The sequence below is a fragment of the Agrobacterium sp. NPDC090273 genome (assembly GCF_044772305.1).
Lineage (GTDB): Bacteria > Pseudomonadota > Alphaproteobacteria > Rhizobiales > Rhizobiaceae > Agrobacterium.
Map to the genome: position 1 here is coordinate 338739 of NZ_JBIVYN010000004.1, position 114152 is coordinate 452890.

At 57.3% G+C, this 114152-nt stretch carries 116 protein-coding genes and 1 tRNA gene (2 of these 117 cut by a window edge); 61 read left to right on the forward strand and 56 right to left on the reverse strand.

Annotated features, from left to right (window positions below):
- The 5 genes from ACIQT8_RS13675 to ACIQT8_RS13695 form a co-directional block, all read right to left on the reverse strand.
- Positions 1-791, reverse strand: partial view of a dienelactone hydrolase family protein gene (locus tag ACIQT8_RS13675; protein WP_400966062.1) — the 5' portion only. The gene continues 85 nt to the left of window position 1, outside the view; the window shows 791 of its 876 coding nt (coding positions 1-791); its start codon is at positions 789-791; the stop codon falls past the left edge of the window.
- A gap of 123 nt (positions 792-914) precedes the next feature.
- A complete protein-coding gene (gene adhP / locus ACIQT8_RS13680; RefSeq protein ID WP_400966065.1) occupies positions 915-1943 on the reverse strand; it encodes an alcohol dehydrogenase AdhP in 1029 nt (342 codons plus the stop codon).
- Between the two features lie 132 nt (positions 1944-2075).
- Positions 2076-2477 (reverse strand): MAPEG family protein, encoded by a 402-nt coding sequence (locus tag ACIQT8_RS13685; protein ID WP_400966377.1) that lies wholly within the window; start codon positions 2475-2477, stop codon positions 2076-2078.
- 114 nt (positions 2478-2591) lie between these two features.
- Complete coding sequence (guaB, locus tag ACIQT8_RS13690; protein ID WP_138794621.1) at positions 2592-4097, reverse strand: IMP dehydrogenase; 1506 nt, start codon at positions 4095-4097, stop codon at positions 2592-2594.
- 179 nt (positions 4098-4276) lie between these two features.
- On the reverse strand, positions 4277-5275 hold the full coding sequence (locus ACIQT8_RS13695; protein ID WP_400966068.1) for an MBL fold metallo-hydrolase: 999 nt from the start codon (positions 5273-5275) through the stop codon (positions 4277-4279).
- Between the two features lie 194 nt (positions 5276-5469).
- Here ACIQT8_RS13695 and ACIQT8_RS13700 point away from each other — a divergent pair, with 194 nt between their 5' ends.
- The gene (locus tag ACIQT8_RS13700; RefSeq protein WP_400966071.1) at positions 5470-6867 is read left to right on the forward strand and encodes an MDR family MFS transporter; all 1398 of its coding nucleotides are present in this window, start codon (positions 5470-5472) and stop codon (positions 6865-6867) included.
- Between the two features lie 100 nt (positions 6868-6967).
- Here ACIQT8_RS13700 and ACIQT8_RS13705 read toward each other — a convergent pair whose 3' ends face one another.
- From ACIQT8_RS13705 to ACIQT8_RS13715, 3 genes are all read right to left on the reverse strand, one after another.
- A complete protein-coding gene (locus tag ACIQT8_RS13705; protein WP_400966074.1) occupies positions 6968-7711 on the reverse strand; it encodes an RlmE family RNA methyltransferase in 744 nt (247 codons plus the stop codon).
- Positions 7708-9321 carry a Ppx/GppA phosphatase family protein gene (locus ACIQT8_RS13710; protein WP_400966077.1) on the reverse strand — a complete coding sequence of 538 codons (1614 nt, stop codon included), beginning with the start codon at positions 9319-9321 and terminating at the stop codon, positions 7708-7710. The genes ACIQT8_RS13705 and ACIQT8_RS13710 overlap by 4 nt, the downstream gene beginning before the upstream one ends.
- A gap of 186 nt (positions 9322-9507) precedes the next feature.
- Positions 9508-9584, reverse strand: a tRNA-His gene (locus tag ACIQT8_RS13715).
- 340 nt (positions 9585-9924) lie between these two features.
- On the opposite strand from ACIQT8_RS13715, the gene ACIQT8_RS13720 reads away from it, so the two are divergent.
- Together ACIQT8_RS13720 and ACIQT8_RS13725 are read left to right on the forward strand one after the other, a co-directional pair.
- Complete coding sequence (locus tag ACIQT8_RS13720) at positions 9925-13629, forward strand: ATP-binding protein (protein WP_400966080.1); 3705 nt, start codon at positions 9925-9927, stop codon at positions 13627-13629.
- An 80-nt stretch (positions 13630-13709) separates the two neighbouring features.
- Positions 13710-15362: an ABC transporter permease gene (locus ACIQT8_RS13725; protein ID WP_400966083.1), complete on the forward strand. Its 1653-nt coding sequence runs from the start codon at positions 13710-13712 to the stop codon at positions 15360-15362.
- Between the two features lie 316 nt (positions 15363-15678).
- Here ACIQT8_RS13725 and ACIQT8_RS13730 read toward each other — a convergent pair whose 3' ends face one another.
- The 5 genes from ACIQT8_RS13730 to ACIQT8_RS13750 form a co-directional block, all read right to left on the reverse strand.
- Entirely contained in the window at positions 15679-16491 is an 813-nt protein-coding gene (locus ACIQT8_RS13730) for an ABC transporter permease (RefSeq protein ID WP_138794616.1), read from the reverse strand.
- A gap of 4 nt (positions 16492-16495) precedes the next feature.
- Positions 16496-17404: an ABC transporter permease subunit gene (locus ACIQT8_RS13735; protein WP_138794615.1), complete on the reverse strand. Its 909-nt coding sequence runs from the start codon at positions 17402-17404 to the stop codon at positions 16496-16498.
- Positions 17405-17416: 12 nt separating this feature from the next.
- The gene (locus tag ACIQT8_RS13740; RefSeq protein ID WP_400966088.1) at positions 17417-18574 is read right to left on the reverse strand and encodes an ABC transporter ATP-binding protein; all 1158 of its coding nucleotides are present in this window, start codon (positions 18572-18574) and stop codon (positions 17417-17419) included.
- Positions 18575-18701: 127 nt separating this feature from the next.
- The gene (locus ACIQT8_RS13745; protein ID WP_138794613.1) at positions 18702-19799 is read right to left on the reverse strand and encodes a polyamine ABC transporter substrate-binding protein; all 1098 of its coding nucleotides are present in this window, start codon (positions 19797-19799) and stop codon (positions 18702-18704) included.
- A gap of 152 nt (positions 19800-19951) precedes the next feature.
- Positions 19952-21370, reverse strand: a complete 1419-nt coding sequence (locus tag ACIQT8_RS13750; protein WP_400966092.1) for a short-chain fatty acyl-CoA regulator family protein — start codon at positions 21368-21370, stop codon at positions 19952-19954.
- Positions 21371-21605: 235 nt separating this feature from the next.
- Here ACIQT8_RS13750 and aceA point away from each other — a divergent pair, with 235 nt between their 5' ends.
- Together aceA and ACIQT8_RS13760 are read left to right on the forward strand one after the other, a co-directional pair.
- The gene (gene aceA, locus ACIQT8_RS13755) at positions 21606-22895 is read left to right on the forward strand and encodes an isocitrate lyase (RefSeq protein ID WP_138794611.1); all 1290 of its coding nucleotides are present in this window, start codon (positions 21606-21608) and stop codon (positions 22893-22895) included.
- A gap of 29 nt (positions 22896-22924) precedes the next feature.
- Positions 22925-23170: a hypothetical protein gene (locus ACIQT8_RS13760; protein WP_138794610.1), complete on the forward strand. Its 246-nt coding sequence runs from the start codon at positions 22925-22927 to the stop codon at positions 23168-23170.
- 14 nt (positions 23171-23184) lie between these two features.
- Here ACIQT8_RS13760 and ACIQT8_RS13765 read toward each other — a convergent pair whose 3' ends face one another.
- The 3 genes from ACIQT8_RS13765 to ACIQT8_RS13775 form a co-directional block, all read right to left on the reverse strand.
- Entirely contained in the window at positions 23185-24057 is an 873-nt protein-coding gene (locus tag ACIQT8_RS13765) for a LysR family transcriptional regulator (protein ID WP_400966095.1), read from the reverse strand.
- A 255-nt stretch (positions 24058-24312) separates the two neighbouring features.
- Positions 24313-24447, reverse strand: coding sequence for a hypothetical protein (locus ACIQT8_RS13770; protein WP_400966097.1), 135 nt, complete (start codon positions 24445-24447; stop codon positions 24313-24315).
- A 177-nt stretch (positions 24448-24624) separates the two neighbouring features.
- On the reverse strand, positions 24625-25806 hold the full coding sequence (locus ACIQT8_RS13775; protein WP_400966100.1) for an NAD(P)/FAD-dependent oxidoreductase: 1182 nt from the start codon (positions 25804-25806) through the stop codon (positions 24625-24627).
- 127 nt (positions 25807-25933) lie between these two features.
- On the opposite strand from ACIQT8_RS13775, the gene ACIQT8_RS13780 reads away from it, so the two are divergent.
- The 6 genes from ACIQT8_RS13780 (at position 25934) to ACIQT8_RS13805 (ending at position 34477) form a co-directional block, all read left to right on the forward strand.
- On the forward strand, positions 25934-27370 hold the full coding sequence (locus ACIQT8_RS13780; RefSeq protein ID WP_138794607.1) for a glutamine synthetase family protein: 1437 nt from the start codon (positions 25934-25936) through the stop codon (positions 27368-27370).
- A 10-nt stretch (positions 27371-27380) separates the two neighbouring features.
- Positions 27381-28667, forward strand: a complete 1287-nt coding sequence (locus ACIQT8_RS13785) for an NAD(P)/FAD-dependent oxidoreductase (RefSeq protein ID WP_400966103.1) — start codon at positions 27381-27383, stop codon at positions 28665-28667.
- Positions 28668-28805: 138 nt separating this feature from the next.
- Positions 28806-30281, forward strand: coding sequence for a glucose-6-phosphate dehydrogenase (zwf, locus tag ACIQT8_RS13790; protein WP_138794605.1), 1476 nt, complete (start codon positions 28806-28808; stop codon positions 30279-30281).
- A gap of 12 nt (positions 30282-30293) precedes the next feature.
- The gene (pgl, locus tag ACIQT8_RS13795; protein WP_262524518.1) at positions 30294-30992 is read left to right on the forward strand and encodes a 6-phosphogluconolactonase; all 699 of its coding nucleotides are present in this window, start codon (positions 30294-30296) and stop codon (positions 30990-30992) included.
- Positions 30993-31117: 125 nt separating this feature from the next.
- Positions 31118-32935 (forward strand): phosphogluconate dehydratase, encoded by a 1818-nt coding sequence (gene edd / locus ACIQT8_RS13800; RefSeq protein WP_138794603.1) that lies wholly within the window; start codon positions 31118-31120, stop codon positions 32933-32935.
- Positions 32936-33112: 177 nt separating this feature from the next.
- Entirely contained in the window at positions 33113-34477 is a 1365-nt protein-coding gene (locus ACIQT8_RS13805) for a metallophosphoesterase (RefSeq protein ID WP_400966107.1), read from the forward strand.
- An 87-nt stretch (positions 34478-34564) separates the two neighbouring features.
- Here ACIQT8_RS13805 and ACIQT8_RS13810 read toward each other — a convergent pair whose 3' ends face one another.
- The 6 genes from ACIQT8_RS13810 to ACIQT8_RS13835 all read right to left on the reverse strand — a co-directional run bounded on the left by ACIQT8_RS13810 (position 34565) and on the right by ACIQT8_RS13835 (position 41577).
- Entirely contained in the window at positions 34565-34921 is a 357-nt protein-coding gene (locus ACIQT8_RS13810; protein ID WP_178340712.1) for a hypothetical protein, read from the reverse strand.
- Positions 34922-35122: 201 nt separating this feature from the next.
- The gene (locus tag ACIQT8_RS13815; protein WP_138794600.1) at positions 35123-36211 is read right to left on the reverse strand and encodes an ABC transporter ATP-binding protein; all 1089 of its coding nucleotides are present in this window, start codon (positions 36209-36211) and stop codon (positions 35123-35125) included.
- A gap of 21 nt (positions 36212-36232) precedes the next feature.
- A complete protein-coding gene (locus tag ACIQT8_RS13820) occupies positions 36233-37888 on the reverse strand; it encodes an alpha-glucosidase family protein (RefSeq protein WP_400966380.1) in 1656 nt (551 codons plus the stop codon).
- A 35-nt stretch (positions 37889-37923) separates the two neighbouring features.
- Entirely contained in the window at positions 37924-39084 is a 1161-nt protein-coding gene (locus ACIQT8_RS13825) for a carbohydrate ABC transporter permease (protein ID WP_400966112.1), read from the reverse strand.
- A gap of 1 nt (position 39085) precedes the next feature.
- Complete coding sequence (locus tag ACIQT8_RS13830; protein ID WP_178340711.1) at positions 39086-40099, reverse strand: carbohydrate ABC transporter permease; 1014 nt, start codon at positions 40097-40099, stop codon at positions 39086-39088.
- Positions 40100-40215: 116 nt separating this feature from the next.
- Positions 40216-41577: an ABC transporter substrate-binding protein gene (locus ACIQT8_RS13835; RefSeq protein ID WP_400966116.1), complete on the reverse strand. Its 1362-nt coding sequence runs from the start codon at positions 41575-41577 to the stop codon at positions 40216-40218.
- Between the two features lie 278 nt (positions 41578-41855).
- On the opposite strand from ACIQT8_RS13835, the gene ACIQT8_RS13840 reads away from it, so the two are divergent.
- Complete coding sequence (locus ACIQT8_RS13840) at positions 41856-42881, forward strand: LacI family DNA-binding transcriptional regulator (RefSeq protein ID WP_138794597.1); 1026 nt, start codon at positions 41856-41858, stop codon at positions 42879-42881.
- A gap of 8 nt (positions 42882-42889) precedes the next feature.
- On the opposite strand, the gene folD is transcribed toward ACIQT8_RS13840, so the two are convergent.
- The 29 genes from folD to motA all read right to left on the reverse strand — a co-directional run bounded on the left by folD (position 42890) and on the right by motA (position 70337).
- Positions 42890-43789 carry a bifunctional methylenetetrahydrofolate dehydrogenase/methenyltetrahydrofolate cyclohydrolase FolD gene (gene folD / locus ACIQT8_RS13845; RefSeq protein ID WP_400966120.1) on the reverse strand — a complete coding sequence of 300 codons (900 nt, stop codon included), beginning with the start codon at positions 43787-43789 and terminating at the stop codon, positions 42890-42892.
- A gap of 87 nt (positions 43790-43876) precedes the next feature.
- Positions 43877-45673, reverse strand: a complete 1797-nt coding sequence (locus ACIQT8_RS13850; protein WP_400966123.1) for a hypothetical protein — start codon at positions 45671-45673, stop codon at positions 43877-43879.
- A gap of 112 nt (positions 45674-45785) precedes the next feature.
- The gene (locus ACIQT8_RS13855; protein ID WP_400966126.1) at positions 45786-46457 is read right to left on the reverse strand and encodes a WecB/TagA/CpsF family glycosyltransferase; all 672 of its coding nucleotides are present in this window, start codon (positions 46455-46457) and stop codon (positions 45786-45788) included.
- A 168-nt stretch (positions 46458-46625) separates the two neighbouring features.
- Positions 46626-47162, reverse strand: coding sequence for a flagellar basal body-associated FliL family protein (locus ACIQT8_RS13860; protein WP_138794593.1), 537 nt, complete (start codon positions 47160-47162; stop codon positions 46626-46628).
- Positions 47162-47530, reverse strand: a complete 369-nt coding sequence (locus ACIQT8_RS13865; RefSeq protein ID WP_138794592.1) for a hypothetical protein — start codon at positions 47528-47530, stop codon at positions 47162-47164. Before ACIQT8_RS13865 ends, ACIQT8_RS13860 begins: the two co-directional genes overlap by 1 nt.
- Positions 47531-47559: 29 nt before the next feature.
- On the reverse strand, positions 47560-48117 hold the full coding sequence (locus tag ACIQT8_RS13870) for a rod-binding protein (RefSeq protein WP_178340710.1): 558 nt from the start codon (positions 48115-48117) through the stop codon (positions 47560-47562).
- 116 nt (positions 48118-48233) lie between these two features.
- On the reverse strand, positions 48234-48653 hold the full coding sequence (locus ACIQT8_RS13875) for a hypothetical protein (protein WP_262524482.1): 420 nt from the start codon (positions 48651-48653) through the stop codon (positions 48234-48236).
- A gap of 16 nt (positions 48654-48669) precedes the next feature.
- The gene (fliR, locus tag ACIQT8_RS13880; protein WP_138794590.1) at positions 48670-49425 is read right to left on the reverse strand and encodes a flagellar biosynthetic protein FliR; all 756 of its coding nucleotides are present in this window, start codon (positions 49423-49425) and stop codon (positions 48670-48672) included.
- Positions 49422-51509, reverse strand: coding sequence for a flagellar biosynthesis protein FlhA (gene flhA, locus ACIQT8_RS13885; RefSeq protein ID WP_138794589.1), 2088 nt, complete (start codon positions 51507-51509; stop codon positions 49422-49424). The genes fliR and flhA overlap by 4 nt, the downstream gene beginning before the upstream one ends.
- A gap of 159 nt (positions 51510-51668) precedes the next feature.
- A complete protein-coding gene (fliQ, locus tag ACIQT8_RS13890; protein WP_138794588.1) occupies positions 51669-51935 on the reverse strand; it encodes a flagellar biosynthesis protein FliQ in 267 nt (88 codons plus the stop codon).
- A 48-nt stretch (positions 51936-51983) separates the two neighbouring features.
- A complete protein-coding gene (gene flgD, locus ACIQT8_RS13895; RefSeq protein WP_138794587.1) occupies positions 51984-52451 on the reverse strand; it encodes a flagellar hook assembly protein FlgD in 468 nt (155 codons plus the stop codon).
- The gene (flbT, locus tag ACIQT8_RS13900; RefSeq protein WP_138794586.1) at positions 52442-52891 is read right to left on the reverse strand and encodes a flagellar biosynthesis repressor FlbT; all 450 of its coding nucleotides are present in this window, start codon (positions 52889-52891) and stop codon (positions 52442-52444) included. Before flbT ends, flgD begins: the two co-directional genes overlap by 10 nt.
- On the reverse strand, positions 52888-53232 hold the full coding sequence (flaF, locus tag ACIQT8_RS13905; RefSeq protein ID WP_138794585.1) for a flagellar biosynthesis regulator FlaF: 345 nt from the start codon (positions 53230-53232) through the stop codon (positions 52888-52890). Before flaF ends, flbT begins: the two co-directional genes overlap by 4 nt.
- Before the next feature lie 34 nt (positions 53233-53266).
- Positions 53267-54370 (reverse strand): flagellar hook-associated family protein, encoded by a 1104-nt coding sequence (locus ACIQT8_RS13910; RefSeq protein ID WP_138794584.1) that lies wholly within the window; start codon positions 54368-54370, stop codon positions 53267-53269.
- 3 nt (positions 54371-54373) lie between these two features.
- The gene (gene flgK, locus ACIQT8_RS13915) at positions 54374-55852 is read right to left on the reverse strand and encodes a flagellar hook-associated protein FlgK (RefSeq protein ID WP_400966135.1); all 1479 of its coding nucleotides are present in this window, start codon (positions 55850-55852) and stop codon (positions 54374-54376) included.
- Between the two features lie 22 nt (positions 55853-55874).
- Complete coding sequence (locus ACIQT8_RS13920) at positions 55875-57098, reverse strand: flagellar hook protein FlgE (protein ID WP_262524469.1); 1224 nt, start codon at positions 57096-57098, stop codon at positions 55875-55877.
- A gap of 105 nt (positions 57099-57203) precedes the next feature.
- The gene (rem, locus tag ACIQT8_RS13925) at positions 57204-57875 is read right to left on the reverse strand and encodes a transcriptional activator Rem (protein WP_138794581.1); all 672 of its coding nucleotides are present in this window, start codon (positions 57873-57875) and stop codon (positions 57204-57206) included.
- A 283-nt stretch (positions 57876-58158) separates the two neighbouring features.
- Positions 58159-58725 carry a lytic transglycosylase domain-containing protein gene (locus ACIQT8_RS13930; protein ID WP_178340742.1) on the reverse strand — a complete coding sequence of 189 codons (567 nt, stop codon included), beginning with the start codon at positions 58723-58725 and terminating at the stop codon, positions 58159-58161.
- Complete coding sequence (locus ACIQT8_RS13935) at positions 58673-60046, reverse strand: flagellar hook-length control protein FliK (protein ID WP_400966139.1); 1374 nt, start codon at positions 60044-60046, stop codon at positions 58673-58675. Before ACIQT8_RS13935 ends, ACIQT8_RS13930 begins: the two co-directional genes overlap by 53 nt.
- Positions 60043-61338, reverse strand: a complete 1296-nt coding sequence (motC, locus tag ACIQT8_RS13940; protein WP_400966142.1) for a chemotaxis protein MotC — start codon at positions 61336-61338, stop codon at positions 60043-60045. The genes ACIQT8_RS13935 and motC overlap by 4 nt, the downstream gene beginning before the upstream one ends.
- Positions 61335-62657: a MotB family protein gene (locus ACIQT8_RS13945; RefSeq protein ID WP_400966145.1), complete on the reverse strand. Its 1323-nt coding sequence runs from the start codon at positions 62655-62657 to the stop codon at positions 61335-61337. Before ACIQT8_RS13945 ends, motC begins: the two co-directional genes overlap by 4 nt.
- Positions 62654-63304 (reverse strand): hypothetical protein, encoded by a 651-nt coding sequence (locus tag ACIQT8_RS13950; protein WP_400966147.1) that lies wholly within the window; start codon positions 63302-63304, stop codon positions 62654-62656. The genes ACIQT8_RS13945 and ACIQT8_RS13950 overlap by 4 nt, the downstream gene beginning before the upstream one ends.
- Positions 63305-63565: 261 nt before the next feature.
- On the reverse strand, positions 63566-64852 hold the full coding sequence (locus ACIQT8_RS13955; protein WP_138794576.1) for a flagellin: 1287 nt from the start codon (positions 64850-64852) through the stop codon (positions 63566-63568).
- A gap of 316 nt (positions 64853-65168) precedes the next feature.
- A complete protein-coding gene (locus tag ACIQT8_RS13960; protein WP_262524454.1) occupies positions 65169-65606 on the reverse strand; it encodes a hypothetical protein in 438 nt (145 codons plus the stop codon).
- Between the two features lie 4 nt (positions 65607-65610).
- Positions 65611-66690, reverse strand: a complete 1080-nt coding sequence (flhB, locus tag ACIQT8_RS13965) for a flagellar biosynthesis protein FlhB (RefSeq protein WP_138794574.1) — start codon at positions 66688-66690, stop codon at positions 65611-65613.
- A gap of 127 nt (positions 66691-66817) precedes the next feature.
- Positions 66818-67861 carry a flagellar motor switch protein FliG gene (fliG, locus tag ACIQT8_RS13970; RefSeq protein WP_178340709.1) on the reverse strand — a complete coding sequence of 348 codons (1044 nt, stop codon included), beginning with the start codon at positions 67859-67861 and terminating at the stop codon, positions 66818-66820.
- Positions 67862-67888: 27 nt separating this feature from the next.
- Positions 67889-68443, reverse strand: a complete 555-nt coding sequence (gene fliN, locus ACIQT8_RS13975) for a flagellar motor switch protein FliN (protein WP_262524447.1) — start codon at positions 68441-68443, stop codon at positions 67889-67891.
- Between the two features lie 65 nt (positions 68444-68508).
- Positions 68509-69468, reverse strand: a complete 960-nt coding sequence (locus tag ACIQT8_RS13980; RefSeq protein WP_138794571.1) for a FliM/FliN family flagellar motor switch protein — start codon at positions 69466-69468, stop codon at positions 68509-68511.
- Positions 69465-70337, reverse strand: coding sequence for a flagellar motor stator protein MotA (gene motA / locus ACIQT8_RS13985; protein WP_138794570.1), 873 nt, complete (start codon positions 70335-70337; stop codon positions 69465-69467). The genes ACIQT8_RS13980 and motA overlap by 4 nt, the downstream gene beginning before the upstream one ends.
- 181 nt (positions 70338-70518) lie before the next feature.
- Between motA and ACIQT8_RS13990 the strand changes: the two genes are divergently transcribed.
- The 19 genes from ACIQT8_RS13990 to ACIQT8_RS14080 all read left to right on the forward strand — a co-directional run bounded on the left by ACIQT8_RS13990 (position 70519) and on the right by ACIQT8_RS14080 (position 86005).
- Positions 70519-71298, forward strand: coding sequence for a DUF1217 domain-containing protein (locus tag ACIQT8_RS13990; protein ID WP_400966383.1), 780 nt, complete (start codon positions 70519-70521; stop codon positions 71296-71298).
- 1 nt (position 71299) lies between these two features.
- Entirely contained in the window at positions 71300-72034 is a 735-nt protein-coding gene (flgF, locus tag ACIQT8_RS13995) for a flagellar basal-body rod protein FlgF (RefSeq protein WP_400966154.1), read from the forward strand.
- 11 nt (positions 72035-72045) lie between these two features.
- Entirely contained in the window at positions 72046-73440 is a 1395-nt protein-coding gene (gene fliI, locus ACIQT8_RS14000) for a flagellar protein export ATPase FliI (protein WP_400966157.1), read from the forward strand.
- Positions 73441-73443: 3 nt separating this feature from the next.
- Positions 73444-74004, forward strand: coding sequence for a hypothetical protein (locus tag ACIQT8_RS14005; RefSeq protein WP_400966160.1), 561 nt, complete (start codon positions 73444-73446; stop codon positions 74002-74004).
- 165 nt (positions 74005-74169) lie between these two features.
- Positions 74170-74562: a flagellar basal body rod protein FlgB gene (flgB, locus tag ACIQT8_RS14010; protein ID WP_138794566.1), complete on the forward strand. Its 393-nt coding sequence runs from the start codon at positions 74170-74172 to the stop codon at positions 74560-74562.
- Positions 74563-74566: 4 nt separating this feature from the next.
- Positions 74567-74986 (forward strand): flagellar basal body rod protein FlgC, encoded by a 420-nt coding sequence (gene flgC, locus ACIQT8_RS14015; protein ID WP_138794565.1) that lies wholly within the window; start codon positions 74567-74569, stop codon positions 74984-74986.
- Positions 74983-75318 carry a flagellar hook-basal body complex protein FliE gene (locus ACIQT8_RS14020; RefSeq protein WP_400966163.1) on the forward strand — a complete coding sequence of 112 codons (336 nt, stop codon included), beginning with the start codon at positions 74983-74985 and terminating at the stop codon, positions 75316-75318. Before flgC ends, ACIQT8_RS14020 begins: the two co-directional genes overlap by 4 nt.
- Before the next feature lie 21 nt (positions 75319-75339).
- Positions 75340-76128: a flagellar basal-body rod protein FlgG gene (flgG, locus tag ACIQT8_RS14025; protein WP_138794563.1), complete on the forward strand. Its 789-nt coding sequence runs from the start codon at positions 75340-75342 to the stop codon at positions 76126-76128.
- Positions 76129-76148: 20 nt separating this feature from the next.
- A complete protein-coding gene (flgA, locus tag ACIQT8_RS14030) occupies positions 76149-76634 on the forward strand; it encodes a flagellar basal body P-ring formation chaperone FlgA (protein WP_138794562.1) in 486 nt (161 codons plus the stop codon).
- On the forward strand, positions 76631-77752 hold the full coding sequence (locus ACIQT8_RS14035; protein ID WP_138794561.1) for a flagellar basal body P-ring protein FlgI: 1122 nt from the start codon (positions 76631-76633) through the stop codon (positions 77750-77752). Before flgA ends, ACIQT8_RS14035 begins: the two co-directional genes overlap by 4 nt.
- Positions 77749-78285, forward strand: a complete 537-nt coding sequence (locus ACIQT8_RS14040) for a MotE family protein (protein ID WP_138794560.1) — start codon at positions 77749-77751, stop codon at positions 78283-78285. Before ACIQT8_RS14035 ends, ACIQT8_RS14040 begins: the two co-directional genes overlap by 4 nt.
- Positions 78282-78998 (forward strand): flagellar basal body L-ring protein FlgH, encoded by a 717-nt coding sequence (gene flgH / locus ACIQT8_RS14045; protein ID WP_138794559.1) that lies wholly within the window; start codon positions 78282-78284, stop codon positions 78996-78998. Before ACIQT8_RS14040 ends, flgH begins: the two co-directional genes overlap by 4 nt.
- 28 nt (positions 78999-79026) lie before the next feature.
- Positions 79027-79533: a flagellar basal body-associated FliL family protein gene (locus ACIQT8_RS14050; RefSeq protein WP_400966169.1), complete on the forward strand. Its 507-nt coding sequence runs from the start codon at positions 79027-79029 to the stop codon at positions 79531-79533.
- On the forward strand, positions 79530-80267 hold the full coding sequence (gene fliP, locus ACIQT8_RS14055) for a flagellar type III secretion system pore protein FliP (RefSeq protein ID WP_138794557.1): 738 nt from the start codon (positions 79530-79532) through the stop codon (positions 80265-80267). The genes ACIQT8_RS14050 and fliP overlap by 4 nt, the downstream gene beginning before the upstream one ends.
- A gap of 372 nt (positions 80268-80639) precedes the next feature.
- The gene (locus ACIQT8_RS14060; protein WP_400966173.1) at positions 80640-81563 is read left to right on the forward strand and encodes a flagellin; all 924 of its coding nucleotides are present in this window, start codon (positions 80640-80642) and stop codon (positions 81561-81563) included.
- Between the two features lie 407 nt (positions 81564-81970).
- Positions 81971-82894: a flagellin gene (locus ACIQT8_RS14065; RefSeq protein WP_400966176.1), complete on the forward strand. Its 924-nt coding sequence runs from the start codon at positions 81971-81973 to the stop codon at positions 82892-82894.
- Positions 82895-83140: 246 nt separating this feature from the next.
- A complete protein-coding gene (locus ACIQT8_RS14070; RefSeq protein ID WP_400966179.1) occupies positions 83141-84079 on the forward strand; it encodes a flagellin in 939 nt (312 codons plus the stop codon).
- A gap of 1069 nt (positions 84080-85148) precedes the next feature.
- On the forward strand, positions 85149-85568 hold the full coding sequence (locus ACIQT8_RS14075) for a helix-turn-helix domain-containing protein (protein WP_400966182.1): 420 nt from the start codon (positions 85149-85151) through the stop codon (positions 85566-85568).
- On the forward strand, positions 85556-86005 hold the full coding sequence (locus tag ACIQT8_RS14080; protein WP_400966184.1) for a hypothetical protein: 450 nt from the start codon (positions 85556-85558) through the stop codon (positions 86003-86005). Before ACIQT8_RS14075 ends, ACIQT8_RS14080 begins: the two co-directional genes overlap by 13 nt.
- A gap of 34 nt (positions 86006-86039) precedes the next feature.
- On the opposite strand, the gene ACIQT8_RS14085 is transcribed toward ACIQT8_RS14080, so the two are convergent.
- The 5 genes from ACIQT8_RS14085 to ACIQT8_RS14105 form a co-directional block, all read right to left on the reverse strand.
- Positions 86040-87200: a tyrosine-type recombinase/integrase gene (locus ACIQT8_RS14085; RefSeq protein ID WP_400966186.1), complete on the reverse strand. Its 1161-nt coding sequence runs from the start codon at positions 87198-87200 to the stop codon at positions 86040-86042.
- A 212-nt stretch (positions 87201-87412) separates the two neighbouring features.
- A complete protein-coding gene (locus ACIQT8_RS14090) occupies positions 87413-87601 on the reverse strand; it encodes a hypothetical protein (RefSeq protein WP_400966189.1) in 189 nt (62 codons plus the stop codon).
- Between the two features lie 57 nt (positions 87602-87658).
- On the reverse strand, positions 87659-87790 hold the full coding sequence (locus ACIQT8_RS14095; protein ID WP_400966192.1) for a hypothetical protein: 132 nt from the start codon (positions 87788-87790) through the stop codon (positions 87659-87661).
- 64 nt (positions 87791-87854) lie between these two features.
- Positions 87855-88046, reverse strand: a complete 192-nt coding sequence (locus ACIQT8_RS14100; protein WP_400966195.1) for a hypothetical protein — start codon at positions 88044-88046, stop codon at positions 87855-87857.
- Between the two features lie 266 nt (positions 88047-88312).
- A complete protein-coding gene (locus ACIQT8_RS14105) occupies positions 88313-89044 on the reverse strand; it encodes a LexA family protein (RefSeq protein WP_400966198.1) in 732 nt (243 codons plus the stop codon).
- Between the two features lie 47 nt (positions 89045-89091).
- Here ACIQT8_RS14105 and ACIQT8_RS14110 point away from each other — a divergent pair, with 47 nt between their 5' ends.
- The 30 genes from ACIQT8_RS14110 to ACIQT8_RS14255 all read left to right on the forward strand — a co-directional run.
- Positions 89092-89331 (forward strand): hypothetical protein, encoded by a 240-nt coding sequence (locus ACIQT8_RS14110; RefSeq protein ID WP_400966200.1) that lies wholly within the window; start codon positions 89092-89094, stop codon positions 89329-89331.
- 209 nt (positions 89332-89540) lie between these two features.
- Positions 89541-90038: a hypothetical protein gene (locus tag ACIQT8_RS14115; protein WP_400966203.1), complete on the forward strand. Its 498-nt coding sequence runs from the start codon at positions 89541-89543 to the stop codon at positions 90036-90038.
- Entirely contained in the window at positions 90035-90286 is a 252-nt protein-coding gene (locus ACIQT8_RS14120; RefSeq protein WP_400966206.1) for a hypothetical protein, read from the forward strand. Before ACIQT8_RS14115 ends, ACIQT8_RS14120 begins: the two co-directional genes overlap by 4 nt.
- Complete coding sequence (locus tag ACIQT8_RS14125; protein ID WP_400966209.1) at positions 90286-91668, forward strand: SAM-dependent methyltransferase; 1383 nt, start codon at positions 90286-90288, stop codon at positions 91666-91668. The genes ACIQT8_RS14120 and ACIQT8_RS14125 overlap by 1 nt, the downstream gene beginning before the upstream one ends.
- Entirely contained in the window at positions 91665-92411 is a 747-nt protein-coding gene (locus tag ACIQT8_RS14130) for a hypothetical protein (protein WP_400966211.1), read from the forward strand. Before ACIQT8_RS14125 ends, ACIQT8_RS14130 begins: the two co-directional genes overlap by 4 nt.
- Complete coding sequence (locus ACIQT8_RS14135; RefSeq protein ID WP_400966214.1) at positions 92408-93046, forward strand: DUF4031 domain-containing protein; 639 nt, start codon at positions 92408-92410, stop codon at positions 93044-93046. The genes ACIQT8_RS14130 and ACIQT8_RS14135 overlap by 4 nt, the downstream gene beginning before the upstream one ends.
- Positions 93043-93684 (forward strand): hypothetical protein, encoded by a 642-nt coding sequence (locus ACIQT8_RS14140; RefSeq protein ID WP_400966217.1) that lies wholly within the window; start codon positions 93043-93045, stop codon positions 93682-93684. Before ACIQT8_RS14135 ends, ACIQT8_RS14140 begins: the two co-directional genes overlap by 4 nt.
- Positions 93681-93974: a hypothetical protein gene (locus ACIQT8_RS14145; RefSeq protein WP_400966219.1), complete on the forward strand. Its 294-nt coding sequence runs from the start codon at positions 93681-93683 to the stop codon at positions 93972-93974. Before ACIQT8_RS14140 ends, ACIQT8_RS14145 begins: the two co-directional genes overlap by 4 nt.
- Positions 93971-95242, forward strand: coding sequence for a helix-turn-helix domain-containing protein (locus ACIQT8_RS14150; RefSeq protein WP_400966222.1), 1272 nt, complete (start codon positions 93971-93973; stop codon positions 95240-95242). The genes ACIQT8_RS14145 and ACIQT8_RS14150 overlap by 4 nt, the downstream gene beginning before the upstream one ends.
- Positions 95235-95918, forward strand: coding sequence for a transcription termination/antitermination protein NusG (locus tag ACIQT8_RS14155; RefSeq protein ID WP_400966386.1), 684 nt, complete (start codon positions 95235-95237; stop codon positions 95916-95918). The genes ACIQT8_RS14150 and ACIQT8_RS14155 overlap by 8 nt, the downstream gene beginning before the upstream one ends.
- A 237-nt stretch (positions 95919-96155) precedes the next feature.
- Positions 96156-96728 carry a hypothetical protein gene (locus ACIQT8_RS14160; protein ID WP_400966224.1) on the forward strand — a complete coding sequence of 191 codons (573 nt, stop codon included), beginning with the start codon at positions 96156-96158 and terminating at the stop codon, positions 96726-96728.
- Between the two features lie 173 nt (positions 96729-96901).
- A complete protein-coding gene (locus ACIQT8_RS14165; protein ID WP_400966227.1) occupies positions 96902-97501 on the forward strand; it encodes a hypothetical protein in 600 nt (199 codons plus the stop codon).
- Positions 97502-97522: 21 nt separating this feature from the next.
- Positions 97523-99637, forward strand: coding sequence for a phage terminase large subunit family protein (locus ACIQT8_RS14170; protein WP_400966230.1), 2115 nt, complete (start codon positions 97523-97525; stop codon positions 99635-99637).
- The gene (locus tag ACIQT8_RS14175; RefSeq protein ID WP_400966233.1) at positions 99634-101289 is read left to right on the forward strand and encodes a phage portal protein; all 1656 of its coding nucleotides are present in this window, start codon (positions 99634-99636) and stop codon (positions 101287-101289) included. The genes ACIQT8_RS14170 and ACIQT8_RS14175 overlap by 4 nt, the downstream gene beginning before the upstream one ends.
- On the forward strand, positions 101289-101546 hold the full coding sequence (locus ACIQT8_RS14180) for a hypothetical protein (protein WP_400966235.1): 258 nt from the start codon (positions 101289-101291) through the stop codon (positions 101544-101546). The genes ACIQT8_RS14175 and ACIQT8_RS14180 overlap by 1 nt, the downstream gene beginning before the upstream one ends.
- A gap of 11 nt (positions 101547-101557) precedes the next feature.
- A complete protein-coding gene (locus ACIQT8_RS14185; RefSeq protein WP_400966238.1) occupies positions 101558-102607 on the forward strand; it encodes a head maturation protease, ClpP-related in 1050 nt (349 codons plus the stop codon).
- 53 nt (positions 102608-102660) lie between these two features.
- The gene (locus ACIQT8_RS14190; protein WP_400966241.1) at positions 102661-103098 is read left to right on the forward strand and encodes a head decoration protein; all 438 of its coding nucleotides are present in this window, start codon (positions 102661-102663) and stop codon (positions 103096-103098) included.
- A gap of 89 nt (positions 103099-103187) precedes the next feature.
- Entirely contained in the window at positions 103188-104240 is a 1053-nt protein-coding gene (locus ACIQT8_RS14195) for a major capsid protein (RefSeq protein ID WP_400966243.1), read from the forward strand.
- Between the two features lie 56 nt (positions 104241-104296).
- A complete protein-coding gene (locus ACIQT8_RS14200) occupies positions 104297-104683 on the forward strand; it encodes a hypothetical protein (RefSeq protein ID WP_400966246.1) in 387 nt (128 codons plus the stop codon).
- 13 nt (positions 104684-104696) lie between these two features.
- Positions 104697-105449: a hypothetical protein gene (locus tag ACIQT8_RS14205; RefSeq protein ID WP_400966247.1), complete on the forward strand. Its 753-nt coding sequence runs from the start codon at positions 104697-104699 to the stop codon at positions 105447-105449.
- Positions 105446-106006, forward strand: a complete 561-nt coding sequence (locus ACIQT8_RS14210) for a hypothetical protein (protein WP_400966250.1) — start codon at positions 105446-105448, stop codon at positions 106004-106006. The genes ACIQT8_RS14205 and ACIQT8_RS14210 overlap by 4 nt, the downstream gene beginning before the upstream one ends.
- An 8-nt stretch (positions 106007-106014) precedes the next feature.
- Positions 106015-106215 carry a hypothetical protein gene (locus ACIQT8_RS14215; protein ID WP_400966253.1) on the forward strand — a complete coding sequence of 67 codons (201 nt, stop codon included), beginning with the start codon at positions 106015-106017 and terminating at the stop codon, positions 106213-106215.
- Positions 106166-106549 (forward strand): GPW/gp25 family protein, encoded by a 384-nt coding sequence (locus tag ACIQT8_RS14220; protein ID WP_400966256.1) that lies wholly within the window; start codon positions 106166-106168, stop codon positions 106547-106549. Before ACIQT8_RS14215 ends, ACIQT8_RS14220 begins: the two co-directional genes overlap by 50 nt.
- On the forward strand, positions 106546-107499 hold the full coding sequence (locus ACIQT8_RS14225) for a baseplate J/gp47 family protein (RefSeq protein WP_400966259.1): 954 nt from the start codon (positions 106546-106548) through the stop codon (positions 107497-107499). The genes ACIQT8_RS14220 and ACIQT8_RS14225 overlap by 4 nt, the downstream gene beginning before the upstream one ends.
- Positions 107496-108161, forward strand: a complete 666-nt coding sequence (locus ACIQT8_RS14230; RefSeq protein ID WP_400966262.1) for a phage tail protein I — start codon at positions 107496-107498, stop codon at positions 108159-108161. Before ACIQT8_RS14225 ends, ACIQT8_RS14230 begins: the two co-directional genes overlap by 4 nt.
- Positions 108162-108173: 12 nt before the next feature.
- Entirely contained in the window at positions 108174-110438 is a 2265-nt protein-coding gene (locus ACIQT8_RS14235; RefSeq protein ID WP_400966264.1) for a hypothetical protein, read from the forward strand.
- 9 nt (positions 110439-110447) lie between these two features.
- Positions 110448-110621 carry a hypothetical protein gene (locus ACIQT8_RS14240; protein WP_400966268.1) on the forward strand — a complete coding sequence of 58 codons (174 nt, stop codon included), beginning with the start codon at positions 110448-110450 and terminating at the stop codon, positions 110619-110621.
- 61 nt (positions 110622-110682) lie between these two features.
- Positions 110683-112092 carry a hypothetical protein gene (locus ACIQT8_RS14245; protein WP_400966271.1) on the forward strand — a complete coding sequence of 470 codons (1410 nt, stop codon included), beginning with the start codon at positions 110683-110685 and terminating at the stop codon, positions 112090-112092.
- Between the two features lies 1 nt (position 112093).
- Entirely contained in the window at positions 112094-112645 is a 552-nt protein-coding gene (locus ACIQT8_RS14250; protein WP_400966274.1) for a hypothetical protein, read from the forward strand.
- A 116-nt stretch (positions 112646-112761) separates the two neighbouring features.
- Positions 112762-114152 carry the 5' portion of a phage tail protein gene (locus ACIQT8_RS14255; RefSeq protein ID WP_400966277.1) on the forward strand. Its footprint extends 73 nt past the window's final position, so the window shows 1391 of its 1464 coding nt (coding positions 1-1391); it begins with the start codon at positions 112762-112764; its stop codon lies beyond the right edge, outside the window.

Genomic DNA, 114152 nt, shown 5'->3' on the forward strand with positions numbered 1-114152 from the left:
TCATTGTTGAAGGCGTGATTGACGCCGTCATAAATGAATATCTCGAACGTCTTGCCGTTTTCCTCCAGCGCCTTTTTGTAAGCGTCTATTCCGGCGTTGATCCGTTCATCCAGGCCAGCGTAGTGCAGCAGCAACGGCGCCTTGATCGCCGGAACATCGGCTGCCGTTGCCTGCTGACCGTAATAGGCAACGCCGGCATTCAGCCCTTCCGATTTGGTGGCAAAGCGATTGACGAGCCCGCCACCCCAGCAGAAACCGACCGCGCCAACCTTGCCGTTTGCACCTTGCCGCGCCGCGAGCCATACACGGCTTGCTTCGGCATTGGCCACAGTCGCATCCATGTCGAGACCACTGAACATCTGGCGCGCCTTTTCCTCATCGGCGGGCGTTCCGCCCTGAGGCGACAGGAAGTCAACGGCGAGTGCCCGAAAGCCATCCAGAGCAGCTCGACGTGCAACATCGCGGATGTGATCGTTCAGACCCCGGTTTTCATGGATGACAATCACCGATCCCAATGGACCGGATGCTGATTTCGGCGTGACGAGATAACCCTTCATCTCACCGGACGCACCCGGATAGGCCACGTCTTCCGCAACAATACGCTCGTCATCAGCCGCGACAACGGCAGCCTTTGCACTATTGGCCGCAAGAAGCGGCGCAATCGTTGCGGCAGCCGCTCCCGAACCGGCAAGCAAACTCAGCTTTTCCATGAACTTGCGGCGATCAAGGCTGAGATGCGTATATTCATCGTAAGCATCGATCATTGCCTGCGTGATTTTCGGCTTATCCATCACCGTATCCTCCCTCAACTCATGATGAGGGAGGATAACGCAGATCACATTGCCCGCGATGATGTCAAATAGTGGTGGCGGCACACGTTTGCGTGAAGTCCCACCACCCTTGGTCGCAGTGCATCAGGCGGCGAGGTCAACCACGATGCGGCCTTCGATCTTGCCTTCTTCCATTCGGTGGAAGATATCGTTGATGTTATCGAGCTTGTCCCAGGAGAAGTGGGCTGCGACTTTGCCCTCACCCGCGAAGGTCAGTGCTTCCTCCAGATCCTGCCGCGTACCGACGATGGAACCACGCACGGTAATGCGTTTCAGCACCGTGTCGAAAACCGGAATGGAAATGAAGCCCGGCGGCAAGCCGACCAGTGCCATCGTACCCTTGGAACGAAGGAAGCCATAAGCCTGCTCCATGGCCTTGGGAGAGACCGCCGTGACCAAGGCGCCATGTACGCCACCGACGGCCTTCTGTACCTGCTCGACCGCATCCGCCGCACGCCCATTGACGATGACATCGGCGCCCAGCTTTTTCGCAAGTTCCAGCTTGTCGTCGAAAATGTCGGCTGCGACAACATTCATGCCCATGGCCTTGGCATATTGCACGGCCATATGGCCGAGGCCACCAATGCCGGAGATCACAACCCATTCGCCGGGTCTCACCTCGGTTTCCTTCAGGCCCTTGTAGACGGTGACGCCTGCACAAAGAACGGGAGCGGCGGGACCAAATTCGAGATTATCCGGCAGGCGTCCGACGAACTTCGGATCGGCGAGACCATATTCGGCGAAGCTGCCATTCACCGAGTAACCGGCATTTTTCTGGCTCGGGCAAAGTGTCTCCCATCCCGTTCGGCAAGGAATACAGCAACCGCAGGCCGTATAAAGCCATGGTGTTCCGGCCCGATCACCTTCCTTGATGCCGGTGACGCCAGCGCCGATCTTGGCAACGTAACCAACACCCTCATGACCGGGGATGAAAGGCGGGTTCGGCTTGACCGGCCAATCACCTGTCGCGGCATGAAGGTCGGTGTGGCAAATACCCGTTGCCTTGTAGTTGATGAGAATTTCGCCCGGACCGGGATCAGGAATCGGCACTTCCTCGATCGTCAGCGGTTTTCCAAATGCGCGGACAACAGCCGCCTTCATTGTTTTTGCCATGACATACTCCCTAAATCTCAACTCACGATGGAGAGATTAACGAGGAAAGCACGTCATGGAATTGACCTAGAGCAAATCGGGGCATTTTAGCGGACCGACTGTCTCACTTATGAGGCAACAAGGCGCGCTGTTTTATTCCAGCGCCAGCCAGATAGCGAGCCAGCCCCAGAGAGCGACCAGAACAGCAAAACCCAATCCAAAAAGCGGGGCCCGGTAGCGCAGGCTGTTGCTGGTCACATGAACGAAGGAATGGCCATAACGCGTGAGCACAAAAATCCACGCCAGCACGACCGTGACGATATTGTCCGCGTCGGTGATGTAAAGCAGCAGGCAGGCGATGTGAAACAGCACCGGAAGTTCGAACTGATTGGCGATGTTCCGGTTTACCAGGCGGCTTTCGCGCGCTTCTTCGCCGCTGTCCTTGTAACGCATGACAGCGTCGCGATCGACGAAGGTGTATTTCTGGCGCCGAACAAGAAGCAGGGCATAAAGTGCGAAAACGAGAAGGACATGGGCAATCATCGGCCAGAACATTGCGGTCGTCGGTGACATGCTTTCTCCTTCAATGACGAAAACGCTCTCCGACCCGGCACGGATCGGAGAGCGCCAAATACTCAGAGAACCTTTTTACGGATTCGCTTCGAAAGATCAAACCGAACCGGGATAGTTCGGGCTTTCGCGGGTGATCGTCACGTCGTGCGCGTGGCTTTCGCGCAGTCCAGCGCTGGAAATGCGCACGAAGGTAGCGCGTTCCTGGAATTCCTTGATCGTACCGCCACCGACATAACCCATGGCAGCCTTCAGGCCGCCTGCAAGCTGGTGCAGAACGCCGGAGACCGGACCTTTATACGGAACCTGACCTTCGATGCCTTCCGGAACAAGCTTCAGCGTATCGCGGACTTCCGCCTGGAAGTAACGGTCTGCCGAACCACGCGCCATGGCACCAACGGAACCCATGCCGCGGTAAGCCTTGAAGGAGCGACCCTGATAGAGGAAGACCTCACCGGGGCTCTCATCCGTGCCAGCGAGAAGCGAGCCGATCATCACGGCGGATGCGCCTGCGGCGATTGCCTTGGCAAGGTCGCCGGAGAACTTGATGCCGCCATCGGCAATGACAGGGATATCGGCAGCATTGGCAACTTCAACCGATGCCATGATCGCGGCAAGCTGCGGAACGCCGACACCGGCAACGATACGTGTCGTGCAGATAGAACCCGGGCCGATACCGACCTTTACGCCATCCGCACCCGCATCAATCAGCGCCTTGGTACCGTCAGCCGTCGCGACGTTACCGGCAATGATACGAACCGAGTTCGACATTTTCTTTACATGGGCAACGGCGTCGAGAACGCGCTGCGAATGACCATGTGCCGTATCGACGACCAGAAGGTCTACGCCGGCGTCGATCAGACGCTCGGCACGCTCGATGGCGTCAGCGCCAACGCTGATTGCGGCAGCGGCACGCAGACGGCCCTGCGCATCTTTCGTGGCATTCGGGTTAAGCTGCGACTTCTCGATGTCCTTGACGGTGATGAGGCCAACGCAGTTGCCCTTCGCATCGACAACAAGCAGCTTTTCAATGCGATGCTTGTGCAGCAGACGCCGTGCTTCCTGCTGGTCAACGCTGCTTTCCTTGACCGTGACCAGATTTTCGCGGGTCATCAGTTCGTAGATCTTCTGCTGCGGGTCAGACGCAAAACGCACATCGCGGTTGGTGAGGATACCAACGAGACGGCCGTTCTTGTGACCGCCGGCGCCACCGTTTTCGACCACCGGAATACCGGAGATGCCGTGGGCCTTCATCAGCGCCTGGGCTTCCGCCAGCGTTGCATCCGGTCCGATTGTCACCGGGTTGACGACCATGCCGCTTTCAAACTTCTTGACCTGACGAACTTCCTCGGCCTGCTCGATCGGCGTCAGGTTGCGGTGGATAACACCAATACCGCCGGCCTGTGCCATCGCAATGGCAAGACGACCTTCGGTCACGGTATCCATAGCGGACGAAAGGATCGGGAGGTTCAGGTCAATATCGCGGGCAATACGGGTGGAAATATTCGTCTGGCCAGGCATGACCTCCGAATGTCCGGGTTGCAGCAACACATCGTCAAATGTGAGAGCGTCCAAACCAGTGGGTGTTTGAATGATGCGTGCCATGGCCAAATTCCTTCAGACTGAAAATGCATGGCCGGTCCGGAACGATTAGTTCACCCCGGCGGTCCTGCAAGGATTGCGTGGAAGTTGGCGAGGGCTGGTAACACGTTCATGACAGGAAGGGAATAGAAAAAACCCGGAAAGCGATTCCGGGCTTTCGCTGTTGCTGCATTGCAGCACGATCAGATGTCGAACTGGTAGGATTTCGGCACGAACCGGTAGCCGGTCTCCTGCTTTTCCGCATAACCAACTGCCGGGAACGGCATGTGGTAGCCGAGGAAGGGAAGACGATCTGTTGCGATCATGTCGAACAGCTTCTTGCGCGACGCAGCAGCAGCCGCCTTGTCCATGTCGAATTTCACTTCCCATTCCGGGCGCTGCAGCGACAGCACGAAATGGTTCGCGGTATCGGCCGTCAGGACCAGCTGCTTGCCATCCGACTCGACCTGGAAAATCAGATGTCCGGGAGAATGGCCGAAAGCAGCTACACTGGTAATGCCAGGTACCACAGTTGCGGCGTCACCGATAAAGGTTGCCTTCTCCGCCAGCGGCTTGACGCTGGCCAGAACGCCTTTGTGGCCACCCTCAGCAGGCGTGCCAACACGCTTTTCATCTGTCCAGAAATCATATTCCGCCTGCCCGAAGACATAGCGTGCCTTTGGAAACGCCGGAGCACCTTTTTCCATCAGGCCTCCGATGTGATCGCCATGCATGTGGGTGAGCACAACCACCGTCACATCTTCCGGCGTGTAACCGGCCGCAGCCATGCCTTCGATCAGACGGCCGTTACCAGAACCGCGTCCAGCTTCACCAAAGCCGGTATCGAACAGGACGAGTTCAGATCCTGTATTCACCAGAACGGGAGAGAACGAGTTGACGAACTGATCCTTCGGCAGAAAATTCTGTTCCAGCAATGCGCCGACCGTTTCGGCAGATTGATTGGTGCCGAAGGTTTCTCCCGGGTTGGGGGCGGCGCGTGCGCCGTCCTTCACGACCAAAATTTCGAACTGGCCGAGCTTGAAGCGATTCGTTTCCGGAGGCATGGCGTGATCGATCTCCATGGAGGTTTGCGGCTGTGCCGTCTGAGCGACTGCCCGCGTCATCAAGAAAGGCGCACCGAGAGCGCCGGCGCCGACCGCTCCCATAAGGCCGCGCCTGCTCATATGCAAAAACTGCGTCATGATCTTTCTCCGATATCGTTGAGGGCCCAAATTCGTGCCCGCGAACAATAAGCCAAGAAAATTACAAGGAAACGGGGTCTCACGCAGGTTTGATGACATGGACTAAAATTAACAAATATCCAGTTGGCAAGCCCGCTTATCAGGCGTAGGAGGAGGCCAGCATCCTTGTCGCAGCGCAACGCCGCAGGCAGCCTATGAACCGCATTATCCCATTGATCCTTGCTGTCGCTCTTTTCATGGAGCAGATGGACTCGACCGTCATCGCAACATCGCTGCCCGCGATTGCCGCCGACCTTAATGTCGGCCCGATCACGCTGAAGCTTGCATTGACCGCCTATATGGTGGCGTTGGCGATCTTCATCCCGATCAGCGGCTGGATGGCGGACAAATATGGCGCCAAGAAAATATTCCGCATCGCCATCGGCGTTTTCGTCGTCGGATCGATCTGCTGCGCGGTGTCTTCGTCTGTCTTCGAGTTTGTTGTTTCCCGTTTCCTGCAGGGCATGGGCGGTGCGATGATGACGCCGGTCGGTCGTCTCGTTCTCCTGCGAACGACAAAGCGCAGCGAGCTTGTCTCTGCCATGGCGCTTTTGACGATCCCCGGCCTGGTCGGCCCCCTGACCGGCCCACCGATCGGCGGTTTCATCACCACCTATTTCTCCTGGCACTGGATTTTCCTGATCAATGTACCGATCGGCATTATCGGGATCTGGCTGTCGACAATCTTTCTACCGGAAATAGAGACAACCAACCCGCCGCCAATGGACGGCAAAGGCTTCATCCTGTCCGGCGTTGCAGCCTCGGGCGTGGTGTTCGGCGTTTCCGTGGTCAGCCTTCCCGCACTTCCGCCAGCCATCGGCATTGCTTCAACGATCATCGGTTTCATCAGCGGCATTCTCTATCTGCGGCACGCAGCCAACCATCCCGCACCCATTCTGGATTTCCGTATTTTCCAGAATGCGACATTCCGCGCAGCCTCGGTGGGTGGAACGATTTTCCGCATTTCGACGGGCGCCATCCCCTTCCTTATGCCGCTGATGTTGCAGATCGGTTTCGGGCTTAATCCGTTCCAATCCGGCATGATCACCTTTGCCGGGGCGATCGGCGCGATCACCACGAAATTCATTGCCAAGCGTGTATTTGCGACGACCGGCTTCCGGACGACGCTGATCGGCGCGGGTATTGTTGGAGCGTTTACGACGCTCGCCAACAGCTTCTTCACCCCCGAAACGCCCTACCCGCTGATCATGATCTTCCTCGTGACCGCAGGTTTTGCCCGCTCGTTCTTCTTCACAGGTTCGAATGCGCTCAGCTATTCGGACATTGAAGACAGTCAGGCCAGCCAGGCAACCTCGATGGCATCGGTGCTGCAGCAAATCAGCCTTGCTCTGGGTGTCGCCTTCGCCGCATCGATCCTGGAGGTGAGCGCAATGATCTCGGGTTCGCACCTGCAGCTTGCCGATTTCCACATTGCCTTTGCAATCGTCGCTGCCGTTTCACTCTTCGCGATCTTCCCGATCATTCGCATGGATAGCAATGCGGGAGCGGCGGTTTCAGGCCATCGTGGCAAGGTCTCGCAACCGGCAGAGTAATATAAAAAGACTGTATCAGGCGACGCGGTCAAGACACGCCCCGTCCCGCGCAAAAAAAGGGATCAGCCGAACCGATCCCTTTTTCTGTCTTTAGTATAGCTTATTCGCCGGCGACGGTTTCATCTTCATCATCCCGGCTCTGCGGCGCCGCTTTGCGGCCTTTAAAGTGCTTGGCCAGCAGGAACATCTCGACGGATTCGGAGCGTGAAGACGCAGGCTTGATATGCAGGACCTGCTTGAAGTTTTTCTTCAGCATGTCGAGCAGCGTCTTTTCCGTGCCGCCCTGGAAAGTCTTGGCGAGGAAATGGCCACCCTCCGCAAGCACCTGGATAGCGAAGTCGGCCGCGACTTCACACAGGTGCATGGTGCGGATATGGTCCGTTTTCTGATGGCCGGTCGTCGGCGCCGCCATGTCGGACAGAACCAGATCAGGCGTGCCACCAACCGCTTCCATCAATTTTTCAGGTGCAGACGGGTCCAGGAAGTCTAGCTGCAGGATCTTCACGCCCGGGATAGGATCGAGTTCGAGGAAGTCGATTGCGGCGACGCGGATGTCATCCTCGGTGGAATCCGTTACCTTGGCGGCAATCTGCGACCAGCTTCCAGGTGCTGCACCAAGGTCGATGATGCGGCGTGCATCCTTCAGGATCTGGTGCTTATCATTGATCTCGAGCAGCTTGAAAGCCGCGCGGGCGCGGTAGCCTTCGAGCTTGGCGCGCTGCACATAGGGATCGTTGATATGACGTTCGAGCCAGCGACGAGAAGACGCTTTGAGCTTGGTCTTCTTGACCTTCTGGCCAATCTTTCGTCCGGTACGGTTGTTGCTTGTCGGCGCCTTGCTCATGTCAAACCTTCTGTCCGTTCTTGCCGCGCCGTCTGCATGCGCCGTATACGGTTGCGCCGCCACGCACCGTCATCCGCCATCATGTCCGTCAGCAGGCCCTCGCGCAAGCCGCGGTCGGCGACACGCATGCGGCGTGCGGGCCAACGGCGGCGAATTGCTTCCAGAATGGCGCAACCGGCCAGAACCAGATCCGCCCTGTCGGGCCCGATGCAGGCGTTGGCAGCACGACCGGCAAAATCCCAGGCCAGCAGCTTGTCCTGCATGGCCGTCACTTCTGCATCCGAAAGCCACAGGCCATCGACCTTTCGGCGGTCATAGCGTGGAAGATCAAGATGTACGCCCGCAAGTGTCGTAACGGTGCCGGACGTACCAATCAGATGGAAATCTTCATGGGCGGCCTGTACAACAACCGGTGGGCAATGGAAGGCATCCAGCAGGCCCTCAACCTCGCGCACCATGGCGGCAAAGACATCGGGCGTCACATCGCGACCACCGTGACGTTCAGACAGGGTGACAACACCGACAGGCAGCGACGTCCAGTGGGTGATGTGATTGGCAAGCCGGTTGGAACGGTTCTCACCGACCCTGATGACAGCGATTTCGGAAGAACCGCCACCGATATCGAACAGTACGACAGAGCGAGCCTCACGGCCGACCAGAGATGCACATCCCGAGACGGCAAGGCGTGCTTCCGTTTCGCGGCTGATGATTTCGAGCCTCAGCCCTGTCTCGCGTGTGACGCGGGCCAGAAACTCCTCGCCATTGGCGGCAGCACGGCAGGCCTCCGTCGCAATCAGTCGCATACGCCTGATCGGACGCCCGGACAGTTTCGCCGCGCAGACTTTCAGCGCTTCCACAGCACGATCCATCGCGTCTCCGGAAAGGCGACCACTCGATACCAGCCCCTCACCCAGGCGGACGATGCGCGAAAATGCATCGACGACGCGGAACTGGCCGGGACGCGTCGGCTGCGCGATCAGTAGGCGGCAGTTATTGGTGCCAAGATCCAGTGCCGCATACATGTCCGCGCCGGAATCAGCATGGTCATGCGATTTCGACGCATGGCGACCCGCGCCCTCATGCTTCTTCTGCTGCTCCGCAACGGCCGCACCGTGACCACGGCCATTCGGCTTGGCTACATGCTTGGGCGCGTGAGACGGCACAAGAGGGCGACCCTGCGGATCGCGGTGCACCCGCTTGCGATTGCGCGATTTGCGGCTACCGCCGGGAACACCACTCGGGTTAGGCGCCTGAATTGCGATATCGGGAGACTGCTTTGCCGCCGCGGCAGGAGCACTTGCCTGCTGAGACGTGCCCTTCCCGCGTGAACGCCTGCGACGCTTGCGCTTGCGCGGTTCTTCGTTCGACTCGAGAGCCGATGCATAGTGGGAACCGGCCGGAACATCAGTGACAACATCATGCGGCACCACAGCAACGTCGCGGGGCTTACCGTGACGCCTGTTCTTCTTGCCGCGACGGGAACGCTTCGCCTTCCCTTTGTCAACCACCGACGCCCCTTGGTCCGACGGCTTTGGGCCGTTTCCGGGGTCGATCACTGTCTTGTCCATTTCGCCGCGCACAAGCGTTGTCGCTATGCAGCAGGCTTTCATTAGGTTTCGTTGGTGCGACAATACCAGCGCAAGTCATTTTAGCCAACTGGTTTTTGCCGGACCGAAACGCACACGAGAGCGCAGCCGAAAAATCGTGCTGATAGACAATACGGAAAACTATGGGAGAAAATTCTCTCCCCTCCTTGGAAGTCCATAATCATGACTGAACTTTCAGGGAGGGGAGAGTGGTACGGTTGAGTGGGGTCGAACCACCGACCTCAGGTGCCACAAACCTGCGCTCTAACCAACTGAGCTACAACCGCACACCAACGCGCCGAAGCGCCGTCGTGGAGGGTCCAATAAAAGGTGTTTTCCCGATTTGCAAGACCCAGTTTAAATTTTGCGGAAAAAGCTTTCGAAAGGCAAGGGATTTTCTGTGGGGCTTTCCTTCCAATTATGGTGACGCACTGAGTTGCCGTCTCCTTCTGCGCGCCTGTTCATGTTAACTCTGTTTGGCGATTAATGCGCCAGACGATGGACCGTGCGGCCCTGTGAAGTTATTTAAAATTCTGTTAACGTGGTGCCTGTGCGGGTTCAGATTTCCGCTTCATGAGGAAGTGACGAAACCGCACGAGGTCCGGTAGTGCCAGAATAGGTTTCGACATGCCCGCCGTTCAATATCCGTTTATCGATATCGCAGTGCATGAACGTGTGCGGGAAGGTTTCGGCCGCGGTGAGGCAATGGCGCTGTTTTCCATGGATCTGGACACCGTTCTATGGGCAAACGGACGCGGAGCAGCACTGTTTGGCACGCCAATGGTCTACGACTTTCTCGAGCAGGGACCAAAGCGGCAGGACGTCACATTTCGCCAACTGTCAGCGACTGCGGCCCGACTTTCGGGGATCGGCGAGAGCCTGCCCGTCACCATTCGAATCAACTCGGGTTTCAAGAGCCTGCCCGTCCGGGCGAAGGTAGAAGTCATTGAAGCTGAGCTTGGTCAAAGCGCCATTCTTTTTTCTGCCTTTACCGATCAGACACCCCCCGATATGGCCGAGTGTGCCCGCCGCATGATCGAGGGCTTTGACGACCCTGACATCCATATGGCCGTGCTGGATGACAGATCCGCCATTATCGCGGCATCAACCGGTTTCTCCGCACTCGGCATCACGCCAAGCACCGCGAGAACGCTTGTAAGCATGGCCTCCGGCCAGTCGGGACGACTGGTGAAACGCCCAGTGCCGACCGGCAAGGGCTATCTGCCCGCCGCGACCGGGCAGATTACGCAGTCGCCCGAACTGAACCTGCTGTTCGTGGTTGAAACCGCCCTTGGCAGGCTCGACCCTGTCAGCGATTTTGGCGATGACCAGCCACTGGAAACCATCACTCCTCCGTCTCCTGTCGCATCGGCAGAAGACGTCGCCACGCCGACGGATGAAACGACATCCTTTGCATCGATCCTCGATGCCGTCGCCGACATCGAGGATGTGGATGATGTCGAAGAGTTGGTGGACGTCGACGAGGATGCAGTCGTCTCAGATAGGGCTCAGGACATCGAGTTTTCAGCCGATCCGACGGAAGAAGACGACGCACCGTCGATCGCCATCTCCAATTCGGAAGATGAGCAGGCCGAATTGATACTGCCGACCGAAGAGGCCGAAGACGAAGTTCGTCACACCGATGAGCATGTAGAGATTGCCGAAATGGCAACCGAAACGTCGGAAGCGCCTATCCAGACGGTTGAGACAAAGATGTCTCCTGTTTCACTGCTGGACGCCGATGCCGTTGCCGGAGACGAGACTGACGCGGCGCGCTCTTTCGTCTTCAATCCGACATCACGCGCTTCACGTTTCGTCTGGAAAATCGATGCCGAGGGACGCTTCAGCTCCATATCGCACGAGTTTGCCGAAGCCGTTGGCGCTAAAGCGGCTGCAGTCGATGGAATGAACTTCGCTGACGTCGCAGCGCTCTTCAATCTCGACACGGATGGTAAAATCCGTGAGCTTCTCGGTCGCCGCGATACTTGGTCCGGCAAGACGATCTACTGGCCGGTGGAAAATACCTCGCTCGTCGTGCCGATCGATCTTGCGGCCCTGCCTACCTACACCCGCTCACGCGAATTCGATGGTTTCCGTGGGTTCGGCATTGTGCGTCTGGCAGATGCAGTGGAAGACCCGCATGCTATCGGCCTGACTTTCGCAACAAAGACCGAGGCACCGACTGCGCCGTCCACAATTGCCGCCGATGAGGAAAGCCAAACATTGTTGGCGTTGCCCGAGGAAGACGATGTCGGCGAAGCGACCGTCGATGTGATAGAAGAAAACAGCGCGGCGGCGTTTGAAGACGATGCGCCCGCTGACGTGGCGGACGATACGCCGACCGAAGACACAAGCCGCGATTATACGCCGCCGGAGTTTGAAGTCCCGGTCCTGGACATTACGCCCACACCTGGGCGGCGCTACTCCGACAAGGTAGTCCAACTCGAAGAGCGGCGCGCACGGTCTCGGGAGGCGTTGAGCGCCAGCGAACAGGCTGCCTTCCGGGAAATCGGCAGAACCCTTGCGCCAACCGACCATTCTGACGAGGAACAGGCCGTTCCTGCGAGGGAGGAAGAGGCGGCAAGTGCGGTGAGCGAACCCACCGAACCTGAAATCGATACCGGTGTTGCGGCAACAAGCACGGAACAGTCCGAGACATCGGTCGAGGATGCTGTCGAGGCCGAAGAAGAGGATCTGTTTGCCGATTACGTGCGCGGCGAACAGCCTGCCGTCACGACGGCAGCAACGGATGTCGAAGCCTCTGAAGACGAGGCCGCTGTGGCACCTGCAGCGGATGTTGCCGGACAGGTGAGCCCATCGCGCACACGTTCGTCTGATTCACTCACTGCGGAAACGCTGGATCAAATGCCCGTTGCACTGCTTGTCCATGCTGGCGAGCGGTTGATCCACGCCAATCCAGATTTCCTGCGCCTTACAGGCTATGATTCCACCAGCGAGCTCGAAGAGGTCGGCGGACTGGACGCGCTGTTGCAGCGACAGGATCTGGAGGGCATGCCCGGCCATGAAGGTGGGATGGTCATCGTGAATGCCGAGAACGACGTGATCCCGGTCAAGGCACGTCTGCAATCGATCCGCTGGGAAGAGACGACAGCGTTGATGCTTTCTCTTATCCCCACTGCGGAGCCGGCCGCCGCTGGAATTGCAGCGACCGAAAGCACAGCGGCAACGGAAGACGAATCTCTCTCCGCCCTGCAGGGCGAGGTGGAAGAGCTTCATTCAATCCTGGAAACGGCAACGGATGGTGTCGTTCTGCTGGGTGACGAGGGTGAAATCCGCTCTTTGAACCGCTCTGCCAGCGCACTTTTCAACTACGACAATGACGAGATTGCCGGAAAACCGTTCGTGACGCTGTTTGCGCATGAAAGCCAACGCGCCGTGCTCGATTATCTGTCCGGGCTTGCCAACAATGGCGTCGCAAGCGTGCTCAATGACGGGCGTGAGGTGATCGGTCGCGAGGCCTCCGGCGGGTTCCTGCCGCTGTTCATGACCATCGGACGCCTTAAATCCTCGCACGGCTACTGCGCCGTGATCCGCGACATTACCCAGTGGAAGCGGACGGAAGAGGAATTGCGAAACGCAAAACGGGCGGCGGAAACGGCCAACGCCCACAAGACGGATTTTCTGGCGCGTGTCAGCCATGAAATCCGCACACCGCTCAATGCAATTATCGGGTTTTCCGACCTGATGGCAACGGAACGTTTTGGTCCGATCGGCCACCCGCGATATGTCGAATATTCGAACGACATCGGACGCTCCGGTCGTCACGTTCTCGATATCGTCAACGATCTCCTGGATATTTCCAAGATCGAAGCGGGTCAGATGGACGTCGACTTTGTCGCTGTTGCGCTGAATGAAACCGTGGCAGAAGCCGTATCGCTGGTTCAGCCACAGGCGAACAACCAGCGTGTCATCATCCGAACTGCTCTTTCGCAGTCCGTTCCGCAAATTGTTGCCGATCTGCGCTCGATCAAACAGATCGTGCTCAACATCCTGTCGAATGCCATTCGCTTCACGCCGTCGGGCGGGCAGATCGTCGTTTCCACAGCCTACGAGGCAAACGGCAGCGTGACCTTGCGGATCAGGGATACCGGCATCGGCATGACCCGTGCGGAACTGGATCAGGCCATGAAGCCGTTCCGTCAGGTGGCTTCGTCAGGCAAACGCGTTCGCGGCGATGGCACGGGACTTGGCCTTCCCTTGACCAAGGCGATGGTGGACGCCAACCGCGCCAATTTCTCCATCACGTCCACCCCAAACGAAGGAACGCTGGTGGAAATCACGTTTCCGTCACAGCGCGTCCTTGCGAACTAGGGCTGAGGCGCGTTAGCTAGCCAGACGATGAGCCACTACGGCTCATCGAAGTTTTGGCAAGACGACAGGCTGGCACATCCATGGCGGTTTCCCTTCCGGCAGCGAAGCGTTTTACGGTGCTGCCCGTCACAACCGTTGTTGTCGCCGCCATTGCATCCATGCCTATCGTGGCGATCTTCTGGTTGGCACTTACCGGTAGTACCGATGGCTGGCATCATCTTCTGGTCAATGTGCTGCCACGTGCCGGATTACGAACCTTCCTTCTTTTGTCGATGACGGCTCTGGCCACTGCTTTCTTCGGCATTGTCTGCGCCTGGCTTGTTACCACATTCGAATTTCCGTTACGCCACGTGTTTTCCTTCGCGCTGGTTCTGCCGCTTGCCATTCCTGCCTATCTGGCAGCCTATGCCTTTGGTGAATTTCTGGATTTCACCGGACCGGTGCAAAGCGCTATTCGCGCCCTTTTCGGTTATCACAGCATTCGCGACTACTGGTTTCCTGACGTCCGCTCGCTTGGCGGCGCAGTTCTTGTTCTCAGTTCCGTCCTCTATCCCTATGTCTATCTTTCCGCCCGTGCCGCCTTCTCCATGCAGGGACGTTTTGCCGCCGAAGCCGCGCGAACGCTTGGTGCAAAACCGTTTAACGTCTTCTTGTCGGTGCAGTTGCCAATGGCCCGTCCCGCCATCGCCATTGGCCTGTCGCTGGTTTTGATGGAGACGCTGAACGATATTGGCGCGGTTGAATATCTTGGCGTGCAAACGCTGACCTTCACGATTTACGAAACCTGGCTCAACCGTGGCAACCTGGCAAATGCGACACAGATTGCCGCCGTGATCCTTGTGGTTGTCGGCGCGCTGATCGTCATCGAGCGAAACGCGCGGGAAAAACAGCGTTTCTCCTCGCCAAAAGCCACGAACATGGCGCAGCGTCATGCGCTGAAAAGCCTTGAGGGCTGGCGCCGTTGGGCAGCGCCACTCTTCTGTGTCCTGCCAATACTAAGCGGCTTTTTCATTCCCGTCAGCGTGCTGGGCGGTTACGCGGTGAAACGGCTGGACATGTTTCTGGCACCGCGCCTTCTCAAAGCACTGGGACATAGTTTCCAGATCTCTGTCTCAGCGGCGCTTGTTACGCTTGTTGCAGCCTTCGTTTTTTCCTATGCCTTGCGTGTCAACCGTTCGCCCACGTCGAAGGTGGCAGCACGCCTTGGGTCCATGGGATATGGCGTACCTGGAACCGTGCTTGCGATTGGTGTGCTCATCCCGCTGGCCGGGTTCGATAACCAGGTCGATGGCTTTTTGCGATCGCATTTCGGTTTCTCGAGCGGGCTGCTTCTATCCGGCACCGCCTTTGCGATCATCTATGCCCATGCCGTGCGATTCATGACGATAGCTGAGGGCACGCTGGACGCGGGCTTTCACAAGTTGTCGCCGCATATTGACATGGCGGCGCGAACGCTCGGTCGTAACCGCCTGCAAACGCTGGTCAGCGTACTGTTGCCCAACATGCGCCCAGCAGCACTGACGGCATCGCTACTGGTGCTGATCGAATCCTTGAAAGAACTGCCGGCGACCATTTTGCTGCGGCCTTTCGGCTTCAATACACTGGCGACCCTCGTTTACGAGGATGCATCGCGCGCGAAGGTACAGGATGCCGCCATTCCGGCGATCATCATCATTATCGCTGGACTTGTGCCAGTCTTGCTCGTTTCGAAGTCGATGGACCACCCCGAATAGCATTTTTTGGAGTTGGCCAATCACACCAAAAAGAAAGGCGGTCTTTCGACCGCCTGTATAAGATGTGCTTTTACAACGAGAGTGAGGGGAATAGTCTCGCAATTCGAAAATCATGAGCCCCGGTCGCCACAAGAAGGACGACCCTGCGTTGGATTTACTTTCCGCCAACCCGTCTTAACAAGCAGTTAAAACTGCGATCGATCAATTACCGACGAAAAATCCTATTTCGATACCGTGCGGCGTCTCGTATTGCGACAATCTCCCGTTCCGAAACAATCAAGCGATGCGGAAAGGCTCGATTGCCAGACGTATTTTTTCAGTTTCTGGCCGCCACGTGTTCGTCCCTCATACGCTGCAGTTCAGTGCGCTTCGAGGCGACCGACGCGGCGATCACCCCAATGGTGACGAGGCCGATGAGGATCGTACAAATCGCGTTGATTTCCGGTGTGACGCCAAGACGGACCTGCGAATAAATCTTGATCGGCAGCGTCGTTGCGCCGGGACCGGTTGCAAAGCTTGCAATCACAAGGTCATCCAGCGAGAGCGTAAAGGCCAGCATCCAGCCGGCGATCACCGCCGGGAAAATCAGCGGCAAGGTGATGCGGAAGAAAGTCTTGACCGGCGGGCAACCCAGATCGAGTGCGGCCTCCTCCAGACTACGGTCGAAGGTCAACAGCCGCGACTGCACCACGATTGCCACGTAACACATGGTAAAGGTCGTGTGAGCGATAACGACCGTCCAGAAACCACGGTCGACACCGACGGCAACAAACAGCAGCAGCAGCGACAGGCCGGTAATTACCTCCGGCATGACCAGCGGCGCATAGATCATTCCTGAAAACAGCACACGCCCCGGAAAGCGCGCAAACCGGGTGAGCGACAAGGCTGCAAGGGTTCCCAGAATCGTACCAATCGTGGCGCTGAGAATACCCACACGAAGTGTCACCCAGGCAGCATCCATCAAGCCCTGGTTCGACCACATCGCCGAATACCATTGCAATGAGAAACCGCCCCAGACGGTGACCAGTTTGGAAGCATTGAACGAGTAGACGACCAGAATGATGATCGGGATGTAGAGGAACGCGAAACCGAGCGTTAGAACGGTAATATCGAATTTGCCGCGCTTCATGGCTTCACCCCACCTTCTTCTGCTGGTTCTGGAAGATGGCTATGGGCACCACCAGCAAAAGCAGCAACAACACGGCAACGGCAGAAGCCAGAGGCCAGTCGCGATTGCCGAAGAACTCGGTCCAGAGCGTCTTGCCAATCATCAGGGTCTGTGCGCCGCCCAGAAGATCCGGGATGACGAACTCACCGGTAATCGGAATGAAGCAGATCATCGACCCGGCGATCACGCCCGGCAAGGACAGTGGAAAGGTGATCTTCCAGAAGGCTTTCCAGGGCGGGCAGCCGAGATCTGCCGCAGCTTCCAGCAGGGTGTTGTCCAGCTTTTCAAGTGCCGAATAGAGTGGCAGCACCATGAATGGCAGGTACGAATAAACGATGCCGATGAAGATCGCCGTCTCTGTGCGGAAAATATTGACCTGCTGATCAGGCCCGAGAAGACCAATCCATTGAAAGAGAACTGTCAGCAGACCTTCCGGCTTCAAGATGCCGATCCATGCGTAAACGCGGATCAGAAACGATGTCCAGAAGGGCAGGATGACTAGCATCACCAAAGTCGGTCGCACACTTGAAGGCGCCCGTGCCATGGCGAGTGCCATCGGATAACCGATCAGCAACAGCAGGAAGGTGGAGATCAGTGCTATCCGCAACGAGGAGAGATAGGCGTCCACGTAAAGCGGATCTTCCGTCAGGAAGATGTAGTTCTCAAAATCCAGTTGGGAGAAAAATTCGCCCAGCTTAGAAAACCCTTCGAAAACAGGCGTGTAGGGCGGCATGGCAATCGCGGTATCGGACAGCGATATCTTCAAAATAATGAAGAAGGGCGCTGCAAAAAACAGCAGCAACCAGAAATAAGGAACCGCAACGACCAGCCATCGCCAGGGGCTTTGCCGGTTTTCTGGAGTGGTGGTTGCCATGTCAGCCCCTCCTCAACGCGTCAGAACCAGACCGGAATCCGGCGTCCATTTCAACCAGACCATGTCGCCGAAGGTGATCGGGCGATCGACGAGACGCGAGACGTTGGCCTGGGCCGCACGAATGACACGCCCGTCTGCCAGTTTGACAATGAAGATCGAGAAGTCGCCGAGATAGCCGATATCCCAGACTTCGCCATAGGCGGCGTTCACTGAGGTGTCCGCAGGCTGGTCGAGCGAAATACGGACCTTTTCTGGACGAATGGCGAAGGCAACCTTGTTGCCGGGAACGGCCGAGCATTCCTGTTCGACGGTAACCTTTAGCCCGTCGCAATCCAGCGTAACGGCCCCGGGTTTTCCAGCGGCGGAATCATTGGAGGCGACGGTCGCGTCGAAAATATTGATGTCACCGATGAAGTCCGCGACGTAGCGGCTGTTTGGCGCCTCATAGATTTCCGCAGGTGTCGCAACCTGAACGACAATTCCCTTGTCCATGACCGCGATCCGGTCGGACACGGTCATCGCCTCTTCCTGATCGTGCGTGACGATCAGGAAGGTCAGGCCAAGCGTTTGCTGCAAGTCCATCAACTCGAATTGCGTTTCTTCGCGCAACTTCTTGTCGAGCGCGCCAAGCGGTTCATCCAGAAGCAAAACCTTAGGCTGCTTGGCGAGCGAACGCGCCAGTGCCACACGCTGCCGCTGGCCGCCAGAAAGCTGGCTGGGCTTGCGTTTGGCAAACTCGGTCAGTTTGACGAGGCGCAGCATTTCCGCGACGCGGTTGGCAATATCCGATTTGGGCAGTCCATCCTGCTCCAGACCGAATGCGATGTTCTTTTCAACGCTCATATGCGGAAACAGGGCATAGGACTGGAACATCATGTTGGTTGGGCGCTTATAGGGCGGCACGCCGGAAATATCCTTGCCCTGCAACAAGATACGGCCCGCCGTCGGGTCCTCGAAACCGGCCAGCATGCGCATCAGCGTCGTCTTTCCGCAGCCGGAAGGGCCAAGAAGCGAAAAGAACTCGCGTTCATAAATATCGAGGGTCAGATCGTTGACGGCGACAAAGTCGCCGAAGCGCTTGGTGACATTTTCAAAACGGATAAATGGAACCGCATCGGGACTGTTCCAAGGACTGAATTTCCGTTTCACCGGTCCCAAAGTTTTCGCCATTCGCCCTACCCTTAAATTCTTTGTCTGAAAAAGGCGGGCAAACTGCCAGCGGATCAATCGTCCGCTGGCTGAGGCATTTGTCGAGGAATGCGCCCGCCGGCCATTCCTCAACCAGCGAGCGGATAGATCAGCTACCGGTTTTTATTTGTGTCCAGACGCGGTTGAGAACGCGCTGTTCCTTCGGTCCGTAAGGCGAGATGGTGAAGAGCTTCTTCATCGTCGCCTCGTCAGGATAGACTGACGGGTTCTTGGACACCGATTCATCCATCAGTGGCTGAGAGGCAAGGTTGCCGTTGGCATACTGCACATAGTTGGAAGCCTTGGCGATGACTTCCGGCTTCATCAGGTAGTTGATGAAGGCATGTGCTTCATCGACATTCTTTGCATCCGCCGGGATCGCCAGGTTGTCGAACCACATGTAGGTCCCTTCCTTCGGAATGACGTAGTTCACTTCCACGCCGTTCTTGGCTTCCTCAGCGCGGCTCTTGGCCTGCAGGATATCGCCCGACCAGCCGATGGTGATGCAGCTATCGCCGTTCGCCAGTTCATCGATGTAGGCGGAGGAATTGAAGGTCTTCACGTTGGGGCGGATCTTCATATAGACCTCGCCACCGGCTTCCAGATCAGCCGTTTCCTTGCTGTCCGGGTTCTTGCCAAGATAGTTCATGGCGATCGCAAAGGTTTCATCCGAAGCGTCGAGAATGTTGATGCCGCAGGATTTGAGCTTCTCTGCGTTTTCCGGTTTGAAGAGGATATCCCAGCTATCGACCGGCACATCGCCAAGAGCAGCCTTGACCTTGGCAACGTTGTAGCCGATGCCGGTCGTGCCCCACATGTAGTTGACGGCATACTCGTTGCCGGGGTCATACTTCGCCAGACGCTCAGACACTTCCGGCCACATGTTCTTCAGGTTCGGCAGCTTCGACTTATCAAGCTTCTGGAAAACGCCAGCAGTGATCTGACGGGCCAGGAACGGCGCTGTGGGAACCACGACATCGTAACCGGAGCTTCCGGCCAGCAGCTTGGTTTCAACCAATTCGTTGCTGTCGAAAACGTCGTAAACGACCTTGATGCCGGTTTCCTTGGTGAAATCGGTCAGAATCGATTCGTCGATGTAATCGGACCAGTTATAAACGTGGACGACCTTCTCCTGAGCCATAGCAGAGCCCGCTGCAACAAGCGCGGAGGTCATGGCCAAGGTCATGCGGAGCGAACGGTAATTCATGATATCTCCTGTTTACGCATCCTCGTTGCGGGAGCGTTATCCCCTTTTTTGAGGAGAGACTAGAAAGGAAAACTGACGGTAGCAAGCGGGAAATGTGCACCACAGCATTTTCAACTGAATGTGTTCGACCCTAAAAAAATCAGCGTAAAAAACTACTGGAAGTCGAAGACGCTTAGCCCCGTCACCATCTCATCCAGCCCGAGGGGCCGTGTCAGAGGCGCTTCGGCGCGCGAAAGACAGCCCTGCCTTTCGCACAGACGACAGGAAGGCCCGATTGGGATGGCCACGGTCCCAGCCCCAACCGCCGCGCCATATACCGTTTCGCCCGCCAGTCCCGCATCACACCCCAGCAGAAGTGCCGTGCGCCTGATGCGTTCGCCAAAGCCCGCCTGCGGCCCTTCCAGCGTCCGCGCAACGGTCAAAAAGGAATCACCATCCGGCATCTGCGCCGTTTCCACGAGGACCTGACCTGGTTGTGCAAAAGCGGCATGAATGTTGAGCCTCGGACAGAGCCCGCCGAAGCGGGCACGAGGGAAACCTTGCGCTCCCGCCATACGGAAGCGGTTACCGGCATTGTCGATTTCTATCAGGAAGAACGGGATGGCGCCAGCCGATGATCGTTGCAACGTAACAAGGCGGTTTGCCGCCTGTTCAAAGGACACGTTGAAACGGGAACGCAAGACATCAAGATCGTATTTCGCTCTCTGCACCGCAGCCAGAAACGCGCCGTAAGGCATCATCAAGGCGTGGGCAGCATAGCGTGCCAGCTCGAAGCGGGCGATACGACGCGCCTCTTCCCCTGGCAGGCCAAGCCCTTCCAGTTCGCCATCGATAGCTTCGCGTAGCGCCAGCAGACAGACCTCCATTGCCATTTCACGAAGCTGATCGGCTTGAGAAAGCCGTTCTGAAATGAACAGCCGCATAGAATGGCGATCATAGCGTCGACGCAGATTGGGCATCGCATGAACCGGGAGGGTTCGAGCGACGATGCCGTGGTTTTTCTGCAGCCAGCTCCGCAAGCCTGTTGCTAGGTCGTCACCGGCCGCAAGCTCCTTGTGTAAAGCCTCCGCTGCCACATCGATCACATGAAAATAGTATGGCCTGTTTTCAAAAACATGCCGGACCTCATCGATCGGCAAACGGGTTGCCGAAAGCGCAGTCTCATGCCCTTCGCGTGCCAGCAGCTCCGAGAGGTCGGAGAGACGTTTGGCCTGCTCCCTGTAAGCCCGGTACAACTTGATAACGCCGCTTGCGGCATTCGGCGCAGCGTCGGCCACCTCCACCAGTTCTTGCGGCGACGGCACCTCCCCCGCCAGAAGCGGGTCAGCGAAGACCTCTCGCAATTGCCCGGCAGATCCCGCGCTTTCACCCTGAAGATCATCCAGGTCGACCCTGTAGACTGAGGCGAGTTTCAGCAGAAGCTGAACCGTCAAAGGCCGCTGGTTACGCTCGATGAGGTTGAGATAGGAAGGCGAGATCGCCAGAGCCTCGGCCATGGCCGTCTGGGTCAGGCCCAGCCCATTGCGAACGCGACGCACACGCGGTCCCGCGAAAATCTTGTTCTCCGACACGCCCCACCTTTACAAACCTGTTACAATTTTAGAGAGCCCAGACTTTTACAATATTTACAAATTTACAGTTCCACCCTGTCATACATACTACAGGATAACCTCTTTCAAGTCACTGTTTTTATGTTTATTCTGGCGTCACCAATCCCGAAAATGTAAATGTAGTCACACAGAAAAGCGCTTCAAACGGAGTGGAAAAGGCGCCTTTCCAAACAGGCATTCACAGGGAGAGAGAAGTATGACGGATTTTTACAAACTTGTTCCAGGCGCACCACAGGGTCGTTATGACGGCATTGAACGCAGCTACACGACAGCGGATGTGGAGCGACTTCGTGGGTCCGTCAACATCAGGCACTCGCTGGCGGAAATGGGTGCGAACCGCCTGTGGCAACTCATCAATGAGGAAAATTTCGTCAACGCTCTCGGCGCTCTTTCCGGCAATCAGGCCATGCAGATGGTTCGTGCCGGGTTGAAGGCGATCTATCTCTCCGGATGGCAGGTTGCCGCGGACGCCAACACCGCGTCGGCCATGTACCCCGACCAGTCGCTTTACCCGGCCAATGCCGCACCGGAGCTTGCCAAGCGCATCAATCGCACCTTGCAGCGTGCCGATCAGATCGAGACGGCAGAAGGCAAGGGATTGTCGGTCGACACCTGGTTTGCCCCGATCGTTGCAGATGCCGAAGCCGGTTTCGGTGGACCGCTCAATGCGTTCGAGATCATGAAGGCTTTCATTGAAGCGGGTGCCGCCGGTGTTCACTACGAGGACCAGCTCGCATCCGAGAAGAAATGCGGCCATCTGGGTGGCAAGGTTCTGATCCCGACGGCGGCGCATATCCGCAACCTGACGGCCGCACGTCTTGCTGCAGATGTCATGGGCGTGCCGACCCTGGTTATCGCGCGCACGGATGCGGAAGCTGCCAAGCTTTTGACGTCAGATATCGACGAGCGCGACCGCCCGTTCGTGGACTATGACGCCGGCCGCACGGTCGAGGGCTTTTACCAGGTGAAGAACGGCCTTGAGCCCTGCATTGCACGTGCGGTCGCCTATGCGCCCTATTGCGATCTGATCTGGTGCGAGACATCGAAACCGGATCTGGAGCAGGCGCGCAAATTCGCAGAAGGCGTGCACAAGGTCCATCCGGGCAAGAAGCTCGCCTACAACTGCTCGCCGTCGTTCAACTGGAAAAAGAACCTCGACGACGCGACGATTGCCAAGTTCCAGCGTGAACTGGGGGCGATGGGTTACAAGTTCCAGTTCATCACCCTTGCCGGCTTCCACCAGTTGAACTACGGCATGTTCGAGCTGGCGCGCGGCTACAAGGATCGACAGATGTCGGCCTATTCCGAGCTTCAGGAAGCGGAATTTGCGGCAGAAGCCAACGGCTACACCGCGACGAAACATCAGCGCGAGGTCGGCACCGGTTACTTCGATGCCGTATCGCTTGCGATCTCCGGCGGCACGTCTTCGACCACCGCCATGAAAGAATCGACCGAGCATGACCAGTTCCGCCCGGCTGCGGAATGAATGAAAAAGCCAGCTTAACGGAGGAAAAAATGGCTTCGATTTCGAGAGTTAGAGAACGGGCAGACGAACAATCCTCTGCCATGAACCAGGACCAGCAGGCAGCGATCCGCATGCTGGCAAACGACCTGCACCGGCTCAACCAGTCGGTCATGAAAGCGGTCGAAGCCGGCGTCTCCGTCGAGCTGGTTCGCTCGGCGCGCCACCATGGCGGCGGAGGAAACTGGGGCGATCTGCTGATCCCTGTCATCGTTGCGCAGGGTAGCGCTGCGGCCTGAGAAAGCCCACAACCTCAAGCCGGGCGACTGTTGCGCCCGGCAAACAAATCCGAATGCCCCTTGATCAGACGGGTCATACGGTCCGCCACCGTCCGTATATCGCGACGGTGGCGATCGTCATTGTTCATGACGATCCACTGCGAATGCCGCAGTTCCTCGATCTCCCCACCTTCGCGCATCAACCGCGCATCCGTATCCCCAACGAAACAGGGGAGTATAGCAACCCCGGCGCCGGACAACGCGAGATCCAACAATGCGGTCGGTCGGTTCACGGTCACGACCAGACGATCAGACCGGTTGGCATGGGGCCATTGCAGGTAAGCCGAGATGGCCTGCTCCCTGGACACCGCCAGCCAGCGGTCGACGACCGAGGTCGCGGCATTGCGCAGCCGATAAGGCGCATAAGCGACGTCTCCCGTCCTGATCGCCGCGAGATTGCGTTCCTCCGGCGCGAACGCGCGGATGCCGATATCGTGTTCACGATGCGCCAGCGCGGCCCTCTGCTCGGCGATAAAAAGATCAATGCGAAAATCGTCCCGCTCTGTACAGATCGCAGCGAAGTTCGCCGTCAAAAGCCAGGCGTTCCATGTTCCGAGAGCGATGCGCACGAGCGATGACCCGGCTGAAGACTTCTGCCAGCCCTCCACCTCTTTGGCGGCGTTCTCCATCGCCTGAAGGCGGTCGAACAATGCCCTGCCCTCCACCGTCAACGTGTATCCCGTCTGGCTTCTTTGAAAGAGTGTCTTGCCGATACGCTCTTCCAGTTCAACCATACGCCGACCGACGGTCGCGGGGCTGAGACCCGTCAGCGACGCAGCACCCGTCAGGCCGCCGCTGCGTGACACGTCAAGAAAAAGCTGGTAGGAATCCCAAGTGATGTTTTTCATCAGTGAAAAACATAGCGCAATATCTTGCGCAGATAAAACAAAAAACGGCGTGCATCATGGCCCTCCGAACTCAAGGAGGATTGAGATATGCACGCGTTTTATTCAGCTCTGGCGATCATCGAAAACCAGCAACCGCGCACGCGGCGGGAAGCCATCAGACAGGAAGAAAAATTCTATGCCGACATGGCGGAAGCGTCGCGGCTCTGGCGGTTTTTTAAGGCAATTGCCAAAACGATAAGGTCAAAGGGCCGCAACCTAGAAAAGAAGCGCGGCGAGAGCAGCCAGAGCACCGGTTGTAATCATGGTCAGACGCAGAGTTATCTGCGCGGTCTCACTGGCAACTCGAGCAAGGGCAATAGCGCGGGGACGGCGGTTTGCGGATCTGTTCATACGCGGTTTTCCTGACGAAATACTCAACCGATCCATGCCTTCTTCCGAAGGCTTCCAGCATGACATCATGTGCAAGACGGCAACCATGGGCCGACTTCGCTGGCATTCGGCCAGCATGACTCCATGCCTGTTAACACAATGTTAAAGGGAGCCAATTTCGGGTTAACGTGGCTGACTTCAGGCAGCCTCGCCCGCCGCATGGCCGCACGCCCAAGCCCACTGGAAATTGTAGCCACCAAGCCAGCCGGTCACGTCCACGCACTCGCCGATGAAAAACAGGCCAGGTATGGATTTGGCTGCCATCGTGCGGGAATCGAGATGTGTCGTGTCGACGCCGCCAAGCGTCACCTCGGCGGTTCGATAGCCCTCGGAGCCGGCAGGCTTGATGTGCCATTCCTGCGCCTCCGCCACCAGCTTGGCCAGCGCCTTGTCGGACATATCGGCGAGATTGCCTGTCATCGCGGCCTTGTCGACCACATGCTGGGCGAGCCGTTTAGGCAATACCTCGGAAAGAGCGGTTTGCGCGGACTGGCGTCCGTTCGCATTTTTCGCGTCCTTCAGGTGCGACAACATATCGACTTCAGGCTCCAGCTTCAGCCGGATCGTATCGCCCTCGCGCCAGTAGGACGATATTTGCAGGATCGACGGCCCGCTGATGCCGCGATGGGTAAACAGCAACGCCTCTACGAACGAGGTCTTTCCATGAAATACTTCGGCGGGAACGGCAACGCCGGAGAGAGGCGCAAGCTTTTCCAACTGGGCCGGATCAAGCGTTAGCGGTACAAGGCCAGGCCGAGGTTCGATGAGCGGCAAACCAAACTGTTCTGCGATCTGATAGGCAAAGCCGGTCGCACCCATTTTCGGGATCGATTTCCCACCCGTCGCGACCACAAGACTTTCGGTCTCGATCGTGCCTGCCGATGTTGTTACGCGAAAACGATGTCCGTCGTGCGCGACAGCCGATATGTCGGTCTGCAACCGAAGCTTTGCACCCACCGCCTGCATTTCAGCAAGCAGCATGCGAATGATGTCCTTGGCGCTATCATCACAAAACAACTGGCCAAGCGTCTTTTCATGCCAGGCGATGCCGTGTTTTTCGACGAGAGCGATAAAATCCCTCGGCGTGTAGCGCGCGAGCGCCGACTTGGCAAAATGCGGGTTAGCCGACAGATAATTTTTAGGGCCGGCGTGAATATTGGTGAAGTTGCAGCGCCCGCCGCCAGAGATGCGGATTTTCTCGCCCGGCGCCTTGGCGTGATCGAGAACGATCACCGAGCGACCGCGCTGTCCGGCACGGATGGCGCACATCATACCGGCAGCACCAGCACCCAAAATCAGCACATCACATTTCTCGGCCATCGATCATCCCCGCTTCCATCTCCTTCCTCTTTTCGAACCGCGCGCTCTTGTCAATGGCGCTTTCCCCCTCGCCAATTGCCAAACTCTGGTTATGATGCCGCCAGTCGAAACTGAGACCCGGTGATACATGCCCCCCAAGAAAACCATGCTCCGCCCCAAAAAGCCGGCAACCATGGCAAAGACACCCCCTCTCGACCTTTCCTCCCCCCGTGGTGTTTCTTCCTGGCGCGAAGCCTCCCAATGGTTGAGGGCCCGCGGCATCGAGGATATCGAATGCATCACGCCGGACCTTGCCGGCGTCCCGCGCGGCAAAATGATGCCGACGGCGAAATTTACCGGCGACACGTCGCTTGCGCTGCCCTCGGCACTTTACCGCCATACGATTTCCGGTGAGTATCCCGACGAAACGGCGAATTTCCGTTATGAGCCGCGCGACAGCGACCTGAAGCTGGTGCCCGATCTGTCAACGCTGTCCGTTGTCCCGTGGGAAAGCGATCCGACGGCGCAGGTGATCTGCGATGTGGTCGATGCCGAAGGCGCATCCGTTCCCTACACACCCCGCAACGTTCTGAAAAACGTTCTCTCTCTTTACAAGGAGAAAGGCTGGAAGCCGGTTGTTGCCCCGGAAATCGAGTTCTACCTCGTCGCCATGAACGATGACCCGGATTATCCGCTGCATCCGCCAAAAGGCCGCTCGGGTCGCTCGATTGTTGGCGGTCAAAGCTATTCGATCGCCGGTATCAACGAATTCGACGAACTGATCGACGATATCTATCACTTCTCCGAAAAGCAGGGACTTGAGATCGATACGCTGATCCACGAGGAGGGACCGGCCCAGCTTGAAATCAACCTGCGTCACGGCGATCCGATCGAACTGGCCGACCAGGTGTTCCTGTTCAAGCGCACGATCCGTGAAGCTGCCCTGAAGCACGGTATCTACGCTACCTTCATGGCAAAGCCGATGCAGGGCCAGCCAGGTTCGGCGATGCATATCCATCAGTCGGTCATCGAGATCGACAGCGGCCGGAATATCTTCTCCAACAAGGATGGCAGCGCCTCCAAGGAGTTCTTCTCGTTCGTTGGCGGCATGCAGCGTTACGTACCGAACGCGCTGGTGATGCTGGCGCCTTACGTGAACTCTTACCGACGTCTGACGCCTGACATGGCCTGCCCGGTCAACAATGCCTGGGGTTACGACAACCGCACGACGGCTTTCCGCGTACCGATCTCCGGACCGCAGGCACGGCGTGTGGAAAACCGTCTGCCCAGCTCCGATGCCAATCCCTACCTTGCGCTTGCGGCATCGCTCGGGTGCGGCTGGCTTGGCATCATGAACAATATCGAGCCGACCGAGCCGACCTATGAAACGGCGAATGAAGGTTCCATCGACCTGCCGCGCGGCCTTCTCGAAGCCGTGGCGCTTCTCGAGGCCGAACCGCAGTTCGACCGGGTGTTCGGTCATGAATTCGTCGGACTATATGCCGGACTGAAACGGGGGGAATTCGAAACCTTCATGCAGGTCATCAGCCCGTGGGAGCGGGAATTCCTGCTTCTCAACGTGTGAGGACTTTCACATGGCATGGCAAAGCCCGATCGCACCGGGCATCTCCTGGTATCAGGCGACTGTCGGTGAGCGACCGGAATATCCGTCCATGGACGGCTCCAGGGATACGGAGGTCGCCATTATCGGTGGCGGCTATACCGGCCTTCAAGCTGCCCGCAATCTCGCGGCCAACGGCGTCCCTGTCGTTCTGATCGAAGCAAGCCGCTTTGGTGACGGCGCGTCGGGACGTAACGGCGGGCAGTTCGGCAGCGGCCAACGATCCTGGCCGGATGAGCTTGAAGATATCGTCGGCTTCGAACAGTCGAAGCTTCTTTTCGATATTGCCGAAGGCGCCAAACATTACGTTCTCGATTTCGCCCGCGATCATGGCATAGACATCGATTATCTGCCGGGCCAACTCAATCTGGCGCACAAGGCGGCGTACGAAGACGACTATCGCAAAAGTGTCGCGGCGATGAATGAACGCTACGACTATCCGCACATCTCTTTCATGGAGCAGGCGGAAGCGCGCGAACGAGTCGGTTCCAGTCATTATTTCGGCGGCACACGCGACACCGGCACCGGGCATATTCACCCTTTGAAGCTACTGGTCGGACTTGCCAAGGCAGCCAGATCAGCGGGTGCCGATATTTTCGAAATGACGCCGGCCAAATCCATTCGGCAATCGGGCGGCAAGACCATTATCGAGACGCCTTTCGGGACGTTGACAGCAAAGCGCGTTCTGATCGCCACCAATGCCTATATCGGCAACCTGGAGCCGGTTACCGCCGCACACATCATGCCGATCCGTTCCTTCATCGGCGCGACAGCCCCCCTCGACGATCATCCGCATGTCATTCCCGGCCGGGAAGCAGTTGCGGATTCCCGTTTCGTAGTGCGTTATTTCCGCAAGACTAATGACAATAGGCTGCTGTTTGGCGGACGCGAAGCTTACACGGCCGATACACCACGCGATATTTCAGTGCATATCCGCAAGCAGATCGCAGAAATCTATCCGGCGTTGAAAGATGTCGAGATTACCCACTCCTGGGGCGGCTCCGTCGGCATCACCATGCCAAGGCAACCTTTCGTGCGCGAAGTCATGCCTGGCGTGATGTCGATTGGCGGTTACTCGGGGCACGGTGTCATGCTCGCAAACTATTGCGGCAAACTCTATGCCGACATGGTTCTGGGACGCCAGGATCTGCTTGCCCCGTTCGCACGGCTGAAAGTGCCTCCGTTCCCGGGTGGGGCTTCGCTCAGAGCACCCTTATTATTCCTTGCGCTGTCGTGGTTTGCACTTCGAGACAGGTTTTAGGAACAACTTTGCAGAATGCCGGGCGCCGTGCGCGGCACCGGCTAAAAATCAAAATTCAGAATTCGCTTCACTGAGACTGGCATTTTTAAATCGATTAGATTATTGATGCCCCCAACCCTAAAGATCGAGAGAATCGAGATGAGCAGTCAGATCATTCCCGTTGACCCCTTTGATTGTGTCGTGTTCGGCGGCACAGGCGATTTGGCAGAGCGCAAGCTGCTTCCTGCCCTTTATCATCGCCAGATCGAAGGTCAGTTTACCGAGCCGACCCGCATTATTGGTGCGTCCCGCTCAGTAATGAGCCATGAGGAATATCGCAAATTCGCGCAGGATGCGCTGAAGGAGCACCTGAAGGCCGGAGAGTACGACGACGAACAGGTCGCCCGTTTTATCGAGCGGATTTTCTATGTACCGGTCGACGCCAAGGGCGATAATGGCTGGGACACGCTGAAAAAGCTGCTGGACGAAGGCAAGGAACGCGTTCGCGCCTTTTACCTCGCCGTTGCACCCGGCATCTTCGGTGATATCGCCGACAAGATTCGCGAACACAAGCTGATCACCAAATCCACCCGCATCGTGGTTGAAAAGCCGATTGGTCGCGATCTTGCGTCTGCGCAGGAACTGAACGACACCATCGGCCACGTTTTCAAGGAAGAGCAGATCTTCCGTATCGACCACTATCTCGGCAAGGAAACCGTTCAGAACCTGATGGCGTTGCGTTTCGCCAACGCGCTCTACGAGCCGCTTTGGAATTCCGCGCATATCGACCATGTGCAGATCACCGTGGCGGAAGCCGTGGGCCTGGAAGGCCGTGCCGGTTATTACGACAAGGCGGGTGCGCTGCGCGACATGGTGCAGAACCACATTCTGCAATTGCTTTGCCTTGTCGCGATGGAGCCGCCGGCATCCATGGATGCGGAAGCTGTTCGTGACGAAAAGCTCAAGGTGCTTCGCTCGCTGAAACCGATCGATGCAAGCAATGTCGAAAAGCAGACGGTTCGCGGCCAGTACCGCGCTGGCGCTTCTGCCGGCGGTCCCGTCCGTGGCTATCTGGAAGAACTCGAAGGCGGCGTTTCCAACACCGAAACCTTTGTCGCCATCAAGGCTGAGATCGCCAATTGGCGCTGGGCTGGCGTTCCCTTCTACATCCGCACTGGAAAACGTCTTGCAACGCGCGTGTCCGAGATTGTTGTCACGTTCAAGCAGATCCCGCACTCGATCTTTGACGACGCAGCCGGAAAGATCGAAGCCAACAAGCTCGTCATCCGCCTGCAGCCGGACGAAGGTGTGAAGCAGTCCCTGCTCATCAAGGACCCAGGTCCAGGCGGCATGCGCCTGCGACAGGTTTCGCTGGACATGAGCTTTGCCGAGGCTTTCAATGTGCGTAGCCCGGATGCTTACGAGCGCCTGCTGATGGACACGATCCGCTCCAACCAGACGCTGTTCATGCGCCGCGACGAAGTGGAAGCTGCATGGGACTGGGTGGACCCGATCCTCAAGAGCTGGGAAGAAACCGGTCAGGGCGTGCAGGGTTACACTGCAGGCACGTGGGGTCCGAGCGGTTCGATTGCGCTGATCGAGCGCGATGGTCGCACCTGGCACGATGCCGACTGAGGGTGGATTGACATGACTGAAACCATGCATGTCTTCGATAACACCGCCGATCTGGCATCATCGCTGGCAGCTGATGTTGCCAGCCGTCTGGCAAGCGCGACGGAAGAACGGGGAACGGCGAGCATTGCCGTTTCCGGGGGCTCGACGCCCAAGCTGTTCTTCCAGGCGCTTTCCCGCCATGCGCTTGATTGGCCCAATATCAGCGTCACCCTTGTCGACGAACGTTTCGTTTCTGCCGACAATGATCGTTCGAACCACAAGCTTGTCGCGGACAACCTGCTTCAGAACGAAGCGAAAGCGGCTTACTTCGTTCCGCTGTTCCAGCCTGCCGCATCGCCTGAAGATGCAGCAACGCTGGCGACGGTAAAGACCGAAGCGATCTGCGATCCCTTCGACGTTGTCATTCTCGGCATGGGAACGGATGGCCACACCGCCTCGTTTTTCCCGGGCGGCGACAATCTCGAGGAAGCGCTCGACCTCGACGAACCGCGTGGCGTGCTGACGATGGCGGCTGAAAATGCCGGAGAAGAACGGCTGACGTTCAATTTCTCCAGCCTTGCCGATGCCCGTTTTCTGGTGCTGCACATCGAAGGTGCGGCCAAGAAGGCGACGCTTGAAAAAGCACAGTCGGGCGAAGACGAAGACGAGATGCCAATCCGCGCCGTGTTGAACCGCGCAGACACGCCCGTCGACATTTACTGGGCACCCTAAGCCTGAGGCTGCGTTCATCGCAGCCCGCCCGGGCGCCCAAAGCGACGTAAGAGAGAAACATGACGACCGGCCTTTCACCTCCCAAGGAGGGGCCGGTTGCCGACCAACGAACAGGATGAACGCCCATGGCCGCCGATTCCCGCATTCAGGCTATCACTGACCGCATTGTCGAACGCTCCAAGCCCTACCGCGAAACCTACCTGGAGCGGCTTCGGTTACAGGTTTCCAAGGGCGTGCATCGCTCGGTGCTTTCCTGCGGCAATCTTGCACACGGCTTTGCGGTCTGTTCCCCCGCCGACAAGGATCTCCTTGCCGGCGACCGGGTTCCCAATCTGGGCATCATCACCGCCTATAACGACATGCTTTCGGCTCATCAGCCCTACGAAACCTTTCCGGCAATCATTCGCGATGCCGCAAAGGAAGCTGGTGGCGTGGCACAGGTGGCCGGCGCCGTTCCCGCCATGTGCGACGGCGTCACCCAGGGACAGCCAGGCATGGAGCTTTCGCTTTTTTCGCGCGACGCAATTGCCATGGCAGCCGGGATCGGCCTCTCTCACAACATGTTCGATGCAGCCGTCTATCTCGGCGTCTGCGACAAGATCGTGCCGGGCCTCGTGATCGCAGCGCTTTCCTTCGGTCATCTTCCATCCGTCTTCATTCCCGCAGGCCCAATGACATCAGGCCTGCCGAATGATGAGAAGTCGCGCATCCGCCAGCTTTATGCCGAAGGCAAGGTCGGCCGCGCCGAGCTTCTCGAAGCAGAATCGAAGTCCTATCATGGCCCAGGCACCTGCACGTTCTACGGTACGGCTAACTCCAACCAGATGCTGATGGAGATCATGGGCTTCCACATGCCCGGATCGTCCTTCGTCAATCCGAATACGCCGCTGCGCGATGCGCTGACCCGCGAGGCGACAAAGCGTGCGCTGGCCATTACTGCGCAGGGCAACGAGTTTACGCCGGCCGGTGAAATGATCGACGAGCGTTCGGTCGTCAATGGCGTCGTCGGACTGCACGCAACCGGCGGCTCGACGAACCACACAATGCACCTCATCGCCATGGCGCGTGCTGCAGGCATCGTTCTGACCTGGCAGGATATTTCCGATCTCTCCGATACGGTTCCGCTGCTTGCCCGCGTCTATCCCAACGGATTGGCCGATGTGAACCATTTCCACGCCGCCGGCGGCATGGGCTTCCTGATCAAGCAACTGTTGAAACATGGCTTCGTTCACGACGATGTTCGCACTGTTTTCGGCCATGGGCTGGAAGCCTATACCGTTGACGCGAAGCTCGGCGAAAACGGCGCGGTGGCGCGTCAGCCTTCGCCAGAGCAGAGCCACGACCCGAAGGTTCTCGCCAGCATCGAAACGCCATTCCAGTCGACGGGCGGTCTGAAGATGCTGACCGGCAATATTGGCAAATCGGTCATCAAGATTTCCGCCGTCAAACCGGAACGCCATATCATCGAGGCACCGGCAATCGTCTTCCACGACCAGCAGGAACTTCAGGACGCCTTCAAGGAAGGCAAGCTTGAGCGCGATTTTATCGCCGTTGTCCGCTTCCAGGGTCCGAAAGCCAACGGCATGCCTGAACTGCATCGGCTGACACCGCCGCTTGGCGTCCTTCAGGATCGCGGCTTCAAGGTCGCGCTCGTGACCGACGGCCGCATGTCTGGCGCGTCGGGCAAGGTGCCTGCCGCCATTCACGTGACACCGGAAGCATCCGACTGCGGCCCGATCTCGCTAATCCGCGATGGCGATATCATCCGCCTTGATGCTGTATCCGGCACACTGGAAGTGCTGGTTTCTGCCGCCGAACTGGCGAAACGCGAACCGGCTCAAGCTGACCTCTCCGGCAATGAATGGGGTATGGGCCGCGAACTCTTCGCAACCTTCCGCCGCAATGCCGGCCCTGCCGACCAGGGCGCCAGCGTCTTCCACTAAGGGATGATGATGGAAGCCGTCGGCTTCCGACATTTTCTCAGTCGAGCAATCATCCTCCTGCTTCCGGCCTTTCATGGCCGGAGCAAAAAACTTGTCATGCAACTGTGATGATTGCCCTATAGTCCCCTCCTCGACCAGCCGCAGATGATCAGGCGGCTGGACGGAATGGGACACGACATGACGATTTTTTCCAGCAAGCGCCGCGACGTTCTGAAGCTGATGGCAGGGACAGCCATCTTTCCAATGATGGTCGCTGTCACGTCCGCAGTCGCGCAAGAAACGGCGTTGCGCGCCATCGTGATTGCCGACCTGCACTCCGCCTATGAGCGTATCGGTCAGCTTCTTGCCGCAATCGAAACCCGTATTGCCTCCGACAAGACGCCGCACATCATTCTGCTGAATGGCGACCTGTTTGAAAGCGGCAATGCCGTGGCAATGCGCTCGGCCGGTGAAATCGAATGGGCCTTTCTCTCCGCGCTCGCAAAACTTGCTCCGACTGTCATCAACATCGGCAACCACGAGCCGGACATTGACAACGACCTGGCCCATTTCGTCAGCCGTGCCAGCGAACTCGGCATTACGGTTCTCAGTAACATCGTCGATAAGCGTAGCGGCGCTCCCTACGCTCCAGCCCATGCCGACATAAGTGTCGGCGGACAGAAGGTAATCGTAGCAGGTGTCGCGACCAATGCGCTTAACACCTATCCCAAGGCCACGCGAGACACGCTGGATATTCCGGAGCCAACGGCGTGGGCAAAGAATGACCTTCCAGCCATCGTGAAGCAGGATGCGTTCAACATCATCCTCAGCCACGCCGGCGTCGTTGCCGATCGCGATATCCTGCCAACCTTGCCGGATGGGACATTGCTCGTCGGTGGCCACGACCATTTGAACTTTGTCCATGATGAGAACGCCACGCGCTACGTCCACACCGGTTCGTGGTGCACATCCATGACCGTTGCGACGTTCGGTTACCCCGGAAAAGCGCCGACGATCGAGGCTATTGCCATCGACGACACGGCTCCGGCTTCACCCGCACTCAGGGCACTGATCACACAGACGCTGGAAAAGCATTTGACTGACGAGGAGAAAACGGTCGTTGGCACATCTTCAGCAGCATTGACGGTCGACCAGGCCGGGCGGCATGCAGCCATGGCCATTGCCGCGAAGACAGGGTCGGACATCGGTTTTCTCGGCCATACCTCGTTCGGTGCAGGTCTGCCGAAGGGCGACATTCGTCGCTACGACTTCAATGCCTCGCTGCGTTTCGACGGCAAGCTGATGGTCACAGAGGTCGATGGTAACGTTCTTGCGGAAATTCTCACGCGTTGCAATCAAGATGGCGACATTGCGCTTTCCAAGCGTACCGGCGACTATCTCTATGCGATGCCTGAAGAGCCGGAAGCGAAGCAGCGCTACAAGCTCGTCTGCAACGACTGGTCGGCCATGAACCAGACATCCTATTTCGGCCGCAGCGACCTGACATTCGCCGAGCTTCCCGATGTCAAGCTGAAGCAGATTGTGCTTGAGAGCCTGAGTTAAGGGGCGGCACGTCGGGCCGATTTCAGTTCCTCAAATGCAAAACGCGCAACCGTGATGGTTGCGCGCCACTTCGTAGTCTGGGGTTGCTCAGAAAGAGCGGATATCGAGCTTGCGGTCCCGGTGTGCTGGATGCGTGCTGAACACGAAGATACGGTCCAGTTCCTTCTGCGCCAACATGCGCAGGAAACGGACGTGGATCGTGTTATTGGCGTTAACACGCAAGAGCATGCAGCCGATCTTGCTGATACGGGCGTCGGGAATATCAAGGTAAAACTGGTTCGGCAGATTATACTGCGTCAACAGCGCGAGCACTGCTTCCGTCTGAGAAATACGGATCACATCACAACGACGTGCCGCCATGTGCATGACAGCCTTTTCGGTATATTCGATGCGCGCCGCGTTCATCGTGTCCTCCATGCGGAACCGCCCTTCGCGGTCGTACATGAAAGATTCTTCCTTGCTCAAATAGCTATTTTTGAAACTGCTCGCACCGCTTTGCACTTCCATACCCCCGTATGCAATTCATGGCTCAGAGAGTAGCGTGCAGTCTTTAACAATTCATATCGGCGCGGCGTATCCCGCACTAAAATAAGAGCCCGAAACAGATCCTGTTCCGGGCCTCTCGTTTTACCCTAGTGCTCCGGCTTACGTCCGGTAGGTTTTGCCGTCAGCGTCGAAGAGATGCAGCTTTTCCTGGGGGGCAGCGAAGCGTAGCGTTTCCCCTTTCTGCACCGCGACAATGCCTGGCAATTTGACGATGATCGGCTCTTGCCCCTTCGGCGCCTCGAGATAAAGCAGCGTTACCTCACCAAGTGCTTCGACAATCGCGACCTTGCCTTCGAACAGATAGTCGTCACCGGTAACGACGTTCAAATCTTCCGGGCGAACGCCAAAGCTTGCAGCCTTGCCCTGTTCCGACGCAGCGGTTGCAACGTTGATGGCAAGAGACTTGCCACCGGCCAATTCGATCGTGGTCCGCTCACCGGTGGCCGCGACCTTTGCAGCGAGAATATTCATCGCAGGCGATCCGATGAATCGCGCAACGAATAGATTGGCGGGATTTTCGTATAGCTCGAGTGGTGCGCCAACCTGCTCGACGCGACCCGCATTGAGGACGACGATACGATCCGCCAGCGTCATGGCTTCCACCTGATCGTGGGTGACGTAGATCATCGTCGTATCCGACATCTGCTCCGACAGCTTGGCAATCTCGATACGTGTGGCAACACGAAGCGCAGCATCGAGGTTCGACAATGGCTCATCGAACAGAAAGACTTTCGGATTGCGGCAGATGGCGCGACCGATAGCAACACGCTGACGCTGGCCACCCGAAAGCGCCTTCGGCAGCCGCTCCAGATATTGCGTCAACTGCAGGATTTCGGCAGCAGCGCGAACGCGGCGGTCGATCTCCTGCCTGCTTTCCTTGGCGATCTTCATGCCGAAGGCCATGTTGTCGTAAACAGTCATGTGCGGATAGAGCGCGTAGGACTGGAACACCATGGCAATGCCGCGACGCGACGGAGGAATTTCATTGACGAGTTGGCCGTCAATGAACATCTCACCGCCAGTAATCTCCTCGAGACCGGCGATCATGCGCAAGAGCGTGGATTTACCGCAGCCCGACGGGCCAACGAAAACGACGAACTCGCCCTGCTCGATCTTCAGATCGATGCCGTGTAGAACCTTCACCTGTCCGTAGGATTTGCGAATATCCTTGAGAACGAGACTTGTCATGCGGCGTTCCTCCCTATCTGCTCAGGCGTAACGGGCGAAGAAAGCGCCCCAGGCCGGCAGTTCAACTTGTTTGCCATTCGCGCTGCTGGCAAAGCCGTGCCCTTCCAGCACCTCCCAGTTCCCATCAGGAAGAGCGGCGGTTGCCGCAGTTGCAGAGAGGTTGAAGAGGCAAAGAATGGTCTCATTGCCAAGTTTACGGCTATAGCTCAGCACCTCGCCCTCGACAGGCTGGAATTCGATACCACCCTTGGCGAATGCCGCGTGCTGCTTACGGAAGCTGAGAAAACGTCGATAGTGTTCAAGAACCGACGAATCATTGCCCTGCTGGGCGCTGACGGCACGCTGCTTATGCTCGACGGGAATTGGCAGCCAGGTCTTCTCGGAGGTCGAGAAACCAGCCTGCGCATGACCGGCATCCCACACCATCGGAGTGCGGCAACCGTCACGGCCCTTGAATTCCGGCCAGAACTGTATGCCGTAAGGGTCCTGCAAATCCTCAAAAGCTATGTCCGCTTCGGTAAGACCGAGTTCTTCGCCTTCATAAATGCAGACAGAACCGCGCTGCGTCAGCAGCAGTGCAGACAGGACCTTGGCGAAGGCATCCTTGTCCTCGACGTGCTCGCCCCAACGGGTGACATGGCGCACCACGTCGTGGTTGGAAAAGGCCCAGCAGGCCCAGCCTTCGGGAGCAGCCTTGGCAAAATCGGCCTGAACGTCTGCGACACGCTGTGGCGTCAGCGCGTCCGGAGCAAGGAACTCGAAGGCGTAGCACATCTGCATCTTGTCATCGCCGGAGGTATATTCACCGACAATTTCAAGGCCACGCTGGCTGTCGCCAACTTCGCCCACGGCGGCGATATCCTGGAACTCCTCCAGCACGGCGCGGAAGCGTTTCAGGAACTCGATGTTTTCCGGCTGGTTCTTGTCGTAGATATGTTCCTGGAAGTTGTAGGGGTTCACGGCCGGTGCTGTCGAGGCATTGCGGCGTTCCGGCGCCAATGCCGGATTGTCGCGCAGAAGCTTGTCGTGGAAATAGAAGTTGATGGTGTCGAGGCGGAAACCATCGACGCCGCGCTTCAGCCAGAACCGGACGGTGTTCAATAACTCTTCCTGCACCTCCGGATTGTGCAGGTTCAAATCCGGCTGCGACGTCAGGAAGTTGTGCATGTAATACTGCATGCGGGTTGGGTCCCACTGCCAGCCCGGACCACCGAAGATCGACAGCCAGTTGTTTGGCGGTGTGCCGTCCGGCTTGCCGTCGGACCAGACATACCAGTCGGATTTTGGATTGTTGCGGCTGGAGCGGCTTTCGACGAACCAGGGATGCTGGTCGGATGTGTGCGACATCACCAGATCGATCATGACGCGAACGCCGAGGCGGTGCGCCTCTGCAATCAGACCGTCAAAATCGGCAAGCGTACCGAACATCGGATCAACATCGACATAGTTCGATACGTCGTAGCCGAAGTCCTTCATCGGCGAGGTGAAGAATGGCGAGATCCAGATTGCATCGGCACCGAGATTGGCGATGTATTCCAGGCGGTCGGTAATGCCCTTCAGATCGCCGATGCCATCGCCATTCGAGTCCTGATAGGAGCGCGGATAGATCTGATAGATAACAGCGCCGCGCCACCAATCCTTGTTGGGTGTCAGAGCGGAAGTCACCGAAGCGGTCATTGTCGAATCCTGTTTGGTATGGGCGTTCATGGTTGTCAGCCTCCCTTGACGGAGCCTGCAAGCAGGCCGCGCACGAGATAACGTTGAAGAGAGAAGAAGACGAGCAGCGGCACAATGATCGTGACAAAGGCCGAGGCGGTGAGGATTTCCCAGTTGCCGCCGCGCGAGCCGAGCAGCGCATTCAGCGCGCCAGTCAGAACCAACTCATCCTTCTGCGTGCCAAGGAAGACCATGGCGACGAGCAGGTCGTTCCATGTCCACAGGAACTGGAAGATGGCAAAGGAGGCCAGCGCCGGGAATGACAGCGGCAGGATGATCTTGACGAAAATCTCGAAGTCGCTAGCGCCGTCGACACGCGCGCTTTCAATGATCTCTTTTGGCAGACCGGAAATGTAGTTGCGCAACAGATAGATGGCGAGCGGCAAACCGAAAGCGGTGTGCGCCAGCCAGATGCCCGCATAAGTCTTGGAGGGAACTCCGAAAATGTTGCCGATTTCGTTGTAGAGCCTCAGAAGCGGGATCAGGGACATCTGCAACGGCACAACGATCAGACCCACCACCATGGCGATCAGCAGATTGCGTCCGGAGAAGCTCATCCATGACAGCGCATAAGCAGCGAATGCGGCAATGAGGATCGGGATCACGGTCGCCGGCACGGCAACCGTCAGCGAATTGACAAAGGACTGACCGATGCCTTCGGATGTCAGAACGGTGCGATAATTGTCGAGCGTAAAGACCGGCGGTGTGGCGACGGAAATGTAGACGCGTTTGCCGCGCGCACCCTCAAAGCTCGATGCCTTGCTATATTCATAGGTGCCATCGGCATTGATGAGCAGGGTTTCACCATCACCGATATCGGCAGCCTCGCCCGCCTTGAAGGCTCGCGGCTCCTGCACGCGGACACCGAACGCCGCGACTTGTCCACCAGCGCCATTTTCGAAAACACTGCCGGAAATGACGTAGCGGTTGCCATCCTGTTTCTGAACCGAAGCGTCGGCCAAGCGAACGGCAGCCGTCTGTTCAGAGCTGGAAAAAGCCGTCCACCAGCCCGAGACGGTAATCTGATCCTTGTCGCGCAGCGAGCTGACCAGAATGCCGAGTGTGGGCAGGAGCCAGAGCAGGACAACGAAGAGAACGCTGGCGTGAACGATGAGGCGCGGTAGCCCGACGCGACGGATGCGCTTTACGATATCCATGTCAGCGCCCCTCCATCTCGCGGTTGGCCTGGCGAATGTTCCAGACCATGATCGGCGTTACGGCCGCCATGATGATCAGCGCGATCACGGCGCTTCGGCCGCTATCGCCACCACCACGGAACATCCAGTCAAACATGAGGTTGGCCAGAACCATGGTGTTCCATTGCCCGTTGGTCATGGTCAGCACGATATCGAACACCTTGAGGACAAGAATGGTGATCGTCGTCCAGACAACTGCAATGGTGCCCCAGATCTGCGGGACCATGATCTTCCAGAAAATCTGCCAGCCGTTGGCGCCATCGATAACAGCCGCTTCGACGGTTTCTTCCGGAATACCGCGCAGCGCCGCCGACAGAATGACCATGGCGAAGCCGGTCTGAATCCAGATGAGGATGACCATCAGGAAGAAATTGTTCCAGAACGGCATCGAGATCCACACTTGCGGGTTGCCACCGAAGAACTCGACGATGGCATTCAACAGGCCAATCTGAACCTGCCCTTCGGCGCGATACTCGTAGATGAACTTCCAGATGACGGAGGCACCGACAAAGGAGATCGCCATTGGCATGAAGACGATCGACTTGGCGATGTTGCCCCACCAGATACGATCCGTCATCACGGCGATAACCAGTCCAAAGAAGGTGCAGGCAGCCGGAACAACGGCGAGCCAGAGTATGTTGTTGAAAATCGACTGACGGAACCCGGCGTCAGATAGCGCCCAACGATAGTTGGCGAGGCCGACGAATTCATTGCCCGTTCGGTCGTGGAACGACAGGATCAGCGTCGCGACGACAGGGTAGACGAGATAGACGAGAAGAAGAAGAACAGCTGGACCAATGAACAGCCATGGCCTGACCGCCGCGCGGCGGTTGAGGTTGCGGGACGCATGAATGACGTCACCCGATCGCACTGGAAAGATAACCTGCAGCAATTTATCGGACAGCCAGTAATAGGCAGCGCAGGCAAAAACGCCAGCAACCATGACGCCGATCGCCGAGACGAGTTGGGCAGCCATTTTCCCCTCCCTTGATTCCTTATCCGCGTCGCCCTGTTTTTGTCAGCGATCGCCGGAGTCGTTCCGTTGGGAAAAGGCCCGGCAAATTTACTCTGCCGGGCCAAGTCCAATTGACGTTACTTGAGGCCGTCCCAGGCCTTCTGGATATCGGCAGCAACCTGATCAGCGGATTTGCCGCCGACGAAGTCGATCATGCCGGTCCAGAATGCACCAGCACCGATCTTGCCCGGCATCAGATCCGAACCGTCGAAGCCGAAGCTTGTTGCCGTGGTGAGGATTTCACCCTGACGCTTCATCTGCTCGTTGGCATAGGTGTCGACGTTCACACCCTTGTAAGGCGTCAGGAAGCTGGACTGCGCCATCCAGACTTCGTGCGCGATCGGGGTTTTCAAGAACTCGACGAACGCCTTGGCCGCCGGAGATTCCTTGGTGACCGTGACCAGCGTGCCAGCACCCAGAACAGGCTTGCCGAGATCCGGCTTCGATGCATAGGTCGGCATGTAGAAGAAGTCCGCATCCGTTCCGACCTTCGTGCCTTCCGGGAAGAAGGAAGGAATGAAGGATGCCTGATGATGCAGGTAGCACTTCGGCGGAATGTCAAAGAGGCCTTTCGGGCTGTCACGGAAGTCGGTGGAGGCAACGGCAGCCACACCGCCGCTGACATATTTTTCGTTCTTGGCGAACTTGCCGAATTCGTTGATCGCTCCAACAACCGCAGGATCGGTGAACTTCACCTCGTTGGTCGTCCATTTCAGGTAGACATCAAGCGGCTGCGTGCGAAGCATCAGGTCTTCTACCCAGTCGGTCGCCGGCCAACCGGTTGCGCCACCCGAACCAAGACCGATGCACCAGGGCGTGCCACCGTCGGCAACGATCTGGTCGGTCAGCTTGAGCAGGTCTTCCATCGTCTGCGGAACTTCGTAGCCCGCTTCTTCAAAGTTTTCCGGCACGTACCAGACCAGCGACTTCACGTCAGCCTTGAAGGGAAACGCGAAGTAGGCCTTGTTGCCATCCTTGCCCTTGTAGCTGCCGAGATCGACCCAGGACTGTCCGGCGCCATAGTTCTCCTTGACCCAACTGGCGGTCTCATCGCCGAGCGGAACAAGAAAACCCTTGGCGGCAAGATCTGCCAGCAGGCCAGGCTGCGGCAGAATGGCGATGTTCGGCGGCGAACCCGCCTGCGTGTCGATAACGATCTGCTGCTCGTAGTTTTCCGAGGAGGAGTAACGAACGTTCACACCCGTCGCATCGGCAAAATAGGCCAGAACGGATTGGAACAGAGCTTCGTCTTCACCACGCCACGGACCGAAGATCGTCAGCGTCTGCCCCTTCAGGTCAGCATTCGCCGTTTTGAAATCCTCGTAGCTTTTCCAGTTGAATTTGGCATCCTGACCAGGTGCAAACTTCAGATCAGCAGCGAAGGCTGCTCCCGACAGAAGCGACATCACGGCTACCGTCGTCAAAAAAGTCTTATGCATGTGATTTACCTCCCATCACATCAACCGCTGAACACTTTCAAAAATTAATCAAAGCGCTTTGGCTGCCTATTCATCTCATCGACTGCAAGAGCGAGTCAAGAGACTCTTTGCACGGAAACGTTACAGTAAATCGACCAAGAGGCAATTCGTGAAAATTGGTCCATTGTTTTCCATTGAGATAAATCCACAGCGCTGATAAAAATCTAAGCGCTTTGGAACTTTCGAGGAGGGGCGTTTCGCCTTTGTTGCCAAAGCAATTGCATGGAGGAAAAAGCGACATGAACTTGAAACAACTGTCGCAATTGCTCGGCATTTCGCAGACGACGATCAGCCGGGCACTCAACGGATATCCTGAAGTGAGCGCGGAAACGCGCCGCCGCGTCATGGAAGCCGCCGAAAAAACCGGTTATCGGCCAAATGCCGCCGCACAACGACTGGCAACCGGCAAGGTCGGGTCCATCGGACTTGTCATGCCGATCGGCGCGCACCACCGCTCGGATGTCCACTACGGGGAATTTTTGAGCGGACTTGGCGAAGAGGCAGCCCGCAACGGCTTTCACCTCGTCATCATGCCCACCGAACTGGAGCGCGAGCAGGAAGCATTGCGCGGACTGGCCGCCAGTGGCAGCGTCGACGGCATCTACCTCGCCTACATGAAAAAAAACGACCCGCGCGTGGGGATGATGCGGTCGCTATCCATCCCCTTCCTCGTGCATGGTCGCTCCTGGGGCCTGGACGAAAACTATCCGTTTCTCGATGTCGACAACGAAGGCGCCTTCAAGGACGCAACCAATCTGCTGCTGCAGCTTGGTCATCGGCGCATTGGCATTCTGAATGGGCCGGAAGGATACGATTTCACTTTCAGACGCTTTCTCGGTGTCGAGAGCGCCCTTGCCGCTCATGGTCTGCCACTCCGACCAGACCATGTCCGCTACGGCAGCATGACCGACGAGGAAGGTTTTTTGGGCATGGAAGCACTGCTTTCGCAGGCTGAACGCCCGACCGCGGTTCTCTGCGCCAGTACCGCGCTTGCCTTGGGCGCCGTCCGTTCGCTCAATCAGCGCGGCCTAAAGCCCGGAAAGGACGTTTCGTTGATTGCCCACGACGACGTTCTTCCATTGCTGAAGCCCGACAATTTCTCCGTACCACTTACCACCACGCGCTCTTCACTGAGAGCAGCCGGGGTGCGTATCGGCCAACGCCTCATCAACCGCATCAAGTTCAACGAAACGCAGCCGCATCAGGAATTGTGGAAAGCTGAACTCGTTGTGCGGGCCTCAACGGGACCCGCACCGAAAGACTAGCGGTTGGCTCAGAACTTTGGAGCCGTCTTTCCCAGGGCGCGATGCGCAGCGATGACAGTGTTTGCCATCAGCATGGCGATTGTCATCGGACCAACTCCGCCCGGTACGGGCGTGATGGCGGCAGCAACCGCACTTGCCTCGTCATAGGCAACATCGCCAACCAGTTTCGATTTCCCCTCACCTTTTTCAGGCGCCGGGATACGGTTGATACCGACATCGATAACCGTTGCACCGGGCTTGACCCAATCGCCCTTGACCATGCCCGGACGGCCAACCGCTGCCACAAGAATATCAGCCGTCTTGCAGATGGCTGCGAGATCCTTGGTACGGGAGTGCGCCATCGTGACCGTGGCATTGGCGTTCAACAGCAGTTGTCCCATCGGCTTGCCGAACAGGTTGGAGCGACCGATCACCACGGCGTTCAGCCCGGAAAGGTCGTCACCGTGAATGCTGCGTGCGAGCAGCATGGCGCCGGCCGGAGTGCAGGAAATCAGACCGGTTTCAAGGTCGCCTGTAGCCAGCTTGCCTGCATTCAGCACACTCAGGCCATCCACATCCTTCTCCGGCAGGATCGACTGAATCACGGCTTCGGAATCGAAATGCCTGGGCAAAGGCAATTGCACCAGAATGCCGTGAACGGCGCTATCGGCGTTCAGTTCGGCGACAAGCGAAAGGAGATCGGCCTGCGTCGTATCTTCCGGCAGCGTGTGCTGAATGGAGTTGAAACCGCACTGCTTCGCCATCTTGCTCTTGGAGTTCACATAGGCATGGCTGGCAGGATCGTCGCCGACGATGACAACGGCAAGACCCGGCTTGGCGCCAGTGGCCGCTTCAAGAGCTTCCGCGGAAATGCGCACCGCTTCGGTTACGGATGCCGCCTTCGCTTTACCGTCAATCACAACTGCCATGCATTCTGCTCCTGCTGGATTAGGTAGCCCCGTATGGTGCGAGGCTTACAGGAATGCAAGAGGAAATGCAGTTTGGGCAACGGCGAGTCAGCCGGTTTTACGGTAGACGTCCCGACGATCAGCATAGTCGGCCAGATGCTCCCGCAGCAATGCCAGTTCGCGTCGCAGTGCGAGCAGTTCTTCCGCCTCGGCTTGCTCATGCTCGAACTGACCGGAAAGCGCATCGGCCATCAACGGTGGAAGCTGACCGTCTTCATTTTCGCTGTTGTGAACCGTACGGTTGCCCATCAGGACCTGACGGACGCGCTCGTCGAGCGGCATGTCGTCAGTATCATTTGCGGCTTCGGCATAATAGTCCGCGTAACGATCCGTCTGCGCCTCATCGTCATAGACGTCATCATCGACCGCAGCCTCGAGCGGGGTATCGATATCATCGAAGATCGCCGGTGCCATGGGTTCGAAGTTTTCCGGCTGGAGAGGCACCATATCCACGTCGAGTGCGGAAGGCGCATACTGACCGTCATAAAGTGTCAGGCCTTGCTCATCCTCGTCGTCATGCCTGCGATAGCTGAGCAAATAAAGGCCGCCGAGCAAGCCGACCAATGCGCCGCCGCCTGCCATCAAGCCAACCTGCAGCATGTCGCGTGACAACTCACCAGGGCCTGCTTTTTTCGCGAGGCTCGTTTCAATCAGAGGTGTGGCTGAAACGGCAGCATCCTGTCTCGCTGTCGCTTCCAGATAGGCATTTCTCGCCGTTTCCAGTTCAGCCTGAAGTTTCGAGAATTCTCCCGGAACAACCCCGAGACCATTCAGCCGGTCAAGCAACTTTTTCCGTTCGCCTTCTGCCGCTGTCCGTTCTGCAGCGATTTGGGCACTGTCGCGCTTCAACCCGTCGACAAGCTGACGCAGTGCAGGGGTGACCTGCGCACGGATATCATCGACAGCGTTCTGCGCAGCAATACGGCGCGGATGCTTCGCGCCATAGTCAATCGATACATTGGCCAGGGTCATACCGGCAGCCGCGTAACGTTGCCGAAGGTCTTCCAATCCCGAAAACGCGGAGCTTCCCGGCAAGGGGTTGGCCAGAACATCATTTGCCTTCAGGACAGAGGCGGATGTCAGATCGGCCTCGACGGCCTGCTGCCGCTGACGTGTGCTCAAGCCCACGCTCTCAAGGTCATGAAGTTGCTGTTCGAGTTGCTGGACTTCGGGCAACGCCGTATCGCCGTGGCGCATCTGAAAGCCGCTAACAGCGGCTTCTGCCTTGTCGAATGCAGTACGCGCCCTTTCGGCTTCCCGCATAGCGGGCGTCATGGTCCCTGCCCTGCCGTCGGCCATGACGCGCATCGAAACGTAATCGGCAAGTCGCATCGCCGCATCCGCTGTCGCGGCTGTCGACGTGACCACAAGCGTGCTTTCATCGGCCGTCAATTCCAGCCTGATTGCTTCACCAACGGCAATATTGAGCGCCTCTCGCGGCGAAACCGGCCGCGTATCGGCGCCGGTCAGAAGGTCATAGAGAAGGCCGAGTTCGCCCTGGTTGCGAACCCCGATCACATCGGTTGGCTTCAGCTTCAGATCGCTTGCAATCCGGTCCAGCCCCGTCGGTGACAGCAGCGTCCTGCGTGCCATCGTCAGGAAACGTCCCGAATCAGGCGCCTCATACCCTGTCTGGGTAATTTCAACACGCGCTTCGGAGACGTAGCCCTGAAAACCTGCGTTGCTCAAAAAGAGAGGCAGGCCGGCGCCGACTGCAGTGGCAGCGGCAACGCAACCGACTGTTACAAGGCGTGCAACGCGTTTGCGCCATTCGGCAACAGGCGGTGCTTCCACGTCGCCTGAGATACGGCCTTCTGCCATCAAATCTGAATCGCGCTCAACCATTCGAAGCCGCCTGCCACACTGATCGCAGCCCGAAAGGGCCAGCTCCCAAATCCTTACGAGAGGTTAAAGGATCGTGGCAAACAAATGGTTAACGCGTTTGAATCCGTCTTTTTCAGTGTTTGCCCATGGCAATATGCCAGGGCTCGGCACACAGGCTATAAAGCCACGTCATGTGCAGCTTTCGAAAAATCTCCGGCATGCCCGACATTTCCGATGACAGGATCTTGAACAACGGGCCGACAGCGATGACAACACGCGCCGTGTCACGGCTGACATGTGCGTGCAGCCACTCGTCCTGATCCTCGTTCAGCATGCCCGCCAGAAGCACGTCAACCTTGGTATCGGGCATCGCTTTATGGATCATGACAAAATCGTGCCAGGGAGCATGGTTGCGCAAACGGGCAAGTGTTTCGCTGACCTGAGCAGCGTTGTCACCGACGACACCAATGCGCTTCGGTATCGCCATATAGGTCAACAGCGCCATGACGAAAGACATTTCGTCCATACCTGCAGGCATGGGTTGTCCTTGCTTTCGTAACGCCGCGTTCATGGCCTTACCCTGTGGCAGAAGCAGACAGCTTTCGAGAATTTCGCGGTAGTTTGGCTCGATCTGCGAACGCTTGGCTTTCTCGCGTGTCAGGAAGGAGAGAAACGTATAACCTTCGAGCACGCAGGCTTTGTCGTTGACGAGATCCAGCGCACCGGTCCAGTCGAGATCGCAGACAGGCAGCCCATAAACCTGATTTTGCGATCCGGACGATGCAAAACTTTCAGCGCGTTTCATTTCCCCGCTCCCCAAACCCGGCAAAAATGTTGATCATCCAGATTTTGGGACGATCAACTCTTGTTGCGGTTTATACACGAGGGGGTTGAAGTTAGACTGAAAGCAATCGCTCTAAACTTCTGAGGCAAAGTTACCGGATGTTAACCGAACCAATGCCTGCAGGGCGCATCAGTGGCCCGCCGCAGCAGCAGGTTCGGCCTCGACCTTCTCCCCTTCGACGATCTTGATCGAACGGGGGGAGCCATTGCCGGTCTGAGCGCGAATATCGGCCTTTGAGAGGTAGTCGAGCTGCTCGATGAGAACGTCTTCGACGATCTCCTCACCAAGCTTGCCATTCAGGCCTTCGCGGATGTGCTGTTTGAACGCCTCCGGATCGAAGGTCGACACATTGGCGATATTGACCATTGAGGAACCGGCCAGCAACGTGAAGAGTTCGTCGGTGACGAGTTGCGTCGCAGGCAGTTCGATCTTGGCGATCTTCTGCTTGTCTACCCGGAGCGAAATGCGGCTCAAGAAATATCCATTCACGCCACCATCGTTGATGACAGGAATGGTGATGCTCTCACCCTTCACCAATTGAAGATTGGCCTTTTTCGCTTCCGCTTCATCCACCGGCGCGGGTGCAGTCGCCATCTGAACGGAGAAATACACCGCGCCAAGCGTGACCGCGCAAACCCAAACGCCGGTAAGAAGAAGTTTCAACATCAGACAGCGGCGCCGTAGAGAAATTGTTCCTGCGAATAGGTGCCGTCAGTATCGGCTTCCTGGATCGCGTTCTTCAGCAGATCGGCGACTGCACGTACTGCGTTCAGATGTGCCTCAACGCGGCTGGCATTGGTCGCAAGCTTGCCCTTGATGCCGCGAACCTGCTCCATATGTCCGGCAGCAATATCTTCACGCGGCGTATCGCGGAAAAGCATGGTCAGTTCATAGAGGCAACGGCTCTTGTGTGCATTGGAGACCTTGAAATCGAACTTCGGGTCCTTGCCGATATTCTCGTTCTCGTTGTCGATAATCATTTCAAGACGGCCGAGAACGGATTTGATACGGTGGTCGTTCGACATAAGATCCATGCTTGTCTCCTCTTTGTAATTATTCATTTTCAAGCCTTGTCAGTCGTTTCATTGGAAACGCCAAGAACCTGCCGCTCAAACTCGGCCACCATGCGCAGAGCGGCATTGTGGTCCTTGTCATTTGCGGAAACATCCGTCAGTCCCTTTGACTCAACTTTGCGCAAGGCATCCTTGTAAGCCTGCTCGGCAATGCCGACGCCGCCCTCCTTGGAAATGACGTCCGCGATCTGTTCGGCCATCATGCTTTTCCAGATCTCGCCGGCGTTACCCTTGCCGTAGACATCCTCGGTCTCCTTCGGCAGCATGCTGGAAACGAAGGATTGAAGAACCGAAGCTTCGAACTTGCGATAGGTCTCGGGAACTTCCGTGCGCTTGGCACGAATGTCAGTATCGCCAAGACCGGCCTTGGAGGCGGCCGAATCGAGCACATCGACAGCTGCGCCAAAACCCTTGCCGGCGTCGGCCAGGCTGGTAGCGGCGAAAGCCGCCTTGTTGGCCTTAAGTTTTTCCTGGGCAACCTGAACCTGTTGCGGGTCGGCAGCGCGAACCACATCCATTACCAGATCACTAATTACCGATATCGCCACGTTCTGATCTCCCGTCCTGACGAACAGACTGCGGAACAACCTGCAACCCGTTCGCTCAATCCAGAAACACCGCAAACGACGTTTTCAAAACGGCGCCGGTGCAACACTGAGAGAGACTATGAATTGCCAACCTTGCTGGAGGCTGGTGTCGAAGTAACGCTGATGATTTCCAAAAGATCATAAATTGCATTGTCGTCGGCCTCACGATCTTCAAGATCGCGCGCACCGAGCATCTTTTCTTCAAGTCTGTCCGCCTTGGTCTTTTCCCGCAGTACCTTGTTTTCCTGCAACTGCTGAGCGCCGGTAAGCTGACGGTCCTTGACGACCAGACGACCATAACGGTCCGAGTAATGCTTGGAAAACATCTGATGGACAGGCTCCATAGACGTCATCGCCTCAAGAACATTATCCATGGCCTGCGTCACTTCGGAGCGGGCACGCGTCGTGTCCGCCAACTCGACTTCGGCCATCTTTTCCATGTGGCGTTGTACGGCGGTGAGCCGTTTGAGCTTGTCCGAGCGTTTATCCGAAGCCATCGAGACTTTCCTCTGCTCAAAAACCGATGAAGACCGGGCCGAAACCGTCCACGAACTGGCGGACGAGTGCTGCGACGGAAAGATAAAGCATGAACAATCCGCCCGCGAGAACGAAGGGCGTGGAAATGAAGTAGACGGGGATCTGCGGAGCGAGCTTGTTGATCAGGCCGACCGCAACGTTGAACATCAAACCGTAGATGATGAAAGGGCTGGCGAGCCGCAGCATAATGGTGGTCGACGCACGCAGCGTATCCGTCAACGTGATCAGCATCTTCTGACTGCTGATCAAAGCCCCGACCGGAGTTGCCGTGTAGGAATCGACCAAGGCTCTCAAAACGACATGGTGGAAATCCAGCATGAAGAGAACCAGCAGGCTACCGAATGTAATGAAGTTCGATATCTGGTTTTCCTGCACATCTTCAATGACATCAGCACCGCCCGGCGCGCTGAAGCCGATCGAAGCACCGATGATGGCACCGGTGAACTGAAGGCCGAGCGTGTAAAAACGCGCAATCAGGCCGTACATGGCACCAATCAGAATTTCCGTGAAGATCAGGCCGACAATCGTACCCTGGCTTGCGCCTGACACATTCGGGTAGATCGCTCCCCACAAGACCGGCAACAGCGCCATCGTCACGGCAACGCATACCAGTATGCGTATCTGTCCGGGGATACGCGAACTGGAAAAGCCCGGCATGGTCATGAAGCAGGCGCCGATACGGCAAATTGCAAGGAACAATGCGATAATTGTCCCTTGCGGGTCGGTTATCATGAAATGGCGCCCAGAATCTTGATCTCCAGCCCCTTTGCCAGTTCGACATGCGAAAGAACCGGCAGGGTCGCGAAGAGTCGCTCGATAATCATGCGCACATAGGACCGCGTTTCAGGCGACGTGACAAGAACAAAGGGCAGTCCGCGGTCCATGAATTCACGGATAACTTTGGAGGCCTGCTCGGAAAACTCTTCCAGATGGCGCGGATCTATATCGAACTCGACGATTTCTCCCTTGGCATCGCGCTTCAGCGCCTGGTGGAAAACCATATCCCATTTGTTGCCGAGACGCAGGACACGCAACACGCCATTGTCGGCCAGATCGCCGCAAAGCTGCTGCGACATGCGAACGCGGACATGCTCGACGATCTGTTCGGTCTTGCGAACATGAGGTGCAAGTTCGGCAACCGCTTCAAGGATGAGGTGGAGGTTGCGGATCGAAACACGTTCGGCGAGCAGCAACTTCAACACTGCCTGCAAGCCGGAGTAAGACATGTGCGAGGAGCAGATCTCGTCCGCAAGCTTCTTGTATTCCGGGTCCAGCCTGTCGATGAGGATCTTCACGTCCTTGTAGGACAGAAGCTGCGGCAGGTTGTTGCGGATCACTTCGCTCAAATGCGTCAGAACGACGGATACGTTGTCGATCGGATGGAAACCTTCGCGCTTCAAATCCTCGGTAAAGGTTTCGAGGATCGAGACTGCGGGCATGCCGAAAGCCGGTTCGCGAATCTCGTCGCCAGGAATGCTTGGCTTCCGCCCCGCCCCCGTTACCACGAGGACATCACCGACGCGCAGATTGCTGGATGCGATCGTCGTGCCGTGGACACGGATCTGGTAAGCCTTTTCGGGAATCATGATGTCGTCGGACACCTTGATCTCGGGTACGACGAAACCGTACTGCGTCGCGAATTTCTTGCGCATCTTGCCGACACGGAAGGCCAGTTCCTGATGCGCACCGAGCAGACGCGTGGAAACCTGCTTTCCGAGTGCCAGTTCGATCTCGGAGGTCTTGAGGACTTGCTTGACGGAATCCTTTTCAGCTTCCGAATTTTGCATGACCTTCTTTTCTTCCTGCTCACGAAGCAGCGCATTTTCAGCTTCGGTCTGGCGCGGAATATACCAGCTACCGAAGGCCATGATGCCGCCGAGCGTGATGAACGGCAGGAAGGGAAGGCCCGGAATGACCGCGAGCAAGCCCATCAGCATAGCCGACACCATCAGCGCACGCGGGTAACCGGAGAGCTGGTTGACAACGGCCTGGTCGGTCGACCCTGACGTGCCGCCGCGCGATACCAGAAGGCCGGCAGCAAGAGAAACGATCAGTGCCGGGATCTGCGAGACGATACCGTCACCAACGGACAGCTTGACGAATACGTCAGCCGCTTCGCCGATGGGCATACCATGGCGGAAGTAACCGATGATGATGCCGCCAAAGACGTTGATCGCAGTGATGATAAGGCCCGCGATCGCGTCGCCGCGCACGAATTTCGACGCACCGTCCATCGAACCGAAGAAAGAACTCTCCTGTTCAAGTTCACGGCGGCGGTGTTGCGCTTCCTTTTCATCGATGATGCCGGCGGACAAGTCGGCATCAATCGACATCTGCTTGCCGGGGATTGCATCGAGGGTGAAGCGTGCGCCGACTTCGGCGATACGGGTGGCGCCCTTGGTGATAACGATGAAGTTGACCGTAATCAGGATCATGAAGACGATCAGACCGATGACGAAGTCACCGGACATGACGAGACTGGAGAAGCCGGCGATCACACCGCCAGCGGCGTTGTGGCCTTCATGCCCATGGGTCAAGATGACACGTGTCGTGGCAATGTTCAGCGACAATCGTATCATCGTCGCAATCAGCAGAACCGTAGGAAAGGACGAGAAATCCAGTGGTCGCTGAATCCAGAGGGCTACCATCAGGATAAGAACAGAAAAGGCGATGGAGAACGCCAGTCCGATATCCACCATGACCACCGGTATCGGCAGGAACAGCACGCAGAGGATCGTGATGATACCCAGTGCGAAGCCGATATCCCGGGTGCTCGGGCTTACCTTCGGCAATGATATGACTGGTGGTTGCGCCATAAATCTCGTCCTGTCTCTTCATGAGAAGGGCGACGGAACAGCCGTCGCACGTTTCCAGAGCACAGAACCGGAAAACGATTCACGCTTTTCGGGCCAATGCTTCAGAGCATCACTAGCGGCTGAAGCTTGCGCGAAAATGGCACAAGCACATTGCCCGGTTTAGAAGCCGGACTGGATGCGCGAAAAGACGAGATTGGAAAACAGCGAAATCTGAGCGCCGACAAAGGGAGCCGCGACCCCGAGAACAACCATGATCGTGACGATCTTCGGCACGAATGTCAGCGTCATTTCCTGGATCTGGGTCAAAGCCTGAATAAAGGCGATGACGACGCCGACGACCATCGCCGCCAAAACGGCGGGACCAGCCGCGACGAGAACCGTCCAGACTGCCGCCTGCATGATATCAAGCGCATCGGCCTCGTTCATCGTCGCATCCTTTGTTCCGAAAAGGCGGCGTCCTGCCGCCTTCACTTATCAGGAATCGGTCGAAGTGTCCGATTCGGTCTCCGTCGTTGTACTACTGCTTGCAGTGTTGGAGAAGGTGACGCCCGCCTGGATCAGAACCTTATCACCGGATTCGGTAATGGCGATCACGCCGTCCGCATAGACTTCGACTTCCTTGACGATGCCCGTCACCTTGTCGTCGGCGCTCTTGACGGTCTTGCCGACGAGATCAGATGCACGCGTCAACGCTTCAGCCTGCAGCATGCTCTTCAGGTGCGTGTTCGTCTTGATCGACTGTTCGACCTGCGAGAAGCTTGCGAGCTGCGACATCTGGGCGCTCGCATCCATCGGCTCGGTCGGGTCCTGATTTTTCATCTGGGCGATCAGAAGCTTCAGGAAGCTGTCGTAGTTCAGCGACGCTGCGCTGCTGTCGGAACTGCTTGCCCCGGCGTTGGCCCAGGGGTTCGACGCTGTCGAACTAACTGCATCTACCGCCATGGTGCGATCTCCTTGCGAATCTGTTCAATCGTTGCGGGAGCCATTTCCTGATTGCTGAGGATTTTTTCCTCGATCGGGTAGAGACCGCGGATCGCCTTCAGCGCTTCGAACGCCTTGCCGGTCGCAACCAGCGCGTCGATACGCTTGAGTTCCGCCAGGACCTCTTCGTGCTGGAAGCAGTTCAACAGCATGCTCACGGACTTGCGGAACATGTTGGTAGACTGCTCGCGCCCTTCCGGGTTGATGAGGATCATCTGCGCTATGAAGTAAAGCTGACGCAGCGGCGTCGTCGCCTGCTCAGGCTGCAACACGTGGTTTTCAAGCAAGAACGTGACATCGTTCAGGAATTCCAGCGCTACCTTGCGATCAACACGCAGAACTGCGCCGTTGATGAAAATCTTTTCGCCCGATTTCAGCGAAATTCGAAGTGTACTTTTCATTTCAGTCCATCCCTGATGATGGTTGTCACGTCAATTATGCCCTGGAAGTTCTTAGACTGGCGCTTCCGGATCAGTTCGCACTCTTTCAAAATCCAGATTGCGATTGAAATCAGATTGGCTCTGAGTTCGGTTGCCAACTGGTTGTCCGGTTGCTTGAGATCTTCGATGAAGCGAATCCAGACCCGGCGCGTGTAAAACAGCGCCTCGATCGTATGCCGCTGCGAGGTCGAGTCCCTTGCCTCTGCCAGCAGATCGATCGATTTGGTCAACGCCTGCCGCTCGCGATCCTTCGCGTCGGCGACACCATCCTCCATGATTTCGGCGTAGGAAAACTGGTACATTCATGTATCCTTTATCTGCCGCCACCTCTGATCATCAGAGGTAGTTTACCAGACTCATTTGCTGCAGACGCGACGTGAGGCTGTATGCGATTTCGATTTGCTGCTGGAGGAGATCGAGACGGGTTTTCGCCTCGTAGGTGTCGATCCCCTCCAGATCTAGCAAATGGGTCTCGATGATTTTTTTCTGGGCGGCCAGAGCATCATTTGCCTTGGAAACACGGCTTTCGGAGAGACCGAGCTTGCTCTGCTGCTGGTTGATGCCGCTGATGGCCTTGTTGATGTTCGTGACAGATTGCGTAGCGACCATTTCGCGAATTTCACTGTCAACGTTCTCGTCCAGGAAGGTCATGGACGTGATTGCCGTCATCGCGAAATAACGCATTCCCTCGGAATTGCTGTTGGTCGATGTCTCCACGACCTCATTCTGAGTAATACGGCTGGTCATGTTCGTGTCGCTCGCCTGCGAACCGTACGTCGTCCAGAAATCATAGTCCTGGCCGGCCGTCAGGTCGGTATGCGGCGGGTTCGTGACCGTCGTGGTGCCTGCGAATACACCTTCGATGTGGGTCATGAACTCGCTGACCTGTTCCTTGGACAGGTCTGCAATGTTGCCAACTGCCGGCGTCTGCGACGCCATGAACGCATTCAGTTCGACGTTATAGGCAGCCTTCAGCTTCGAATCGTCGGCAAAATAATCGTCGACCGGTTTCACGTCGGTGTTGATGCCAGAGAACAGGAATTCGCCATTCACAGCCGTGTTGGCAAAGCTGGTGAAGTTGTTGAACGCATTCGAAATGGTCTGCACGACAGTCGAAAGTGTCGGAGGTTCGGCGCTGGTGTTCGGCACCAGAACGCTCTGGATTTCCTGAGCGGCCTTGGCCATGCTGTCGAGTGCCGCCTGCGACGCTTCGAGACGCTGGGTTGCGATGGAGTTCACGCTTGCAATCGACGTCAGACGTGCGACATCGCGGTTGAGGTCAAGGCTGCGCGCCGTGTTGGCACCAAGCGCCAAACCGATATCCGCATGCTTGCCCGTTGTCAGCTCGGTGTTGAGGTTGGTCATCTCAAGCTGAGCCTTGAGAATGGTGCTGCGCATGCTGTTCTGCATCGCCAGCGATGAAATGAAGGACGTTTTCATCGTTTACCTCGCCATATCCATCAACGACTGAAGCATCTCGTCGATGGTGCTCACCAGTTTCGTCGCGGCTTTGTAGGATTGCTCGATATCCAGCAGCAGCGAGAGTTCTTCATCCAGGCTGACTGCGGTGTTGTTCGAGTAGGACGTGGAAGAACGCTCATAAAGCGCACTCTTTGCTTCGTATGCCGAAGTCGCCCCAGACCGCTCCTGTTCCAGCCAACCCATTGAATTGGTGCCGTATTTCAGAATGCTGGTATTGGTATCGATACGCGTCGACGCGTCAAAGTTCATCGGTGCATCGAAGGCCGTCACATAGCTGTCGATCAGCTTGGAAAACCCGGTTCCACCCGTGCCCGAAGTATTGATGACATAATCGGTACCGTTAATACCGCCATCACGCAACAATTCCGGGTTGCCACCTTGCGAAATAATTAACGCGGGGTTGACGGTAATGCTGGCTGCGAGGCCAGGCGATACAGTTCCATCAGCCGGAATGGTCGTTGCCAGTGGAGAACCATAGGTGAAGAGGCCCGGCATGTCGGGAAGACCGCTCGTGGAGTCGGCGGACTTCTCAGCGAACATGGTGATAAGACCACGCGCTGTTTCATCAAGCTGGCTTTGCATGGTCGGCGCGTAATCATCGCGGATCTGCAAAAGCCCGGCCAGCGAACCCGCCGCCGTGGTGTTGCTGCCGTCACCGGCCTTGACCGCAACGCCATCGATGAAGATCGAATTGCCTGTCGTGTTCGCGTCGTACGCCGTCTGCGGCGTAAACGTGACCTTGCGCGGGATCGTCTCGAACAGAGTGGTACCCTGCGAGGTGTAAAGAGCAATGTCGTTGTTGTCGCGCGTCACGACGGAAACACCCACGATCGTGGAGATTTCCTTCAGAAGCGCGTCACGCTGATCCAGCGCATCGCTTGGATCACGGCCAGACGCCGTTGCACCCTTGACCGCATTGTTGGCAGTCTCGAAGTCGGAGAGAAGGCTGTTGAGCTTGTCGACCTGAAGGACGATTTCCTTGTCGGCGCGCAGGCGAATTGACTGCAGCTCCTGTGAAGCCTTGTTCAGGGAGTTGGCAACATCAATGGCCGACGTTACCGCCGTCGCCGCCAGCGCGGAGTCGCTTGGCTTGGCGGCATATCCTTCGAGGCTTTCCAGCAACGCACTCATGTAGGTTGCTGGCGAGCTTTCGTAGTCGTTGCCACCGAAAATGCTCTTCATCTCCTCGAGCCCACCGAGAACGGTCGACTGCCCCGAAGCGAGCGACGAACTGGCGATCGTCTGCCTGAGAAGGCTCTCATTCTGGGCACGGCCATTGGTGACAATATTCGCACCATACATAGTCGTGCCAAGAATGGCGGTTCGCTTGACGTAGTTCGCATTGCCGACATTGGCAATGTTTTTCGAAGTTACTTCCGTCTGCTTACCCGTATTATTGAAAATCGACTGCGCAGTATTCATTGCTGACATGAGCGACATTCATCTGTCCTCTTGGGAATTACTATCTCTTCAGATTGACCAGCACGTCCAGCAACTCGGAACCGGTCTGGAAAACCTTGGAGTTGGCGGAGTAGATTCGCTGCGCCTCAATCATTTCAGTGAGTTCATTCGCGATGTCGACGTTGGAGGTCTCGAGCGTGCTGATCAGCAGGTTGCCGGTGCCCTTGGAGCCCGGATCATTGGCAATCAGAACACCCGACGTGTTGCTTGCGCTATAGGCGTTACCGTTGATCGGCACGAGATTGTCAGGGCTTGTAACCGTGGCGAGCATGATTCTGCTGCCTGTCGAAACGATGGCGTCGTTGTCATACTTCAGGTCGATGCTGCCATCTTCATTGAAGACGACTTCCGTGACCGAGGCAGCGCCGCTACCGTTCAAGCCGCCGGAGATGATGTCGCTTTTGGAAGCGAGCTGCTTGGCACCGCTGATATCGAGCGAGATCGCAGCGTTACGGCCAGCAACCGCAGGAATGGTCAGGATGTCATTCGTTCCGGTTACCTTTGCACCCGTCGAAGGATCAAAGGTGATTGGCGTCGCAGGAATCACCTCAGTCCCGGTGCCCGTGTCCGTAACGGATACGGTCCAGGCATTGTCACCGGTTTTCGTGTAGGTAACGTCGTAGACAATTTCCTTGCCCTGATAACCGTAGCCGGTGAGCGAGGTCTTGAAGGTGCCGCCAACGGCCGTCTCGTTGTTCAGGTTGAGCGACAGTGCACCCGATGTCGACGGCGTTGCCTGGATGTCGTCTCCGGGAATTTCGACCACGCTGCCTGGGAAACGGTTGTTCGAAGCTGTCGCCTGCGATGGCGTGAACAGGTAATAACCAGCAGAGTTCTTGAGGAACGTCTTGTAGATACCCGAGCCTGCAGGCTCTTCCACAGTCTCTCTCGTAAACGAGCCAGCGCGCGTCAAGTACTGCGGCGCATCAGGGTCTCTCGACGCAGTGACGATGAAGAAGCCATCACCATCGATCGCCAGGTCAGTCGGGGAGGACGTGTAGGAGAAACCGCCCTGTTCCGAAATGCTGTAGCGAACGTTGGAGCTAACACCGCCGGAATTGTAGTTCCCTGCCGAGGATGGGAGTACCATCGACGAGAACGCCGTAGAAGCGCGTTTGTAGCCAACCGTGCTGGAGTTGGCGATGTTGTCACCAACCGTCCCCAAACGGTTTGCCTGCGCATTCATACCGGACACGCCAGTCCGCATAGTGCCGAAAATACTCATTCAAAAACCCTCGTGGTCATCTTTCAGGGAGAAGGTATAGCTTGGGGCTTGCGTGAAGCTGTCTGAAACGCCGCGTTTCAGGAAGACCACGGCGATTAGTGAAAATTATTGCCAATCAATGCTGTAACCAAGGAACCGCTTGGAATCGACCGGATCGTAGCCGAGCTTCTTGCGCAGCTTCTTGCGCAGCTTGCTGATGTGGCTTTCGACGACGTTCTCTTCGACGTCATCATCAAAGATGCCGTAGATCGCATTAAAGATCTGCGCCTTGGAAACGCGACGACCGCGATTGGCAATCAAATATTCCAGAATGCGACGCTCGCGGCGCGGCAACGGGAAGACCTCGCCGCCCACCTCCGGATCGCGACCGTCCGAGAATACCCGGATCGGACCTGCATCCGTGAAGTTCGAAATAACCTGAAGCCGTCGACGGATCGCCGCCGCACGGGCAAGGATTTCACGTGGGTGCACAGGCTTGCGAACGACGTCGTCAACGCCGCTGTCAAAAAGTGCCAGCGTTGCCTCGAGCGACGGTTGGTCGCTGACTGCAATCACCGGCGCCGTCGAGCGATCTCTGATCGCCTTAGGCAAACAAAAATCCCTGTCGCCCTGACCAATGAGAAACGCCTCGACTGCTGCGAGGTCGCTTTCTGCCGCTGTCGAGACCCATTCCCCGAATTCGACAGGATCAAACCCCGTCGAGGGAATGCCCTCGCGCCCAAATAGAGAAGTATAGCCGTCCTTAACGAGCTCGCGCTCATCAACCACTACGATCATTCGTCCGCCTCCGAATCAGTGTGGTGTTTTCCGATGCGGCATTCGTACGAATCGAGGGATTCAGCGACAACTGTAGGAAATCATCTGCAGAAATTAATAATTGATTAACTATTTCGTCCCGATTTGATCTACATATAGTAGCCATTAACCAATATCGGTACAAAATTTTTGTGTAAAAAATTCAAAATTCATTAAAATGCGACTTGCATCGCCATTTTTTTGTCTTTCTGTCGCCACATTGAGGGTTACCGGACCAGGACCCCAAAAAGACAATCAATGGTTGTTATCCGTCGCAGAAATCTTTCGCATTGCGAGTCCATTTTCCGTAACCCGTCGCCACGAGATTGGCGATCACCCGGCAGACATATTTCTTCTGAGCAGGGTCGTTGTTCGGCCCGGCGTGATAACGGGCCACTGCCATGGTCCAGGTTTCATGCCTGTTGTGGAGATTGCGCAGGAACATCGCCGCGTATTCCACATTGCGTTTCGGATCGAACATGTCGCGCGGCGAGGTAAAATTTTCGCCGTGGAAATAGTGATTGATCTGCATGCAGCCAAGATCAATCAGCTTCGCGCCGGACCGTTTTGCCGCCTCGAACGTTGTCAGAGCCTCTTCCGTTGAGCCGGCGAAGACCGTTTTCCCCTCTATATTCATAGCGTTAGGGTCGAGTCGGCCCTTTCGACCCGTTTCTGTCAAGCCAACGGAATAGAGAATACCTTCCGGCACCCCGTACTTGTGGGCAGCGGATTGAATTTCTCTTTCGCATACACCCGATGTCGCCGAAGCGTGGGCGTCGTCAGAGATAAACGCCAGTGTCGCCAGCAGCACGGGCAGAACCCGCAGAGCCATCCATACCTTCATTGCGCACCCCCGAAAAATCTCTGTCGCCCTGCTGTCCGCCGCGGGCGCCAGACTCGCCACGGTTGCGACCGTCTGCGGCCTGCTGGCCCTGATGCTGCGTCTGCTGATTTTGCTGATTGTTGGATTGTGTGCCAGTTTGGTCACTCTTGTCGGAAGAAGCGATGCTGATCGAGATGCTATCGACCGTCAGTCCCTGTGCTTTCAGACCATCCAGAATGCTTTTGCTGTCGTCCTGAAGCTTTTTATAGGCCGCCATGCTGTCGACGGTCATGTGAACAGCGAGCTCATCGCCGGACAGACGCAGCGACATCGTGACAGAACCGAGGTCAATCGGCGTCATATGAAGCTTCAACGTATGCACGACCTGACCGGTGCTGGACTGTGCCGCCGCGTTGGAAAGCGACGATCCAGGCTGCATCGCGCTGACCCATTCCGGATCATTGGCGATAAGACCTGTCAAAGCCGACGCGTTGGTAGAGGGTGCGAGGCCAATGAAACGCCGTGAATCAAGCACGGTCACCGTCTCCGCTGACTTGCCGCTGCTTTCCTTGACGTCGAAATCAACCCGCGCATCACGCTGAACCGTGCTCATGTCCAGAGATCGCGCCGCCCCAGACTTGGAGGAGGCAAAGCGGAAGTCGCCAGTCTCACCACTGTTGTCTGTATCGGCCTGCTCATCATTGCCGGCAACCTTGAGCGCAGCCGAAAGATCCTTCAGGGAAGGATCGGCCTTTTCCCTGGCGTCGTCACCTTTGCCCGTCTTCTGGGACCTGGCAGTATCCACCTTGCCAGTCAGCGCCTGGGCAATATCGTCGAGAGGGCTTCTTGTTGCGGCTGTATTGGCGTTCGGTATGACGAGGATCTCGGGGACAGCGACATCCGCGTCGGCGCTCTTCGCCTCTGCTTTGGTTGTTTCGTTCTCGGACTTTTCCTTGTCCTTCTTGCCCGTCTTGCCGTTTTCCTGCGACGCGCGGTCAGGCTTCGCCGCTTTCTGCAGCTCAACGGCCAGGCGCGTATCCTTGCCCTCGGTTGCCTGCTCGTTTGCAATCACGTCCAGAAAGCTGGCGGGGCGTCGGCTTGAAGCATTCGGCTTTTCCGCAGCATCATCCGTCTCGCCTTCCGGGCGCTCCGACGCCTTGGCATCCGTCTCGGGCTTCGCGTGTGAGCTATGCGTGGGGCGGTCATCCTTCACCGTTGACAGGGCGTCACCGAAGCTACCGCCTTTTCCGTCCTCTTTCGCCGATGAATTGGCGGCCCGCGGATCGGAATACGGTGCGTTCATTATCGCGTTGATATTTGCCTCGATCATGGGGCCCCCTCGCCTTTTTTCAACAGGCTATCGATTTCATCGAGCTTGCTTCGGCCACTCGTCACGAGTTGCCGGACGCCTTCGCTCTGATCATCCGCCTTGTGTTCTCCACTGCGCCATATGCCTTTGGCTGCAGCGTCCGCCGAACCGGCTTCCGGAGCGCCCTGCTCACCCGCCTGCTTGGCAACCACCTCTTCGTCCGCAGCTTTTGCCTGCGGCTGCCCATCGTTTATCGATGGTGGGCGCACCACCTCCTCGGCAATCGCCTTCGCGGCGTCTCGCAACGCCCTGTCACGCTCGGAAAGCTGCGCTTCGGGGATCTGCCCGATTGTCTCAATCGCACTCACCACATCGGGTGTGCCGATATTCGACAGGCTTTCGTAAAGATTGGCCTGCGCTTCCGGCGAATCGGGCATGACCGGAGACAAGGACTTCGCTGCCAGCGCGCCCATACGCGCGAGCGAATCCTTACCGCTGATGGCCGCAAGCCGCGAAAGACGCAGATACGCTTCCTTCTGCCGCTCGGCATCCATCAGCGCGAAGGTTTCCTTTATTTCCATCTCCGTAATCGAATCCGATCGCTTTACCACCAACGAGACCAGCAGGTCCGCAAACTGGCTTGCATAGGGCGAATGAAGGAACCGACGCGCGTAACGCTGCGCATAGAGAAAACCTCTCCTCGCATCACCATCTTCGACGGCAATGGCGAGCGAACGGCGCAAAGCCGCCTCCTCGACAATCGTCCCAGGCGCTTCCAGCCGGGCGATATCGTAGAAGCCGAGAGCTGCAACAGGATCTCTCGGGATTGTGACGTTACCGCCGATCAGAGCGAGATAGGCACCCAGAGAGGTACCACGATATTCGGGTATCATCGCCGCAATGCTATGCGCCACGAGCGTGCCCTTGCCGGACAGGTATTTGCGCAGCACGTCGGCAACGCGGCTGTCAAAATTGCCATCCACGTCGCGAGCGACAAGCAATTCCAGTGTCGCGGGGTTACCGCCGCTCATGGCGTAGACAAGAGCTGCGTCAACGTTGCGCGGATCTTTAAATATGGCCGCAGGCGCGCTTTTCAGACGCTCATCGATTGTCTGGAGCAGAAAACGCTGCATTTCGGTAGCCGAATGGTCGCCCATTGCGACGGAATCCTGCACGAATTGCAGGGATCGCATCATCGAATATGGCGCGAGATTGTCCTGCGACGGTGCCTGCGCCCTTGCAGGTGCAGCACCAAGACCGCTGAGCACGGTCGCCAGAAGAAGCCAATGTTTCGAGGATCTGGTCACACTCACCCCCGGTCAGCCTCAAGCAGGATCTCGATGCGTCGGTTGGCATCCGCCAAAGGATCGGCCGGCACCTGCAGGCGACGATCCGCAAAGCCGGAGACCTGCTTCACGCGCTCTTCCGTCAAGCCACCGCGAACCAGCATGAAATAGGCGCTGTGGGCACGGTCCATCGAAAGTCGCCAGTTGTCATTGGCTTCGGTCTTGAACTGGCGTCCGTCGGTATGACCACGAATGACCACGCTGCCACCACGTTCCTGAAGGAGCTTGCCAATCTTTTCCATGGCAAGCACCATTTCGCGCTTCGGCACAGCAGATCCGACATTGAACATCGGCGTTTCCGCCTGATCGGAGATTGTCAGCAACAAACCACCTTCGGCAGGAGTGACCACCAGTCCTTCAGCAAGCCTGCCGGTGACACCGGAGATCTGCTTCTCGATTTCTTCGCGCAGATCATCCGCCTGCTCCTGCTGTTCGGCTGTTGCCGGAGGCTGAGCGGCCGCGTCTTCCTTGGCAAGTTCGGCCTGCTCGGCCTTGCCAGGCCTTTGCTGGGGCACGGCGACCGCCATTTCGACAGGTTTTTCACCCTCTACCTTCTGTTGCTGCTCGTCATGCGCCGCGGCCACATCCGTGCTCGTCGCAACATTCTCTGCAGGCTTCTCGGCAACAGACACCTCGGCCTGCTCAGTTTGCTGCTCAGACTGCTGTTGTTGTTGTTGCTGCTGCTGAGGCGGCTGCTGGTCGGCCCGGGTGATCTTGACCTGCTGCGTCCAGAAGTCCGGATCGAAAGGATCGCGATAAGCCTCGCCGCCACTGGCGCCGGTCGCAGGGCCGGAATCGGCAGCGCCGCCCTCGCCCTTGGCGCTGACATTTGCCTGCTGGCCAACTTCCTGAGCGATTTCAGCAAGAACCGAATAGGGATTTTCGAAGAAGTCCGCTTCCGAGTAGTTGGCCTGCTCGCCGGTTTGCGAGGTCAAATCCTCACCGGTCGCTGCAGACGATCCATTCGTGACTTTCTCGGCCTTGGTGTCGGAGCGTTCGTTTTTCTCAACGCCTTCCGCCTTGTCCACCGGCTTTTCCAGCCCCTTCGAGGTTGGTTTTTCATCCGAAAGCTTGATCGGGTTGAAATAGCTCGCAACAGAAGCCTTGGTTTCCTCGTTTGCGGCATTGACCAGCCACATAACAAGGAAGAAGGCCATCATCGCCGTCATGAAGTCGGCATAAGCGATCTTCCAGGCGCCGCCATGCGCGCCGTCATGGTCACCCTTGTGACGCTTGACGATGATGATCTCGTTCTTGCCGTGGTGGTGATTTTCGCCTTCAGTCATTTCATCACCTTGCGAAGGCTGGAGGCCCAGGCGGACATGCGCGTCACGAAGACGCTTTCATCCACCTCGACAGAAAGATCGACATCTGTGGTTTCGGTAAACTTCATCCCGACTTCTTCAAAACCCGGTTGCGCTTTCAGCGTCTCGAACAGAACCTTCGGTCCCTTGACGACAAGCGTGACGGCCTCACCATCCGGCATCGAGGTCCGAACGACGTCCGCCAATGCCGAAACGGCCTTCGAAGACAGCTTGTCGGAAAGGACCGGTGCCAAGATACCGGCTGTCTGTTCGCTCAGATTTGCAGCGATAGCATTGATGCCTTCACGCAGTCGCGAATCGATACGGGCGGCCAATTCCTCGAGATAGGCCGAACGAAGCGTCTCAAGCTCGGCTGCGTGAGCAGCGATAAGTTCATCGCGCTCAGCCTGCATCTTCTCTGTCAGTTCACGGGTCGCGTCCTCGTGACCTTTAGCGTAGGCGTCACGCTTTTCGCTTTCGGTATCAACCGTTTCAGGGCTCCCGAAATCCGACGAGATTTCCGGAAAATCCGGGAAACCGTCCGTATCTGCGGCGTGATCGGCAAAAGGCAGGCTGCTTGGCTGGGTATCGCCAAAGTCCTTCAGATATCGCGAAATCGAAGCACTCATGCCCGGCCTCCGGATATCAGGCCGGCGGACGGGCATTCATCTTGTTGTTTGCGATCAAAGCCGTTCAGCGGCATCACCGTCATTCTTGCTACCTTGCCCGTCTCTTCAACGACACTTCCCGCCAGTTCGCACATAGCGGCCTATTCGACATTGCAATGACGTTAGGTGTCCAAACTTGTGCGAGGATGAAGATGAGGCCGTTTCCTTCCTCTGGCTCTCAGTTCAGCCACGCGCTGGCGCCTTTGCTGGCGCGCGAGCCGCTTATTTGAAGAGCTGAAGAATGTTTTCGGCGTTCGCGTTTGCGATCGACAGGGCCTGGATACCGAGCTGCTGCTGCGTCTGAAGCGCCTTCAAACGGGTCGATTCTTCGTTCATGTCAGCATCGACGAGACGACCGATACCCTTGTCGATAACGTCCATCAGGCTCGAAACGAAGTTTTCCTGCATGTCGATACGGCTCTGCAGCGAACCAAGGCTGGAGGCCGTGCTGGTCATCGCCTCAAGCTGCTTGTCAACGAATGACATCATCACATCGATCGCGTCTGCATCGGTGTAGGTGACGGCGCCGCCGGTAAATGCGCTCATGGCTGCGGCAACGACATCGAGCTTGTCGAGAGACATCGTCGAGACGGAGAAGCTCAGCGTCCGATCGGACGAAAGCGAGGCCGCAGACGTATCGTAAAACCACGCGGTGTTACCCGTATCCGTGTAGGCCGGCGACACGGTTGCCGTGCCGCTCGAAGGATCAGTGGTGGTCACCGGAACCCAGACATTTTCAGCCAGACGCAGATAATTGTTCGAGCCATCACTATAAACCGATGGATCGGTATTGGTGTCCGTCGTGCCCAAAGCGCCGATTTGCGCATCCGTCAGCTTGGGAACGACGTATCCAGTCGAGGACGTGACACCGGTATCGGTGGACGTCTGGTGAACCTGATATTCGTCGTTGGCGACAAAAACCGCGTCCTTGTCCAGAATGCCGAACTTTCCACCGCTGAGGTCGAACAGGACGGCGCTGCTATCAAGAACATAGTTGACGGTCGTGACGCCAACGCTGCCAGAACCGGTTCGCGTGAAGGACGCGACAACCTTCTTGGTGATCGGCGTTTCGGAAGGCGGCGTACCGCCATCGCTGATGCTTGCCTGCAGCCAGTTCTCGCCGGAGAACGATGCCGATTCGGAAATGCTTTTCAGCTGCTCCTGGAGCTGCTCGATTTCGTCCTGAATCTTGCCGCGATCAGCGCCGACGCCGTAGGCGGCAACCAGCTTTGCCTTGATCTCCTTGACGACTTCGATGGTGCTTTCAAGCGCGTCGTAGGCGGTATCGACCTTCGCCGCGCCGAGGCCGAGCGCGTCCTGCACTGCAGAAAGCGCTGTGTTGTCGGACCGCATCGTCGTGGAAATCGACCAATAGGCTGCATTGTCGGCCGCCGTTTCGACGCGATAGCCCGAGGAAACGCGCGCCTGCGTCGTTTCAAGGCTCTTGTCGATCATGCGAAGGGTCTGCAGCGCAGCCATAGCTGCCGCATTGGTCAAAATGCTGGTCATGAGTTCCGCTCAGTTCGTACTGTCAGGGAAAATCCGGCGCCTTGCCGGAAACGACCAGAAGCATCATGCGCATCAGCGATGGCTTGAAACCGCCATCGCGACCTGTCGTTCGTTAACAAATCGTTAATTCGATACGTAACAAACAACTCAGCCGATTTGCAAGCCATTCCTTAATTTTCGTTAGTAGATTCAATCAATGCCGAAGGTTTCAGGCAAGCTAGAGCCTGTGGTGAGGCAGAAATCGCTCCACAAACGAAGACTGCGCCTGACACACGCGGCAGGCGCAGCATTTTTTCACCATGCAACCTGAAGAGAATCAGGCCGCCTCGCCCTGACGACTGGAGACAAAACGTGCCTCGCGGAAGCTGCGACGCAGAAACTCGGTATTCTCGTCCGGATTATCCGATGGGTTCTGGAAGGAAATATGATTGATTTCGATTGCCGCATGTTCTGCGGCGAGCGTCAATTGCGCATACACAGTGGCGCCACGTGGTTTCAATTCCAGATCGATAACAACTTCGGGAACGCCTTCCCATTCTAATTTATATTCCCCACCCGCACCGAAATTGATGGTGCCGGGATGGTAATAAAGCTCCGCAGCCGAAGACACGAGGTCGGCGATACTGCCGTAGCACTCGAAACGGAGCAATGAAATCAAATCAGCCGGATCGAGCAGGCGCAATTCCGTCGCTACAGGGTTGATAGCCTCTGCTACGATCATTTCTCGCTGTTCAGAATAAGGGCATTTTTTCATCTAATTATTGAACCCGTAATTTCGGTGATTTCCTGGCGTAAACCCGATGCACGAGTTCAGCCACAGCCTTGTAAAAGACTGGTGGAATCACATTATCGGTCGAGACTTGCGCAAACATGGAGCGCGCAAGCGGGGGATCGACAAAAACGGGGATATCGTTCTTTTCCGCAATCTCACGGATTTTCAATGCGATAAGGTCCTGCCCCTTGGCAACGACGATTGGCGCGTCGCTTTCTTCGCGGACATAACGGAGTGCCACCGCAAAGTGCGTCGGGTTGGCAATCACCAGCGTCGCGCGTGGGACATTGTTGATCATGCGGCGGCGAGCACGATCGCGGGCAATCGAGCGCTGGCGGGATTTGACGACCGGGTCGCCCTGCGACTGCTTGAATTCGTCCTTCACTTCCTGCTTGCTCATCTTCAACTGGCTGAACCAGTGATGGCGCGTCCACAACAGGTCAACCGCCGCCAGAAGTGCCGTCGACAGCAGAATGACGATCATCATTTTTTTGACGACATCGATCAGCTTGACGAAAATGACCTGAGGGTCGGAAAACATCAGATCGATGATGTTGTAGTATTCTCCGCGCAGCGCGAAGAACATGATGATCGAGACAATCAGGATCTTGAAAAGAGACTTCCCGAATTCGACAAAACCCTGGACACTGTAGATGCGTTTGAACCCTCCCGCCGGGGACACGCGAGACCATTGCGGTCGTACCCGTTCCAGCACCGGTGACGGCAGGTTCTGGAAAATGGATGAAGCAAGACCGAAAACCATGAACAGCAACATGGCCGGCAAGAGCAGATTGGCGATTGCCATGCCGAGAAAGAACAGCAGAGACGTGACATCCGGGCTGGCACTCAGGTTCCATTGCTCCGGCTGACCGAAAAGGTCTTTCAAAGTTTCGCCGATGCGCCCGGCACCTTCAGGCAGGAAAAAGACGAGATAGCAGTAAAAGGCGAGCGAGGATGCAAAGATCGGCACTTCCCTGGAAAACGGAAGATTGCCTTTTTCGGCCGCATCACGGATTTTTTTCTCCGTGGGGGCTTCTGTTTTACTGTCCTTGTCCTCGTCCGACACGGCCCGTTCCCCGCGATAAAAAAGGGCCCACCGATACCGGCAGGCCCGTTGTCAGGAAACTAACGATCAGGGTTGCGGATCGCAACGCCCTTCCCGGTACGCGGCCGGGTTATCAACCGGCTTCCGCTCAGGCGGCTGCCGATTGGGTGGCTTCGGCAACGTCCTTGAGCTGGATCTGTCCGGAATTTGCCAGACGGATGGCTTCCTGTGCGACGGCGCGGCGGGCGATGGCCACTTCGCGGGTGTTGATCGATGCCTGCGGAACGGCGAGGTCCGATTCGATCATGCGGCGCTGACGCGGGCTGATGCTGGACAGGACACATTCCTTGATCTCGGCCGTGGCGCCACGCAGCGCCATGGTGAGTACATCGCCGGAAACGTCGTTGAGAAGCATGACACGGCTGCGCTGCGGCATGAACATGAGGTCGTCGAAGAGGAAGATCTTCGGCTTGACCTTGTTGGCGGCTTCCTTGCTGAGCGTTTCGAGAGAGCTGAGCAGGGTATCGACCTGCGGCTTGTCGAGTTCGTTCATTAGGTCTGCGACCTTCGTGGAGCCACCCGCATTCCGCTCTGCCTCGATTTCGTTGATGAGGTTCACCACACGCTTTTCGATGATCTGAGCGGCCGTCGGGCTGACTTCCTTCATGTTGACGGTTCGGTTCATGATGTCGGCACGCTGTTCTTCGGGAATGGTCAGAAGAACCTTCGCCGCGAAGGAAGATGGCAGCATGGAGAGGATATAAGCGATGGTCTGCGGATGTTCGCGCAACAGGAACTTTCCGACAAAACCAGGCTCTGCATCCTGAAGCCGATCCCAGATCGACGCTTCGTAAGCCTGGAAGGCCGTGCGACGGCCCAGAAGGCTGTCCACCTCTTCCGGCGTAAGCCCTTCTTCGAGGATGCTTTCGATGGCTTTGGCGTTGTCCATGAGACCTGTTCCTTCCGTGAACAGGTCCTCGAACTCGGCAACGATCTGAGCCAGCTCGTCGGGAGGAATGACGCGCAGCGTCTGGGCCGAGGAAATGATCATCTGCAGTTCATGCTGCGTGAAAAATTTCAGCAGCTTGCCTGCGACGCCTTTTCCCATGGCCAGAAGCACAGCGGCCGCCTTGTCGGCCTGAGACAACGGCTTCCCCGCCACAGGGTTACCGAAATCCTCAAAGTCCATCATGGTCTTTCCTCTCCGTCCCCACAGGGATCAGGCTTTTCTCGTACTCAGTACTTCAATCAATTTTACGCCGAAGCGCGTATCGTCATCTTCAAGAACAGTAATCTCGCCGCGCGCAATGCGGCGACCATTGACCATGATCTCGACGGGTTCGCCGATCTTACGGTCGAGCGCGATGGTTGCGCCTTCCTCGAGGCTCATCAGACCCGACACCAGCATGCGGCTTGTGCCGAGAACAATCTGGACATCAATCGGAATGTCCATGATGAGATCGAGATTGTCCGACAGACCGCTGCCGAGTGGCGCCTTGACGCCAGCAACATCGGACGTTGCCGAAAAGTCGTCCATTGCGAAGCTGTCGCTTGCAAAGCTCCCGGCGCCACCGCCGAAAGCTGAAAGATCTGTATCCTGCGCTGCATCGCCCGCGTCTCCGAAATCACCGAAGTCGCCAAAACCGGAAAGAGAGCCTTCCGCGTCCGTTTTCAGAACGCCGCGCAGATCGCCGATAGCCTGATCGATATCGTTGCCGTCATCAAGTGACGGCAGCGTCGTATCGTCGGTCACAGGTGTTTTCTTCGTAGCCATGCGCTGATTATTCCCTTTGAAACTTGCGTCAGCCTGCCCAAAACCCGCGAAGGGTAGGCCAAGTTTTAACTCATCAAATGTCGTAGGATCTCGTCATCCGTACTGACATTGTTTTTGACACGAACCATGTAGCGCTCACCGGACTTGCCGAACTCGCAATTGTAGAGCTTCGAGCCATTGGCGCTCACCTCAACACCGATATCGTCCTGTTTTGCGGCCTGGAATGGAATGACGTCGCCCACCATCAGTCTCGAGATCGTCTTCAGCGTGAGCGTCTCGAGCGTGATTCGCGCTTCGAGCGTGACCTGCGATCGCTTTACCTGCTCCGAGATCATGTCCATCCACTCTTCCTGCTTCTTCAACGCCTGGGCGGAAGGCTTGGGAGCCACAATGGACGTCTTGAGCAACGGACGCTGCGGAACGATAAGAACGAATTCGGAGGCGACCTTGCCGATGACGATCTTCATGCGGATCGTCATGCCATAAAGGCCGGCGAGCTGCTCATCGAAGGCACTTTTGCCGTTGGAATTGAAAGGCGGATCGATCGTCGCCTCAAAACCACCAGGTGCGTTCACGCCGGAACGCAGAACGCCTGCGATGCGACCCATGACCATTGCAGCAAGATCAATTTCGATGTGCGACAGGCTGCGCTCATCAGGCTCGCCGATGGTGTCGGGAGCGGCACCGAGCATGCGTTCCATCAAGGCAATGACAAAACCATTGCCGAGCGCCATCATGAAGTTGGGGCACCAGTTGCGCAGCGAGCAATCGGCAACCGAGAAATTCTCGCCGACATTTGCGATCAGATCGGTCATCAGTCCCGATTCGGAGCCGACATATTCGACCTCGATGGCGATTCCGGTTTCGCTATGGAAGATATCCGGAAGGAATTCGCTGTAGAGGCGGCCGATGTCCGTGCCGATCTTGGCGACCGTCTTGCGGTCGGAGAGACCGCCCGTGAGTTTCGCCAGCAGTGCGGAATCGATTGTCGGTGCGTGTTGCTGTGCCGCTTGTGCCATCGTCATGCCGCCTTGTTTTCGCCGCCAGGATTCATCATTTCCTGCTCAACGGCATCGATCGAAGGACGCTCGTAGTTGGAGATCGTCTTGCGGCCGTATTCCAGCGCCACCTGCGGCACGGAGCCGTTCATGTAGGCAATCAGCGTCTGCTTGACGATGATGTAGAGACGGTGCTGTTTGGTGCGGACGATCTTGACCTGCGATGCGAGCGGGTTGCAGATCGAGTAGGACAAAATGATGCCGAGCATGGTGCCGACAAGCGCCGCGCCGATCAGGCCGCCAAGCACTTCCGGCGATTCGTTGATCTTGCCCATGGCCTTGATAACACCCAGAACCGCCGCGACGATACCGATGGCCGGGAAGGAATCGCCCATGGTCGTAATCGCATGGTAGGGCTTCAGCTTGTCGTGCAGGATGGTTTCGATTTCCTCGTCCATCAGCGCCTCGATCTCGTGGCTGCGCGCGTTGCCGATGATGATCAGGCGCACATAGTCACAGATGAAAGAGGTCAGTTCCTTGTTCTTCAGAACCGAGGGTGCCGCCTGGAAGATCGAGGATTCGTCCGGGTTGTCGATATGCGCTTCGATCTCGTTTCGCGACTTCGTGCGCAGATCGCGCATCAGCGAATAGAGCACGCCGAGAACGTCGAGATAGTTGCGCTCCTTGGGAACCGAGTGCTTGAAAGCCTCTCCCAGCGCCTTACCCGAATCTTTCACGACCTTCATCGGGTTTGCCATGATGAAGCCGCCGAGGCCTGCGCCTCCGATGATCACCAATTCAAACGGCTGAACGAGGACGTCCAGATGACCGCCCATCGCCATGTAGCCGCCGATGATGCAGCCGAAGGTGATTACAAGTCCAATTACAATATTCATTGATCGCCCACGCCCGAACAGTGTTCCATACGGCCATCTCTAGAAAATGTGGCTTGCGTGAACCTGTCCGCGGCCCGCGTTCATCACCGTTCCGGCAAACAGTTTCGCGCAAGCAACCGGCGTCACAATGGGTGCAAAGGCAGATTTGTGCCTTGTCATCAACAAGAGAACGGTATTCCCCGTGACGTCGACCTACACCAGCTACCAGTTGATCAGCCAAGACATCGGCAAATCGCTCGACCGCGTGTCCAAGCAACCGGATGTGGCACGGGAAACCGAATACTATTTGTCAAAGATATCGGACGTGAAATCCATCGACGATTTCATGGCCGACACGCGGCTTTATAATTACGCTCTCAAGGCACACGGCCTGGAAGACATGGCATATGCCAAGGCCTTCATCCGCAAGGTTCTGACGGAGGGCGTGGACAACAAGGACGCCTTTGCCAACAAGCTGTCAGACAGCCGTTACGCCGACCTGGCGAAATCCCTGAATTTTGCCGCCGACGGTGCAGCGGCAACCTCCACGGACGCGGCGAAATCCGGCGTCATCAGCAAATATAACCGCACGACGCTGGAGCAATCAGCCGGCGACGACAACACCGGCGTGCGGCTCGCGCTTTATTTCGAGCGGATGGCGCCGACGATCACCTCCGGCATGGATTTTCTGGCGGATGACGCGCTGGCGCAGGTCTTCCGCACGGCTTTCAACCTGCCCGACGAGTTCGCCGCGACCGATGTCGACAAACAGGCGGCACTCATCGAAAAAACGATCAATATCAAGGATCTGCAAGAACCCGAGAAGGTGGGAAAGCTCCTCGAGCGCTTCACCATCATGTGGGAAATGGAAAATCCTTCGACAACATACGACCCGCTCGCCGTTTTCGGCTCTTCCAGCGGCTACGGCATCTCGCCGGACCTGCTGCTTTCCATCAATTCCCTGAAACTCGGAGGCAAATGATATGCAATCCGGACTTTACGTCGCCCTTTCCTCGCAGATCGCGCTTGAGCGTCGTCTCACCACCATCTCCGACAACATGGCGAACGTGAACACGGTCGGCTTTCGCGGCTCCGAGGTAAAATTCGACGAGATGATTGCCAAGACCCGCAATGACATGAACGCGAAGATCGCGTTCGTTTCGCAGGGTAACGACTATCTTTCCACGCAACAGGGCGCTTTCGAGCAGACCGGCAACTCTTTCGATTTCGCCATCAAGGGCGACGCATGGTTTTCGCTGGAGACGCCGGATGGCCAGGTGCTGACCCGTGACGGCCGCTTCAGCATGCGTCCGGATGGCGCGCTGATTTCCTCAAACGGGTATCCGGTTCTCGACGCGGGCGGTGGCCCCATCCAGTTGAACCCGAATGGCGGCCCGATCACTGTCGGTCTCGATGGCGCAATCCGCCAGAATGACAATATCGCCGCAACGCTCGGCATCTTTCAGGCAGATCTTTCGCAAGGTTTCCTGCGCCATCCAAACAGCGGCGTAAAGCCTGTCGCACAGCCCGTTCCCGTTGCCAACAATCACGAGATCGGTGTCGTTCAGGGCTATGTCGAAGAGTCCAACGTCAACGGCATTTCGCAGATGACGCAGCTCATCCAGGTCAACCGTGCGTTCGAAAGCATCTCTTCGTTGATGCGCGACACGGAATCCACCTTCGCTGAAGGCATCAAGACACTGGGCGGCGCCCGCTGAGGATTTGACGGATGAAAGCGCAGGACTCCCTGCTTTCGGCCAAGGCGATTTCACCCAAACTCGCCCAGCTCGCCAGCCTGGCGGAACACTATGCCAACCCGGATTTTTCGATTGCTCCGGGCGGTCATGTGAGGACCATTGCAGCCGGACACTACACGGTGTCCGGTCTTTCGCGTCATGTCAGGCTTGGCGAGTTCGTCGCGCATCGCAGTGCGACCGGAATCCATCTTGGCGAAGTGGTCCGTGTCGAACCGGATATCTGCTATGTCTGCCCTATCGAGCCGGGCGAGCCTATCGGTATCCACGACACGGTGATCCGCAAGGGGGCTTTTCGCGTTGCACCCGACGATAGCTGGTGCGGACGCACGATCAATGCGCTTGGCGAACCGATCGATGGCGGCGGCCCCCTGTCCTCGGGCACGGATCGACGCTCGATTTCCAACAATGCCCCTCCGTCCATGACGCGAAAGCGGGTCGAAACACCATTCAAGACAGGTGTTCGGGCAATCGATATCTTTTCGCCACTTTGCCTGGGTCAGCGCCTCGGCATCTTCGCCGGTTCGGGCGTCGGCAAATCGACCCTGCTTTCGATGCTGGCCAAGGCCGATGCCTTCGACAAGGTAGTGATTGCCCTTGTCGGCGAGCGCGGACGTGAAGTGCGCGAGTTCATCGAAGACACGATGGGCGACAATATGGTGAAGTCGATCGCCGTCGTCGCGACGAGTGACGAGAGCCCGATGTTGCGCAAGATGGCACCGTTGTCCGCTGTCACCATCGCAGAGCATTTCCGCGATAAGGGTGAGAACGTTCTTCTCATCATCGACAGCGTCACGCGCTTTGCACATGCGATCCGTGAAGTGGCAGTTGCCTCTGGTGAACCGCCCGTGGCACGTGGTTACCCGGCGTCGGTCTTTACCGAGTTGCCGCGCCTGCTGGAGCGTGCAGGTCCTGGCGCCGAAGGCACCGGCACCATCACCGCAATCGTCTCCATTCTGGTCGACGGCGATAATCACAATGACCCGATCGCCGACTCCACCCGCGGTATTCTCGATGGCCACATCGTACTGGATAGAAGCCTCGCCGAAGAAGGGCGTTATCCGCCCATCAACCCGTTGTCATCCATCTCGCGTCTCGCCAAGAAGGCATGGACACCGGATCAGGAAAAGCTGGTATCCCGCCTGAAGGCGCTGGTGCATCGCTTCGAAGAGACACGCGATCTTCGCCTCATCGGCGGCTACCGGCAGGGCACCGATCCTGATCTCGATATGGCGGTCAAACAGGTTCCCATTATCTACGAAACGCTGAAACAGCTTCCGAGCGATCCGGCAGCCGAGGACGCCTATGCCGATCTGGCAACCGCCTTGCGTGGCGGCATGCAGGCGCAAGCCAACCAGAGAAGGGTCTGACCCGTGAAACGCCAACAGAAAAACACTCCCGAAAACGGCACGGACCTACCAAAGAAGGTCTTTTTCACCCCCGATCGCATCCTCGCCTGGACCGGTATCGGGCTTGCAGCAGCGGCTGCCTTCTTTCCCTGGTACGTCTTTTTCAATGAAGACAAGTTCGGCATGAAGGTCGCAAGTGGTGACCGCACACGAGACCTGCCGCATACGGGACCACGTGAAGTGTTCAGCGTTTCTCCGATGGCAATGACCAACCGTAACAAGGCAGATATGCCACCGGTAGAGCTGCCTGATATGCTGACCACCGCGACCGTCAGTGAAGACGGCAAGGAGAAACAGAACGATCTTGCCGCAGGACGAGCTGATCAGCCGTTCCCGGGCAAGACCTCGTTCCGGCTGCTGCATGTTGCAAACGGTCGCGCACTGATCGAGGATGGTTCGGGCCTCTACATGGTGCGGATCGGTTCAACACTTCCAGACAACGCGTTGTTGACCAAGATCGAGCAGCGCGACGGGGAATGGTTGATCGAGACATCGGCCGGCAAGACATATTACCCCGAACGCTAAATCCTTCATTTTAAAAACAAAAGCGCGCCCTGAAACGGCGCGCTTTTTTTGTTTCTCAAGCGCGCAAATCGGCAGAGAGCTGCGTCTTTTCCAACTTCGACCTCTCCCGTAAGTCTGACGCAAGATTGGTCCCGTAGGTTCCGGCCATACGAAATGGAGAAGTCTATGCAACCGATTCAACTGTTCGAACTGGCATCCCGCCAAGCGGAATGGCTGAGCGTGCGGCAGGAAGTCGTGGCGACCAACATTGCCAACGCCAACACCCCCAAATTCCGCGCGAAGGATATCAGCCCGTTTGAGGCTGTCATGCAGTCAACCGATCAGCAGGTTGGCATGGCAAAGACTCATCCTGCCCATTTCGGTGCCAGCAATCTCAGCGAAAACGTCGAGGTCCGCGATACGGAGGCCAACAACGAAATTGGCATTCAGGAATCCGGCAACACGGTCGCTCTGGCATCTGAAATGACCAAGACCGGTGAGATCAAGCGTCAGTACGACCTGAACGCCAATCTCGTCAAATCCTTCCATCGCATGATGTTGATGACGGTAAAGAGGTAAACTGATGGACCCCTTGAGCGCGGCAAGCAAGATCGCCGGCAGCGGACTGGAAGTGCAGTCCACGCGTCTGCGTATCGTTTCGGAAAACATCGCCAACGCCCGGTCGACCGGCGACACACCTGGCGCTGATCCCTATCGCCGCAAGACCGTAACCTTCGGTTCCGAGCTGGATCGCGCCAGCGGCGTCGAACGCGTCACGGTCAAGAAGCTTGGCGAAGACAAGGGCGACTTCACCCACGAGTACGATCCCGGCAACCCGGCAGCCGATGGCAACGGCATGGTGAAGATGCCGAACGTCAACATCCTGATCGAAATGGCAGACATGCGCGAAGCAAACCGCAGCTATGACGCCAATCTTCAGGTCATCCGCCAGACGCGTGACCTCGTTGCCTCCACCATCGACCTTCTGAAAGCATCACAATGATTGACGGTATCAAACAGCTCAGCTCCCTCTCCCTGACGCGTGGTGCAAACAGCGTTTCGTCCCTGACGGAAAACGTGCTCGGCAGCCAGCAGGCGACACCCGGCCAGCAGACCGGCATGAGCTTCGCCAACGTTCTCGGCAACATGTCCGTCGACGCGATGAACAATCTGAAAAAAGCGGAAGTGGCGTCTTTCGAAGGCATTCAGGGCAAAGCAAACACCCGCGAAGTGGTCGACGCAATGTTGTCCGCCGAGCAGTCGCTGCAGACAGCAATCGCGCTCCGCGACAAGATTGTCACGGCCTACCTCGACATCACAAAGATGCAGATCTAGCACCAGCAGGAAAGTAAAGACATGAGAGCTCTTGCCATCGCTGCGACCGGTATGGACGCCCAGCAGACCAACCTGGAAGTCATCGCCAACAACATCGCGAACATCAACACCACCGGCTATAAGCGCGCACGTGCGGAGTTTACCGACCTTCTTTATCAGACCGAGCGTATGCAGGGCGTGCCGAACCGCGCCAACCAGGCGATCGTTCCGGAAGGCGCCAATATCGGTCTTGGTGTGCAGACATCCGCTGTCCGCAACATTCACACCCAGGGCAACCTGATCGAGACCGGCAACAATCTCGACGTTGCAATCATCGGCCAGGGCTGGTTCCAGATCGAAGCCGCCGACGGCTCGACGCTTTACAGCCGTGCCGGCGCATTCAACAAGAATGCCGACGGCGATCTGGTGACGATTGATGGCTATAACGTCATCCCGAACGTCAACATTCCGACTGACGCCACCGACATCACCATCACCCGCACCGGGCAGGTGACGGCACGTATTGGTAACGCAACGGAGTTCACCGAACTCGGTCAGTTGACGATTGCGAACTTTGCCAACGAGGCTGGCCTGAAGCCGCTCGGCGATAACCTCTTCGCACAGACACCGGCGTCGGGCGATGCCGTGATCGGCGTGCCGGATGATCCGAGCTACGGATACATCAAGCAATCCTATCTCGAAGGCTCCAACGTCGATGCCGTCAAGGAAATCACGGATCTCATCACGGCGCAGCGTGCGTACGAAATGAACTCCAAGGTCATTACCACGGCTGACGAAATGGCATCGATTGTCAGCAAGAACCTGAAGTAACAACGGAAAGGCGGGCGAACATGACGTTTAGCCAGAGAAATAGCAGCTACAGAACGGCACTCGTCCGTTTGTTCCTGACGTCCGCCATTTCATTGACGGCCTTCGCCGCTGCGGCGCAGTCTCCGATGGCGCTGGTTCCGACGCGCACGATCTATCCGGGCGAAACCATTACGCCCGACCAGGTCAAGCCGGTGGAAGTGACCAACCCCAATCTCTCGTCGGGTTACGCCAGCCATGTCAGCGAAGTGGATGGCATGGTTTCGAAACAAACCCTGCTTCCCGGGCGCACCATCCCGATCGCGGCACTGCGTGTTCCATCGCTGGTGACACGAGGAACCAACGTCAAGCTCGTCTTCACGATCGGCAATATGACACTCATGGCATCCGGCACCCCAATGACTGATGGCTCGATGGGCGATGTGGTGCGCGTGCGCAATATCGATTCCGGCGTCATTGTGAATGGCACCGTGATGCAGGACGGCACTATCCAGGTGATGGCGAAATGAGAAGTTTGCGTATTCTGGCCACGGCGTTTCTGGCCGCAGCCCTCCCCTTTCTCTCCGCGCTCCCGGTTCAGGCCGATACGTCGCGGATCAAGGACATTGCCTCGCTGCAGGCCGGTCGCGACAACCAGCTCATCGGTTACGGTCTCGTCGTCGGCCTGCAAGGCACGGGCGACAGTCTGCGCTCATCGCCGTTCACCGAGCAGTCGATGCGCGCCATGCTGCAGAACCTCGGCATTACAACACAGGGCGGCCAGTCGAACGCAAAGAACATCGCGGCCGTGATGGTCACGACGAACCTGCCGCCTTTTGCGAGCCCCGGCAGCCGCGTTGACGTGACCGTCAGTTCGCTCGGCGACGCCTCTTCGTTGCGCGGCGGTACCCTCATCATGACGTCGCTTTCGGGCGCGGACGGTCAGATCTACGCCGTTGCGCAGGGCGCCCTGATCGTCAACGGTTTTTCCGCGCAGGGTGATGCTGCGACACTGACGCAGGGTGTCACGACCTCCGCCCGCGTGCCGAACGGCGCAATCATCGAGCGTGAGCTGCCTTCGAAGTTCAAGGATTCGGTCAATCTCGTCCTGCAACTGAGAAACCCCGATTTCTCGACCGCCGTCCGGGTGGCCGATGTCGTCAACGCATTCGCCCGCGCCCGATATGGCGACGCGATTGCCGAACCGCGCGATTCGCAGGAAATCGGTGTTCAGAAGCCGCGTACCGCCGATCTGACACGCCTGATGGCCGAAATCGAAAATCTGACTGTCGAGACCGACACGCCGGCCAAGGTTGTCATCAATGAGCGCACGGGAACGATCGTGATCGGTGCGGATGTCCGTATTTCCCGCGTAGCGGTCAGCTACGGCACCTTGACTGTGCAGGTTACGGAAACGCCGCAGGTGATCCAGCCGGCACCGTTCTCACGCGGCGAGACAGCCGTTCAGCCGCAGACCGACATCATGGCCATGCAGGAAGGCAGCAATGTCGCCATTGTGGAAGGTCCGGACCTTCGCACACTGGTTGCCGGCCTCAACAGCATCGGTCTCAAGGCCGACGGCATCATCGCCATCCTGCAAGGCATCAAATCTGCCGGTGCCCTTCAAGCGGAGCTCGTGCTGCAATGATGAACGTTCAACGCACCCGCAGTCTTTCCGATAACCTCTGCCGGTTTGCCGCAGTCGCGTCTCTGCTGTTCCTGCTTCCCGCCGCAACGGCGGAAAGCCAGCAGAACGTCGTCTCCGAACTCAGCACGCAGGATGAAATCCAGCGCTTCTGCACCAACATTGCCGACGCGGCCCGCGACCAGCGTTATCTGCTGCAGAAACAGGAACTCGAGAAACTGCAGGCTGATGTCAACGAGCGCATCACCGTTCTCGAAAACCGCAAGGCGGAATACGAGGACTGGCTGGCACGCCGCAATCACTTCCTCAATCAGGCAAAAGCCAATCTGGTCGACGTCTACAAAACGATGAAGGCCGATGCGGCAGCGCCTCAGCTTGAGAAAATGCATGAGGAAATTGCAGCCGCGATCATCATGCAGCTACCACCCCGTCAGTCGGGCCTGATCCTCAGCGAGATGGATGCTGCCAAGGCAGCCCTTGTCGCCGGCATCATGTCGCAAGCTACCGACCCGAACACCTCGAAGGACCCTTCATGACCTCTCGTATTCCGGCCCTCCTTTTGCCGCTCGCGCTGCTTGCCGGCTGCCAGAACAACCAGACCCTGAAGGAAATCGGCAACGCGCCTTCGATGAGCCCGATCGGCAGCGGTCTGCAGTTCAGCCAGACGCCGCAGATGGGCATGTATCCGAAACAGCCGAAACACATGGCAAGCGGTTACTCGTTGTGGAGCGATACCCAGGGCGCGCTGTTCAAGGATCTGCGCGCGCTCAACATCGGCGACATTCTGACGGTGAACATCCAGATCAACGACAAGGCCGATTTCGACAACGAGACGGAGCGCAACCGCACCAACTCCAGTGGCCTGAACTGGAAAGCCAATGCACAGGTCCTGGGTTGGAACCCGCAGGCGGACTCCAGCATCAACTATGGCTCGGACACCGATACGCAGAGCAAAGGCAAGACCAAGCGCTCGGAAAAGCTGACGCTGCTCGTCGCAGCAGTGGTCACCGGCATTCTGGAGAACGGCAACCTGATCATCAGCGGTTCGCAGGAAGTCCGCGTCAACCACGAGATCCGCATTCTGAACGTCGCCGGTATCGTACGTCCGCAGGACGTCAACGCCGATAACATGATCTCCTACGAGCGCATCGCCGAGGCACGCATCTCTTACGGTGGTCGCGGTCGCCTGACCGAGGTTCAGCAGCCTCCGGTTGGCCAGCAGGTCGTCGACCTGTTCTCGCCGATCTGATGCTGTCTTGATGGAGCGGACCTAAGCCATGGACAATGCACAGGCAGAGGAAAAGAAAAAGTCGTCGCCTCTGGTCATGACTATCGTCGGCCTTGCCATCCTGACCGTTCTTGGCGGCGGTGGTGGCTGGGTGCTGGGCGGAATGATGGCGCCGAAGATTTCCGGCGCCACAGCCGCTGCCCATCAGCAGGCCGCAGCAGGCGGGCATGGCGAGAACAAGGAAGAAGGCATCCCGAAAATTCCAGCCGAAGCCAACGGCATCGTCCAGCTCGACCCGATCACCACCAACCTCGCCTACCCCTCGACCAACTGGGTGCGGCTGGAAGTGGCTCTCATGTTCAAAGGCCCTGTCGAAGTCGGTCTGGCGGAAGATATCCATCAGGATATCCTCGCCTATGTAAGGACTGTGTCTCTCCAGCAACTCGAAGGGCCACGCGGCTTTCAATATCTTAAGGATGACATTCAGGAACGAGTTGACCTGCGCTCACAGGGGCGCGTATCCAAGGTCATGTTCCGGACCTTTGTCATCGAATGATTCGATTTTTTGTAACCCTCGCCGTCCTTCTCGCCTTGCCGGGTCTTGCCAACGCCCAGCAATTTCCGTCTGATTTGTTCAACACACAGATCGACGGTTCGGTGGCGGCGTGGATTATCCGCACTTTCGGACTTCTGACGGTCCTTTCGGTCGCTCCTGGCATTCTCATCATGGTCACGAGCTTTCCGCGTTTCGTGATCGCGTTCTCGATCCTGCGCTCGGGCATGGGCCTCGCATCAACGCCGTCCAACATGATCCTGCTGTCGATGGCGATGTTCATGACCTTCTACGTCATGTCGCCTACCTTCGACAAAGCATGGACGGATGGTGTCCAGCCATTGTTGCAGAACCAGATCAACGAGCAGCAAGCCGTAGAGCGGATTGCTGAGCCGTTCCGTACTTTCATGTCGGCCAATACCCGCGACAAGGATCTCAAACTTTTTGTCGATATCGCCCGTGAGCGTGGACAGGAAGTGATGACGGCGAACGTTATCGACTACCGTGTGCTGGTTCCGGCGTTCATGCTTTCGGAAATTCGTCGCGGTTTTGAAATCGGCTTCCTGATCATTCTGCCGTTTCTCGTCATCGACCTGATCGTCGCGACCATCACCATGGCCATGGGTATGATGATGCTGCCGCCGACCTCGATTTCGCTGCCGTTCAAGATTCTTTTCTTCGTGTTGATTGACGGCTGGAACCTGCTTGTTGGCAGCCTGGTAAGATCGTTCAATTAACGGCCGCTGTGCCGAACTGACACCCATTAACCCTGTTTCTTAACCCCGCAGCCCCAGTGCTGCGGGGTTTTTGCATTTTAACGGCTTGCTTACCAATTTCTCTAGGGGCTGGGTAACCATAGTTTTAAATTAAAAACTTACCACTTAAGTAAACTTAACAGTAACCATAAGTATTCTCGAGTATTTCTTAACGACCAAATTAATAATTGCGCAATTTTTCGCTGCGAAATTCCGATCACACGCAGCGGATTTGGTTTCTGGAAACAAGTATTTCTGAACCGATTGGCATGAAGCCGAAACGTTGTGGCCGGTAATACGAGTCCGGAATGTCCCCACTCCAGTATCTCGTTAAAAACAAGGGACACATTTATTATGGCGAGCATTCTCACCAACACCAACGCAATGGCCGCTCTTTCGACCCTGCGCACCATCGCTTCCGACATGTCGACCACCCAGGACCGTATTTCTTCCGGCCTGAAGGTTGGCGCAGCTTCGGACAACGCTGCTTACTGGTCGATCGCGACCACCATGCGTTCTGACAACAAGGCTCTTGGCGCTGTTTCTGACGCGCTGGGCATGGGCGCTGCCAAGGTTGATACCGCATACGCCGGTATGGACGCTGCAATCGACGTCGTCACTGAAATCAAGGCAAAGGTTGTCGCCGCCAAGGAAGAAGGCGTTGACAAGGCCAAGATCCAGGAAGAAGTCACGCAGCTTCTCGACCAGCTCAAGTCCATCGGCACGGGCGCATCGTTCAACGGTGAAAACTGGCTGGTATCCGATGCAGCCGCCACCAAGACGGTTGTTTCCGGCTTCGTTCGCGACAACGACGGCAACGTCAGCGTCAAGACGACGGACTACGCTCTGGACAAGGCGTCCATGCTCTACACCGTTGACGCTACGGCTGGCACGGTTACCGCTGACTCGGGCATCCTGAACACGGTTGGCGAAGACAAGACTGTTGGCGCTGTTACCTACACGCAGATCTCCGTTCTCGACCTCGACGTTGAAACCGCTGATCTCGACAACGCGCTTTACTCCGTCGAAACCGCTCTGACGAAGATGACAAGCGCGGGTGCCAAGCTCGGCTCGCTGTCTTCGCGCATCGATCTGCAGAGCGACTTCGCTGACAAGCTGTCCGACACCATCGAACAGGGCGTTGGCCGTCTCGTTGACGCTGACATGAACGAAGAGTCCACCAAGCTGAAGGCTCTTCAGACGCAGCAGCAGCTCGCTATCCAGGCTCTGTCGATCGCCAACAGCGACTCGCAGAACATTCTCTCGCTCTTCCGTTAAGAGCCGAGCATCTCATAGTCCTTCGGGGCTGGGGGAACCATTTCTTCCAATATGCATTCGGGGGCTGACCAAATGCATATCCGGACAGAAAGCATACAAGTCCGAGAGGCTGAATCGGACTGAATGCATAAGAGAGGCCGCATCCCGAATACGGATGCGGCCTTATCTTTTTTTTAAGCATTTCGAACTACGCGCGCGCACGCGCGAAGGTTGTAATTTCATTTTGCAAAACAACAGATTTGTCTTCCTGACTTATCAATTCATTAACCAACCTGGCGTTACCTAAGCTCATTGAAACGGCGAGCTAACATTAAAAATCAGCCAGTTAGCAAGCATGACGCTGCGCGCCGTTCCCGGTGAACCCGGAATGTCCCTTCTTTAATCAGCCATTCAAGGGGCACACTACTATGACGAGCATTATCACCAATATCGCCGCTATGTCCGCTCTCCAGACCCTTCGCACGATCGGTCAGGACATGGAAACCACACAGGGCCGCGTTTCTTCCGGCCTGAAGGTTGGCGAAGCTTCGGACAACGCTGCTTACTGGTCTATCGCGACCACCATGCGTTCCGACAACATGGCTCTCTCCGCCGTCCAGGACGCCCTTGGCCTTGGCGCTTCGAAGGTTGATACCGCATATGCCGGTATGGAATCCGCGATCGAAGTCGTAAAGGAAATCAAGGCAAAGGTTGTCGCTGCCAAGGAAGAGGGAGTTGACAAGGCCAAGATCCAGGAAGAAGTCACACAGCTTCTCGACCAGCTCAAGTCCATCGGCACGGGCGCATCGTTCAGCGGTGAAAACTGGCTGGTATCCGATGCAGCCGCCACCAAGACGGTTGTTTCCGGCTTCGTTCGCGACGGCGACGGCAACGTCAGCGTAAAGTCCACAAACTACGAACTGGACAAGGCGTCCATGTTCTACACGGTCGATGCAACGAGCGGTGCGATCACTGCCGACACCGGCATCCTGAACACGGTTGGCGAAGACAAGACTGTTGGCGCTGTTACCTACACGCAGATCTCCGTTCTCGACCTCGACGTTGAAAGCGCTGATCTCGACAACGCGCTTTACTCCGTCGAAACCGCTCTGACGAAGATGACCAGCGCCGCTGCCAAGCTCGGTTCGCTGTCCATGCGTATCGGCCTGCAGGAAGACTTCGCAACGAAGCTCTCCGACGCTATCGACTCCGGCGTTGGCCGCCTCGTCGACGCAGACATGAACGAAGAGTCCACCCGCCTCAAGGCTCTGCAGACGCAGCAGCAGCTCGGCGTTCAGGCTCTGTCGATCGCCAACTCCAACTCCGAGAACGTTCTGTCGCTCTTCCGTTAATCGGACCGACAAAACAAAAAATCGAAGAAGGCCGCGCATCTGCGCGGCCTTTTTTCATTTAACCCGCCACATTTTGTTAACTTCGGTAAATTCCATTTAATCTTTGTTAACCATTCCTACCTTAACTGAGGCCATCGAAAGGATCGGTTAACCAAGACGAAAAAGAGGTTAACAGGCATCACGCCGTTACGTCCTTCCCCGCCATCCGGGATGTCCCTTTTCCTCAGCCAAGTAGGGGCAAATTCAATGACCAGCATTCTGACCAATACCGCCGCCATGGCCGCGCTCCAGACCCTTCGCACCATCGATGCGAGCATGGAAGAAACCCAGGGACGCGTCTCGTCCGGCCTTCGCGTCGGCACTGCTGCCGACAACGCCGCTTACTGGTCGATCGCGACCACCATGCGCTCCGACAACATGGCCCTCTCCGCCGTCCAGGACGCACTGGGCCTCGGCGCTGCCAAGATCGACGTTGCCTACTCCGCCATGGAAAGCACAATTGACGTCGTCGAAGAAATCAAGGCCAAGGTCGTAGCCGCGACCGAAGAAGGCGTCGACAAGTCGAAAATCCAGGAAGAAATCGATCAGCTTCAGGAGCAGCTCAAGAATATTGCCGAAGGCGCATCCTTCAGCGGCGAGAACTGGCTGATCGGCGCGGGTGTAAAGACCGTCGTTTCGGGCTTCACCCGCGATGGCGACGGCAATGTCTCGGTCACGCAGACGCAGTACACCCTGAAGGATGCCGAGGACGTGGACGGCCCCGCCAACACGCTGTTCGGAACGGATGCCGCCGGTGTCATCGACACCACAACCGGTATTATCGGCAGGCCAGGCGACGCATCAACCATTTCCCTGTTCGAACTGGACCTTAATGTCTTCGATGATGCGGCACCGCCAGCCTACAGCATCAACGATGTCCTGACTGACGTTGAAAAAGCTTTCCAGGACCTCAGCAGTGCAGCATCGGCACTCGGTTCGATCGCCATGCGCATCGAGCTGCAGGAAAACTTCGTCTCCAAGCTGACCGACTCGATCGACAGCGGTATCGGCCGCCTTGTTGACGCCGACATGAACGAGGAATCGACCCGCCTGAAGGCGCTGCAGACCCAGCAGCAGCTTGCGGTCCAGTCGCTCTCAATCGCCAACACCAATTCCGAGAACATTCTGCAGCTATTCCGCCAGTAAGCGGCGCCCAATGGCTACGGGCGGTTTCGTCCCGCTCTGGCAGCAGCAGACTATCTCGGTTACGGAAACCGCGCTTCCCAGAAGCGCGGTTTTCGCGTTTTGGAGGGATGAACGCCATCAACGCACAGTAAAAGCTGTAGACCGACAGCCGTTCCGACGCGGATCAAAAACGATGAAATCATCCACGCTTCGGGGAAAGTGAGAAATGAATAATCGTAACGGGCGTTGCGAAATGCATCACACCACACGACATCCGCAATTGCGGAAAACTCAACAAGGCATTGAATATTCTGGGGAAATGGTGCTGCTAGAGAGATTTGAACTCTCGGCCTCTCCCTTACCAAAGTTCTGAACGGCACATTCTAAGTTTAAGCGCTACCCTTACAATTCGCTTCGTGTTGCGTGAACTGCACGAATTTTGCACAAGCTTCTCAGGTCTGGCTTTGAGCACTTACTCCAGAGACAACCTCACGTTTTAAAACTAAATGCGAATCATCATGAGTTATGTAAGTGTTTCATAGAAAATGATTCCCAATCGGAAAATCTTAATCTCTTGTTAATCGGGAAATGTTGACATATATGTCAATAAGAAATGCGCTAGAGAAGCTGTCCGGCCAGAGTGGGCCACTTCGATTGCACGTCCCGGTGCGTCGGTCGTTCACTGTTGAGCGGCACATTTTCTTAGGTCCGCAGGTCCAGAGGTTTGTAGATTGCCATGAAGAGCTTGAAACCAAATTCCACCAAGTCGCTGGTCGGACGTTGGCGTTGTTCGACCGCTTTTCTAATGGATCATATCTTACTTTCGGAGTTAATCCCCACGACAAGAAAAGCGTGAGCTGGATCGCCAGAGTCGACCCAGTGCACGAAGGGATTGTTGATTTCAGGATCACAGACCCAAATCCTGCAGTGCGCGTATTTGGAGGGTTTGCAATGCCGGACGTCCTTGTCCTTTTAACGTGGGGACCGAGGGAGGGAATGGATTTTCGCGCCGAAGTTGCCAGGTGCAAGGAACAATGGAAAACGCACTTCGTTGATCATGAGCCAATAGTATCAGATAGAGTTCAGGACCATGTCTCAAAGCAATTTAGAATTGGCTAAGCCGGTCGATAGTGAAGCGATCTCGCCACGTGCGCTTGGCTATGTGACAGAGAACGCGCGCGCCGAAGTATTCGACCTCGTCGTGCGAAACTGCATAGAGTCGGGGATTAGCAACGCTCTTTTAGCGAAGAGGATGGGCAAAGACCCTGCTCAGATCTCGAGGCTATTGGGTGCGCCAGGAAACTGGACCATTGATACAATCGCAAAGCTCCTATTTGCTATAGATGGGCGCTTCCTTAACGTTGACTCGTATTGGCCGGAAGATGAAGCGCGAGCAAACATGCGGCATGCGACATGCTTTGTGGAAAAAGCAAAACTGAATGTTGTGATCGTCCGCTATAACGCGCCACGGCGACCCGTAAGCAAGAGATGTTTATCATGGACCAACTGACGATCAGCGCGGTTTTCTGCGAAGATATTCGTCAAGAGCAAAGTGGTCAGTTTACTTTGGTTGGTGTTTATCCGGGCGTCGCGTTCGTGGATCACGGCGAGACAGAGTTCTTCGCGAATTGGATTAAGATCGATGGTCTTAGTCCGGGTCCGCATCAGCTACGATTCAAAGCCGAGTTCGAAGACAGCCACGGCCAGACGGTTTTTGCTGACCGTGAGATCGAAGTGGAGAGCCCAACCGAAGAGTCTGCATTGGTCCTAACACCTACGGGCTTAGGCATTACGCCGGAGCATTCAGGCTCGCTTTCGCTTTCAATTTCTATCGATGACGAAATAAAAGCTTCTAGGTGGCGGAAGATCGCAATGATCAAACTCCAAGTTTCGCCACCGCTTGACGATGAAGAGAAGGAAGAGGTCACGCTTGAGGATTTGCTCTAACTTGAGCATCAATGTGCCTTCAACAAACGTTTAATCATTTGGCGCTTCTCGTTATCGTCGCCTTGGATTTCCCCCACTTAACCAGCCGGCGCGACCAATAGACTGGCTCGACCCACCAATGTAGGTCGCGCCAGAGTTGGGGAACCGGGAGCGTGTTGATTGCGTCAATCAAGGGCTGTTGGGGAATGTTGGTGTAGTGGCGGCTCATGTCGTCTGCAGCATGGCCGATGATCTGGTCTTTTTTGTATGGGTGAACGTCGTTGATGATGAGCTGCGTCGAGACTGTATGCCGCGCGGTGTAGGGCGAAATATCCGTCATGATGATGCCGCGCTCTTTGAGGCGACGGCGCGCGCCAGTGATTGCGGAGGAAATCTGCCCTCCGAATTCATCGGTTGGCGGGTATGGTTCGCCCTTGTGGGTGCGGAATACTGCGCCGCCCCTCACCTGCAATGCAGTGAATAACGGCACAAGGAACTCGTGCATCGGAACGCCACGCGGCTCTCCTGTCTTGCTGTATTGAATTGTTATCCATCGGTCTTGAACGTTCACGTCTTCGGCCCGCAAAACGAAAAGTTCAATCGGGCGCATACCGGTGTAGAAAAGCGCGGTCATAACCTGCGCAGCGGCTGGCGACATTTCCGCAACAAATTGGGATGCTCGATCATACGTGGTTGGCTTTGTACCCGCCCTCGTCTTTGTCGATCTTACAACGTTGGTGCCTTTTGGCGCGCGCGGTCGCCTCCACTGGCGCGGCTCAGCCCAAAGGTTCGTGACAGCATTATTCCAGACTGCAATAAATGGCGTATGGCATTGCCGATTCCTGGTTTCCGGGGAGGCCGTAGGAAACAGCTTGTCGGCTGCGTCGTCTAGGTCCCTTTGCGTGAGGTCTTTCAGCATCTTGTTTCGGAAATGGGGAACAAGTCCCGAGGCCACGCCGTCTTTCTTCGCGATCTTGATAAGGAAGCGTGACGATCCACCGGCTTTTATGTAAGCGTTGGCAGCTTCTGTGAATGTTATGAGAGCCTTCTTTCCGTGGATGCTCTCCGTCAGTAGGTCCGCCTCGGTCTTGATGCGGATTTGCTCTGCGCTTTCGCGGTCGCGTGTGCCAGTAGACTCGAAAACGCTTTTTCCTCTGACCGTACCCCTGATGTACCAGACGTCCGAACCTTTTCTTTGGGTGAGTTTAAGGGGCATCGAAGTATGTTCCAAATGTTTTGAAGATCGCTATCGCTGAACAGCATGTCACGACCCGATATGCTACAAAATCCGTGTTCGCGTGCGACCTTAGCGACGTGACGTTTAGTCATGCGCAGATGGGCCGCAGCCTCTTGTAGCGTGTGAATATTCCCGACAGGGCTAGTCATTGGCGGTCACAGTCATGCGCCATCAAAAAGCGGAACACGTCATCACTTCGCATAGTGAACTCCATTGATGATGCGGACGGATTCGACAAAGCCGGGACGATGGCGGCGGGCCTTCTGTTCGGCGCGCAGGGCGTTGGCGGCGGTCGTGGTAATGGTGAAGCCGTCATAGAAGCGGACCCGAAACAACGGCTGTCGCGCTTCGGTCTGGCTCTCGGATTGCTGCTGTTTCATGTTCTCCCTCCGGTGGCAACTTGATTGCTGGTGAGTGTGGCCGTGTCTGAGCGGTGCTCAGAAGTAGAAGGCTGCGACGGCGTAGCTGGCCGTAAGAAGGGCTGCGGCGCATACGCCCACGATGGTCTGCAGAACGCGGACCTCGTTACCTGCTGGCGAGTTGGTGATGATCGGGGAAATGGTGAACATGCGGTGATCTCCTGTCATCCGTTCGGGAAACCGCCTCGTACGAGACGGTAACCGGAGCGGACGCTCAGGCCGCGATGCGCTTGGTTTCGATGCTCATGTCGTGGGCGCGGGCAATTGCGGCATTGCCGCAACGCGTGATTTCTGCCTCTAAAAACCATTCACGCAGGTCGGTCCTGGTGCAGCCATCACCAACGCGCAGAATCGCATCTGCCATCGCCTGTGTCAGTTCATTGTCGTTAGCCGTCTTGATGTGCATTCCCGTTCTCCATCCGTCTGTGGGGAGCCGGGCGACGGGATATGTTCGAGGTGCGCGCCGCCCGGCTATGCTTCCCAAACCGCCAAGGGGTTTAACGGTCAGGATGGAGGGAACGTATTCGGGACAGATCCCGAAGTCAAGGGATGAGTCCCGAATTTCGGGACGCCGGCACTAATCCCGAATAGACGGCAACAAAAAAGCCGCATCGATGCGGCTGTCTTGTTTTGCTGAGTTTCGGGAGGAGACCGCTATCTTGCGATAGCAAATCATATGGCTGTGCGTCGGTAACTTCCTGTTACTACCCCGCAGATTACAATTTCAGTTCCGGCATCACCCTCAAGTCGTAGCGGAAGGTGCTTCGGATTGCTGCTCCTGGGCGACAATAGCAATTGTCCCTCCGGGGTGAGTTCAATGACCTTGAGTGTGGCCTCAACAAGATGACCATTTCTGCGCTCTACGTGCACAGTGAGGCCCGCCTTCATGGAAATCCCGCTGTCCGCATAGTCCACGACAGAAACATAACTTCCATCGGGGTATTCTAGATCCATAGAGTCGCCTTTAACCCGCAGACCGTACTGTTTTGCGTAAGGAAAACGCGGATCGCGCGCTACAGGAATCATTTCTTTCTGATCTGGGTCGTCATCAATAATCGACATATCAAGCCATGTGCCTGCCTGAATATCTCCCTTAACCACAATGCCCTCAATTTCAGCGCGGCTAACGGCGCTTGTCAGCGTATCAGGGACCGCGCCCGCCTCGGGATCGCCTAGAAACCAGTCGACAGTCGTATTGAGTGCCGCTGCGAGCTTCTCCAATTTTTCAACGGTTGGATTGCGAGATTTGCCACGCAGAATGTCGCGCACAAAACTCGGCCCCAAGCCTGCTTTGTTTGCAGTCTCGAAAGCATTCATCCCGAGCATATCCATTCGGAATTTAAGACGTTTTTGCAGCGACGTTTCCATAGGCTCTTGTCGCATAGCCTCGATATTCACGTCCATCGGGAAGCATCCCTTGACAATTCGGGATGAATCCCGAATATGGCGTTATGACCGACCGTAGCATCATCACCGAAAGCGATATTCGCAATAGCCTGATTTCTCGCGCTGACGCGTACGCGAAAGCCGGGCGTACAAGCTTTTCCGCTATCGGTATTGCGGCGGTGGGAGACAGCAAGTTTCTGTCCCGTGTCCAGTCGGGATTGAGCTTCAATATCCGCACCTACCAGAGGGTAATGGACTGGCTTGACGTCGCGGAAAAATCCGTTCGTCGCGAGGCCGCAGAATGATTGGCCTTGTTCTCCTTTCGCGCGGGCATTCCTCCCAGCCCGCCGCGACCCGCGCCGGAGCGCTTCATTTCCTGATGCCCGGCGCGGGTAATTCTCAATCTGCATGTGGGCCTCCGTAACTTTCTGTCGCCCTGAAACTCTCATCTTCGATCAATTCCCACCACGGGAAAAACGCCGGGTATTTCCCGGCGCGGGAAAGGTATTGTCTCATGATTTCAAACGCATGGTTTCACCGCATCAAAGCCGCGCAACGTGACCTTATCCGCCTCGCGGGCGGCATTGAGCGTGCGGCGGAAATATCTTCGATTTCAAAGAGCCATATCGGACGCATGAACAACGCGACCGACCCGGAATTGATGCCGCTGCACGCTGTTTATGCGCTGGAAAGCGAATGCGGGGTGCCACTCGTTACGTCAGCAATGGCCGAACTGAACGGGCGGCGGCTGTCGGACCCGGAAGGCGAACGCGCCACCGAAAAATGCGTCGTCGTCACCTATTCAGACATGGTGCGCAAGGCTGGTGACTTGATCTCGGGCGGCGCGGTGGCAATTGTCGACATGGTGGTAACGCCAGCCGAAGCCACGAAAATGGACCGGGATGCTGCGGAACTGGAAGCGGGCTTGGCTGCCTTCCGTAAAGCCCTCGCCAGCGTGAAAGCCTCGGGTGGTCAGAAGTTCGGGCTTAGCGTCGTTGGAGGTGCGGAATGACGCTTCTGACCGACCCTGCCATCAACCAACTGATGAAACGCCCCTTGTCCGACCGTGCAAGGGGCTTTTTGCGACATGTGCAATTCGAGGGCGGAAAAGTCGATTTATCCGCCCTGGACCTCACTCTTAATATTGTTGCCGAAGAGTGCCGCCGCTGCGGTTATCTCCACCTTACCGCAGAGGGTGAGACCGCCAAGCTAACCGGTTTGGGGCAGGCATATCTTGACCGTTTGATGAGGGCGCACTGATGGCCCCGTATAAGCAAGTCAAGCTCCCCAAACCCGGCCCAAGCGCCCTTGTCGTTATCACTGCCGCCGTCCGCGATGGCGTGGTGACGGTCGAAACGCAACAGCAGAGCATTGGTGCGAACAAGTCCGTCAGCAATGGTTATCTGACGCGCGATAAGAAGGACGGAAAAACTTATTACCCGACCGACCGCGCCCGCGAAATGCTGGCAATGCTGGAAGGCATAGCTGAGCCGGGCGATATGCCGGAACACGAGACGGAAACCGCTGTAGTGTCGGTCGCCGACGCTTCCGGGCTGGTCGCCACGGTGGAACGGGCGCGGGCGCTGCTGGATGAAGGCGACATCATCAACGCGCGCATCGTCGCATCAGTCGCCTACAATCAGGCGAAGACCGCCGCGCAGTTCGCCGAACAGATCGGCGCAACCGAAAAGCTGGTTGCCAAGGCGCGGCGCATGCAGGCCGACGCGCTGTTGATCGAAGCCCGAGCAAAAATCCTGATTGCCGATAAATGGGACGAGGCACAGGCGGCGGGTCAAGCTTCAGTCGGCGGAAGGCCGAAAACCGTTCCCGATGGAAACGGTTTTACGTCTAACGATACCGGCCTTTCCCGAAAGGAAATCCACGACGCTCGCAAGCTCGCAGCGGCAGAACATCGCGAACCCGGCATTGTTGAACGGGCTATTCAGGCGCGGCTTGCTGCCGGTCTTGAGCCGACCAAAGCCAATCTTCGCGCGGCTGTCGGCACGGCCACCGCCACAAAGGAAGAGCGCGGCGCGAACCTCTATGAGACGCCGCCGGAAGCAATGTTTACGCTGCTGGCGCTGGAAGAATTTACCGCATGCGTGCTGGAACCCGCCTGCGGGCGCGGTGCCATCGCGCGCATGCTGGAAGCGTTTCGCTACGGCGTCGTGCTGGCCGATATTAACGACTACGGCACGGCGGACAGCAATGGCGAATTGCAGGCGGTGCAGGACTTCTTGACCTCGCAGCCGGACGAAGCCGGTTCTTACGATATCGTCACCAATCCGCCATATGGCGATGACCTGAACGCATTCGTGGCCTACGCACTGCGCGTCTACAAGCCGCGCAAAATGGCGCTTTTGCTCAACCTGAATTTCCTTTGCGGGTTCGCGGACGATGACCGCAATTTCGTCTTGGACGATTGCCCGCCCGCGCGTGTCTACGTTTTCAAGCGCCGACTTCCAATGATGCACCGCGACGGATGGGAGGGAAATAAGGCCAGCAGCCGCATGAATACGGCGTGGTTCGTCTGGGAGCGTGACGAGGCCGGAAGTTACGGCAGCGCAACCATCGTTCGCCGCGTGGACTGGAAGGATTTTCAGCCGAAGGAAATCGCGCAGGCGGAAAGCGAGGCGGCATGAGCGTTTGCTTCTCCAATTCCCATTTCAAGCCCGTGCAGCCGCTAAAAATTCTTATTGGCTGTGAAACTTCCGGGATTGTTCGCCGCGCGTTCCAACAACTCGGCCACGATGTTTGGTCTTGCGATCTGCTGCCAGCAGATGACGGCAGTAACAGGCACATAGTCTGCGATATCCGCCAGCTTCTCAATGAAGGCTGGGATTTGCTGGCCGTCATGCATCCACCTTGCACACGGCTTTGCAACTCGGGTGTCCGTTGGCTCAAAGAACCTCCAACGAATGCCCCTAATGAAGCCACCCCGATGGAGCGCGGCGTCTGGAAGTCGCTTTCCCGCGAACAGAAGCTTCTCATCATGTGGCGGCTTCTCGATGAGGGGGCAGCACTGTTTTCCGATTGCTGGAATGCCCCTATCGAACGCGTTGCGGTCGAAAACCCGGTGATGCATCGTTACGCGAAAGAGCGTATCCGCAACTATTATAAGGCCGCGCAAACAGTCCAGCCGTGGCACTTCGGCGATCCCACTTTCAAGGCGACGTCGTTCTATCTTCGCGGATTGCCGCCGCTTGTTGCCACAAACCGGCTCGTACCGCCAAAGGCGGGGACAGATGAGCATAAGCGATGGTCGGTCGTGCATCGGGCATCACCCGGCGCGGATCGCTGGAAAATCCGCTCGCAGACCTCACCTGGAATAGCTGATGCGATGGCCATCCAATGGGGCGGGTACGCGCTTGAGGTGGCAGCATGAGCGTTTACGTTGACGATATGCGCGCGCCGTTTGGCAGCATGGTGATGTGCCACATGTGGGCGGATTCGGATGACGAGTTGCTTGCGATGGCGGACCGTATCGGCGTGCCGCGTAGATGGATTCAAGGCCATCCCGTTCTTTCATTCGGAAAGCACCGGAACGCAAGTTGGATTCATTTCGATATTGCCACCTCGAAGCGTGTTCTTGCAGTTCGATTTGGGGCCGTTCAAACGGAACGGTTCGGACCGGTCATCCACACGGCCAAGCTTCGACTTGCTGCAGCTATCGCCGCCGGAAATGGTGAGGCCGAAAGCGCCGCCCGTGCACGCCTCGCGTCCTATGAGGCCATGCGTGTCCGTCATGGTGGCAAACAGCCGCGACAAGGCCAGCTGCTCTGTGATGATCTCGCCGCCCAGGCTGCGACCCTTTGCGCCGATAAGGCATTCCATCGCTTCCTTGAAATGCGGGACAAGACGCGTGCGATCTATGACGGAACGCAGGCCGAAACGGTCCTGAAAAGCCTTCTTGGCATCACCAGCACATCTCAAATCAACACGGACGAACGCACGCAGTCGGTCTTTATCGAACTGCGGAAGGATTTCGACGTGTTCAAAAAAAGAAAGGTTTCCGCGTGACCGATCGCACCTTTCCAGAAGTCTCCATTCCCTACGGCGACAAGACCACGAAGGCCATGCAGATCACGTGCGACTGCTGCGGGGGCGTCGCCTATTTCCCGCATCAAACCGGGCTCAATCGCAAGCCGCCAAGTGCGGCAACACAGCATTTCCAGAACAAGGGATGGGTGGTCGGCAACAGTCCGCGCAAGGATTTCTGCCCCATCCATGCAAGCCCTTCCAAGCGTAAAGGACAGATTGCCATGGCGGACACAACAGCGACGATTGCCGACAAGCCCCGCGACCTGAGCCGCGAAGACCGGCGCATCATCAATGACAAGCTGGACGAAGTTTACGGCAAGGAAGCCTATAAGTCGCCCTGGACAGATGCAGCCGTTGCAAAGGATCTCGGCGTGCCGCGAGATTGGGTGTCGCAGGTCCGCGAACAGTTCTTCGGTCCGGCAGGGTCTAACCCGCTTTTCGATGAGTTTTTGACGGAAACGGCACGTATCGACGCGGCGTTTGCCGCCTACGCAACGTCCTGCGCAGCCGCCGAAAAAGCCGCAGCAGCGCAGAAGCAGGCCCATGCCGACCTTTCCAAGCAAATGGACAGCTTCCGCGTGCTGGCGCGCAAGGTTGAGCGGGAAATTGGCCGATGAGTGACCTGATGCCGATTGTTGAACTTCTGGCAGATTGCCAGACAGATGCGGAGCGCGCCGACTGGCTCTTGCGCGCGCCGCAGGGCGTCATCTATCGCGATCATGCTGCCATTCGTCGCGTCTTGCAGGCCGCGCAATTCTCGCTTGGCGTGGATGCTCTGGACTTGGAATTCGCCGCCATAAACGCCACCCGTCTGCCGGACGGTGGATTGCCGCATACGGTCGTTCTAGGCGTGCATGCTGTTCGCTCTTTCCTGCGTGATGTGGCGCGGAAAGGCGGTGTACGGTGATAGAACCCGATCACGGCGCAATGTCGCGCGCATGGTCTTGGCGGCATGCGGTCGGGAAATCCGGCCTACCACCGATCACGCGGCTTGTGCTGCACACTCTCGGCCTGAAAATGGATGCGACCGGCGGTTCATGCTACCCGCCGATTTCCGAACTTGTTGACCTGACTGGCCTCGACAAGAAGACGGTTCTGAAACACCTCGAAATCGCCGAAGAAAGCGGTTGGATCGTCGTCACGCAGCACGGTTTTCGCGGCCAGAAATGGAAGCGGAACGAATACGTGGCGCGCTGGCCGGGCCGTGACCTGTCTGGCACTGCCGCAAATTCCAAGGATGATGAAGGTGGTGGAAATCCTCCACCGCGTTCTGCCGATGCCAACACCGGAGAAGGTGGTGGAGCGGTTCCACCACGTTCGCCTGAAAAGGTGGTGGAAATGGTTCCCGAAGGTGGTGGAAATGACGACCCGAAGGTGGTGGAGGAGTTCCACCAAGATAAGAATCTTCCAACTAACATTCCAGAAAACTCTCCAGCCGCTGGCGCGGAAGAGGGAGTTTTGAAAAAGGCTGATCGAAAAAAGATTGAGCACGCCTTCACGCTCTGGTTTGCGACGTGGAAGAAGGGTGATGTTGAATTCGCTCGCAATGCATGGTTCGCCCTTTCACCAGAAGATCGGACCGAATGCGTGGAGCGGACACCCGCCTATCTTCGTTGGGCCAAGCCTGCTGACCTGATGGCTGCGGCGGTTTACCTCAAAAACCATCATTGGCGTGATCTGCCGGAGCATGCACTTGCTGAGCCTGTTCAGACGCGTGGCATTGCCAAGGTCTGCGGCAAGCTCTGGATGGGAACGCGCTTTGAAGCCTTGTCCAAAGAGCCAACCGGACCTTTGCACCTGACCAGCTTCGACGAAGTTCGGATCGCAAAGGGCGTTGTCTCTCGCGAACAGCTTATGAGCGACAAGCGCCGGGACAACGGTTGGCCGATGGTCAACGCCATGCGCGACCATGCCCGGAGGCGTGAACCCTACACCACGTCGCTTGCCTTGTTGCCTGTCGTGCAAAACTTCCGGCAGGTCCACCGCGATAGCGATCTGTTCGCTGCCTGGGCCGATCTGCATAACCGCAACGGCTGGCCGTTCCTCGAATACTCGCCCGAATGGGTCTACTTCCCGCCTGTCGATGACGGGGCGGATGATCTCGATACCGCAGTTGAGGCTGCGCTTTCCCTTTTCCTTTCTTCCATCAACGAGGGCCGTTCCAATGATGCATAACGTGAAAATCTATGCTGCCATCGATCCGATCAACCCGGAGATTTATGACCTCACGCGTTTCGCATCGCTGTTTGACCAGATGCAGAACACGAAGCGGCTCAACGTCACCATGCTTTCAATGGCGGCGGAGAATCAGCCGGGAAAACGCGAGTGGTTCGTTGTCGAGACGAAGCACAAGGCGGAAAAAGTTGTTGAAGACGCCCTTGGCAAAGCCGGTGTAAAAACTTTTTTGCCCATGGAAAACTGCGGCAAACAGGTCGTTCGTGGTCGCGTCATCCATGATGTTTTGCGCCCGATGATGCCCGGTTATGTGCTGGTCAACATCGTGTATTCTCCCGCCGCAGTCTGCGGAATTGCCCGACTGGAAGGTGTGGCGGGCTTCGTTGGCGGCATGATCACGCCGCATCGTGTATCAGACGAGGAAATGAATCGATTCAAGCTCTTCGGTACTCAGGAGCTTGACCTTGATTTGGAGCGTTGCAAGAGCTTCCGGCGTGGCGACAGGGTTTGCTTTAGCAGTGGCCCGTTTGCCGGTTTCACTGGCCATGTCACCAAACTGCGCAAGGACAAGGTGGTTGACGGAGAGCGGATTGCGAGTGGTGCTATCGTCGCCGTGGAGATGTTCGGTGCGATCACGCCAGTCGAAACCTCTCTTGCATTGCTCGAACAGTTGTGACTATGCATAGCACAGGATGATCTACTGATCCTGTGCAAGCGCGTCGGTCTCGACCGGCGAGTGGAGTTTAAAACCTCCCACGCGGGTATGCCGGGTAGACCCTGCCTTGATCCTCTCTCCGGAGAGACCGATTCAAGGCCAGTGCGACAGCTATATCATCGGCGGACTTGGCAAAGGCGACCTTAACCCGGTCGCCTTTTTGCATTTATGACGGGTTTGTTTCCTGGAGGCGTGGCCATGTCTGGTATCATCACAACCCGATGGGCCGACAGAAACCTTGCCAAGTACGGCAAGCGCCTTCAAACGCTGAATGCGCAATTCCCGAAAGTCTTGCCCCGCATCGTCAACCAGGTGGGCAACCGCTCGAAAACAGTTGTGATCCGGAACCTGACGAAGCAAACCGGCTTACCGCGCGCCGTCATCGTCAAAGCGATTGGCAATCCTCTGGCCGCTAGGCCCGGTCGGTATGTCTATGACATGATCACGCGTGGCGGAAACATCCGCCTCAAGTATCTGCGACCAAAGGAAACGCCCGGTGGTGTGGTAGCAAGGCCATTAGGCAAGGCGACACTTTATCCGGGATCATTCATGCGGGGCGGGAAATTCCCGGATCGCAAGGATGTTCCAAAGTTCAACGGGCACGTTTACTACCGGCTGAATTCGTCGGGCAGTAAGATTACCTTCGCCCGGTCGGGTGTCTTCATTCCGGTGGAAATGTCCACGGGCTCAACGGCCGCTGCCTTCCATCAGGTCGCCGCTCCACTGCTCGACCAACGTGTTTCGGCGGTGCTCGACAAGCTGGTCCCCTGACCCATTGCCCCTTCCTCCTTTCTGGGGGAGCACCCCCTCCCCCCATTTAGGGACCGTTTTCGAAGAAAAACGACCATACGGGACTGGGGTACTGCGGGATTTCACTAGTTGCACTTTCGAAAAGCGGTACACGCATACACGCACGGTGCACGCACGCTGCACGGATGGATTTCATGGACGAAGACTGGATTTCCATCACGGAAGCGGCAGCGCGATTGACGCAAGACGGCGACAAAGTGGACCGTTCGACGCTCTCCCGTTACCTGAAGCAGCACGCGGAAGCGTTGCCGCTTCGTGAAGACGGAAAGTCGAACAAGGTCGATTATGTCGCCCTGGTCGAACATCGATCCGGAAACATTCGCATTCGTTCCGCCCCGGCCGGCACGCTCTTCAGCAGCCCTGCCAGCCCGGCACCAGCATCAAGCGGTGCTCACTCCCGCAACAAAACGCAGGCAGATGGCAACGCGCGCAAAGCGCTCGCCGACGCCGAGTTGAAGGAAATGGACCTCGCCAAACGGCGAGGCGAACTCACTGTCGTTGACGAGGTCGATCAGGCCGGCCGCGATGCCGTCGCTCTGATGCAGAGCGCTTTCGAACGCGCCATCGAGCCGGAAGCGGCAACGCTCTCGCTCAAGTATGGCTGGGACGAACGGGCCGTGCGCCTTGCCCTGAAAGGGTTCGCGAAACTCGGTCTGGCGACCTTCAACGACCAGGTCACAAAACAGCTTGAAGCGCTGAAGCGCCAAGCGGAGGGCGGTGAACTCGTCCAGTAACCAGCAAGGACGGGTATCGCGGTGACCATTCACGATGTGCGCGCACGATTTCCAGAACTTGCCCATGGTGCACTGGTTCTGTTTCGCGGCATGGCAGCAGCCAGCCGGCCGACAGAAGACCTGACGATCAGCGAGTTTTCAGACGCGTATCGCAAGGTTTCGCCGGAGTCGGGTTCGCCCTGGCCGGGCGACTTCCTGACGGACCGCGTGCCGTATCTTCGCGAACCGCAAGATTGCCTGCATCCGGATCATCCGGCGCGGCGCGTGACATGCCGCTGGGCTGCGCAGCTCGGCAAGTCGACCGCAATCGAAAACTGGTTTTGCTTCATCGTGGATCAAGCGCCTGGCTCGATGATGATCGTGCTGCCGACGCTGGAAGAAGCCACGAAGTTTAACCGCATCAAGTTGCAGCCAACCATTGAGGTTTCGCCGCGCATTTCTCACAAGGTGATGCCGGTCAACAGCCGGGACGAACAGGGCAGCACGTCCGCGTTCAAGCGCTATGCCGGTGGCTTTTGCCAGATCGTCAACGCAGGTTCTTCCAAGGGCTTGCAGATGGTGTCCATCAAGTATCTGGCGATGGATGAGGTCACGGGCTATCCCAAAGACGTGGACGGTCGCGGTAGCCCTCGCGACCAGGCGCGCGCACGTCAAAAGATGTACGGCGATCTTGCCAAGGAATGGCAAGGATCGACACCCGGCATCGCCGGCGAATGCGCCATTACCGAAGATTTCGAGGCGGGCGACCATCGTTATCGATATGTGCCCTGTCCGCATTGTGGGACTTATCAGGCGCTCGAATTTGACATGATGCGCGGACCTGATCCGGATCGCGGCTTGCCGGTTCACATGCGCTGCCTCAGGTGTGATGAGCCGATGCTCGACGGTCACAAGCGGAGGATGGAAGAACAGGCGCACTGGATTCCGCGCCGTGTCCATGAGGGTAACGATCCAGTGCCGTTGGCGATTGATCCAGCCGACCTTCCAAAATGGCTTTGTCCCGTAAAGGAAGGCAGATGCCGGGAGTGGGAGCCAAGCTATCAGCTTTGGTCCGCATATGCGCCACGCGAAAGGTGGGCTGACATTTGGGGCCGATGGATGGCGGCCCAAGGCGACACCACCAAAATGAAAGCGTTCTACCAGCAGGATTTGGCATTGCCCTATGATCCGGGTGGCGAGGAAATCGATCATGAAAAGATCGTTGAGGCCGCACGCTCCGAAGGCATTCCGAACAATGTCATCCCTGAATGGGCGGCATTGCTGGTGTCCGCTGCTGACGTTCAAGGCTACGGCATCAAGTGGGCCGTCTATGCTATCGGCCCACGCGGTCAGCATTGCCTCATCGACCGCGAAGTTTTCGAGGGGTCGCCCGACAAGTCGGACGAACCTTGGATCAAGCTTTCCGATGCGCTTTCGCGAACGTACGTCACGCCGAGCGGGAACGAGAAAGGTATTGACCTTTCCGGCGTCGATACCGGTTGGGCGACGGATCGGGTTTACCGGTTCTGCGCCGGCCGTCCAAATGTTCTTGCTCTCGATGGCCGCGAACCTGTCGGCCTGCCTTGGCTCGGCACTCCGAAAAAGCAGGATATCAAGGATCATCGAAAAAGGGTGATTGCCAAAGTCCAGCTTTATCCAGTCGGCCTCTACGATGTGAAAACGGCCGTGACTGCCGCTCTCGCCAATCTGGTTCAGGGCGTCGGCGAGGATAGCCAGTGGCCGCGTGGAACCATCCATTTTGCCGCCAACCTTTGCGACACTGATTTCGCGAAGGAGCTGACGGCGGAACGGCTGGTCGATGAGGCCGAAGAGGCGCGCACCAGCCTGAAGCGTGGCTCCAAAAAGCTGGTTAATCCGAAGGCCGGGCGCAAATGGAAGAAGATCAACGGTCGCCAGAACGACTGGTTTGACGTGACCGTTTACGCCTACGCGCTTGGCTGGCACCTCGAAAACAAGCGCCGGCTGACAACAGACCGCTGGGCCGATTTGATCCGTGACCTTCACGGCGAACCGCAACAGCTCAACGACTTGTTCGACCTGGCCGACGAAAGCCCCTTCAGCAAGCAACAACCGAAACCAGCGCAAGCAACCGGCAAGCAGCCGCGTCAGCGCAAACGTTGGGGGTCATACTCTTGAGTGAAAAACCTCGCCATCGCGTCAAGGCAAATTCGGTTCGGGTGTCAGCCCCGGCCGCAAACAAGCCGCTGGCGCGAAAGATGACTGCGCGGTATCTGCGCGGCGACACGGCAGGAACCCTTGCCATGCGCCGCGCCGTGACGCGCGATGCCCGGCTCGATGTTCGCGAGTCGGCCGAACGCGCCTCGGCGCTCGCCTTCGACTTCATGCAAAACAGCGGCTGGATATCGGGCGCAGTCGAACAGATCATCACCGACACCATCGGAGACGAACTGAAACTGAACCTGCGCTCCCAGCTGCAAGCCTTTGGCTACTCGAAAAAACAGGCCTCGGCTTGGTGCCGAAATGTTGAGCGGTTTTGGCGGCGCTATGCCTGGAATCCGAAGGAATGCGATCTTGCCGGTAAGGCGACGATTGCCGATATGGCGGAAGCGCTCACGCGGAGCTATCTTGCATCGGGTGAAGGCTTTGCCGTTCTCGATCAACTGCCGCTCGATGTGCAGCGTCGCCTCGGCCTGACCACTGGCCTGAAGGTTTCCATTCTGGCCTCGCACCGTTGTCAGCGCACAACCAATGAAAGCGAGGGGCTTGATCAGGGCGTCTACCATGACGAACACAACCGGGCGATTGGCTACAAGTTCCGCGTCCGGAAGAACGGCGTTGAAACTGATCGCATTATTGACGGCGCTGACGTTATTCACGTCATGGACCGCGCTGCCAACCTCAATAGCCCGCGCGGAGTTTCGGTCATTGCGCCGGCGCTGAAGGTCATCGCACAGTCAGATCAGCTCGCGGATGCCACGCTTGCCACGGCGCTGATACAGACCATTTTCGCTGCAACGATCAAAAGTCCTGAACCCAGCGAAACCGCTTTTGACGCCATCCGGACGCTTTCTGACATGGAGGCTCCCAAGGGTTTTGAAGGTGATTGGGAAGGGTTCATCGGCGACCTGCAGCAAGACTTGATGGATGTTTGGGGCAATCGCATTGATGCCCTGAAGAACAAGGGCATTTCGATGTCTGAGTCCGGCCGCATCAATCATCTTGGACCGGGAGAGACATTCGAGATGCACTCGGCCGCAACGCCTGGATCGCAATATCTGCCGTTCTTCCAAAGTCTCCTGAAGGAAATCGCCCGCTGCCTCGGTATCACATACGAGGCGCTGGCAATGGATCATTCCAACGCCTCCTATTCGTCGGTTCGCATGGCCGTCGCCACCATCTGGCCTATCGTCATGCGGCGGCGCTCGCGGGTCGTTGCCCCGTTCCTTCAAGCTGTTTTTGAGCGCTGGCTTGATGAGATGATCTTTCGCAAGATCATTCCGTTCAAGGGTGGATATGCAGCCTTCAGCCGGGACCGCGAAAGCGTCTACCAGTCTGAATGGAGCGGACCGGCTGCGCCATCGGCCGACGACTACAAGGCAGCGCTTGCCGTCAAAATTCGGCTGGAAACTGGAATATCCACCTTCCACGACGAATGCGCTCAGGCCGGCAAGAACGGCGAAGAGCAAATCGAGCAGCTTGGCATCGAAAAGAAGATGTTCGAAGCCGCAGGCGTTCCGCATCCGTTTGGCCGCTCGCAAGGCGGGGGTGGCGGGCCGCTTGGGGCGGCTGCGACCGGTAACCGAGATCCAGTAAAGGACGCCGCTTGATGGCTGATATCGAAGACCCGTTGAAAGTCGATTGGTGCGCCCGCGCCCTCAAACTTCGCAAGGTCGAAGAAGCGTTGCTGTCCGGCGAAATGATGACGGAAGGCCGCTTCGGCGAAGACATGATGCGCTATTCCACGGCGTCGCTCGACCAGGTGCAACGCGCATTAAACGAAGCCATCCGCAATTGCCAGATTGCGCGCGGCGAGCAACCCAAACCACGGCGGCACGCTATCAGCGGTCGGTTCCGCCCCTACTAAGGCAATCCCAAATGGCTGCAATTGTTGAAGACGGAAAGCTTCGGCTTTCCGGCTATGTCGGCGACTATTACTTTGAAGACGGTTTTACGTCTGCTGACGTGATCGTTGCCCTCTCGCAGATTGACGCCGAGTCCGAACTCGACGTGCATCTGAATTCAGGCGGTGGCGTTGCCACGGAAGGCGCTGCGATCCATGCGCTGTTCACGGCGCGCCCCGGCGTTACCAACATCATCGTCGAGGGAATTGCCGCTTCTGCAGCGTCCCTGATCGCAATGGCGGGCGCGACCGTCACCATGTCGGCCGGCTCCGTGATGATGATCCACGATCCAAGCGGCTACACCTTCGGCAACTCCGGAGAACACAGCAAGACAATCGAAGCGCTCGAAGCTTTGGCAACGTCTTATGCCCGCGTCTACGCCGCCAAGTCGGGCAAAAGCCCGGAGGAGTGCCGCGACATCATGAAGGCAGAGCATTGGTACACGCCCGATCAGGCGGTTGCCGAAGGCTTTGCCGATGCAACGGCGACCGGAAAGGCCAAGACGGTCGCGGCATTTGATTATGGCCTGTTTGCTCAAGCCCCCAAAAAACTGGTGGCGCTGGCAAAAACAAAGAACTGGTCGATGGCGTCAGTCCATCCACCCGAGCCTGCAACAACAACCCCTGCAAAGGACATCAAAATGGCTACCGACAAAGAGCGCGCGGATCGCTTGGAAACCGAAGTTAACGGTCTGAAAGACCAGGTCGCAAAACTCACAGCCTCGGCTGACAACGCCGTCAAGGAAGCCCTTGAACGCCGCTCGGCAATCATGGGTCTGGAAGAGGCAAAGGGCCGTGAGGCCCTTGCCGAACATCTGTTCAACTCGGGCAACAGCGTCGAAGCCGCCAAGGCAACTCTTTCCTTTGCTCCCAAGGCCGACGCCGACGCCGGCGAGCAGGAATACCAGCCGCCAAAGCGCATGATGAATGCCGAAGGCTTGAACCGCGAGCCGAACGGCAAACCGCAAGCCAAGGGCGGTCTGTCTGCCCGGATGGATGCCCGCGCCGCCAAGATGAAGAAATAAGCGGCTCCGCGCGCCACACCTGAAACTCCAATTCCTTTCGAAAGGAAAGAACCATGGGCACTTTGCCTGTTATGAAATTCCAGCAGACCCCCGGCATGTCCACGCTGCTGAAGAAGGAAGTAGATCCCGAAATCTCGCGCGCCGTTGGTACGTTGCTTGGCGGCACTGGCGGTAAAGCCCGACTGGTCAAGCTCGGCCAGCTCGTCGGCCGGATCGCCGGAACTGAAGAAGCGCCGGCCGGTGACAAGCTCGGCAAACTGGTCGCATGGGACCCGGCCGCGACGGACGGTAGCCAGATCGTTCACGGCGTTTGCCTGAAAGATTGCGAAGCGCCGGACGGCGTGGACCGCGTTGATGGCCTGCTCTATTCCCGCCGCTTCTCGGTTCTCAACCGCGCTTCCATCGTCTGGCCTGAAGGCGCGACCGACGCGCAAAAGACCGCTGCCATCGCAGATATCGAAGACCGCCTCGGCCTGATCCTGCGCGCCTGATCCACCCTTTTCAACAATAGCCGGCCTTTCAGCCTGCGCGCGCGGGACGCGATGTCCTGCGCCTTTTTCTTCACAAGGAACAATCGGCAATGCCTGAAATCTTGCTGCCTTACTCCAACGTTGAACTCACTGACGAGGTCAACAAACTGCCGAGCACCTTCGGCCTTCTCAATGCGCTGAACATTGCGCCAGGCGAGCCGAAGCGTTCGCGCATGGTTCGCATCGACTTTCGCGAAGGCCAGATTGTGGTTCTCTCGCATCAGGAACCGGGTGCGCCTGGTGAAGTTGCCGATGATGATGAACAGAAGGGCATCATCATCGCAATCCCGCATTTCACGCACTTCGAAAACATCCTTGTCGGCGATATCGACGGGCTACTGGAAGTCGTCAACGGCGAGATTACCGAGCGATCGCTCGATGCCGAACTTGAGCGCAAGCTTGTCATCATCCGCAAGAACCACGCCATCACCCGCGAGTTTCTGCGGCTTGGCATGCTCCGCGGCGAAATCAAGGACGGCAAACTACGGGTGCTCTACAATCTTTACGACACGTTCGGTGTTGAAAAGAAGGAAATCGACTTTGCGCTTGGCACGGCTGGAACCGATGTCCGCGCCAAGTGCGAGGAAGCCAGCGACCACATCATCAGCAACGCCAAGGGTGAAACGGTCGGCGCGGTGGAAGCCGTGGTCGATACGAAATTTTTCTCGAAGCTGATTTCGCATTCGAAGGTCGAAAAGTTTTGGGTGCAGGCGCAGAATTCAGGCCTTCACACAACGCTTGAACGCGAGCGCCTCGGCGGCAATTGGGGCCGCGTCTTCGAATTCGGCGACATTCTCTTCCGCGAATACAAGGGTGGTCTGCCGGTCAAGGCGAATGATGGCTCTATTTCGACGGTCAAGAATGTGGACGATAACAGCGGCACGGCCTACCCGACCGGCACGCAATCGATGTTCCGCACCTATGATGGCCCGGCCTATCATATCGACCGCGTCAATCAGGCGCCTACGGAAGGCGAAGACGGCTCGATCTTCATCTCTACCGAGACGCTGAAACATGGAACCGGCCTCGAAATGAAGTCTCAATCCAACATGCTTGCCATCTGCAAGCAGCCTGATTGCCTGGTGCAGCTCAAGACCAACTGATCATCAACAAGCGCCTGGTCGCCAATGGCGGCCGGGCACACTCCTTGGAGATTGCCATGCCGATTGCTTCTTCCTTTTCGGCCGCGCGTGACGCGGTTGTGTCTGGTGTTGACCAGAGGTATGCGGAGCGCATTCGGCTCTCTCCGATGAATAACGGCAAGGCCGATCCGGATCGACCGCAACTCGTCATCATGGCGGTTCTGCGGACGGGCGACGAAACGGCCAGCCCGCTTGATGTCAATGGCGGTCGCTCCCTGCATTCGCGGATCGCAGCCGGCAAAGCGGCCCTCCACATTGACCGCACAGAACATCCCGCAATCGTGCTTCGGAAGCAGGACAGCGTTCGCGCCCTTGATCGACCAGGTGAGCCGCTTTTCCAAGTCTCGACGGTCGATGACCGCAACCACATCCGTCTGATCATCGGGCTTAATCAAGCCTCCTAACCCGGTAGGTTCCATGTCTCTTGTCCGTATTGCCTTGCGCATCTGCGCTGTCCAAGCCCTGAAGGGTCGCACGCTGGTTGGCGAGAATGTTCTCGATAGCGAGATTGGCGCTTTGGAGACCACCGCAGACGGCGCGCTTCAGACACCCAAGGAAAAACAGTTCGTGTCCGTCTATGCCGACGATACCGAGCAAGTGAGTGGCCTCGGCATTCGCTCCCTGATCGCAAACGGCAAAGTCGATCTTGTGTTTGAGGCCGGCGTTGCATCGGCGCATGTGACGTCCGATCCCGTCACGGATGAACAAGTTCTTATGGCGGGCTTGCCTGCCACCGATGCGAACTTCGAATTTTATCTCGACATAACGCTTCGCCAGATTGCCGACGCCATCGCCGATCCAGAGAATGAGTGGGCAGCGATCCTGAACAGCCTGATTATCAGGTTTGAGAAATGCAAGCGCGCACGCATCAGCGGTGACACGAATGGCATCCGCCTGGCGGCGCACCAAATTAAGCTGACCGTCGAGGCCGTCGCCGAGCCTGTTACCGGCCAACCGCTGAAGCCGGGCTCTCCAATGGAAACATTTTTCGCCAAGTGCGAAAGCGACCTGATCGCGCGTGAGCCTGACATGGCCGGCAAGATCGAAGTCATGCTGAAGCAGATCGCCGGCAACAATGAAGACCTCATCGCCGCCATGCGACGTTACGGCATGGTCTACACCGAAGCGGATGCCATGCTGCTGACGCCGGCCGAAGGGATTGCGCCATGAAAGGTGATGACTGGCTCGTCAACCATATCGAGGAACTGAATTACCGGATTGCCGATATCGAGCGGCGCGAACGCAACCGTCGCCGCAAGGGCAAGATTGCCGAAATCAGCGACGACAAGAGCAAGTATCGCGTCGAGCTGTCACGGCAGGGTGAGGCCCCCTACCTGACGCCATGGATCAAGCCGCGCACGCTGGCAGGCGGTGGCGTCAAGGTCGATGTGCTTTACAGCATCGGCGAGCAAGTCGACGTGGTGTCCGAAAGCGGCGAACTGGCTGACGCGCAAATCGACTTCTCGACCTACAGCGATGATAACGCCCGCGAAAACAGCGATACGCCGCTTCACATCAAGATTGGCGACGCTGTCATCGAGGCGACGGGCGAGGTCGTGAAAATCACCGCTCCGAAGGTCATCGTTCAGTCTGACAATGTGCAGCTCGGCGGTGACGGCGGAAAGCGCGTGGCCCGCATCGGCGACCTGGTCGAGGTCACGCGCGGCTCATCGGCAGGCCAGTACCCGATTATTGAAGGGTCAAGCAAAGTCTTCGCGGTAGACTGAGGAACCCCATGAAAAACTATCGTGTTCGCACCGGCTGCGAGATTGCCGGGCGCTGGCGTTCGGCCGGTGAACCCATCCCATTGACTGCCGACCAGGCGCGCGAACTTACGCCGCCCTTCGGCGATGTCGTTTCAGAAATCGAGGAAAAGGGGCAAGCGGATGCCAAGCTCAACCGGCGTCAACGCCGTAACCGGCGCACCCCTGACTGATTGGGGCCACACGCAACAGTCGATCCGGAAAATCCTCACCACGCCGATAGGTTCACGCGTCATGCGCCGGGACTTCGGTTCCGATCTGCCTGACCTGGTGGACGCGAAAATGACCAGGCGCAACGTCCTGGCTCTTTATTCCGCCGCTGCCACCGCCATCCAGAAATGGGAGCCGCGTTTTCGCATGCGGTTCGGCAAAGTCACCAGCGCCGGGCCGACTGGCGCGATCTCGCTGGAAATTCACGGCGTTTATTATCCTCTCGGCCATCGCGGCGATTATTCCATTGCGGAAGATGAAAGCGTGCGGGTCGTCATTGCGGGCAGATCATCATGACATTTGTGGTTTATGCGCCAACAAGCATCGACGTTTCGCGCCTGCCGGCACCCGACGCAATCGAGGCGCTGGATTTCGAGACGCTGTATTCCGCTTTCAAAGAGCGGTTTCTCACGTTCTGGAATGAGCAGCGCGTCATCAACCCGGCCCTGCCTGTCTATGACGTGCAAAACCTTGAAACCGATCCTGCCGGCATTGTCGGTGAAGCCTGGTCTTACCTGCGGCTTATGGATCGACAGCGCGTCAACGACACCTTTCGGTCATTGCTTGCGGCCTATGCCAAGGGCAGCAACCTCGATGCCGTTGTCGCTGGTCGAAACATTGTTCGGGCGGTCGTTGCCCCGGCCACGCCAAGTGCTGCCGCGATCATGGAAAGCGATGACGCCCTGCTTCGTCGCTATCTCCTGTCGTTCGATATGGCTGCTGCTGGCTCTTCCGGCCGTTACCTCTTCGACGCCTGGACGGCCTGGCCGCAATCAACCGACAAGACCCTTGGGCTTTGGGATGCGCGGGTGAACGGTCGCGCCGTCCATGGACGTGCCGGCGACACGGATATCGTTGTCATCGGCCCAGCGGGCAGGCTTCCGACAAATGAGGAACTGGCCCTTGTGCGGGCTGCGGTGACGCATCCGGACCGCGCGCCGGAAGCCGTTGCCATTTCGGTCATGTCGGCCGCGCGCACCGAATACGCCGTGTCACTGGTTCTTGAGGTGCCGACCATTGGGCCGTCACCCGATATCATCCGGCAGGAAGCGGAAAAGCGGGTCACGGAAGTTGCGACATCTCGCATCCTGATTGGTGGCGAAATCCCGCAAGCGCTGCTTTCCGGTGCTGCGTTTGGTGAAGGGGTTATCCGGGTGCGTGATCTTGCGCCCGTTATCATCCAGCCAGACCCCTACAAGGTGCCGGTCATGACCAGCCTCACCATCACGGTCGAGGTTCGGACATGAGCGATGTCAGCGTATTGCTTCCACCATTATCTGACCCGGTCGAGCAGGCGCTTGCCGGCGCGATGTTGGACGATCTGCCGATCCCCTACGCGGTGCTGATGGACCCATACCAGACGCCGGCAAGGTTCCTGCCATGGCTCGCGGTTCATCATTCGGTCGACCTCTGGTTCGATGACTGGACCGAAGAGCGCAAGCGGGAAATGATTGCGCAGTGCGCTGGTGTTTCGACGCTTTTCCCAGCCTCACCGCTGGCCTCCCTGAAGGGAACGCTTGCCGGCCTGAAACGCTACCTTGCGTTTGTCGACGCGCAGATCGTGGACCGCATTGCCCATCCAAGCCGCTTTACCTTCGGCCGGGCAATCATCGGCCGGACGCCGGTCGCACATAGACCCTTCGTTGCGCACTACCTGGTGCGCGTCACCCTGAAGGCACCAAAGAACCGTTTTCAGATCGGCCGCAGCGCCTTCGGGCGGGCGGCAATGACTGCGATCAACCTTGAGCCCATCCGCCGCGCCAAGCTGGCGATGGTCACCGCCAAGACGCCGGAATCGCTCTATTCGGTGTCCTTCGCATGGCGGCGCGGCATCACCTTTAACGACAACATTTTCATCGACGGAAGCCATGTCTTCGGCGGTTACATCGACCGCACGCGGCTGGATTGAGGAAACCCGCACATGCAACGCACTTTACTTTCAGACGCGGAAATCGCCGATCACGCTGACTTCAACGCCATTGGTGAGCAGGCGCAGGCCGCGACCGATGGCGTCTGGCTAGACGCGATTGGTTATCCCGCGCATTGGGCGGCCTTCACGGTGAGCCAGAAATCCGCGCAGGAAATCACAGTCTCGGCCGGCAGGTATGTCGCCGGTAAAATCGTCTACGCGCAGGACGCGCCAACGGACGTAAATCTGCAGCTTAACATTCCTGTTGCCGCTTCAGATCAGCGCTGGGTCGCTGTTCTGCTGCGCGGCAAGGAAGTGGAAGAAACGGCGACGCGCCCCTTCGAGACCTCCGAAGACCCGGAAACAAGTGTCGTCGTCAATCGCACGACACCAAAAACAATCCGCCGCGTTGTCGAACTGATCGTGCAGCCCGGCGAGGCAAACCCGGTCCCGGTCAAGCCTGTCGTCGATACAACGGATGCATGTATTGCCTACGTGCTTTTGACATCGTCGGGCATTGAAGCCATCGAGCCGGGCAACGGCTCGCGGGTGAAAACGCTGTTTGAGGTCGAACGCCGCGTGGCTTCGCTGGAAGTCGACCTCGACGGCCTCTTCATGCGGACCGAGACGATTGAAACCCAGATCGTCAACATCAAAGCAGCTCTGACGGAAATCCCGCGCCCGGTCATCATCCGGCAGATGCAGCGCGATATCGGTGCAGCTCGCCTGAAAGTCGATCTGCCTGACGAGGCCCGCGCCTACGTCTTCGACAACGGCCTGGTGCTTGATCGTTGGGAAACGACGCACATCGACTGGCTGGCGCGCATTGAAGAAGGCGTGCGGTTCGGGTTTGCTGCGGAAGCGCAGGCAAGACTCGAGGTGCAGGCGGAAGACGATCCGAAGATCTACTTCCGTGGTCGTCGCATGGTGCCTGCCTTTGACGAGGTGACACGCATTGCCAACACGGCGCTTGATGGCACCCTGAACATTTCGCAGTTGGAGCACACCGAAATCACGGCTGTGCGCAAGGAAGCCTCGCGCGTCCGCATCACCTATGGCCCAACACAGTGGGCGTGTGAGAACCAGGCCGGCTGGTCAGCTCTCGGCGGCGATGCGCGTGTCGGCCAAATCTTCAACATCAACGGCGAAGATTTCGAGATTGTCGATATCCGCGCCAATGGTGGTCCTGGTCATCAGCAGTACGGTGTCCGTCAGCTCCGTTACGAGTCTTACAACGAGGTCTATTGGGAGTACGTCACCGAACAAATCGGCCTCAACGGGTCGATCTACGGCCAGACATTCCTTGTCGCTCAACCGATGCAGGCGACCAGCCTTGATCTGTCGTTTGCCCGCGTTGGCGATGACGGCGACGTGCATGTGTTGATCGTGGAAACCACCACGGGCGGCGTTCCACGCTTTGATGCTGTGCTGGCAAAGGGTATCTTGAAGCATGCCGATCTGAAGGTCGGGTGGAACAAGGTAGAATTGCCCATCACGCTGCTGGAAAGCGGCAAGCGGTATGCCTTCGTTACTGTCACGACCGGCGCGCATGCGTTGCATAGCTCGGGGTCGAACAAATACACGGGCGGCACGCAGTTCCTCACGACTGACGGCGCGTTCGCGCAGGGGTCAACGGAAACCGATATCTGCTTCAGGCTGAATGCGGCCCGTTACCGCAGCCCGCGCACGGTTATTCCCATGCGGGCGCTCAACCTCGCGGATGGCATGACGCAGATCGACATGCTGTTTGCAGGATGGGTGCCGGGTGGTTGCCAGCTTGGCTGGGAAATCCGGCCTTCGGGTTCCAACGTCTGGACTGAACTGGATGATGGCGACCCTGCAACCAATCCCCTCGTTGGCCTTCCGGCCTCGGTGGAATTGCGCATGGTCATGATGGGCACGACCGATCTGCAACCGATGATCCAGCTTGATGACAAGGCGATTTCTCGCGTTGCCCGCAATCGCAACAGCATGCGTGCTGTTACCAAGAGCCTCGCTTTCGGTTTTGCCACCACGCATGTGCAAACGCAGTACACGTTAGATTCCTTCGATCCGGATCGCCATACCTTCACGCCTGCCATCATGGTCGGCAACACGGTGGTCAATCCTGACTCGACCGAAGTCACCATCGATCCACAGGTGCCGACGCGGCGAACGTATCTTTCCAACTACACCTTGGGTGCAGCAGCCAACGCGGCCCGCATGCGCCCGTCCGCAACAACCAACAATGTCGCGTCTGTGCCCTTCGTGCAGGACGCGTTTATTGCCGCTCTCTAAGGGGTTCCAATGGCTTTCCAGATCGACCCGGAAAAAACCTACACGGTCAAACTGACGCGCCCGGTAAAGCTCGGGCCGTTTAGTTACAGGCCGCTGAACGAAATAGACATGCGCGGAAAAGTCGTCCGCGCCGTCATCGAGCAGGAAGGCGACGAGGTGCTTGAATATGCCAGAGAGGTCTGAAGCCTATCAAATCCCGTCATATCCACCCACCCGCATTGATCGTGATGTGTGGAACGAAACGATGGGTGACCTGCACGAGCGCCTTGTTGCGCGCGAGGCGCTGGAAGCATCTTTCGAGGTTCTGATTGCACAGGGTGTTCAGGCTTCGCTGGACTACGTCCAAGTGACCGTTGCGCCGCAGCTTGCCAATCTGAAAACATCAATCGACCTTGCGCAAGAGCAGATCGACCAGATCATCATCGGTGGCAAGGCTCCGGACACATTGAAGTTTGGAGGACAGTTGCCAGCCTACTATGCGACAGCGCAGGCGTTGACCGATGGTCTTGCAGGTAAGGTTTCCAACACCCTGAAGGTGAACGGAAAAGAGCTTTCTGGCGATATCCAACTTCAACAGGCAGACGTTGGCCTGGACAAAGTCAACAACACCGCCGATGCGGATAAGCCTGTCAGCACGCCGCAACAGGTGGCGCTGGACAAGAAGGTTGGAGTTGATGCTCCTCAATCCTTTACGCAGGCTCAGAAAGCCCAAGCGCGGGCAAACCTCGATATTGGGTTTATGTCCGCCAATCGGAATAAGCTGATCAACGGTGATTTCGACTATGCTTTTTGGGGAAACAAAACGATCCCTGCGGGTACTTCTGAATTTACATGTGATCGATGGATCATCGACAATCAAACTAACCAGCCGGTCACATTCAACCACGTAGCACAAGTGCCAGGTCAAACGGATGTACCCAGTTCGCCTCGCGCAAAACTGAGACTGATCTTTGCAGCCGCGCCCACGACTGGATACGTCAGAATTCTACAACGTGTTGAGAGCGTTCACACCTTGGCGGGAAAGGTTGCCTCCGCGCGCGGATATTTCTCCACGCCGAACGGACCCGGAACGCTTAGTTGCTCTGTTATCCAGCATTTTGGCGGTGGTGGCTCTCCGAGTCCGTCTGTCATCACACCCGCCATATCGCTGGACCTTCCAAAAACTTTCGATCCGAGTACGACGGAACGCAAGGCAGTTTTCAACGTGCCGCCTATCTCCGGAAAATTGCTCGGAACAATCGGAGGTGATTACCTCGGCGTGTTCTGGGATTTTCAACCAAGGACAGCGGGCAACTATGACATTTCCCATATGTCACTTGTCGAGGGCGATGCATCACTTGAGCCTGATCCGTTCGCTGCGGTTCATCACTCTATGACGAGGGCGATGTGCTATCGGTACCATGAGGTTATCGCCACTTACGCTCGGTTTTTTGCGACGGGCGGCGGGCAAGCCCTTAACGTGCCGCAGTACATAACTCCCAAACGGGTAATACCGGCAATTCAGTTCATTGGCCTCGGGCAAGGTGCGAATTTGTCGAGTTACGGGTGGGCGGATGTGTCAGCGGACAACATCTTACGATTTGAAATCGTATCGGCGAGTAACGGTGATGCGTTCGCACTGCAGGCGACATACAGATTGATGTCGGAGATTTAGAATGGAAGTCATCGGCTACAATCGTCATGGCCTGATTGAGGCAGTCATCTCAGGAGTAACCTACGTAATCCCCGACGCCATGGAAAACCCGTTACGGCAGCAAGTTTACGAATGGGAGTTCGATGAGCACGGGGAACGGGTGAACACGATCCCTCCCTACGTTTCGCCCGGCATAACGGAACGGCAAGTTGACGCGGAAAGGGATCGCCGGATTGATGCCGGCTTCGTCTTCGAAGGGGTGCATTACCAATCACGCCCGGAAGATCGCGAAAACATCGCGGGCGCGAAAGCGGCAGCAACGGACGCCATAACCCTTTTCGGCGCCGAGGCTGGCAACTTCGCATGGCAACGCCTTCTTGATCCCAATGCCCCGTCGGAATTTCGGTGGATTGCAGCGGACAACAGCACCCATCCGATGGATGCCCAAACCGCAATGCGCTTCGGTTACGCGGCGCTCGGTCACAAGCAGGATCATATCTTCGCTGCTCGCGAGTTAAAGGATATGGACACGATCCCGGCCGACTTCGCCACGAACGCGAGCTACTGGCCTTAACTCGTCCTCGTAATCCCTGAACACGCGCCCCGCCCTCGCTGGCGGCGCGCTCCTTCTTGTCCGGATTTGAGCCGGCACCCTCCCCCAAAAATCTGAAACCTCTATAGGAGACCATAATGGCTGACCTAGCCTATGCGCATGGCGTGACCTTGACCGAAAGCGCGGCAACCCCGTCGCTTCTTCGTGTCCAGCGCCAGGGCATTACTTTCATCAACGGCACTGCGCCGGATGCTGATGAGGCGACTTTTCCGCTGAACTACCCGACGCTGGTCACCTCAGTTGCCGGGGCTGCATTGCTTGGCGCTGCCGGCACGATTCAGGAAGATATTACGACCGTATTCGGCGAAGGCGGATCGTGGTGCATCATTAACCGGGTTGAGCACAGCGACGATCCGGCCGTGTTGCAGGCAAATTTGCTTGGCGATGCCGTGTCTCGTACTGGCATTTTTGCCGCTCTCCGCGCCAAGGGTATCACCGGCTATCAGCCGCGCGTCGTCATCACGGCCGGAAATACTGGTTCGTGGGTCGAAGATGGGGTTGTCTCAGTCTCCCTGACGGCGGCAGGTTCCAAAATGACCGAAGCGCCAACCGTCACGGCGACGGGTGGCGGCAATGATCCCGGCAAGGAGCTGCCCACGCTGGTTGCCGTCCTTGGCGAAGGCGTGAATGCGGGCAAGGTGGTTTCTGTCACGGTGACCCAGCCGGGCAAGAAGCTTTCTGAGCCGCCCGTTATCACGTTCGAGGGCGGCGGCGAGGATGCTGCCAAGGTGCTGCCGCAGGCGACTGCGAATGTCGGTGATGTCGCAAACCCGTTCGTTTCGGCGCTGAACGCCATTACCCCGAAAATCCGGGCACGTGGCTACATCAGTGGTCCGAACACGACCAATGCCGAAGCCCTACGCTTCCGCCGCACGATCAATGGCGGGCGCATCCTGGTCATCGATCCAAAGGTCATCAAGAACGTTGACGGCGTGCCGGTAACGAAGCCGCAGGCGGCAGTCTTCGCCGGCGTCCGGTCCCGTGTCGTCGCTTCCGATGAGGGTGTGTCTGGTTCGGTTTCGAACAAGATCATTCGCACCATCGACGGCGTTGCCCGCACGATCATGTATCCGGATGATGCGAATTACCTGAACGAACAGCAGGTTGCGACCATCATCAATGAGCGTGGAGGCTTCCGTACATGGGGCAGTCGTCTGGCGACAGATGACCAGCTTTGGCAGTTCGATAGCGTTCGCGCCACGGCCGACATGATCAACGAGTCCCTGGAAGACATCTATTTCAACTACGTCGACCGGAAATTCACCAAGGGCAATTTGAAGATGATGATGGAGGACGGCAATGCCGCGATCCGCGTCTTCAAGAACAACGAAGATATCCTTGGTGGCCGTTGCTGGTTCCCTGCCCTGAACGACCCGACCCTGATGGCGAATGGCAAGCTCTTCCTCCATGTCGAGTTCGAGCCGGTCGGTATCATGGAGCAAATCCACATCACCACTCATCGCAACAT

Bases quoted from the DNA above. Each gene is read 5' to 3' on its own strand.
- adhP (WP_400966065.1), bottom strand. From the start codon at position 1,943: ATGGCAAAAACAATGAAGGCGGCTGTTGTCCGCGCATTTGGAAAACCG.
- ACIQT8_RS13685 (WP_400966377.1), bottom strand. From the start codon at position 2,477: ATGTTCTGGCCGATGATTGCCCATGTCCTTCTCGTTTTCGCACTTTAT.
- guaB (WP_138794621.1), bottom strand. From the start codon at position 4,097: ATGGCACGCATCATTCAAACACCCACTGGTTTGGACGCTCTCACATTT.
- ACIQT8_RS13695 (WP_400966068.1), bottom strand. From the start codon at position 5,275: ATGACGCAGTTTTTGCATATGAGCAGGCGCGGCCTTATGGGAGCGGTC.
- ACIQT8_RS13700 (WP_400966071.1), top strand. From the start codon at position 5,470: ATGAACCGCATTATCCCATTGATCCTTGCTGTCGCTCTTTTCATGGAG.
- ACIQT8_RS13705 (WP_400966074.1), bottom strand. From the start codon at position 7,711: ATGAGCAAGGCGCCGACAAGCAACAACCGTACCGGACGAAAGATTGGC.
- ACIQT8_RS13710 (WP_400966077.1), bottom strand. From the start codon at position 9,321: ATGAAAGCCTGCTGCATAGCGACAACGCTTGTGCGCGGCGAAATGGAC.
- ACIQT8_RS13720 (WP_400966080.1), top strand. From the start codon at position 9,925: ATGCCCGCCGTTCAATATCCGTTTATCGATATCGCAGTGCATGAACGT.
- ACIQT8_RS13725 (WP_400966083.1), top strand. From the start codon at position 13,710: ATGGCGGTTTCCCTTCCGGCAGCGAAGCGTTTTACGGTGCTGCCCGTC.
- ACIQT8_RS13730 (WP_138794616.1), bottom strand. From the start codon at position 16,491: ATGAAGCGCGGCAAATTCGATATTACCGTTCTAACGCTCGGTTTCGCG.
- ACIQT8_RS13735 (WP_138794615.1), bottom strand. From the start codon at position 17,404: ATGGCAACCACCACTCCAGAAAACCGGCAAAGCCCCTGGCGATGGCTG.
- ACIQT8_RS13740 (WP_400966088.1), bottom strand. From the start codon at position 18,574: ATGGCGAAAACTTTGGGACCGGTGAAACGGAAATTCAGTCCTTGGAAC.
- ACIQT8_RS13745 (WP_138794613.1), bottom strand. From the start codon at position 19,799: ATGAATTACCGTTCGCTCCGCATGACCTTGGCCATGACCTCCGCGCTT.
- aceA (WP_138794611.1), top strand. From the start codon at position 21,606: ATGACGGATTTTTACAAACTTGTTCCAGGCGCACCACAGGGTCGTTAT.
- ACIQT8_RS13760 (WP_138794610.1), top strand. From the start codon at position 22,925: ATGGCTTCGATTTCGAGAGTTAGAGAACGGGCAGACGAACAATCCTCT.
- ACIQT8_RS13765 (WP_400966095.1), bottom strand. From the start codon at position 24,057: ATGAAAAACATCACTTGGGATTCCTACCAGCTTTTTCTTGACGTGTCA.
- ACIQT8_RS13770 (WP_400966097.1), bottom strand. From the start codon at position 24,447: ATGAACAGATCCGCAAACCGCCGTCCCCGCGCTATTGCCCTTGCTCGA.
- ACIQT8_RS13775 (WP_400966100.1), bottom strand. From the start codon at position 25,806: ATGGCCGAGAAATGTGATGTGCTGATTTTGGGTGCTGGTGCTGCCGGT.
- ACIQT8_RS13780 (WP_138794607.1), top strand. From the start codon at position 25,934: ATGCCCCCCAAGAAAACCATGCTCCGCCCCAAAAAGCCGGCAACCATG.
- ACIQT8_RS13785 (WP_400966103.1), top strand. From the start codon at position 27,381: ATGGCATGGCAAAGCCCGATCGCACCGGGCATCTCCTGGTATCAGGCG.
- zwf (WP_138794605.1), top strand. From the start codon at position 28,806: ATGAGCAGTCAGATCATTCCCGTTGACCCCTTTGATTGTGTCGTGTTC.
- pgl (WP_262524518.1), top strand. From the start codon at position 30,294: ATGACTGAAACCATGCATGTCTTCGATAACACCGCCGATCTGGCATCA.
- edd (WP_138794603.1), top strand. From the start codon at position 31,118: ATGGCCGCCGATTCCCGCATTCAGGCTATCACTGACCGCATTGTCGAA.
- ACIQT8_RS13805 (WP_400966107.1), top strand. From the start codon at position 33,113: ATGACGATTTTTTCCAGCAAGCGCCGCGACGTTCTGAAGCTGATGGCA.
- ACIQT8_RS13810 (WP_178340712.1), bottom strand. From the start codon at position 34,921: ATGTACGACCGCGAAGGGCGGTTCCGCATGGAGGACACGATGAACGCG.
- ACIQT8_RS13815 (WP_138794600.1), bottom strand. From the start codon at position 36,211: ATGACAAGTCTCGTTCTCAAGGATATTCGCAAATCCTACGGACAGGTG.
- ACIQT8_RS13820 (WP_400966380.1), bottom strand. From the start codon at position 37,888: ATGACCGCTTCGGTGACTTCCGCTCTGACACCCAACAAGGATTGGTGG.
- ACIQT8_RS13825 (WP_400966112.1), bottom strand. From the start codon at position 39,084: ATGGATATCGTAAAGCGCATCCGTCGCGTCGGGCTACCGCGCCTCATC.
- ACIQT8_RS13830 (WP_178340711.1), bottom strand. From the start codon at position 40,099: ATGGCTGCCCAACTCGTCTCGGCGATCGGCGTCATGGTTGCTGGCGTT.
- ACIQT8_RS13835 (WP_400966116.1), bottom strand. From the start codon at position 41,577: ATGCATAAGACTTTTTTGACGACGGTAGCCGTGATGTCGCTTCTGTCG.
- ACIQT8_RS13840 (WP_138794597.1), top strand. From the start codon at position 41,856: ATGAACTTGAAACAACTGTCGCAATTGCTCGGCATTTCGCAGACGACG.
- folD (WP_400966120.1), bottom strand. From the start codon at position 43,789: ATGGCAGTTGTGATTGACGGTAAAGCGAAGGCGGCATCCGTAACCGAA.
- ACIQT8_RS13850 (WP_400966123.1), bottom strand. From the start codon at position 45,673: ATGGTTGAGCGCGATTCAGATTTGATGGCAGAAGGCCGTATCTCAGGC.
- ACIQT8_RS13855 (WP_400966126.1), bottom strand. From the start codon at position 46,457: ATGAAACGCGCTGAAAGTTTTGCATCGTCCGGATCGCAAAATCAGGTT.
- ACIQT8_RS13860 (WP_138794593.1), bottom strand. From the start codon at position 47,162: ATGTTGAAACTTCTTCTTACCGGCGTTTGGGTTTGCGCGGTCACGCTT.
- ACIQT8_RS13865 (WP_138794592.1), bottom strand. From the start codon at position 47,530: ATGGATCTTATGTCGAACGACCACCGTATCAAATCCGTTCTCGGCCGT.
- ACIQT8_RS13875 (WP_262524482.1), bottom strand. From the start codon at position 48,653: ATGGCTTCGGATAAACGCTCGGACAAGCTCAAACGGCTCACCGCCGTA.
- fliR (WP_138794590.1), bottom strand. From the start codon at position 49,425: ATGATAACCGACCCGCAAGGGACAATTATCGCATTGTTCCTTGCAATT.
- flhA (WP_138794589.1), bottom strand. From the start codon at position 51,509: ATGGCGCAACCACCAGTCATATCATTGCCGAAGGTAAGCCCGAGCACC.
- fliQ (WP_138794588.1), bottom strand. From the start codon at position 51,935: ATGAACGAGGCCGATGCGCTTGATATCATGCAGGCGGCAGTCTGGACG.
- flgD (WP_138794587.1), bottom strand. From the start codon at position 52,451: ATGGCGGTAGATGCAGTTAGTTCGACAGCGTCGAACCCCTGGGCCAAC.
- flbT (WP_138794586.1), bottom strand. From the start codon at position 52,891: ATGAAAAGTACACTTCGAATTTCGCTGAAATCGGGCGAAAAGATTTTC.
- flaF (WP_138794585.1), bottom strand. From the start codon at position 53,232: ATGTACCAGTTTTCCTACGCCGAAATCATGGAGGATGGTGTCGCCGAC.
- ACIQT8_RS13910 (WP_138794584.1), bottom strand. From the start codon at position 54,370: ATGAAAACGTCCTTCATTTCATCGCTGGCGATGCAGAACAGCATGCGC.
- flgK (WP_400966135.1), bottom strand. From the start codon at position 55,852: ATGTCGCTCATGTCAGCAATGAATACTGCGCAGTCGATTTTCAATAAT.
- ACIQT8_RS13920 (WP_262524469.1), bottom strand. From the start codon at position 57,098: ATGAGTATTTTCGGCACTATGCGGACTGGCGTGTCCGGTATGAATGCG.
- rem (WP_138794581.1), bottom strand. From the start codon at position 57,875: ATGATCGTAGTGGTTGATGAGCGCGAGCTCGTTAAGGACGGCTATACT.
- ACIQT8_RS13930 (WP_178340742.1), bottom strand. From the start codon at position 58,725: ATGGCTCTGCGGGTTCTGCCCGTGCTGCTGGCGACACTGGCGTTTATC.
- ACIQT8_RS13935 (WP_400966139.1), bottom strand. From the start codon at position 60,046: ATGATCGAGGCAAATATCAACGCGATAATGAACGCACCGTATTCCGAT.
- ACIQT8_RS13945 (WP_400966145.1), bottom strand. From the start codon at position 62,657: ATGACTGAAGGCGAAAATCACCACCACGGCAAGAACGAGATCATCATC.
- ACIQT8_RS13950 (WP_400966147.1), bottom strand. From the start codon at position 63,304: ATGAGTGCTTCGATTTCGCGATATCTGAAGGACTTTGGCGATACCCAG.
- ACIQT8_RS13955 (WP_138794576.1), bottom strand. From the start codon at position 64,852: ATGACCAGCATTTTGACCAATGCGGCAGCTATGGCTGCGCTGCAGACC.
- ACIQT8_RS13960 (WP_262524454.1), bottom strand. From the start codon at position 65,606: ATGAAAAAATGCCCTTATTCTGAACAGCGAGAAATGATCGTAGCAGAG.
- fliG (WP_178340709.1), bottom strand. From the start codon at position 67,861: ATGATGGACTTTGAGGATTTCGGTAACCCTGTGGCGGGGAAGCCGTTG.
- fliN (WP_262524447.1), bottom strand. From the start codon at position 68,443: ATGGCTACGAAGAAAACACCTGTGACCGACGATACGACGCTGCCGTCA.
- ACIQT8_RS13980 (WP_138794571.1), bottom strand. From the start codon at position 69,468: ATGACGATGGCACAAGCGGCACAGCAACACGCACCGACAATCGATTCC.
- motA (WP_138794570.1), bottom strand. From the start codon at position 70,337: ATGAATATTGTAATTGGACTTGTAATCACCTTCGGCTGCATCATCGGC.
- flgF (WP_400966154.1), top strand. From the start codon at position 71,300: ATGCAATCCGGACTTTACGTCGCCCTTTCCTCGCAGATCGCGCTTGAG.
- fliI (WP_400966157.1), top strand. From the start codon at position 72,046: ATGAAAGCGCAGGACTCCCTGCTTTCGGCCAAGGCGATTTCACCCAAA.
- flgB (WP_138794566.1), top strand. From the start codon at position 74,170: ATGCAACCGATTCAACTGTTCGAACTGGCATCCCGCCAAGCGGAATGG.
- flgC (WP_138794565.1), top strand. From the start codon at position 74,567: ATGGACCCCTTGAGCGCGGCAAGCAAGATCGCCGGCAGCGGACTGGAA.
- ACIQT8_RS14020 (WP_400966163.1), top strand. From the start codon at position 74,983: ATGATTGACGGTATCAAACAGCTCAGCTCCCTCTCCCTGACGCGTGGT.
- flgG (WP_138794563.1), top strand. From the start codon at position 75,340: ATGAGAGCTCTTGCCATCGCTGCGACCGGTATGGACGCCCAGCAGACC.
- flgA (WP_138794562.1), top strand. From the start codon at position 76,149: ATGACGTTTAGCCAGAGAAATAGCAGCTACAGAACGGCACTCGTCCGT.
- ACIQT8_RS14035 (WP_138794561.1), top strand. From the start codon at position 76,631: ATGAGAAGTTTGCGTATTCTGGCCACGGCGTTTCTGGCCGCAGCCCTC.
- ACIQT8_RS14040 (WP_138794560.1), top strand. From the start codon at position 77,749: ATGATGAACGTTCAACGCACCCGCAGTCTTTCCGATAACCTCTGCCGG.
- flgH (WP_138794559.1), top strand. From the start codon at position 78,282: ATGACCTCTCGTATTCCGGCCCTCCTTTTGCCGCTCGCGCTGCTTGCC.
- ACIQT8_RS14050 (WP_400966169.1), top strand. From the start codon at position 79,027: ATGGACAATGCACAGGCAGAGGAAAAGAAAAAGTCGTCGCCTCTGGTC.
- fliP (WP_138794557.1), top strand. From the start codon at position 79,530: ATGATTCGATTTTTTGTAACCCTCGCCGTCCTTCTCGCCTTGCCGGGT.
- ACIQT8_RS14060 (WP_400966173.1), top strand. From the start codon at position 80,640: ATGGCGAGCATTCTCACCAACACCAACGCAATGGCCGCTCTTTCGACC.
- ACIQT8_RS14065 (WP_400966176.1), top strand. From the start codon at position 81,971: ATGACGAGCATTATCACCAATATCGCCGCTATGTCCGCTCTCCAGACC.
- ACIQT8_RS14070 (WP_400966179.1), top strand. From the start codon at position 83,141: ATGACCAGCATTCTGACCAATACCGCCGCCATGGCCGCGCTCCAGACC.
- ACIQT8_RS14075 (WP_400966182.1), top strand. From the start codon at position 85,149: ATGTCTCAAAGCAATTTAGAATTGGCTAAGCCGGTCGATAGTGAAGCG.
- ACIQT8_RS14080 (WP_400966184.1), top strand. From the start codon at position 85,556: ATGGACCAACTGACGATCAGCGCGGTTTTCTGCGAAGATATTCGTCAA.
- ACIQT8_RS14085 (WP_400966186.1), bottom strand. From the start codon at position 87,200: ATGCCCCTTAAACTCACCCAAAGAAAAGGTTCGGACGTCTGGTACATC.
- ACIQT8_RS14090 (WP_400966189.1), bottom strand. From the start codon at position 87,601: ATGAAACAGCAGCAATCCGAGAGCCAGACCGAAGCGCGACAGCCGTTG.
- ACIQT8_RS14095 (WP_400966192.1), bottom strand. From the start codon at position 87,790: ATGTTCACCATTTCCCCGATCATCACCAACTCGCCAGCAGGTAACGAG.
- ACIQT8_RS14100 (WP_400966195.1), bottom strand. From the start codon at position 88,046: ATGCACATCAAGACGGCTAACGACAATGAACTGACACAGGCGATGGCA.
- ACIQT8_RS14105 (WP_400966198.1), bottom strand. From the start codon at position 89,044: ATGGACGTGAATATCGAGGCTATGCGACAAGAGCCTATGGAAACGTCG.
- ACIQT8_RS14110 (WP_400966200.1), top strand. From the start codon at position 89,092: ATGACCGACCGTAGCATCATCACCGAAAGCGATATTCGCAATAGCCTG.
- ACIQT8_RS14115 (WP_400966203.1), top strand. From the start codon at position 89,541: ATGATTTCAAACGCATGGTTTCACCGCATCAAAGCCGCGCAACGTGAC.
- ACIQT8_RS14120 (WP_400966206.1), top strand. From the start codon at position 90,035: ATGACGCTTCTGACCGACCCTGCCATCAACCAACTGATGAAACGCCCC.
- ACIQT8_RS14125 (WP_400966209.1), top strand. From the start codon at position 90,286: ATGGCCCCGTATAAGCAAGTCAAGCTCCCCAAACCCGGCCCAAGCGCC.
- ACIQT8_RS14130 (WP_400966211.1), top strand. From the start codon at position 91,665: ATGAGCGTTTGCTTCTCCAATTCCCATTTCAAGCCCGTGCAGCCGCTA.
- ACIQT8_RS14135 (WP_400966214.1), top strand. From the start codon at position 92,408: ATGAGCGTTTACGTTGACGATATGCGCGCGCCGTTTGGCAGCATGGTG.
- ACIQT8_RS14145 (WP_400966219.1), top strand. From the start codon at position 93,681: ATGAGTGACCTGATGCCGATTGTTGAACTTCTGGCAGATTGCCAGACA.
- ACIQT8_RS14155 (WP_400966386.1), top strand. From the start codon at position 95,235: ATGCATAACGTGAAAATCTATGCTGCCATCGATCCGATCAACCCGGAG.
- ACIQT8_RS14160 (WP_400966224.1), top strand. From the start codon at position 96,156: ATGTCTGGTATCATCACAACCCGATGGGCCGACAGAAACCTTGCCAAG.
- ACIQT8_RS14165 (WP_400966227.1), top strand. From the start codon at position 96,902: ATGGACGAAGACTGGATTTCCATCACGGAAGCGGCAGCGCGATTGACG.
- ACIQT8_RS14180 (WP_400966235.1), top strand. From the start codon at position 101,289: ATGGCTGATATCGAAGACCCGTTGAAAGTCGATTGGTGCGCCCGCGCC.
- ACIQT8_RS14185 (WP_400966238.1), top strand. From the start codon at position 101,558: ATGGCTGCAATTGTTGAAGACGGAAAGCTTCGGCTTTCCGGCTATGTC.
- ACIQT8_RS14190 (WP_400966241.1), top strand. From the start codon at position 102,661: ATGGGCACTTTGCCTGTTATGAAATTCCAGCAGACCCCCGGCATGTCC.
- ACIQT8_RS14195 (WP_400966243.1), top strand. From the start codon at position 103,188: ATGCCTGAAATCTTGCTGCCTTACTCCAACGTTGAACTCACTGACGAG.
- ACIQT8_RS14200 (WP_400966246.1), top strand. From the start codon at position 104,297: ATGCCGATTGCTTCTTCCTTTTCGGCCGCGCGTGACGCGGTTGTGTCT.
- ACIQT8_RS14205 (WP_400966247.1), top strand. From the start codon at position 104,697: ATGTCTCTTGTCCGTATTGCCTTGCGCATCTGCGCTGTCCAAGCCCTG.
- ACIQT8_RS14210 (WP_400966250.1), top strand. From the start codon at position 105,446: ATGAAAGGTGATGACTGGCTCGTCAACCATATCGAGGAACTGAATTAC.
- ACIQT8_RS14215 (WP_400966253.1), top strand. From the start codon at position 106,015: ATGAAAAACTATCGTGTTCGCACCGGCTGCGAGATTGCCGGGCGCTGG.
- ACIQT8_RS14220 (WP_400966256.1), top strand. From the start codon at position 106,166: ATGCCAAGCTCAACCGGCGTCAACGCCGTAACCGGCGCACCCCTGACT.
- ACIQT8_RS14225 (WP_400966259.1), top strand. From the start codon at position 106,546: ATGACATTTGTGGTTTATGCGCCAACAAGCATCGACGTTTCGCGCCTG.
- ACIQT8_RS14230 (WP_400966262.1), top strand. From the start codon at position 107,496: ATGAGCGATGTCAGCGTATTGCTTCCACCATTATCTGACCCGGTCGAG.
- ACIQT8_RS14235 (WP_400966264.1), top strand. From the start codon at position 108,174: ATGCAACGCACTTTACTTTCAGACGCGGAAATCGCCGATCACGCTGAC.
- ACIQT8_RS14240 (WP_400966268.1), top strand. From the start codon at position 110,448: ATGGCTTTCCAGATCGACCCGGAAAAAACCTACACGGTCAAACTGACG.
- ACIQT8_RS14245 (WP_400966271.1), top strand. From the start codon at position 110,683: ATGGGTGACCTGCACGAGCGCCTTGTTGCGCGCGAGGCGCTGGAAGCA.
- ACIQT8_RS14250 (WP_400966274.1), top strand. From the start codon at position 112,094: ATGGAAGTCATCGGCTACAATCGTCATGGCCTGATTGAGGCAGTCATC.